Source organism: Thalassotalea loyana (assembly GCF_030161435.1).
GTDB lineage: Bacteria > Pseudomonadota > Gammaproteobacteria > Enterobacterales > Alteromonadaceae > Thalassotalea_G > Thalassotalea_G loyana.
On the sequence record NZ_BSSV01000003.1, the window covers coordinates 343,980 to 459,322 of the forward strand.

At 40.9% G+C, this 115,343-nt stretch carries 96 protein-coding genes and 5 tRNA genes (2 of these 101 cut by a window edge); 43 read left to right on the forward strand and 58 right to left on the reverse strand.

Annotated elements, in window-relative coordinates; all coding sequences use genetic code 11:
* From pta to QQK05_RS09280, 6 genes are all read left to right on the forward strand, one after another.
* Positions 1-2,017: the 3' portion of a phosphate acetyltransferase gene (pta, locus tag QQK05_RS09255; RefSeq protein ID WP_284297853.1), read on the forward strand. It extends 83 nt beyond the left edge of the window; only the last 2,017 of its 2,100 coding nucleotides appear in the window; its start codon lies beyond the left edge, outside the window; the stop codon is at positions 2,015-2,017.
* Positions 2,018-2,460: 443 nt separating this feature from the next.
* Positions 2,461-2,841: an ACT domain-containing protein gene (locus tag QQK05_RS09260; protein ID WP_284297855.1), complete on the forward strand. Its 381-nt coding sequence runs from the start codon at positions 2,461-2,463 to the stop codon at positions 2,839-2,841.
* 8 nt (positions 2,842-2,849) lie between these two features.
* Positions 2,850-3,197: an arsenate reductase gene (locus tag QQK05_RS09265; protein WP_284297857.1), complete on the forward strand. Its 348-nt coding sequence runs from the start codon at positions 2,850-2,852 to the stop codon at positions 3,195-3,197.
* Entirely contained in the window at positions 3,194-4,324 is a 1,131-nt protein-coding gene (gene dapE / locus QQK05_RS09270; protein ID WP_284297859.1) for a succinyl-diaminopimelate desuccinylase, read from the forward strand. The genes QQK05_RS09265 and dapE overlap by 4 nt, the downstream gene beginning before the upstream one ends.
* A gap of 26 nt (positions 4,325-4,350) precedes the next feature.
* Complete coding sequence (locus QQK05_RS09275; RefSeq protein ID WP_284297861.1) at positions 4,351-5,073, forward strand: M15 family metallopeptidase; 723 nt, start codon at positions 4,351-4,353, stop codon at positions 5,071-5,073.
* Positions 5,066-5,251 carry a hypothetical protein gene (locus tag QQK05_RS09280; protein WP_284297863.1) on the forward strand — a complete coding sequence of 62 codons (186 nt, stop codon included), beginning with the start codon at positions 5,066-5,068 and terminating at the stop codon, positions 5,249-5,251. The genes QQK05_RS09275 and QQK05_RS09280 overlap by 8 nt, the downstream gene beginning before the upstream one ends.
* 54 nt (positions 5,252-5,305) lie before the next feature.
* Here the strand turns inward: QQK05_RS09280 and bamC are convergent, their stop codons facing one another.
* A complete protein-coding gene (gene bamC, locus QQK05_RS09285) occupies positions 5,306-6,385 on the reverse strand; it encodes an outer membrane protein assembly factor BamC (RefSeq protein ID WP_284297865.1) in 1,080 nt (359 codons plus the stop codon).
* A gap of 267 nt (positions 6,386-6,652) precedes the next feature.
* Between bamC and QQK05_RS09290 the strand changes: the two genes are divergently transcribed.
* Complete coding sequence (locus QQK05_RS09290; RefSeq protein ID WP_284297867.1) at positions 6,653-7,171, forward strand: glycine cleavage system protein R; 519 nt, start codon at positions 6,653-6,655, stop codon at positions 7,169-7,171.
* Between the two features lie 11 nt (positions 7,172-7,182).
* A complete protein-coding gene (gene bcp, locus QQK05_RS09295; RefSeq protein ID WP_284297869.1) occupies positions 7,183-7,656 on the forward strand; it encodes a thioredoxin-dependent thiol peroxidase in 474 nt (157 codons plus the stop codon).
* Between the two features lie 39 nt (positions 7,657-7,695).
* Here the strand turns inward: bcp and QQK05_RS09300 are convergent, their stop codons facing one another.
* The 3 genes from QQK05_RS09300 to QQK05_RS09310 are packed head-to-tail and all read right to left on the reverse strand — an operon-like array spanning position 7,696 to position 9,832.
* Positions 7,696-8,508 carry a DUF4437 domain-containing protein gene (locus QQK05_RS09300; protein WP_407704879.1) on the reverse strand — a complete coding sequence of 271 codons (813 nt, stop codon included), beginning with the start codon at positions 8,506-8,508 and terminating at the stop codon, positions 7,696-7,698.
* 23 nt (positions 8,509-8,531) lie between these two features.
* Positions 8,532-9,605, reverse strand: coding sequence for an AI-2E family transporter (locus tag QQK05_RS09305; RefSeq protein ID WP_284297873.1), 1,074 nt, complete (start codon positions 9,603-9,605; stop codon positions 8,532-8,534).
* Between the two features lie 5 nt (positions 9,606-9,610).
* Entirely contained in the window at positions 9,611-9,832 is a 222-nt protein-coding gene (locus QQK05_RS09310) for a sulfurtransferase TusA family protein (protein WP_284297875.1), read from the reverse strand.
* A gap of 113 nt (positions 9,833-9,945) precedes the next feature.
* Between QQK05_RS09310 and QQK05_RS09315 the strand changes: the two genes are divergently transcribed.
* From QQK05_RS09315 to arsJ, 10 genes are all read left to right on the forward strand, one after another.
* Positions 9,946-10,599 (forward strand): hypothetical protein, encoded by a 654-nt coding sequence (locus QQK05_RS09315; protein ID WP_284297877.1) that lies wholly within the window; start codon positions 9,946-9,948, stop codon positions 10,597-10,599.
* Complete coding sequence (gene bepA / locus QQK05_RS09320) at positions 10,599-12,059, forward strand: beta-barrel assembly-enhancing protease (RefSeq protein ID WP_284297879.1); 1,461 nt, start codon at positions 10,599-10,601, stop codon at positions 12,057-12,059. Before QQK05_RS09315 ends, bepA begins: the two co-directional genes overlap by 1 nt.
* An 8-nt stretch (positions 12,060-12,067) precedes the next feature.
* A complete protein-coding gene (gene arsC, locus QQK05_RS09325) occupies positions 12,068-12,409 on the forward strand; it encodes an arsenate reductase (glutaredoxin) (protein ID WP_284297882.1) in 342 nt (113 codons plus the stop codon).
* A 1-nt stretch (position 12,410) separates the two neighbouring features.
* Positions 12,411-12,815, forward strand: coding sequence for a DUF2069 domain-containing protein (locus QQK05_RS09330; protein WP_284297883.1), 405 nt, complete (start codon positions 12,411-12,413; stop codon positions 12,813-12,815).
* Positions 12,816-12,829: 14 nt separating this feature from the next.
* A complete protein-coding gene (locus QQK05_RS09335; RefSeq protein WP_284297885.1) occupies positions 12,830-14,767 on the forward strand; it encodes a hypothetical protein in 1,938 nt (645 codons plus the stop codon).
* A gap of 90 nt (positions 14,768-14,857) precedes the next feature.
* The gene (locus QQK05_RS09340) at positions 14,858-15,613 is read left to right on the forward strand and encodes a metalloregulator ArsR/SmtB family transcription factor (protein ID WP_284297887.1); all 756 of its coding nucleotides are present in this window, start codon (positions 14,858-14,860) and stop codon (positions 15,611-15,613) included.
* Positions 15,614-15,626: 13 nt separating this feature from the next.
* A complete protein-coding gene (gene arsB / locus QQK05_RS09345) occupies positions 15,627-16,670 on the forward strand; it encodes an ACR3 family arsenite efflux transporter (RefSeq protein ID WP_284297889.1) in 1,044 nt (347 codons plus the stop codon).
* Positions 16,671-16,682: 12 nt separating this feature from the next.
* Complete coding sequence (locus QQK05_RS09350; RefSeq protein WP_284297891.1) at positions 16,683-17,168, forward strand: phosphatase domain-containing protein; 486 nt, start codon at positions 16,683-16,685, stop codon at positions 17,166-17,168.
* 19 nt (positions 17,169-17,187) lie between these two features.
* Positions 17,188-18,195: an ArsJ-associated glyceraldehyde-3-phosphate dehydrogenase gene (locus QQK05_RS09355; protein WP_284297893.1), complete on the forward strand. Its 1,008-nt coding sequence runs from the start codon at positions 17,188-17,190 to the stop codon at positions 18,193-18,195.
* Between the two features lie 21 nt (positions 18,196-18,216).
* Positions 18,217-19,422: an organoarsenical effux MFS transporter ArsJ gene (gene arsJ, locus QQK05_RS09360; protein ID WP_284297895.1), complete on the forward strand. Its 1,206-nt coding sequence runs from the start codon at positions 18,217-18,219 to the stop codon at positions 19,420-19,422.
* Positions 19,423-19,474: 52 nt separating this feature from the next.
* On the opposite strand, the gene hda is transcribed toward arsJ, so the two are convergent.
* Positions 19,475-20,179, reverse strand: a complete 705-nt coding sequence (hda, locus tag QQK05_RS09365) for a DnaA inactivator Hda (RefSeq protein WP_284297898.1) — start codon at positions 20,177-20,179, stop codon at positions 19,475-19,477.
* Positions 20,179-21,297 carry a DUF2066 domain-containing protein gene (locus tag QQK05_RS09370; protein WP_284297900.1) on the reverse strand — a complete coding sequence of 373 codons (1,119 nt, stop codon included), beginning with the start codon at positions 21,295-21,297 and terminating at the stop codon, positions 20,179-20,181. Before QQK05_RS09370 ends, hda begins: the two co-directional genes overlap by 1 nt.
* Positions 21,298-21,430: 133 nt before the next feature.
* Here QQK05_RS09370 and purM point away from each other — a divergent pair, with 133 nt between their 5' ends.
* Genes purM through QQK05_RS09385 form a run of 3 tightly spaced genes read left to right on the forward strand, consistent with a single transcriptional unit; the run spans position 21,431 to position 23,874 of the window.
* Positions 21,431-22,477, forward strand: coding sequence for a phosphoribosylformylglycinamidine cyclo-ligase (gene purM, locus QQK05_RS09375; protein WP_284297902.1), 1,047 nt, complete (start codon positions 21,431-21,433; stop codon positions 22,475-22,477).
* A gap of 4 nt (positions 22,478-22,481) precedes the next feature.
* Complete coding sequence (gene purN / locus QQK05_RS09380; RefSeq protein ID WP_284297904.1) at positions 22,482-23,123, forward strand: phosphoribosylglycinamide formyltransferase; 642 nt, start codon at positions 22,482-22,484, stop codon at positions 23,121-23,123.
* A 34-nt stretch (positions 23,124-23,157) separates the two neighbouring features.
* Positions 23,158-23,874: a DUF3108 domain-containing protein gene (locus tag QQK05_RS09385; protein ID WP_284297906.1), complete on the forward strand. Its 717-nt coding sequence runs from the start codon at positions 23,158-23,160 to the stop codon at positions 23,872-23,874.
* Between the two features lie 21 nt (positions 23,875-23,895).
* Here QQK05_RS09385 and QQK05_RS09390 read toward each other — a convergent pair whose 3' ends face one another.
* On the reverse strand, positions 23,896-24,702 hold the full coding sequence (locus tag QQK05_RS09390; RefSeq protein ID WP_284297908.1) for a class II glutamine amidotransferase: 807 nt from the start codon (positions 24,700-24,702) through the stop codon (positions 23,896-23,898).
* A 139-nt stretch (positions 24,703-24,841) separates the two neighbouring features.
* Here QQK05_RS09390 and fadE point away from each other — a divergent pair, with 139 nt between their 5' ends.
* Entirely contained in the window at positions 24,842-27,304 is a 2,463-nt protein-coding gene (fadE, locus tag QQK05_RS09395; RefSeq protein WP_284297910.1) for an acyl-CoA dehydrogenase FadE, read from the forward strand.
* 230 nt (positions 27,305-27,534) lie between these two features.
* Positions 27,535-28,425: an acyltransferase gene (locus tag QQK05_RS09400; RefSeq protein WP_284297912.1), complete on the forward strand. Its 891-nt coding sequence runs from the start codon at positions 27,535-27,537 to the stop codon at positions 28,423-28,425.
* A gap of 254 nt (positions 28,426-28,679) precedes the next feature.
* Here QQK05_RS09400 and QQK05_RS09405 read toward each other — a convergent pair.
* The 6 genes from QQK05_RS09405 to dnaQ form a co-directional block, all read right to left on the reverse strand.
* A tRNA-Asp gene (locus QQK05_RS09405) sits at positions 28,680-28,756 on the reverse strand.
* A 28-nt stretch (positions 28,757-28,784) separates the two neighbouring features.
* A tRNA-Asp gene (locus QQK05_RS09410) sits at positions 28,785-28,861 on the reverse strand.
* Positions 28,862-28,894: 33 nt separating this feature from the next.
* A tRNA-Asp gene (locus QQK05_RS09415) sits at positions 28,895-28,971 on the reverse strand.
* A 27-nt stretch (positions 28,972-28,998) separates the two neighbouring features.
* Positions 28,999-29,075, reverse strand: a tRNA-Asp gene (locus QQK05_RS09420).
* Between the two features lie 343 nt (positions 29,076-29,418).
* Positions 29,419-30,582 (reverse strand): TIGR03503 family protein, encoded by a 1,164-nt coding sequence (locus QQK05_RS09425; RefSeq protein ID WP_284297914.1) that lies wholly within the window; start codon positions 30,580-30,582, stop codon positions 29,419-29,421.
* Positions 30,561-31,295, reverse strand: coding sequence for a DNA polymerase III subunit epsilon (dnaQ, locus tag QQK05_RS09430; protein ID WP_284297916.1), 735 nt, complete (start codon positions 31,293-31,295; stop codon positions 30,561-30,563). Before dnaQ ends, QQK05_RS09425 begins: the two co-directional genes overlap by 22 nt.
* A gap of 108 nt (positions 31,296-31,403) precedes the next feature.
* Between dnaQ and rnhA the strand changes: the two genes are divergently transcribed.
* Positions 31,404-31,865: a ribonuclease HI gene (gene rnhA, locus QQK05_RS09435; protein WP_284297918.1), complete on the forward strand. Its 462-nt coding sequence runs from the start codon at positions 31,404-31,406 to the stop codon at positions 31,863-31,865.
* Positions 31,866-31,956: 91 nt separating this feature from the next.
* Complete coding sequence (locus QQK05_RS09440; RefSeq protein WP_284297920.1) at positions 31,957-32,817, forward strand: MBL fold metallo-hydrolase; 861 nt, start codon at positions 31,957-31,959, stop codon at positions 32,815-32,817.
* A 31-nt stretch (positions 32,818-32,848) separates the two neighbouring features.
* Here the strand turns inward: QQK05_RS09440 and QQK05_RS09445 are convergent, their stop codons facing one another.
* Both QQK05_RS09445 and QQK05_RS09450 read right to left on the reverse strand, forming a co-directional pair.
* A complete protein-coding gene (locus tag QQK05_RS09445; protein WP_284297922.1) occupies positions 32,849-33,370 on the reverse strand; it encodes a DUF2919 family protein in 522 nt (173 codons plus the stop codon).
* Between the two features lie 17 nt (positions 33,371-33,387).
* The gene (locus QQK05_RS09450) at positions 33,388-34,110 is read right to left on the reverse strand and encodes a DUF599 domain-containing protein (protein WP_284297924.1); all 723 of its coding nucleotides are present in this window, start codon (positions 34,108-34,110) and stop codon (positions 33,388-33,390) included.
* A gap of 243 nt (positions 34,111-34,353) precedes the next feature.
* On the opposite strand from QQK05_RS09450, the gene QQK05_RS09455 reads away from it, so the two are divergent.
* From QQK05_RS09455 to QQK05_RS09475, 5 genes are all read left to right on the forward strand, one after another.
* The gene (locus QQK05_RS09455; RefSeq protein ID WP_284297926.1) at positions 34,354-36,714 is read left to right on the forward strand and encodes a carbohydrate binding family 9 domain-containing protein; all 2,361 of its coding nucleotides are present in this window, start codon (positions 34,354-34,356) and stop codon (positions 36,712-36,714) included.
* Positions 36,715-36,860: 146 nt separating this feature from the next.
* Entirely contained in the window at positions 36,861-39,242 is a 2,382-nt protein-coding gene (locus tag QQK05_RS09460) for a carbohydrate binding family 9 domain-containing protein (RefSeq protein WP_284297928.1), read from the forward strand.
* A 45-nt stretch (positions 39,243-39,287) separates the two neighbouring features.
* On the forward strand, positions 39,288-39,773 hold the full coding sequence (locus tag QQK05_RS09465; RefSeq protein WP_284297930.1) for a pilus assembly FimT family protein: 486 nt from the start codon (positions 39,288-39,290) through the stop codon (positions 39,771-39,773).
* 174 nt (positions 39,774-39,947) lie between these two features.
* On the forward strand, positions 39,948-41,681 hold the full coding sequence (locus QQK05_RS09470; RefSeq protein WP_284297932.1) for an ABC transporter substrate-binding protein: 1,734 nt from the start codon (positions 39,948-39,950) through the stop codon (positions 41,679-41,681).
* 7 nt (positions 41,682-41,688) lie between these two features.
* The gene (locus tag QQK05_RS09475) at positions 41,689-45,003 is read left to right on the forward strand and encodes a response regulator (protein WP_284297934.1); all 3,315 of its coding nucleotides are present in this window, start codon (positions 41,689-41,691) and stop codon (positions 45,001-45,003) included.
* Between the two features lie 95 nt (positions 45,004-45,098).
* Here QQK05_RS09475 and QQK05_RS09480 read toward each other — a convergent pair whose 3' ends face one another.
* Complete coding sequence (locus tag QQK05_RS09480) at positions 45,099-46,229, reverse strand: PQQ-dependent sugar dehydrogenase (protein WP_284297936.1); 1,131 nt, start codon at positions 46,227-46,229, stop codon at positions 45,099-45,101.
* Between the two features lie 173 nt (positions 46,230-46,402).
* Entirely contained in the window at positions 46,403-47,866 is a 1,464-nt protein-coding gene (locus QQK05_RS09485) for an MFS transporter (RefSeq protein ID WP_284297938.1), read from the reverse strand.
* Between the two features lie 424 nt (positions 47,867-48,290).
* Between QQK05_RS09485 and QQK05_RS09490 the strand changes: the two genes are divergently transcribed.
* From QQK05_RS09490 to QQK05_RS09510, 5 genes are all read left to right on the forward strand, one after another.
* Positions 48,291-49,637 carry a family 16 glycosylhydrolase gene (locus tag QQK05_RS09490; protein ID WP_284297940.1) on the forward strand — a complete coding sequence of 449 codons (1,347 nt, stop codon included), beginning with the start codon at positions 48,291-48,293 and terminating at the stop codon, positions 49,635-49,637.
* 43 nt (positions 49,638-49,680) lie between these two features.
* Entirely contained in the window at positions 49,681-53,121 is a 3,441-nt protein-coding gene (locus QQK05_RS09495) for a hypothetical protein (protein WP_284297942.1), read from the forward strand.
* Between the two features lie 12 nt (positions 53,122-53,133).
* Positions 53,134-53,436 carry a hypothetical protein gene (locus QQK05_RS09500; protein ID WP_284297945.1) on the forward strand — a complete coding sequence of 101 codons (303 nt, stop codon included), beginning with the start codon at positions 53,134-53,136 and terminating at the stop codon, positions 53,434-53,436.
* A gap of 279 nt (positions 53,437-53,715) precedes the next feature.
* Positions 53,716-54,018, forward strand: coding sequence for a glycosyl hydrolase family 17 protein (locus QQK05_RS09505; RefSeq protein ID WP_284297947.1), 303 nt, complete (start codon positions 53,716-53,718; stop codon positions 54,016-54,018).
* Positions 54,019-54,067: 49 nt separating this feature from the next.
* The gene (locus QQK05_RS09510; protein ID WP_284297949.1) at positions 54,068-54,988 is read left to right on the forward strand and encodes a glycoside hydrolase family 17 protein; all 921 of its coding nucleotides are present in this window, start codon (positions 54,068-54,070) and stop codon (positions 54,986-54,988) included.
* Between the two features lie 14 nt (positions 54,989-55,002).
* Here the strand turns inward: QQK05_RS09510 and QQK05_RS09515 are convergent, their stop codons facing one another.
* The 4 genes from QQK05_RS09515 to QQK05_RS09530 all read right to left on the reverse strand — a co-directional run bounded on the left by QQK05_RS09515 (position 55,003) and on the right by QQK05_RS09530 (position 68,730).
* Positions 55,003-55,713 carry a type 2 periplasmic-binding domain-containing protein gene (locus QQK05_RS09515; protein WP_284297951.1) on the reverse strand — a complete coding sequence of 237 codons (711 nt, stop codon included), beginning with the start codon at positions 55,711-55,713 and terminating at the stop codon, positions 55,003-55,005.
* Between the two features lie 205 nt (positions 55,714-55,918).
* The gene (locus QQK05_RS09520; protein WP_284297953.1) at positions 55,919-59,209 is read right to left on the reverse strand and encodes a di-heme oxidoredictase family protein; all 3,291 of its coding nucleotides are present in this window, start codon (positions 59,207-59,209) and stop codon (positions 55,919-55,921) included.
* A 143-nt stretch (positions 59,210-59,352) separates the two neighbouring features.
* Complete coding sequence (locus QQK05_RS09525) at positions 59,353-62,358, reverse strand: TonB-dependent receptor (protein ID WP_407704875.1); 3,006 nt, start codon at positions 62,356-62,358, stop codon at positions 59,353-59,355.
* A gap of 108 nt (positions 62,359-62,466) precedes the next feature.
* Positions 62,467-68,730 (reverse strand): carbohydrate binding domain-containing protein, encoded by a 6,264-nt coding sequence (locus QQK05_RS09530; RefSeq protein WP_284297955.1) that lies wholly within the window; start codon positions 68,728-68,730, stop codon positions 62,467-62,469.
* Between the two features lie 485 nt (positions 68,731-69,215).
* On the opposite strand from QQK05_RS09530, the gene QQK05_RS09535 reads away from it, so the two are divergent.
* Together QQK05_RS09535 and QQK05_RS09540 are read left to right on the forward strand one after the other, a co-directional pair.
* Positions 69,216-70,448 carry a sensor histidine kinase gene (locus QQK05_RS09535; protein WP_284297957.1) on the forward strand — a complete coding sequence of 411 codons (1,233 nt, stop codon included), beginning with the start codon at positions 69,216-69,218 and terminating at the stop codon, positions 70,446-70,448.
* The gene (locus QQK05_RS09540) at positions 70,406-71,200 is read left to right on the forward strand and encodes a LytR/AlgR family response regulator transcription factor (protein ID WP_284297959.1); all 795 of its coding nucleotides are present in this window, start codon (positions 70,406-70,408) and stop codon (positions 71,198-71,200) included. Before QQK05_RS09535 ends, QQK05_RS09540 begins: the two co-directional genes overlap by 43 nt.
* A 9-nt stretch (positions 71,201-71,209) precedes the next feature.
* Here QQK05_RS09540 and QQK05_RS09545 read toward each other — a convergent pair whose 3' ends face one another.
* Genes QQK05_RS09545 through QQK05_RS09565 form a run of 5 tightly spaced genes read right to left on the reverse strand, consistent with a single transcriptional unit; the run spans position 71,210 to position 75,818 of the window.
* The gene (locus tag QQK05_RS09545) at positions 71,210-71,959 is read right to left on the reverse strand and encodes an SDR family oxidoreductase (RefSeq protein WP_284297961.1); all 750 of its coding nucleotides are present in this window, start codon (positions 71,957-71,959) and stop codon (positions 71,210-71,212) included.
* 11 nt (positions 71,960-71,970) lie between these two features.
* A complete protein-coding gene (locus QQK05_RS09550) occupies positions 71,971-72,666 on the reverse strand; it encodes a histidine phosphatase family protein (RefSeq protein ID WP_284297963.1) in 696 nt (231 codons plus the stop codon).
* Positions 72,666-73,739, reverse strand: a complete 1,074-nt coding sequence (locus QQK05_RS09555) for a phosphotransferase family protein (protein ID WP_284297964.1) — start codon at positions 73,737-73,739, stop codon at positions 72,666-72,668. Before QQK05_RS09555 ends, QQK05_RS09550 begins: the two co-directional genes overlap by 1 nt.
* A 5-nt stretch (positions 73,740-73,744) precedes the next feature.
* Positions 73,745-74,590, reverse strand: coding sequence for an SDR family oxidoreductase (locus QQK05_RS09560; RefSeq protein WP_284297966.1), 846 nt, complete (start codon positions 74,588-74,590; stop codon positions 73,745-73,747).
* A 7-nt stretch (positions 74,591-74,597) separates the two neighbouring features.
* Positions 74,598-75,818, reverse strand: coding sequence for an acyl-CoA dehydrogenase family protein (locus QQK05_RS09565; RefSeq protein WP_284297968.1), 1,221 nt, complete (start codon positions 75,816-75,818; stop codon positions 74,598-74,600).
* 143 nt (positions 75,819-75,961) lie between these two features.
* Between QQK05_RS09565 and QQK05_RS09570 the strand changes: the two genes are divergently transcribed.
* Positions 75,962-76,855, forward strand: a complete 894-nt coding sequence (locus QQK05_RS09570) for a LysR family transcriptional regulator (RefSeq protein WP_284297970.1) — start codon at positions 75,962-75,964, stop codon at positions 76,853-76,855.
* Here the strand turns inward: QQK05_RS09570 and QQK05_RS09575 are convergent.
* From QQK05_RS09575 to QQK05_RS09585, 3 genes are read right to left on the reverse strand one after another with little or no spacing between them, the layout of a single operon-like run.
* Entirely contained in the window at positions 76,817-77,704 is an 888-nt protein-coding gene (locus QQK05_RS09575) for a bile acid:sodium symporter family protein (protein WP_284297972.1), read from the reverse strand. The two genes, QQK05_RS09570 and QQK05_RS09575, sit on opposite strands and share 39 nt — an antisense overlap.
* Positions 77,701-79,734, reverse strand: coding sequence for an AMP-binding protein (locus QQK05_RS09580; protein ID WP_284297974.1), 2,034 nt, complete (start codon positions 79,732-79,734; stop codon positions 77,701-77,703). The genes QQK05_RS09575 and QQK05_RS09580 overlap by 4 nt, the downstream gene beginning before the upstream one ends.
* Positions 79,735-79,740: 6 nt before the next feature.
* Positions 79,741-80,544: a class II aldolase/adducin family protein gene (locus tag QQK05_RS09585; protein WP_284297976.1), complete on the reverse strand. Its 804-nt coding sequence runs from the start codon at positions 80,542-80,544 to the stop codon at positions 79,741-79,743.
* A gap of 88 nt (positions 80,545-80,632) precedes the next feature.
* Here QQK05_RS09585 and QQK05_RS09590 point away from each other — a divergent pair, with 88 nt between their 5' ends.
* Positions 80,633-81,559 carry a LysR family transcriptional regulator gene (locus tag QQK05_RS09590; RefSeq protein WP_284297978.1) on the forward strand — a complete coding sequence of 309 codons (927 nt, stop codon included), beginning with the start codon at positions 80,633-80,635 and terminating at the stop codon, positions 81,557-81,559.
* Here the strand turns inward: QQK05_RS09590 and QQK05_RS09595 are convergent.
* The 11 genes from QQK05_RS09595 to rlmE all read right to left on the reverse strand — a co-directional run bounded on the left by QQK05_RS09595 (position 81,556) and on the right by rlmE (position 93,217).
* Positions 81,556-83,928 (reverse strand): TonB-dependent receptor, encoded by a 2,373-nt coding sequence (locus QQK05_RS09595; protein ID WP_284297980.1) that lies wholly within the window; start codon positions 83,926-83,928, stop codon positions 81,556-81,558. The two genes, QQK05_RS09590 and QQK05_RS09595, sit on opposite strands and share 4 nt — an antisense overlap.
* 285 nt (positions 83,929-84,213) lie before the next feature.
* Positions 84,214-85,125 (reverse strand): citrulline utilization hydrolase CtlX, encoded by a 912-nt coding sequence (ctlX, locus tag QQK05_RS09600; RefSeq protein WP_284297982.1) that lies wholly within the window; start codon positions 85,123-85,125, stop codon positions 84,214-84,216.
* A gap of 21 nt (positions 85,126-85,146) precedes the next feature.
* On the reverse strand, positions 85,147-86,160 hold the full coding sequence (locus QQK05_RS09605; protein ID WP_284297985.1) for an ornithine cyclodeaminase: 1,014 nt from the start codon (positions 86,158-86,160) through the stop codon (positions 85,147-85,149).
* Between the two features lie 121 nt (positions 86,161-86,281).
* Positions 86,282-86,740 carry an Lrp/AsnC family transcriptional regulator gene (locus QQK05_RS09610; protein ID WP_284297986.1) on the reverse strand — a complete coding sequence of 153 codons (459 nt, stop codon included), beginning with the start codon at positions 86,738-86,740 and terminating at the stop codon, positions 86,282-86,284.
* Positions 86,741-86,930: 190 nt separating this feature from the next.
* Positions 86,931-87,015, reverse strand: a tRNA-Leu gene (locus QQK05_RS09615).
* Between the two features lie 16 nt (positions 87,016-87,031).
* Positions 87,032-87,403: a preprotein translocase subunit SecG gene (gene secG, locus QQK05_RS09620; protein WP_284297988.1), complete on the reverse strand. Its 372-nt coding sequence runs from the start codon at positions 87,401-87,403 to the stop codon at positions 87,032-87,034.
* Positions 87,404-87,411: 8 nt separating this feature from the next.
* A complete protein-coding gene (gene tpiA / locus QQK05_RS09625) occupies positions 87,412-88,164 on the reverse strand; it encodes a triose-phosphate isomerase (RefSeq protein ID WP_284297990.1) in 753 nt (250 codons plus the stop codon).
* 111 nt (positions 88,165-88,275) lie between these two features.
* On the reverse strand, positions 88,276-89,616 hold the full coding sequence (gene glmM, locus QQK05_RS09630) for a phosphoglucosamine mutase (RefSeq protein WP_284297992.1): 1,341 nt from the start codon (positions 89,614-89,616) through the stop codon (positions 88,276-88,278).
* Between the two features lie 14 nt (positions 89,617-89,630).
* On the reverse strand, positions 89,631-90,473 hold the full coding sequence (gene folP / locus QQK05_RS09635) for a dihydropteroate synthase (protein ID WP_284297994.1): 843 nt from the start codon (positions 90,471-90,473) through the stop codon (positions 89,631-89,633).
* Positions 90,474-90,551: 78 nt separating this feature from the next.
* Positions 90,552-92,516, reverse strand: coding sequence for an ATP-dependent zinc metalloprotease FtsH (gene ftsH / locus QQK05_RS09640; protein WP_284297996.1), 1,965 nt, complete (start codon positions 92,514-92,516; stop codon positions 90,552-90,554).
* Positions 92,517-92,587: 71 nt separating this feature from the next.
* On the reverse strand, positions 92,588-93,217 hold the full coding sequence (gene rlmE, locus QQK05_RS09645; protein WP_284297998.1) for a 23S rRNA (uridine(2552)-2'-O)-methyltransferase RlmE: 630 nt from the start codon (positions 93,215-93,217) through the stop codon (positions 92,588-92,590).
* 136 nt (positions 93,218-93,353) lie between these two features.
* On the opposite strand from rlmE, the gene yhbY reads away from it, so the two are divergent.
* Positions 93,354-93,650, forward strand: coding sequence for a ribosome assembly RNA-binding protein YhbY (gene yhbY / locus QQK05_RS09650; protein ID WP_284298000.1), 297 nt, complete (start codon positions 93,354-93,356; stop codon positions 93,648-93,650).
* A gap of 30 nt (positions 93,651-93,680) precedes the next feature.
* Here the strand turns inward: yhbY and QQK05_RS09655 are convergent, their stop codons facing one another.
* The 8 genes from QQK05_RS09655 to QQK05_RS09690 all read right to left on the reverse strand — a co-directional run bounded on the left by QQK05_RS09655 (position 93,681) and on the right by QQK05_RS09690 (position 102,731).
* Entirely contained in the window at positions 93,681-94,562 is an 882-nt protein-coding gene (locus tag QQK05_RS09655; protein ID WP_284298002.1) for a type 2 periplasmic-binding domain-containing protein, read from the reverse strand.
* Between the two features lie 27 nt (positions 94,563-94,589).
* Positions 94,590-95,213 carry a CPBP family intramembrane glutamic endopeptidase gene (locus tag QQK05_RS09660; protein ID WP_284298003.1) on the reverse strand — a complete coding sequence of 208 codons (624 nt, stop codon included), beginning with the start codon at positions 95,211-95,213 and terminating at the stop codon, positions 94,590-94,592.
* 189 nt (positions 95,214-95,402) lie between these two features.
* Positions 95,403-95,879, reverse strand: a complete 477-nt coding sequence (greA, locus tag QQK05_RS09665; RefSeq protein ID WP_284298005.1) for a transcription elongation factor GreA — start codon at positions 95,877-95,879, stop codon at positions 95,403-95,405.
* A 205-nt stretch (positions 95,880-96,084) separates the two neighbouring features.
* Positions 96,085-99,300, reverse strand: coding sequence for a carbamoyl-phosphate synthase large subunit (gene carB / locus QQK05_RS09670; RefSeq protein WP_284298006.1), 3,216 nt, complete (start codon positions 99,298-99,300; stop codon positions 96,085-96,087).
* 24 nt (positions 99,301-99,324) lie between these two features.
* Positions 99,325-100,455 (reverse strand): glutamine-hydrolyzing carbamoyl-phosphate synthase small subunit, encoded by a 1,131-nt coding sequence (gene carA, locus QQK05_RS09675; RefSeq protein ID WP_284298008.1) that lies wholly within the window; start codon positions 100,453-100,455, stop codon positions 99,325-99,327.
* 271 nt (positions 100,456-100,726) lie between these two features.
* A complete protein-coding gene (gene dapB / locus QQK05_RS09680) occupies positions 100,727-101,533 on the reverse strand; it encodes a 4-hydroxy-tetrahydrodipicolinate reductase (RefSeq protein ID WP_284298010.1) in 807 nt (268 codons plus the stop codon).
* A gap of 2 nt (positions 101,534-101,535) precedes the next feature.
* The gene (locus QQK05_RS09685) at positions 101,536-101,973 is read right to left on the reverse strand and encodes a hypothetical protein (RefSeq protein WP_284298012.1); all 438 of its coding nucleotides are present in this window, start codon (positions 101,971-101,973) and stop codon (positions 101,536-101,538) included.
* A 137-nt stretch (positions 101,974-102,110) separates the two neighbouring features.
* Positions 102,111-102,731 carry an FKBP-type peptidyl-prolyl cis-trans isomerase gene (locus QQK05_RS09690; RefSeq protein ID WP_284298014.1) on the reverse strand — a complete coding sequence of 207 codons (621 nt, stop codon included), beginning with the start codon at positions 102,729-102,731 and terminating at the stop codon, positions 102,111-102,113.
* Positions 102,732-102,992: 261 nt separating this feature from the next.
* Here QQK05_RS09690 and QQK05_RS09695 point away from each other — a divergent pair, with 261 nt between their 5' ends.
* The gene (locus tag QQK05_RS09695) at positions 102,993-104,303 is read left to right on the forward strand and encodes a Na+/H+ antiporter NhaC family protein (RefSeq protein ID WP_284298016.1); all 1,311 of its coding nucleotides are present in this window, start codon (positions 102,993-102,995) and stop codon (positions 104,301-104,303) included.
* Between the two features lie 63 nt (positions 104,304-104,366).
* Here the strand turns inward: QQK05_RS09695 and QQK05_RS09700 are convergent, their stop codons facing one another.
* The 6 genes from QQK05_RS09700 to QQK05_RS09725 form a co-directional block, all read right to left on the reverse strand.
* Entirely contained in the window at positions 104,367-105,173 is an 807-nt protein-coding gene (locus tag QQK05_RS09700; RefSeq protein ID WP_284298017.1) for a M48 family metallopeptidase, read from the reverse strand.
* A gap of 109 nt (positions 105,174-105,282) precedes the next feature.
* The gene (locus QQK05_RS09705) at positions 105,283-106,773 is read right to left on the reverse strand and encodes a sensor histidine kinase (protein WP_284298019.1); all 1,491 of its coding nucleotides are present in this window, start codon (positions 106,771-106,773) and stop codon (positions 105,283-105,285) included.
* Positions 106,770-107,486, reverse strand: a complete 717-nt coding sequence (locus QQK05_RS09710; protein ID WP_284298021.1) for a response regulator transcription factor — start codon at positions 107,484-107,486, stop codon at positions 106,770-106,772. Before QQK05_RS09710 ends, QQK05_RS09705 begins: the two co-directional genes overlap by 4 nt.
* Positions 107,487-107,534: 48 nt before the next feature.
* Complete coding sequence (locus tag QQK05_RS09715; RefSeq protein WP_284298081.1) at positions 107,535-108,266, reverse strand: spondin domain-containing protein; 732 nt, start codon at positions 108,264-108,266, stop codon at positions 107,535-107,537.
* A gap of 9 nt (positions 108,267-108,275) precedes the next feature.
* A complete protein-coding gene (locus QQK05_RS09720) occupies positions 108,276-108,971 on the reverse strand; it encodes a spondin domain-containing protein (RefSeq protein WP_284298023.1) in 696 nt (231 codons plus the stop codon).
* A gap of 116 nt (positions 108,972-109,087) precedes the next feature.
* Complete coding sequence (locus tag QQK05_RS09725; protein ID WP_284298025.1) at positions 109,088-109,702, reverse strand: hypothetical protein; 615 nt, start codon at positions 109,700-109,702, stop codon at positions 109,088-109,090.
* Positions 109,703-109,752: 50 nt separating this feature from the next.
* Between QQK05_RS09725 and QQK05_RS09730 the strand changes: the two genes are divergently transcribed.
* Both QQK05_RS09730 and QQK05_RS09735 read left to right on the forward strand, forming a co-directional pair.
* On the forward strand, positions 109,753-110,139 hold the full coding sequence (locus QQK05_RS09730; RefSeq protein ID WP_284298027.1) for a hypothetical protein: 387 nt from the start codon (positions 109,753-109,755) through the stop codon (positions 110,137-110,139).
* A gap of 9 nt (positions 110,140-110,148) precedes the next feature.
* Complete coding sequence (locus QQK05_RS09735) at positions 110,149-110,850, forward strand: NAD-dependent epimerase/dehydratase family protein (RefSeq protein WP_284298029.1); 702 nt, start codon at positions 110,149-110,151, stop codon at positions 110,848-110,850.
* 4 nt (positions 110,851-110,854) lie between these two features.
* Here QQK05_RS09735 and QQK05_RS09740 read toward each other — a convergent pair whose 3' ends face one another.
* The 4 genes from QQK05_RS09740 to smc form a co-directional block, all read right to left on the reverse strand.
* Entirely contained in the window at positions 110,855-111,190 is a 336-nt protein-coding gene (locus QQK05_RS09740; RefSeq protein WP_284298031.1) for a DUF3392 domain-containing protein, read from the reverse strand.
* Positions 111,190-113,241 carry an NAD-dependent DNA ligase LigA gene (ligA, locus tag QQK05_RS09745; protein WP_284298033.1) on the reverse strand — a complete coding sequence of 684 codons (2,052 nt, stop codon included), beginning with the start codon at positions 113,239-113,241 and terminating at the stop codon, positions 111,190-111,192. Before ligA ends, QQK05_RS09740 begins: the two co-directional genes overlap by 1 nt.
* 76 nt (positions 113,242-113,317) lie before the next feature.
* Positions 113,318-114,553: a cell division protein ZipA gene (zipA, locus tag QQK05_RS09750; protein WP_284298034.1), complete on the reverse strand. Its 1,236-nt coding sequence runs from the start codon at positions 114,551-114,553 to the stop codon at positions 113,318-113,320.
* Positions 114,522-115,343 carry the 3' end of a chromosome segregation protein SMC gene (smc, locus tag QQK05_RS09755; protein WP_284298037.1) on the reverse strand. It continues 2,685 nt past the right edge of the window, so only the last 822 of its 3,507 coding nucleotides appear in the window; its start codon lies beyond the right edge, outside the window; the stop codon is at positions 114,522-114,524. Before smc ends, zipA begins: the two co-directional genes overlap by 32 nt.

Consider the following 115,343-nt stretch of genomic DNA (forward strand, 5'->3'; position numbering starts at 1 on the left):
GCAACGCGGAGTAAAAGTAAGTTATTTCAAACCAATCTCTCAACCGGCAAGAAATACTCGAACACCGCAAGAAATTGCAAATGATAGTCCATCGATTCCGCTGAGCTATGTTGAAGAGAAGATGGCAGACGGAGATCATGAAGTCGTCCTAGAACAGATAATCGAAAACATTTCGCAATTAGAAAAAGAGCATGATGTGGTTATCATCGAGGGGTTAATTCCCACGACGCGTCAACCATATGCAGGTCGTATTAATCGAGATGTTGCCAAGGCACTTTCAGCCGATATTGTACTGGTTGCAAGTCCAGATCAAGATAGCTTAGTAGAATTCGAAGACCGAATAGAGGTCAGTGCAGAAACATACGGCGGGCTAAAAAACAAGCGCGTAATTGGTTGTATTATCAATAAAGTCAACGCGCCAGATAAAGATGAGTTTGGCTTACTTCCAAAAGAAAGCAACATTGAAAGTCCATGGCAACTGGCCGACTTTGCGTCGATGGCCATCTTTAACAAAGGGAGTTTTTCGCTTCTGGGGACGGTACCTTGGGAGCTTGATCTTATTGCTCCTCGTGTAGCAGATATCGCAAATTATCTTGATGCCAAAGTTATTCATGCCGGTGATATTGGCCATCGACGAATCCGCTCTGTCACCTTCTGTGCCCGCACGGTTGCCAATTTGGTCAGCCATTTGATGCCAGGTAGGTTAATTGTAACGCCTGGTGACCGTGTCGACATTATTATTGCAACGTGCTTATCAGCGTTAAATGGAACAAAGGTTGGCGCTTTATTACTAACCAATGGTTTTGAGCCAACAGAGCAAGTTAATAAACTTTGCCAACAAGCGTTAGAAACAGGTTTGCCAATACTCTCCGTGCCGTGGGATACATGGCAAACCTCACGCCACATCATGAATTTCAATCCAGAAATTCCAGAAGATGACACGCAACGCCAGGAAAAAGTAAAGGTTTTCGTCGCCGACCACCTCGATAGCGACTGGATAGAAAAACTATCGAGTCAAGTCAAAAATATTAATACCCTATCTCCTCCAGCGTTTAGGCATAAGCTAACAGAACTGGCTCGCCAAGCCGATAAACTCATCGTATTGCCAGAAGGCAATGATGTTAGAACAATTAAAGCAGCGGCAATTTGTGCTGAGCGTAAAATCGCCCGTTGCCAGTTGTTGGGAAATAAAGAGGAAATTTTACGAATCGCCGAACAACAAGGGATATCGTTACCGCCTGGCGTGCTAATAACAGAGCCAGAATTAATCATTGAAAACTATGTAAATCCAATGGTTGAGTTAAGAAAACACAAAGGCTTAACGGACGTGGTTGCTCGCCAGGAGTTGCAGGACAATGTTGTACTTGGCACTATGATGCTTCAGCTGGGACAAGTCGATGGTTTAGTATCAGGTGCAGTCCACACGACCGCTAATACGATACGTCCAGCACTACAATTAGTAAAAACCAAACCAGGTAGTTCGCTAGTTTCATCAATCTTTTTTATGCTATTACCAGATCAGGTGTTAGTTTATGGTGATTGTGCGATTAACCCAGATCCCAATGCTGAGCAATTGGCGGATATTGCAATACAATCTGCGGAGTCTGCGATACGTTTTGGTATTGATGCAAAGGTTGCCATGATTAGTTATTCAACTGGCAGTTCGGGTACTGGGGCAGATGTTGAAAAAGTCGCAAAAGCAACCGAGATAGCAAAAGCTAAACGTCCTGACCTTTTAATTGATGGGCCACTTCAATACGACGCTGCGATTATGGAAAATGTTGCGAAGAAAAAAGCACCAAATAGTCCTGTAGCAGGTAAAGCGACTGTCTTTATCTTCCCTGATTTAAATACCGGCAACACAACCTATAAGGCAGTTCAACGTTCCGCTGACTTGATCAGTATAGGTCCGATGCTTCAAGGGATGAATAAACCGGTAAATGATTTATCCCGAGGTGCCTTGGTCGATGATATCGTTTACACCATTGCGTTAACAGCAATTCAGGCAAAAGACTAACTTTTACCTAAAAATCCCGCTTAATTAGGTTAAGTTTATTGCTCAATACTTATCATTGAGCAATAAACTTACCATTAACCACAATTTTTCCCGCTGTTGATAATTCAACCTTTTTTTTGCTGTCGTACGTTTTTCAACCTAAACAAAAACAACAACAAAAACAAATACTTAAATAAATAACCATAAGCTACACACAAAGTTATCCACAACATTTGTGGATATTGGTATATAAAACTAGTGAATTATTTGACCGTAATGGTCAATAAATTTACGACTTTTTTTAAGATTTTAGCGGTGATCTAAACATTATCATCGCTTAATCGTATTTTGACAGGTTTACCAGTATAAAATCTCGAAACGATATCTAGGTTTTTCCCCCTATTTGTAGCGATCCTTTAGGTAACTAGGTATAGTGTTAACAACACTTAGCAAGAAGAAAAACAATGAGTAAATTAACCCTGAGATTAACATCTGATGTTATGGCGATTCATTCCTTGCCAGCCAATAGTAAGATTCCCGAGCAAGTATTGGATGCACCACTTTACTTTCTCGCGAAAACCCATCAGGAAGTTTCAATAGTTGTTCCTTCCAATGTCCATGTTGATAGCGACGATGTAGAAGACGATTGGCGTATGTTTGAGGTTATTGGTCCTTTAGCATTCAGCTTAACGGGTATTCTATCAAATATCTCTACGGTGTTAGCCAATGAAAAAATTAGTATCTTTGCTATCTCTACTTTTGACACTGACCACATTCTTGTAAAGAGCAATAAAATTGATCAAGCAAAAACCGCGCTATTGGCGAACGGTTACGAAATTATTTAAGGAATCTCATGACAACTATTTACGGCATTTCTAATTGTGACACAGTTAAAAAAGCACTTAAATTCCTCGATAAACACGATATAGATTACGTATTCCACGACTTCAGAAAAGATGGTATTGATCAGGCACTTGTCAGTAGCTTTTTAACCTCTGTAGACTGGAGTGAGCTGGTAAACAAACGCAGCACAACATACCGAAACTTATCTGATGACGAGAAAAACAACCTGAGTGCGGAAAACGTAGCAGGCCTTTTAATCGAGCAACCAACGTTAATCAAACGCCCAGTTCTTGTTAAAGACAATACGACAACCGTCGGTTACAAAGAACCAACATACGCAAAAGTTTTTTCTATATGACTCACCCAACCATAGCACTTGCTCAGGCATTAATAGCGAGGGAATCTGTAACCCCTGAAGATGCTGGCTGCCAGCAAATGATGCAATCACACTTATCGAAAGCCGGATTTGAGCATGAAATATTGGTGTTCGAAGATACGACGAATATGTGGTCAAGAAGAGGCGATAAATCACCAGTATTTTGCTTTGCCGGTCACACTGATGTCGTCCCTGCTGGTGATTTGTCGTTATGGAAAACGCCTCCATTCGAACCCGTCATAAAAGACGGTGTTTTATATGGTAGAGGGGCTGCAGACATGAAAGGCAGCCTAGCTGCCATGTTAGTGGCAACAGAGAGATTTGTTAAAGATTACCCTGACCATAAAGGTTCAATCGCATATTTAATTACCAGTGATGAAGAAGGCCCTTTCATTAATGGTACAACAAGGGTTATTGATACGCTTGAAGCAAGAAATGAAAAAATTGATATGTGCATTGTTGGGGAACCATCAAGCAGCCTGCAACTAGCAGATATCGTTAAAAATGGCCGTCGTGGCTCTATCTCAGCAAAATTAACCTTTCATGGAAAGCAAGGGCATGTTGCATATCCTGATCATGTAACCAATCCTATCCACCTTGCTATGCCAGTGCTTGCTGAATTAAGCCAGATCCATTGGGACAATGGCAATGAATATTTCCCAGAAACCAGTTTTCAACTAACAAACATTGAAGGCGGTACGGGTGCGTTAAATGTTGTACCTCAGACGGTTACTGCGTGGTTTAACTTGAGATATTCAACCGAGTTGACGGACGCAATCATTGTTGAACGTGTTGAATCTATACTTAAACAACATGGTGTAAAGTATGATATCGAGTGGACGTATAATGGTAAGCCATTTATTACCGAGCCAGGTAGCCTAGTAAACTCTGTTCAAAAAGCGATTGAAACAGTCGTTGGCAAAGAGGCTAGCCTATCTACATCAGGTGGTACCTCAGATGGCCGATTTATAGCGCCGACAGGTGCACAAGTGATAGAGTTGGGCCCTGTCAATAAGACTATCCACCAAGTGAATGAATGCGTTAGTTGTGATGACTTAATTACGCTGACGGATATTTATTATCAAAGTTTAGTTAACGCGCTAACATAAGCCTTAATCAAATAAAGTCATTACGTATGGAAAGTGATATAAGCACGCAAAACATATTAGGCCAGTCTTCAAGCCACATCATTTATGTTGATGAGGACTTCTGCCCTGTAACTAAAAAAGGCGCTAGTTTTGGTCTTAATAAAACAGTGCTTTCGCCGTTAGCAGAGCTCAAGGCTCATGCCGAACGCGACGGGTTCAACCTTACGGTTGCTAGTGGTTACCGAGATTTTGATAGGCAGCTTTCTATTTTCAACCGTAAAGTAAATGGAGAGTTACCGGTCATTGATAAAAACAATCAAGTAGTGTCAGTATCAACGCTCTCTCCCACTGAACTGTTAGCTGCAATTATGTATTTCTCGGCACTGCCAGGGGCGAGTCGTCATCACTGGGGAACTGACTTTGATTTTTACGATAAGAGTCTTTTACCTGACGGCAAGTCACTGGAGTTAGCTCCCTGGGAATATCAAAACGGTGGATACTTTTTTGAGTTAAGCCAATGGCTTGAGGCAAATGCTATGCAATATGGTTTTTATCGACCGTATGACAAATATCGTGGTGGAGTTGCTGCTGAACCATGGCACTACTCGTATTACCCTTTGGCAAATACATATCAATCATCACTGAGTGTCGATTTATTAATTGCAACATATCATCGTGGTGATATTTTATTAAAAGATGAAATCATTGATAATATGAACCGTTTATACGAACAGTATGTCATTAACGTAGCGAATCCCCCTTATGTCTGATTATACCATTGCTATTATCATTGTCGTTGTGGTTGCTTTTTATATCATTGGTAATTTCTCAACCGTACAAAAAACGGCAAAAAAACCGATGCGCAAAAAGTCATTGAACGAGCTTGAAGAAACATTGCCTCGAAGCAACAAGAAAAAACACGTCATGCCACCGGTACACAAAAAATAGCGCACAAAAAAAGGCAAAGTCGCAAGACTTTGCCTTTCTTACTCTAGTGTCATTTTAGAACACATTCCTAAACGACAAACCCGGTTCAACAACAGGGAAAATCTTTTCAAGCACTGACAACGGAACTGGCTCACCAGCTTCATTGTATATCGTCAATGCTGTCTTAGTCGGCGAATCGGATTCATATAGTCTAAATTGATATTTAGCATTTTCAATATCAACGATTGGCGTATCACTACCCCAAATTGAGTCCCATAAGCCAATTTCAGGCTTTTCGAAAGTCACATAATAAATACGTTTAGTTTCATTTAAATCATTGACAGTAAAGCCGTAATCATTAAAGAAATTTGGTAGATTCTGCCACAATAAATCACGCTGTAACTCGACAAAGTACGTTGGCTCACCTTTAAGGTTTTGTCCAGTTGAGAGTAACTTTTGATTTGCAATCATCAGCCTATGTTCACGCTGTTTTAAACGGTATTCATAGTCCACATGGCCAATAACATTGTTTACCATCGCAACTTCCGCGCGATGCTCGTCAATCGGCGTAAGCTTGCCTTTCAACACACTTGCTTCATAGTCAATCAACTCTACTTTTAACAGTAAGCTACGACCGTGAGGCTTTACATCAAGCGTAAAACGATACTTTTCCGATTTAGAATCAATTTTTGAGCGGAAAAAACCACCTTCGTCAGATTCTTTTCTTATCCAGGTTGATTCATAAATATGATTATCGGCATCAACAACAATTAACTCAGCATTGTTTTCCTCTAACATTTGCTTAATTGTTTGTTGGATAAAGTCACTTAACTTAACATCATCGATTTCTTGGTCAAACCACACAACAGCTTCATTGGTCTTTGGTTCAAGACGAGTTGACGTTGCAATAGGCAAGACAAGAGATGGCGCTCTAATATCCATATTATCGCCAGTTGGACCATTAAGATTTATGTCTTTAGTAACAAAATACGTAGATTCTTGCTTTGGTGCTTTCAGTCCTTCCGGCATCATTAATGGCTTACCTTCATCGACTTTCATATATTCAAAGCCACCATCAGCCGTTCTTTTGTCATTACTCGAACAAGCGACAATAGTTGCGCTTAGTAATGATACATAAAGCAATTGACGATTCATTAACACTCCCAAAGAATAACGTCTTGTCGCTAAGCATCGCACTTAGCGTATTCGAAAGCCTTACAAGGCTTTACTTTTTATTGTTCAACATTACAGCAGTTTTGCTGTTATTTTAGTGTGCCTCATGGTACTTGGCTGATATAACAAACACAAGTAGCTAGGCCATAAATTACCTGATTTATTCAAATAACAAGATTGAGACTTAATTTCTGGTGAAAAGTTGCGTTACAATAGCACTTTATTTAAAAAATTTTATACGGTTAATCGATGTCTCAGTATTTAGTGTTAACAGCCATGGGGCCAGATCGCATCGGTAGTGTTAGTGAACTGACAAAACTAGCCAGTGAATGCGGCTGTAATATACTTGACAGTAAAATGGCAATCTTCGGTGAAGAATTTGCTTTTATTATGATGCTAAAGGGTGACATGGCCAGCATCAATCAACTTGAAGTTAAATTACCTGCTAGGGCAATGGAACTTGATCTGTTAACCATGATGAAGCGTACTTCAGGCTATAAACCATTAGAAAAATCTCAGAAGTACCAAGCAGAATACTCAGGTATTGACCAACCAGGCCTACTGAAGGCGGTGACCGCATTTTTTGCAAACCGAAATATAGACTTATCTTCACTACGCTCTGAAATTAATCCTGAAACAGATATCATAAGTGCGACCTTATTGTTTACTATGAATGATGATTCATGCATTAATGTACTTGAAAATGACTTTCTCCAGCTATGCGAACAAATAAATGTTCAAGGCTGTATTAAAAAAACTAAATTTTAAAAAGGAAGGGTATGAAAACCTTAACTGTTGGCGAAAAAGCGCCATTATTCTCGTTACTCGACGAAAACGAAAACACGGTCAATCTAAACGATTACATCGGAAAAAAACGTGTTCTAGTATATTTCTACCCCAAAGCTATGACTCCTGGCTGTACAACGCAAGCGCAAAATTTACGTGACGCTAAGGCCGCGCTGGATGAGCACGAGACAGTTGTTTTCGGTATAAGTCCAGACGAGCCAAAACGCCTTGCCAAATTTTGCCAACGCGATGAATTGAACTTCACCCTACTTTCAGATGTTGATCACAAAATTGCTGATGACTTTGGTGTATGGGGTTTGAAAAAATTCATGGGCAAAGAATACGATGGTATTCACCGCATTAGCTTTTTAATAGGTTTAGACGGCAATATCGAACATGTTTTCAATAAATTTAAAACCAAAGAGCATCACCAAGTAGTGCTTGATGTACTAGATAGCCTAAGCTAACAAATAAGTTGTAAGAAAAAGGGAGCTATTGCTCCCTTTTTATTTAATCTCAAATTCACCATTGGTTCGAATATAAATAAGTGCATCAGCATGAGAAGATACTTGATGAATGAATGTCCCAGATGAATTAACAAAACTACCTGGGTTCAACATAATTGATTCGCTCAGCTCTTCAGATTGATACTCAATATTCCCCTTGATAACAACGACTTTAAACTCCTCAGCATCAACAGCGATATTACCTTTAAATGCCTTAGGTAATGATAACAAGGTTCCGCCTAACACTCCCTTATCTGGGCTTCCCCATAACAACGTTGCTTTTACACCTTCTTGCTCAATCGGCGTAAACACTTTTTTATCAAGCCAAACATAGTTTGTCATATGTTGATTAATCGGTGCCTCACCATTATCAAAATGTTCTTTTGATGGTTGTACCAGATATGGTCCCGAATCTATCTCTAGATATATTAGGTTTTCCTCACCGTTTGCTGCAGTGATGTGGTTTTGTCCGGCGGGTTGCGTCCAGTATGATCCTTGCGGCAGCCAAAGCGATTCAGCTGCTGGGTCATCGTTATGCATTAGACCTTTAATCACTATACCTCGATAGGAAATATTATGAATATGAGGTGGCGAGGAAAAACCTTTGTTAAACCTAACCAACATGCCCGTCGGCATATTTTTTGTTCGATCACCCCACAAATCTGCAGCCCCTGGGCTTTTATCTCCGCGAAGCGGGTTTAAATACCCCCAGTTAACGTCTTCAGCGGGCATTACCGTAGATTGCTTAGCAACTGAAACAAAAGATGCGGTCACTAAAAGTGTGCCGCATAATGAAACGATAAGTTTTTTCATCATTAATTCTCAACAAATATGACTTAGCCTTCAGCCTGAGGCTCTTCAACGACTTGTGAAGACCACGCATTGATGACAGCCTTAACTAAGGTTGCTAATGGTATCGCGAAAAATACTCCCCAAAAGCCCCAAAGTCCGCCAAAAAATATGACTGCAATAATAATAGTAACAGGATGCAGGTTGACCGCCTCAGAAAACAAAAGTGGCACAAGTAAATTGCCATCTAACGCTTGAATGATGCCATATGCCAGCATCACGTAGCCAAATTGCGGTGATACGCCGAACTGAAATAACGCAACAAGCATCACAGGTATCGTTACAATTGTTGCACCAACGTAAGGTACCAGTACTGATAAACCAACTAACACCCCTAATAATACTGAATATCGTAAATCCAGAAACAAGAAAGCTAAGGTAGACGCAGCACCGATAATAATAATTTCAATAATTTTACCACGCACATAATTCAGAATTTGTTGGTTCATTTCATCACCAACCTGTGAAGCAAGACGACGCTCTTTCGGTAAAAATCGAGTAACTTGCGCTATCAACGCCTTTTTATCTTTTAAGAAGAAAAACACCATTAAAGGTACAAGAATCAAATAAATCAGCAAGGCCACGATATTTGATAAAGAGTTTAGCGAAGCCTCAAGAATCAGCTCTCCCCAGCCTAACACTTTTTGTTTGGTTAAATTAATCAACGTTTGCAGTTGGTCAACATTGATTAATTCTGGGTATTTCTCAGGTAGCGTAAATAAATATTCTTGGCCGATTGAAATCATGTGTGGCGCTTCTTCAATCAGATTTGCACCTTGTTGCCAAACAATTGGCATTAACCCCAAAATGCCAAGCATAGAAATACCAACGAATAACGAAACAATAATGGTTGTTGATAAACTGCGCCCCATGCCGAATTTAACAAGTCGATTAACCGGCTTATCTAGTAAAAATGCAATTGCCAACGAGACAAACACTGGCATTAGAATATTATTGAAAAAGTAAAACAGTACGAACACTGTCATTAGGATTACTATCAACGCAACTGCGTTAGGATCTGAGAACTTCTGTTTGTACCAATTGGTAAGCATTTTAACCATTTAAGTTAGCCTGTAATAATGTCAATTTGGGTAATGGCAGCATTAATTTGCTTGAGATTAAATTGAAATCCTTGCTCACTGAGCAATTTAGGAATATCTTTTATCGAACCTTTGTCGGATATTTGAATCATACAAGTATCGTGCGGTTGCATTTTTTTTAAAATAACACGCAATTTCACTAAAGGTAGTGGGCATTTTTCTTTAGTGGCATCGTATTCAAAGTGCATAAAATTATCTTAACAATCCCTTTTGTTTGATTATCTAATTTGCGACAATTGATTACAATGAATAGTTCACGATTATCGGTTATTTTTTTGATTTTAGGAGCCTTTTCTTTGTTATGCAAAGTTTACCAGAATACCCCAACTTAAAAGAAATCAATGCGTACAAACGCAAACTAAATTGGGGTGAGGTACCTGCGATTTATCATATGGTAGCAAGTTCAGTTGGTGAAGTTGACGGCATTCTATCTCACGGCTTTGATAGTGCTTATAAACACATCCTGAATAAAACGACATGGAACCTAAATCTGTTAGGCGGCGAACGATTACCTACAGGTGAAATCGTTGTTAAGCACAAACCACAAATAGCGCTTCGTCATACCTATAACCAAATGGGTTATGAATTACACTGTTACCCGATTGCGTTAAACGAAAAGGTAAATAGAACATTAATTAAAAGCCCACATTGCCCCTTTAAAGAATGGCATCCGGAAACCATGCGCATGTTGTTTAGGATAAATAGCCTACCCTCTTTTTTATTCTTTGCTCATGAAAATGGTGATGAGGCCGACGTTGCGCTCATCAAATATTCATATTTAACCGTGGCTCGTCTTATAAAAATATTAGAAGAGCAGTTTGATATCATAGAAATTCGTGGTTATAGCATCGCTGAGTTCTATAAAGAGGTTGAATATAGAATAAGAAACAGCTCTGGATACAATGAAGTTACCTCTGGCTTGATTGAAAGCCCCGACGAATCACCGGACTTTTAATGAATAAATTAAAACTTGTTGCCCTTTCAGCCTTATGTGGCTTAGGTTTAGCGGCGACTAGCAGCGCATTTGCGAATAAACAAAGTGACAAAAACGCATTACCTGAGATCGGTTCTGCGGGCACAAGTGTTTTGTCTATCGAGAAAGAGAGACAAATAGGCCTAGCGCTAATGAAACAATTACGTGCTAGCCAACCGCTTATTCAAGATCCTGTTCTCATTGAGTACATTAATGACCTTGGAAATAGGATGGTTCGATATGCAAATGATGTTAACTATCCTTTTGAATTTTTCATTGTTAACAATAATGAACTAAATGCCTTTGCATTTTTTGGTGGCCACATTGGTATCCACAGTGGGTTGATTACGACCGCAGATACAGAAAGTGAATTAGCGTCAGTTGTTGCCCATGAAATTTCCCACGTCACACAACGCCATCTTGCACGTCGATTAGAAGAGCAATCTCGCACTCAATCACTCTCTGTTGCAGGTATGATTACTGGCGTGTTATTGACCCTTATCAATCCTCAGGTTGGCATGGCTGCATTATCAACATCAATGGCAGCTACCCAGCAAGCTTCGATAAACTATACACGTGGTAACGAAAAAGAAGCAGACCGTGTCGGCATTGCGTTGTTGGCTTATAGTGGCTTTGATCCTTATGGTGCTCCTAGCTTTTTTGGTAAAATGTCTGAGCAGTTTCGATATAAAAGTAAACCACCTGCAATGTTGCTTACTCACCCTTTACCCGATTCACGTATCTCAGATGCGCGACTAAGAGCACAGCAATATCCTCGCGTTCAATTACCGCCATCATTACCTTTTGAATTAACCAAGGCACGTATTCAAGCGCGCTATCAAAAAGATGATGAACACAACATTAATCATTTTCAGAATCAGATAGATAAGAAACGCTACCGCCTTCTCGAAGCGGCTCAATATGGCTTAGCATTGAGTTACTATGAAGCTAAGCAGTATGACCTGGCGAAAAACCAACTTGAGGCTTTGTATCAAAAAGACGAGCACAACCTATTTTATATAGATGCATTAAGCGATACCTATATCAGTTTAAAAGAGTTCGATACTGCATTAAAAATGCTAGAAAAAGCTGACAAGTTTATGCCTAATAACCAGGTCGTTAGTCTAAACTATGCGAACGTTTTACAAGAAGCAGACAAACTTGACGAAGCAGAGCAATTGTTAAAAGACTTCCTAATTGTTAGCGCAGATAACTTTATCGCGTATGATCTGCTAACCACCGTTTATCGTAAACAAGATGACAGAGGCAATATGCACGCAACGCAAGCAGAAGTGTACGCTTTACTTGGTGGATACTCACGGGCTGTTGACGAATTACAAACCGCATATAACTTTTTTGACGATAACCCCTTGGTTCAAAAACGTATCAGAGCTAGAATTTTGCAATTCCAAAATGAAGAAAACAAACTAAAACGTTTATAGAGAGAGTTATGTTAACGATTTATCACAACCCAAGGTGTTCTAAAAGCCGTCAAACATTACAGTTAATTGAAGAAAAAAATGCTGATGTTACTGTGGTTGAATATTTAAAAACGCCTTTAACCAAAGAGCAAATAACCGTTCTTCAAGAACAACTTGGTGTTAATGTCATTGAAATGATGCGAACAAAAGAGACAGAATTTAAAGAGCAAGGTTTAAAAGGTGCGGATGACAACACGTTGCTAGACGCTATGGTGAATACACCAAAACTTATTGAACGACCTATTGTCTCAGATGGTGCAAAGGCGATTATTGGTCGTCCACCTGAAAACGTTTTAACACTTCTTAAGTAAAATGGCTAAGCAACAGAAATACAATACATCAACCTATCGAAAAATAGCATTAATCGGCTATTTTTCGTTGTTGATTTATATGCCGCTTTGGTTGATTTTCTTAACGCCAGAGCCGTCGCTTTCACCGACGTTAACCTTAGTGATGTTCACGCTACCATTGTTATTTCCTTTGCGCGGTATTGTTAAAGGTAACCCTTATACATACGCATGGTCTAACTTCGTTGTAATGATTTACTTCTTACACAGTTTAACTAGCTTGTGGGTTTCACAAGACGAGCGATTATATGCCGCTATCGAATTAATATTTGCCAGTTTAATGTTTTATGGTGGAACATATTACGCGAAATATAGAGGCCAAGAACTCGGTCTAAGTATCAGAGAGAAAAAAGCCGATAAAGCAAAATAAATAGAGAGGAAACTATGAAAAGCTCACTCACACCGGTATTAGGTTTATATAGTGCTCTAACATTGAGCGCTTGTGGTGGTGGAGGCTCTAGTGACTCAACGACACCAGCACCAACGCCATTGCCTCCTGCTGACTTAATCACTGAAGTAAGTAGACTAGATGAGTCAATAAATCAAAACCAAAGTGTTGAGCTTTTCTTATTATCGCCGTCCTCTGCGAATACTATTTCCAATATACAATGGCAACAAACGGCTGGCCCTGATGTTGCTATTTTATCACCTACAGCAAAAACAATTTCAGTATTGCCCACGACTTCGGGCAGCTATACATTCGACGTTAGCTTCACGCAACAAGGACAAACACAAACACTTTCAACGACGTTTGATGTAATGAGCCAAGACGCAATAGTCAGCATCCACTCTGGTCACACTGTCGTCGAGGGGAATAAAGTTTCACTGCGAGCAATATTTGCTGATAGTGTGAGCGAAAGTAACTTGAATTGGCAGCAAGTGCAGGGGCCAACAGTTACCCTTGAAGAAGGTGATACGCCAACCAATTCTGTAATTTATTTCGATGCACCGCAAGTATCTCAAGACACATTGATCAGTTTTGAGTTAACGGACAGTATTTCTGGTGAACAAGACGTTGTCGCTGTGCTTGTAGAAAACAAACCCGCGATAGAAGAAAATGCGTATTTTGATGAGCCAGTTGCTACGGTATTCCCATACGTAAGTAACTCTCCTTATGCCGGTAGCATCGTAGAGTGTGTTTATTCAAATGCACTAACAAGCTCATGCACCCTTGGTACATTGCCACTAATAGCACAGGACACTACGTCACCAAGTGTTGAAGACATTATGGATAGAGTTGTTGTTTCTCACCAATGGATGGGAGATCGTTTTCGTAGCTTCTTAGAAAACCATGATCCACACAATGACTTCAAAAACCTTTTACGCGCAACAACAGCCGTTGTCTTATCCTATGATGTTAGACCTTCATTCTACTGGGCCGCAACTGGCGCGATTTACTTAGATCCAGAAACGTTATGGCAAACATCATTAGAAAGAGACACGATTAACGAAGCACCGGATTATCGTTCATCATTTGGTAATGACCTGCAATTTATCATGCCTTGGCGATACGTAAACGGCAATAGTTATGCTTATGTGAGGCAATCACGTGCAAATCGAGATGACCGTGATATCGAAGACAACTTGCATCGCCTGACATCCCTACTCTATCACGAGCTAGCTCACGCTAATGATTTTTTCCCACCAGCAGAATGGCAAAGCCACGCATCTAGTTCACGTATATTAGACGCGGCGCAAGCAACGAACTGGGAATCAGACAAACTCGATGCCACTTATCCACTAAATAGCCAAACTATGCGTAACTTAGCGCAAGTGAGTTTTAGAGGAAACAATGCAACATCGGTTCAACAAGGGTACACACCAAATGATGTAAGTAGTTTCTTTAGTGCAGATGACGCTAGCGACTACTATGCCTATTCAACTACCCGTGAAGATTTAGCCATGCTTTTTGAAGAGCTAATGATGCAAAGTCGTTATGGTATTAGGCGCGATGTTGCGGTGACAAATCGCCCACAAGGTGAGAATATTTCCATAACAGATTATATCGTTGCTTGGGGACAGAGAGGACGAATTGCAGAGCAGAGCGTTGCGGTGCGGGCTGACTATGTAACGACACGAATCCTGCCTGAATTTAATTCTTCAGCCGCTATCGATGCACTCCCTTCTCCTATTCCGATGGCCGTGGGGAATGATTGGCTAGAAAACTTAACCATCTCTCCTTCACCAACGCCACAGTTTAGTTTCGGGAAAGAGCGACGTGAAGTTTACATTCCTCAAGGTGCCGTTGAAAATACTGCCATATGGGTTCAAACCCTTACCAAAAAAATAAGAAATAAGCTCGCTATGCGAGCTTTTTTTTGAATCTCACATAATCACTATATAATATATTTGTTATATACGAATTTTGTTATATAATATCGCTCAACTTGTTTATCTCTATTTGAGCGTTAAATGAAAATTCTTTTTTTATGCACGGAAAACTCTGCTCGGTCGCTTATGGCCGAAGCATTGCTGAAGCACCATGCGCCAGAATCTGTTGAAGTTTATAGTGCTGGTACTCACCCAACCACGCCAAGTCCGATTGGATTATCCTTGCTAAAGAGCATTAATGTAGAAAACGACTTTCTACACTCAAAGTCACTTGAAGAGTTAAGCGACCTAGACTTTGATATGGTCATTACGTTATGTGAGAACGCCGCGGCCGAGTGTCAGCAAATGAGCGATGGACTTAATTATCAGCACTGGGCAATTCCTGATCCCAAAGTTAGTAATACAGAAGAATCATTTGCTCAGGCACTACATCAAATCAATCATAAAATTGAGTCTCTACTGAGCAGCTTGACGGATTATAAAAAAGCAATGTTAGCACCCGTCCAATTTTATAAATGCTTAGCTGATGATATTCGATTGCAATCTCTACTTTTGATCTTACGAGAAGGTGAATTGTGTGTTTGCGAACTGATGACAGCTTTGAACCAAGATAGTCAACCTAAGGTATCTCGGCATTTAGCCCAATTAAAAAAGCAAGGATTATTAGTTGATCGAAAGCAACAACAATGGGTTTTTTATCGTATCAACGCAACATTACCTTCATGGATGAAATCAATACTAACAAATACATTAGTCAACGAACCTAACGTTATCCATGACAGTGTATTAAGACTTGAAACCATGGGCGACCGTCCATCTCGACAGAAAGCCTGTTAATGAGGTAAACATCATGGGTATTTTTGAAAGATATTTATCAATTTGGGTTGCCATCACCATTATTGCAGGCGTTAGTTTAGGTCATTTAACCCCACAAATTTTTGAGGTTATCGCTAGCCTAGAGTATGCGAAGGTTAATCTCGTTATTGCATTATTAATCTGGATTATGATCTATCCGATGATGATTCAAATTGATTTTTCTTCCCTTAAAGAAGTAGGCAAAAATCCTAAAGGTTTAGTACTGACTATTATCGTGAATTGGTTAGTAAAGCCTTTTACAATGGCACTACTTGGCTGGTTATTCTTTGAAGGATTATTTGCCGACTTAGTCGATCCAAATACAGCCCAGGAGTATATCGCAGGTATGATTCTGCTTGGCGTAGCACCTTGCACAGCAATGGTTTTTATTTGGTCACAACTCGTAAAAGGTGACGCTAATTACACCCTTGTCCAAGTTTCTGTCAACGATCTTATTATGATATTTGCATTTGCGCCAATTGCTGGGTTTCTTTTGGGAGTAAGTGATATTACAGTCCCTTGGGAAACATTATTGTTCTCAGTAATCTTGTATGTAGTGCTCCCACTAATTGCCGGTGTGTTAACACAAAAAGCATTGAGCAACGGTGAAAAACAAAGCAATAAAATCGAGGCGTTACTATCAAGGCTCAAACCTTTTTCAATGATTGGACTGCTCGCAACTATAGTGATTTTGTTTGGTCTTCAAGCTGAAACTATTTTAGCCAACCCCGAAGCAATCGTGCTTATTGCCGTTCCGCTGTTAATCCAAACCTATGGCATTTTCTTCATTGCCTACTTTGTCGCATTAAAAATCAAACTACGTTTCGCTACCGCCGCGCCTGCATGCATGATAGCAACATCAAATTTTTTCGAACTAGCCGTAGCAGTGGCCATTTCATTATTCGGCCTGCATTCGGGAGCAGCACTCGCGACGGTTGTAGGTGTATTAGTTGAAGTTCCAGTGATGCTATCACTCGTTGCATTTGCTAATAAAACAAAACATTGGTTTGAACCGACGGTTCAACAACATCAAGCCTAAGGATTAACATTTATGTCTCACCCTTTCGATATTTTGCCACTAGAAAACGGCGCTAAGGTTATCTTTACGCCTTGTCCAGGAACAAAAGGCGCATCACTAGAGGCGTCAGTAATGACACTAAAAGATGCTCATGCCACGTCAATCGTTTCCGCTATGTTTGACGAAGAAATGCAAAACCTTAATGCAGAAGCATTGCCACAGGTTTGCCAAGATAATGAAATATCATGGTATCAATTGCCTCTTGGCGATGACATGGGGCCTGACGAGCGTTTTTTTCAAGCCTGGCAACTTCATAAAGACTCGTTAATTTCGCGTCTGAGAAACCAAGAAATATTGGCTGTGCATTGTAAAGGCGGTTCAGGTAGAACAGGGTTACTCATCTCATTGCTTCTTATTGAATTGGGCTACAGTAAGCCTGAAGTGAAGTCACTTGTTCAATCGATGCGACCGCACGCACTCACTAAGCCAGAGCAACTTAACTTTTTTGAAAACTATTAAATTTGATTAGGAAATAATTATGACGATTAAAGTCGGTATTAATGGCTTCGGCCGTATGGGGCGCTTAGCACTTCGCGCTGCTTTTGATTGGCCTGAAATGGAGTTTGTTCACATTAACGACCCTGCAGGTAACGCTCAAACATTAGCACATTTACTTCAATATGATTCGGTCCATGGGACGTGGAATAAAGAGGTAAACGGTGACGAGGACCATATCACGATTGCTGGTAACAAAATCACCTGTAGTCAAAATACGACAATTGGTGAAACTGATTGGTCAGGTTGTGATTTAGTCATTGAAGCGTCTGGCGTAATGAAGTCGAAAGCTAAGCTGCAAGCATACTTAGACCAAGGCGTTAAGCGAGTCGTTGTCACTGCACCAGTAAAAGAGGACGGTGTTTTGAATATAGTAATGGGCGTCAATGACAATCTATATGATAAAGACAAATACCCTATTGTTACGGCGGCCTCATGCACGACCAACTGTTTAGCCCCTGTAGTCAAAGTATTGCAGGACAATATTGGCATTAAACACGGTAGCATGACCACTATACATGATATTACCAATACTCAAACCATATTAGATGCGCCTCATAAAGATTTAAGAAGAGCACGAGCGTGTGGTATGAGCTTGATCCCCACCACAACAGGTTCAGCAACAGCCATTACCCATATATTCCCGGAGCTAAAAGGTAAACTTAATGGTCACGCCGTTAGAGTGCCACTTGCAAATGCTTCAATAACAGACTGTGTGTTTGAACTTAATCGACCGACAACGGAAGCAGAAATTAACGCCATGATGGAAAAGGCAGCAAATTCAGAACTAAAAGGTATTTTGGGATATGAAGAGAAACCGTTAGTTTCCATTGATTATAAAACTGACCCACGTTCAACTATTGTCGATGCGTTATCAACGATGGTAGTTAATGAAACACAAGTCAAAATGTACCTTTGGTACGACAACGAATGGGGCTATGCAAACCGTACAGCAGAGCTTGCGTTAAAAGTTGGATTAGCCGACAAATAGTGGATAAATGAAGTAAAACACATGGCAACCTTATCAAGCGAAATCAAGCAATACCTGATTGTTACAGGTAACTATTGGGCGTTTACTTTGACAGACGGCGCTCTTCGTATGCTGGTAGTACTATTCTTCCATCAACTGGGCTACTCTCCATTAGAAGTTGCCATGCTGTTTCTGTTTTATGAACTATTTGGTGTATTTACCAACTTATTTGGTGGTTATTTGGGCGCTAAATTGGGTTTGAATAAAACCATGAATATAGGGCTCGGGTTACAAATCATCGCATTGGCAATGCTCGCAATGCCCACAGGCTATCTATCATTGGCATATGTTATGCTCGCACAAGCGCTTTCGGGTATTGCCAAAGACCTAAATAAGATGAGTGCCAAAAGCTCAATTAAAATGCTGGTCGCTCAAGGACAAGAAGGTACTTTATTCAAATGGGTAGCAATTCTTACCGGTTCTAAGAATGCACTAAAAGGTGTCGGCTTTTTCTTAGGCGGTTTGTTATTGAGTTTATTCACCTTCCAGGGCGCAATGATCATCATGGCAATTGCCCTATTCTTCGTTTGGCTATTTAGTATATTTGCACTCAAGCAAGATTTAGGCAAAGCCAAGAACAAGCCTAAGTTCAATGAGATTTTCTCTAAAAGCAAAGCGATAAACGTGCTGTCAGCAGCAAGAATGTTTTTGTTTGGTGCTCGTGATGTATGGTTTGTCGTCGCGCTACCGGTATTTTTATCTCAAGCCTTTAATTGGGATCATTACTATGTTGGTGGCTTTCTCGCGCTGTGGATCATTGGCTATGGCATCGTCCAATCTTTTGCACCAAAGCTTATTAACCGTAAAGGCCATCAAGCACAACCTCGCGACGCTGCTTTTTGGGCTTTTTGCTTGGCTATCGTACCTGCAGGAATAGCAGCTAGTATTTATGTTGAGCTGGCAATGCCCACAGCGCTATTAGTTGGTTTGCTCATCTTTGGTGTACTCTTTGCGATTAACTCCTCGCTACATAGTTACTTAATTGTGAGCTTAGCTGACGCTGACGGCGTGTCACTGGACGTTGGCTTTTATTATATGGCTAACGCAATGGGTAGGTTAATCGGTACAGTACTATCTGGTTGGGTATTTCAAAGTTATGGTCTTATCGCCTGTTTAATTATCTCGACAGTTTTTATCGCATTAGCTGGGATAATATCGATAGCACTCCCGAGCAAAGCCGCACAGTAACAAAGTGAAGCAATCGTAATTTTTGGAGAATTAAAGAAGTTCTGCTCTAGCGTTAAAGTAGGACTTCTTTAATAAATGGAATCGTAATTTTTCGCTTATCGCGAATTGATGCCCTGTCTAGTTCATCTAAACTTGACACTAAACTTTTCATATCGCGCTCGACGCGATTAAAAAGAAATTTAGCAACATCTAAATGTAGGATTAACCCGCGTTGGTGCGCACGCAATTGGATAGCACTAACCTTGTCGTCATCTGAAAGCGGCTTAACTGACTCAACATAACCCCAGCCCAGTCTTGAAACCAAATCAGGAAGTGTTATGCCCAATTGTTTTACCGACTGCTGGCCACAAACAATTAACTTGTGTTGCTGCTCAATAACTCGATTATATAAATCGAAAACAGCCTGTTCCCAAGCTTTTTTACCTGAAATCAAATCAATATCATCAAGACAAATCACGTGGTAGAACTCTAAGCCATCTAAGACCTCAGGGCTAAAGTTCATTAATTCATTAAATGACATACAAATTGATGACTGACCTTTAGACTCAGCAAAAGCGCAACTTGCATGCAGTAGGTGTGATTTTCCGACAGAATGATTACCAAACAAATACATAGCTTGTGTCTGATACTCGCTATCACCATTGATAAACGATTGCAGCTCGTTTACAACACTTTCATTTTCACCGACCTGGAAACTTTCGAAAGTTTCGTCATCAGGTAGCTGAACCGATAATGTAAGTTGTGAACGCTGTTTCATTATTCCTGCCAATAGAATACTGGTGTTGCTTGCTCATCTATTTGAGCTAACGGATCAATTATTTGCTTCAATTCGTCTACTAACTCAATAGATGCCATAAATGCTTGTCTTGAACCCAGTAAGGAAACATCAAATCGACGCACACTTCCTTGGGCATAACGCAATTTTACGTCACTTACCGCCGAAAAGTCTGCTAAAAATTGTGAAACCGCAACGTAAGTGCTCATAGAATCGACATTTGCTACTTCTATCGTAACAATATTCTGTGTGTTCATGCTTAAAGCATATTGCTGGTGTATGTGCTGACTAATTGCTGTTAGTGCTTCTTCAACCAACAGTTCAGGGTTACTCCCTTGAATTCGAGAACCAAATTGTTGATAGTCTTCAACAATACTCCAGTCGAGTGCATATAATGATTGTTGGCAAGGTAGTTCGCAGTTTTGAGATTCAGATATGCCGGCTTCAACCAAGGTGTTATCAGAGATACGAATAATAACGGAAGCTTCAGCAAGATAGCGTTCAGAGGCTACTTTGACAGGTTCTTCAAATCGTCCCCAAATATCAGAGACTTGCACACGGCTAATATCTTCAAGGTCCATTAAAGGTAAGACCATAGGCACAGCGCGCTGCTCAGAAAAGGCTTTAACTTTTTGGGCAAGAACATTGTCACTTGAATGATTAATGATGTTTCTCGCAAGTCCATGTTCTTCAACAAGCCATACTGTCAGTAATGGGCGAATATTACCCAAAATAGGTAGTTGCGCATCGTAAAACAACTGATTAACTTTATTTTCGTCAAATTCGGCAACAAGCAATGTTTGCTGATCAACTCGATCGTAATAAAACTGAGCGACATAGCGAGACGGACTTTTCAACGCGGTGCTTATTTGAGGGTTACTAGCAAAATCATTGTTACCACCTACTTTCAACATCACCTGCTCAAGTGCTTGTTGCAAACCAGTGTCACGATCGGCTCTACTTTGCCCTTGAACTTCTATTTTTCCGGTGTAAAGCTCGGTAACTTCTACCGCTTTAACTGAAAAGCAGAAACAATTAATTAATAAAATTATTGTTAAAACCAGTGACTTTGCCATGTTATCAATACGAATAGGTTGCATAATCAGGATCTTAACACACAATTAGGCAGTTTTTTTAGTATAAAAAAATAATTTACCTTTATGTTTCAACCGAGCCTTTGCGCTGATAGAATATGCGCCACTAACGACAGAGAGTAACAATTAGAGGTTCCACGTGAGTGATCAGAAGCAGTCGCTAAGTTATAAAGATGCAGGTGTAGACATTGATGCAGGTAATGCACTTGTAGAGAATATTAAAGGTGCGGTAAAGCGCACTACTCGTCCTGAAGTTATGGGTGGTTTAGGTGGTTTTGGTTCAGTTTGCCAATTGCCAACAAACTACAAAGAACCCGTACTAGTAGCTGGCACCGACGGTGTTGGTACAAAACTTCGCTTAGCAATTGATCTTAAAAAGCATGACACAGTCGGTATCGACCTTGTTGCTATGTGTGTTAACGACTTAATCGTACAAGGTGCTGAGCCATTATTTTTCCTAGATTACTATGCAACAGCAAAACTAGACGTTGATGTAGCGTCTGATGTTGTATCAGGTATTGCAGATGGTTGTGTTCTGTCAGGTTGTGCTTTAGTAGGCGGTGAAACTGCTGAAATGCCTGGTATGTACCATGCTGGCGATTATGATATTGCTGGTTTCTGTGTCGGCGTTGCTGAAAAGTCACGTTTATTGGATGGCAGCTCAGTGAAAGCGGGCGATCAACTAATCGCATTAGGTTCTTCAGGTCCTCACTCAAATGGTTACTCGCTAATTCGCAAAGTTTTAGAAGTAAATAACACGGACACAAGTGAAGATTTAAATGGCAAACCTTTAAGCGAGCATTTGTTAGCACCAACTAAAATCTACGTAAAGTCTATTTTAGCCCTATTAAAAGAAGTTGATGTAAGTGCATTGTCACACATTACTGGTGGTGGTTTCTGGGAAAATATCCCTCGCGTATTGCCTGAATCAGCGCAAGCAGTAATTAAAGGTGACTCATGGCAATGGCCAGAAATTTTCAACTGGTTACAAGACAAAGGTAACATTACTACCCACGAAATGTACCGTACCTTTAACTGTGGTGTTGGTATGATTATCGCAGTTCCTGCAGATAAAGTAGAAGAAAGCTTATCTATTCTTACTGAGCACGGCGAAAATGCATGGCACATTGGCGAGATTGCAGATAAAGCTGATGGTGAAGAGCAAGTAGTTATTAACCAAGGTTAATACAATGAAGCCAAATATTGTTGTTCTAATATCAGGCAGCGGCTCAAATTTGCAGGCGATCATCGACGCCTGCAAATCAGACCAAATTGACGCCACCATTTCTGGCGTTATCTCAAATAAAGCTGACGCTTACGGACTTACTCGTGCATCAGATGCAGGAATCGCAAATCAAGTATTGAGTCACAAAGACTATGATACCCGAGAAGCTTACGATCTTGCATTAATTGACGCCATTGATGCTTATAAACCAGACGTAATTGTACTCGCTGGTTTTATGCGCATATTGACACCAGCCTTCGTCGATAAATTTTCTGGAAAATTATTGAACATTCATCCATCTTTGTTGCCTAAGTATCAAGGATTGCACACACACCAGCGTGCAATTGATGCAGGTGACACTGAACATGGTGTTAGTGTTCACTTTGTAACAGAAGAATTAGACGGTGGTCCTGTCATCTTGCAAGCCAAAGTACCTGTTTTCCCTGAAGACAGTGCAGATGACTTAGCAATGCGTGTGCATGAACAAGAACACCGTATTTATCCATTAGTCGTAAAATGGTTTTGCCAAGGCCGTTTAAAAATGGTAGAAAACCATGCGCTTCTCGATAATCAGGTTTTGCCGGCATCGGGGTACGCAAACGAATAATAATTAAAATAGTCAATATTTAAGGTGGTAATAGATGGTCAAGTTTGTAGCCCTGTTAACTTCATTAGCTGTATCAATCACAGCGTACGCTAACACAGAGGTTGTCCCTATTGCCCCCTTCAAAGCCCAATATAATATTCTTCACAAAGGCGATCCCGTCGGAAAAGGCTACCGAGAACTAAGCTACCAAGACGATGGTAGTGTCAAATATAGTTATCAAACTAACCTCAAATGGATGATCTTTACAGATAAGCGTAAAGAGACTTCTATCGTCAATGTCGCAGACAACAAAGTTCAGCTTAACGAATATAACTTTGAACGCAGTGGAACAGGTAGAGATAAAAAGTACCGTTGGCAGTATTTTCCTGAGGAAAATAAGGCACTAAACCTAGTTAAAGATAAGCAGTTAACCGTAGATTTTAGCGAAGGTGTTCAGGATAAACTGAGTTACCATCTGCAACAACGTTTAGCGTTTATTGAGAACCCAAAGCAAGATGCGTTTGATTATGACGTGATTAGCACCTCAGGTAAGATTAAAAACTATCGCTATGAGTTTGTCGGTGAAGAGGAACTTATGTTGCCATACGGGCTAATAAAAGCGTTAAAATATAAGCGTGAGGTCGCAGAAAAAGATCGAGTAACTTATGCTTGGTTTGCGCCAGAATTAGACTATTTGCTTGTTCGTCTGTATCAAATAAAAGAAGGTGTGGATCAATTTGAAGCACAATTAGATAAACTAGACGTTAAATAACTATAAATGATGAGAGCCTAACTACAGGTTAGGCTCAACTTCTTCTTGGCCTTGTTCCACCAACTCTCCTTGATGAAATACAATCCATTGACCGGCGTTAAATTTGTGCCAAGATTCATCATCCGTTAAAGGTTGCGTCGCAATCACTGTTACAACATCATTTTCTGTTGTTTCCTGTTGAAAATCCACGACCACTTCAGCATCTATCAAACTTGCCTTACCAAACGGCGCTCGCCTTGTAATGTAGTGCAAATTATTCGCACAATATGAAAATAGATAGTCACCGTCACTAAGCAGCAAATTAAACACACCAAGCCGATTAATCTGACTTGCAAGTTTACCGATAAAAGGTGCTAAATCTTTCAAGCAAAGCGGTTTACCATCAAGTTTTTGTTTTTCTTCTAACTGATCTAGCAACCAACAATACGCATGTTCACTATCCGTTGTTCCGACCGGCCAGTTATATTTTAACGGCAGTTTGTCTTTAAATTCTGCTAGTTGGCCATTATGTGCATAGGTCCAGTTTTTACCTGAGATAGGTCTAATGAACGGGTGGGTGTTTTCAAGACATACGGCACCTGAATTTGCTTGTCGAATATGGCATATCACGAGCTCACTTTTAATCGGATACTCAGTAACAAGTTTAGCAATAGGTGAATTTGCGCTAGGTAACGGGTCTTTGAAACTGCGACACCCCTTACCCTCATAAAACGTAACGCCCCAACCATCTTTATGAGGGCCGGTGTTACCTCCACGCTGCATCAAGCCACTAAAACTAAAACAGATATCGGTTGGCACATTGGCGCTCATTGCGAGCAATTCACACATTTTTTCTACTCTTTTTTTACTGCTGTTTCAGCGCATTGTAATAAATATTTATTAACAACCCAAAAATATGTTTGAAATTGTTACGATTTAGTTATAACCTTTAGTGGTCAGACCTCTTATTTGTAAATAAGGAAAACAAGTGGAAACATTAATTTGGATTTTAAGCGCAATCGCGCTATCAGGTTTTATGGCCTACTCCAGAGCCAAGCTCTCTACGTTTACCCTACTTTTTACCGTGTTAATGGTAATTGGTAGTTTTTATCAAGTAGTTTCATGGATTGGTTGGATTATCTTTGGTGCAATTGCTGTACCTCTGAACATGACCAACATTCGTCAACAATATATCTCTAAGCCATTACTGAAAGCTTTCCAAAGCATCATGCCAGAAATGTCACGTACCGAAAAAGAAGCAATCGATGCTGGTACAACATGGTTTGAAGCTGATCTTTTCCGTGGTGCGCCAGACTGGCAAAAACTTCACAACTACCCTGCTCCACGTTTAAGTGCTGAAGAACAGGCCTTCTTAGATGGACCTGTTGAAGAAGTATGTCGTATGGTTGATGACTGGGATACGACGCACACTCGTGCTGACCTAGCACCAGAAATCTGGCAGTACCTAAAAGATAATAAATTCTTTGCCATGATTATCAAAAAGCAATACGGCGGTCTAGAATTTAGTGCATATGCACAATCTCGTGTATTACAAAAGCTAACAGGCGCAAGTTCAGTATTAGCAAGTACTGTTGGTGTTCCGAACTCTTTAGGCCCAGGTGAGCTTTTACAGCACTATGGTACAAAAGAACAACAAGATTATTATTTACCGCGTTTAGCACGTGGTGAAGAAATCCCATGTTTTGCTTTAACTAGCCCAGAAGCGGGTTCAGACGCAGGCTCAATTCCTGATTTCGGTATCGTTTGCAAAGGCGAATTCGAAGGCAAAGAAGTATTAGGTATGCGTTTAACGTGGGACAAGCGTTACATTACACTTGCTCCAGTAGCAACCGTTCTTGGTTTAGCATTTAAATTACAAGATCCAGACGGTTTATTAGGCGAAGAAAAAGATTTAGGCATTACATGTGCTCTTATTCCAACTGACCTTGAAGGTGTAGATGTTGGTCGTCGTCATTTCCCGTTAAATGTACCGTTCCAAAATGGTCCAACAAAAGGTAAGGATATTTTTGTACCTTTAGACTTTATCATTGGTGGTCCAGAAATGGCTGGTCAAGGCTGGCGTATGCTTGTTGAGTGTTTATCTGTGGGTCGTGCAATTACACTTCCTTCTAACTCAGCAGGTGGTGTTAAGTCTATTGCATTAGCAACAGGTGCTTACAGCCGCATTCGTCGTCAGTTCAAACTTCCAATTGGTAAAATGGAAGGTGTTGAAGAAGCATTAGCACGCATTGGTGGTAACGCTTACCTAATGGACGCAGTAACCACGTTATCGACAGGTGCAATCGATCTAGGTGAGAAGCCATCAGTAATCTCAGCGATTGCAAAATACCACTTAACCGAAAAGATGCGTGATTCTATTTCAGACTCAATGGATGTGCACGGTGGTAAAGGTATCTGTATGGGTCCTAACAACTACCTAGCTCGTGGTTACCAGGGTGCTCCAGTTGCCATTACGGTAGAAGGTGCAAACATTTTAACGCGTAGCATGATCATCTATGGTCAAGGTGCAATCCGTTGTCATCCATATGTACTTGCTGAACTTGAAGCTGCGGGTAACAAGGACTTCGGTCAAGCATTGCGTGATTTCGACCATGCATTATTTGGTCACATCGGTTTTGCAATGAGCAATGTATTCCGTAGCATTTGGTTCTCAGTATCAGGTAGCCGTTTAGTGTCAACGCCATACAGCGACGTGACCAAACGTTACTACCAGTTATTAACACGCTATAGCACAAACTTAGCAATGTTGTCTGATATTGCGATGTTAACGCTTGGCGGAGACTTAAAACGTCGTGAGCGTATATCAGCACGTTTAGGTGATGTATTAAGTCACTTATACATGGCGTCGGCAACGTTAAAACGTTTTAATGACGAAGGTCGCTTAGCTGAAGATGCACCATTGATGCAGTGGGCTGTTGAAGATAGCTTATACAAGATCCAAGTTGCGATTGATGAGTTAATCTCTAACTTCCCTAACAAGCTGGTTGGTGGCTTCTTACGCATGACTATCTTACCATTTGGCGCAAGCTTAACGCGTCCATCTGACAAATTAGATCACAAAGTAGCTCGTATCTTACAAACACCAAGTGCTACTCGTGACCGCATTGGTCAAGGCCAATACTTGACGCGAGAAAAAGAAAACTCAATTGGTATGTTAGAGCAAACATTAGAAGATATTTTGGCGTGTGAACCAATATTCGATAAAGTTTGTCGTGCAATCGGTGAAAAACTACCGTTCTTCCGCTTAGACCTAGTCGCTGATAAAGGCCTAGCAGCTAATGCGATAACAGAAGTTGAAGCAGAGTTGTTACGTAAGACTGAAGTCGCACGTAAAGCCGCAATTGACGTTGATGACTTTGACCCAATTGACTTACCTGCTGACAAATCTCTGTATGAAGAGCAAGTAAAGCAAACAACTAACGCAGCTTAATCGTTAGATCATAAAAATCACTAAGCCCGAATAGACAAACTATTCGGGCTTTTTTCTTTCATGTACTCCGTGCAAATAACTGTCTACAGCAGACATAATTTTTGGTCAGAATAACCTTATAAAGTTTGAGTGAACACGTGTAACAAACAAAGCAATACCCATTTATAGATAAAGTCGCTAGAATGTTGTCAATAATTCACAACATATGGAAATTGCTAGGTTAGTTGTACATGTTTTCGTTTTTACCCCGTTTTATTTGCTTCCCTTTCACTTTTACTCTTTTTTGCTTAAACCTAGCATTTTGCGGCTTTCTTGTATTTTTGGGTGGTTTTTTAAAATTTATTATTCCCCTTAAAGCATTTCATCGAGTGCTATATAAGCCAATGCATTTCTTTTATCGTCTATGGTCGCTAAACAATTACTTAATTATCAGGTTGTTTAATAACGTTGAATGGCGCGTTGTGGGGGATCAAGATTTAAATAAAAAATCATGGTATTTGTTAATTGCTAACCACCAGAGCTGGCTAGATATCTTTGTTATCGCTCACTTTGCTCGTACTCGAATTCCTGAACCAAAGTTTTTTCTTAAAGAATCCTTACGCTATATTCCATTCTTAGGTATGGCTTGTTGGGCTCTCGACATGCCTTTTATGCGCAGATACAAGAAATCTTTTATTGCAAAGAACCCACATTTAAAAGGTAAAGATATCGAGACAACCAAAGCCTCTTGTCAGCAGTTTAAAAACAAACCGACCACTATCGTAAACTTTGTCGAAGGCACTCGTTTTACAGAAGAAAAACATCATCGCCAGGGAAGTCGGTTTGACCATTTACTTACCCCAAAAGCAGGTGGAATCGCTTTTACACTGGCCGCTATGGGTGAACAGTTTGATAAGGTATTGAATATCACACTAGCCTACCCTGATAATCGTGGTCATATAATGATGGACATGTTATGTGGTGATTTAAAAACGATTATTGTCTATGTGGACACATTAGAAGTTAACGACAACGTTGTAGGCGACTATTACAATGACAAGAGTTATCGTGTCCGTTTCCAACGCTGGTTAAACGAGACGTGGTCAACAAAAGATAAGCTGTTGGCTAAGTACCTTACTTAAACTCCCCAAAGCCCCTACTGCGTCTTATAAGAAACAGGATTAATAAAAGGTTAACATTGCGATGTTAGCCTTTTTTTCTTGTCTAACAACGCCTGCAATTCGTGCAGAAGAAATGAATGCTCAACACAACAAAACAAGTGGATCGTTATAGCGTCGAAAGAAAGCTGAGTATAAAAATAAGGATGAAATTTCATTCATTGATTGAAATGAAAAGTTTTAAGAGAAGTGACAAGGATAATCAAGATAAACAATCGTGGCGGAGTGGACGGGACTCGAACCCGCGACCCCCGGCGTGACAGGCCGGTATTCTAACCAACTGAACTACCACTCCGCAGCAAATTGTTTATTGAGGATGTACGTGGCGGAGTGGACGGGACTCGAACCCGCGACCCCCGGCGTGACAGGCCGGTATTCTAACCAACTGAACTACCACTCCGCAGTATACATATCAATAATTTCGCTATATCGTTGGCGGAGTGGACGGGACTCGAACCCGCGACCCCCGGCGTGACAGGCCGGTATTCTAACCAACTGAACTACCACTCCACTAGGATATAGCTATCAAGATTTAATTGGCGGAGTGGACGGGACTCGAACCCGCGACCCCCGGCGTGACAGGCCGGTATTCTAACCAACTGAACTACCACTCCGCGTTAAATCTTGTTTCAACGGCAACCCGTTGAAAGCGAGGAGGATAATACGGTTATGATGCCCCCCCGTCAACACTTTTTTTTACTTTATTTTCCAGTTGGACAATTGCTAACCAAAAAGCAGAAATAAACAGCAATATCCTAGCAAATCGTCACTAATCGTCCGCAAATCAGGTTTTTATTTCGACCTCAGAAGCATTTTCGCTGTTCTTCTTTTTACGCCACCAAACAAACAATGCAATAAGTGCAATTATTACTACAACAGCATTACCTGCAATAATAATGATCATCTGCATTTTTTCTTGTGCTTCTTGTTCAGCTTTAATTTGGGCAATTTGTGCTGCTAGCTCTGCTTCGCTAATTCAGCTCGGCGTTGTTCTTCCGCTAACGCTAAGCTGTCTTGGCTATCAGTCCCTAAGTTAGATACATCAGGTAATAATGCATTTTCTGTATGTTGAACATTGAAACTATATTCTGGCATTACTAACCTGAATTCACGGCCATTATTTGTTTCACCAAATGCGCTTACTTTAACTCGATGCACGCCTGATTCAGTGAATGGCACTTCTGCTGTGCGACGTTTACCACTGCCTTCCAATACTGAGAATGGAACCGCTTGTTTATCCGGGTAAGTAATTTTTCCTTGAAACACCAGACTATCAGGTTTTACAAATTCATCAGAAATATCAAAATGAAGCTTATGAGGTGTCCCTTCTCCTGATGATGAATCAACCACAGTAGTTATAGGACTACGCTGCAGGATAACCGGCTTTTGTTGCAACTCTCTTGCTGCCATAGGCAAAAACAACTTATAAACAGGTACCCACTCACCAGGTGCGATCGTTAATTCAAATTCTCCGGTAAAGATACTATCTTTTGCATACTCATCTAATTCTCGACCATCATCTCTAAACGTTGTCAGTCGTTCTAAATCGGCGCCAAAATTATCGTAATCTTGATTATTGGTACTAAAAAAATCAACATCAATAGAGACAACATCACTAAAGTTTGGTGTGTCAATCGCAAATTCACCGTTAAAAAGCCTCGCCGTTACCTTAACCGTCTCACCTGCAAGCAAAATATCGGGCAATTGTTCGACTTCAATTCTGACATCGGAAACCACCATTATCTGGCTTTTTGGCTCGATATTGCCAAGTGCTTGCCACGGACCTGGCATTGGCTCCTTTATTTTTATCATGTCGAACGTTCGATCATCGTACCATTCAACTTTTTCTTTATCGTGGGTCTCTACTTTTATTTTTGTACCATCTGGTTGAACAAGAATAATAGGTGCAGAGCCATGCGTTCGATAAAACAATAACGTGATTTCTTCTATATTAGCGTCAATGCGAAAACGGTTATCAAAATAAGGTATCTGATTAGTAACATTATCGACCTGGTAAAAATCAATTTTGTCGGTAGGCTCTTGCGCACTGATAGTAAAAGCCGCTAAAGCACTTAATAAAAAACTAGAACACGTTTTTTTTATTGTTCTCTTTTGCGCCATATAGGCTCACTCCCTTTGTCTGCAACAATGTCTAATCGTGTTTGATGCTCTGTCAGTTCATCGGCAGTTGCACGAACAACCTTTAATGCTTTTCTATCGTGAGGTAAACGAATAATGGCATTTTTGTCACCTGACTGTTCAGAACCCGCACTCAAATTCAACGTCTCTTGACGTCGAGTCATTTCGATATAAACGAAAGCTAGTAGCTGCGCATCAATTAAAGCGCCGTGATAGGTACGGTCAATTAAGCCATCAACACGATAATGTTTTGCCAAAAAATCTAAGGTTTTAGGTGAGCCAAACTCGTCTTTTGACGTCATCAAGGTATCGGTAACCTTACAAATGTCCGCTGTATTCGGTAACCCTCTACCCACCATGTTAAATTCATGGTCCATAAAGCCAACGTCGAATTTGGCGTTATGAATAACGAGCTCAGCACCTTTTATAAAGTCGATAAACCCCTGAGCAACCTCAGCAAATAATGGTTTGTCCGCTAAAAACTCATTTGTTAATCCGTGAACATCAATAACCTCTTGTTCCATCTCAAATTGAGGATTGATATATACATGGTAATTTCGACCTGTTAATTGGCGGTTGATCATTTCAACGCAGCCAATTTCAACAATTCGATGCCCTTCTCTTGGATTAATACCCGTTGTTTCCGTATCTAGAATAACGAGTCGTTCTTGTTGTAATTCTGTTGGGTGTCCCACAAAGTATTCTCTTTACCTATGATATTGATTCCATTATACGGACAGATTTGAATAAATAAAAAGTTTCGGATAATCATGTTAATATGAAAGAAAAAATAGAGACGATTAATGAAAGAAGTAAGTATATTCACCGATGGCTCATGTTTGGGTAATCCAGGCCCAGGCGGTTATGGTGCAGTACTCGTGTACAAAGGACATCAAAAAGAGCTTTCGCAAGGCTACAAGCTAACGACAAACAATAGAATGGAGATGTTAGCGACCGTAAAAGCATTGGCTTCATTAACAGAGCCGTGCAACGTTACACTGACGACTGACAGCCAATATGTAAAACAAGGGATTACGTCTTGGATTAGTAAATGGCAAAAGAACAACTGGAAAACGGCAGCTAAACAACCCGTCAAGAATGTCGACCTATGGAAAGCACTTCACGAGCAAACAAATCGCCATGAAGTTAATTGGCAATGGGTTAAGGGCCACTCTGGACACCCTGAAAATGAGCGTTGTGACGATTTAGCACGTAACGCAGCAATGGCGTCAGATTTACTAGAAGATGAAGGTTACCAAGGCTAAGTTATTCATTAATTAATTTAGCATTGGCAAAGCCACTTAACTGGTTTAATATTCCCAAAAGAAATAATTTATCACTTTTGGGAATATATAAATGCATCATCCCATTATCAAAGCATTTTTTCATCAAGACTCGTCAACACTTACCTATGTTGTTCACTGCCAGCAAACAAAAACGTGTTGCGTTATTGACCCACCACTTGATTACGATATTTTCTCTGGCGATGTTTCAGCAGCATGCCTAACACCGATTGAAGATTATATTCACCAGAAAGAGCTAACGGTTGAATGGCTTTTAGAAACGCATGCACACGCCGATCATGTAACAGGAAATAAGGAACTTAAAGATCGCTTGGGTGGGAAAATCGCTGTAGGTACAGGCATTAGGGATGTGCAAAAGAGTGTTCAACAAATGTTGCAGCTTGACGAGGACACATTAACAACGCACGTCTTCGATTGTCTGTTAGAAGACGGTCAGATTTTAGCATTAGGAGAACTCGCAATTCATGTATTAGCCACACCAGGCCATACGCCCGACAGTTTAACATTTGTCATTGGTGATCATGCCTTTATTGGCGATACATTATTCATGCCCGACTCTGGCTCTGCTCGTTGCGACTTCCCTAACGGCAGTGCAGCACAACTTTATCAATCTATCCAAAAAATCTACCAACTAGGTGACCATACTAGGCTGTATATGTGTCATGACTACCAACCAAATGGCCGAGAGCTTGCGTATATCACCACGGTTGCGGAGCAAAAGGCAAATAACGTACAAATTAATAGCCAAGTAAGCCAAGAAGAATATGTTTCAGTTAGAGAAACACGTGACAATAAGTTAGCTATCCCTCGCCTTCTTTATCCTGCATTACAAGTGAATATTCGAGGCGGTCGACTGCCTAATGCAGATAATAATGGTCAAGCATTCATTCGTATGCCCATGCAATTTGTATAGTTCAATAATGTAAATGAAGAAAGCCACACCATTATGGATGTGGCTTTCTTCTTGTTGTTGGCTTCTTGTATTCAGGAAGTGGCTCAGGAAATTCAGTCAGATTAATGCTTAATCGTTCGCTCCTTATACTTTTATAAATAAGGAACAGTGAAAACAACGACTGGCCAATCAACCAATTAATTGATGTTAAATCCCAGTAGAAATAGGCAATAACATTAACAATTGCATCGAATATTAACGCTATTACCATCAATAACCTGAAATTAGGCCATAGCTTTTTAACCCAATCACTAGCTGTTGGACGCCTCAAACTCACCAATAGAAGCAACAGTAGTCCTAAAACGCCTGAAACCAAGTTCAGATAGAAAACTTGCTTTTCCGGGTAAGCTAAAGAAATAAAACTCGTTCTGTCTTGAAAGTTTGCAAGCGAAATTAACCAAACAACATACGCCCTCATCACAAATAAGATGACAACGTAACTAATTTTGGAGAGCTTCAAGCAATCATATTTATCAAAATCATTAACACTATAGTTGGCGAACTGCTGACTCATACCAAAACTATTCCTAATTATTTAGAAGGAGAAATATCACGTTCTTGATTTAAAATCGCTTGCCCTTCCGTTATTGCACGAACAGCTTTTGATTTAAATTCACGTATAAATAATGTAAACACAACAAACGCACTGGCTAACATAAACAATATCGGGTGATAAAACCAAGATAATGCCGCCAATGAGAAGTAATAAGCACGAAGACCATAATTATATGAATGCGCAGCTTGGTCTTGAACGACAGCCATTTGACGAGCATAACGCTTCAAATTCTCATTGTTTCTTTGTTCATCAACAGGCATTGCACCAACCATCACGTTTAGAAAACCATATTGACGCATTGACCAGGTAAAGTTAAAAAACGCTAAAACAAAAATAAACACCAATAAACTAATTTTTATTTGAATTTTCCCTTCGCTTGCAACCGCAGCATAAGGTAACGAATTGATAACCGTCGTCACATGATCAACTTGCGCAAATAACGCCAATAAACCCGCTAGCACCAGTAACGTGCTCGAAGCAAAAAACGCAATGTTGCGCTCTAGGTTTGCTAACAATGCAGCGTCCGACACTCTTATCTCATGACCAATTAATTCATGCATCCAGTGTATTCGGTGTTGATGAAGGCATCTTGCAATACAATCAGTTGTTTTCGCTTTTTTTCGAGCAAAAGTGGTGTAGCCGTACCAACAGCTGACAAAAAATACAGCTGCTATCATATCAATCACAGATAACATCATGGGTGTTTATTGGTCTCATTTAGCAATTTGAGTACATCATAACGAGATTTAATCCAATAATTAATTATTTACTTACATTTTTTGTAAGTCATGACTAAACCTTTATGAGTAGACTTACATCTAATTAACAAATGCAAATTAACGTAAATTTCATACCGTCAAACGTAAACGTTTTGCTCGAAAATGTAATTATTTGCGACACTACCAATAAGAAAATAAGTTCTTCATATGTTCAGGAAAAACATGCGTCCAATTTGGCATACTCTTTTAGTTTCAATTACTTCGTTATCTTTAAACGCTTTTGCTGTTGATAAACAGCCAGCAAATATCGCTATTCCTAAAGTTTCAGGCGACATTCAAATCGATGCAAAGCTCGATGAACTACAATGGCAAAATGCTAAAAAGGTTTTAATCAACAATGTCACTCGTCCTTATGACAATATCCCAAGCCCAGTACACACTGAAGCACTCTTAATGGAAGATGGTGAAACCTTTTACATTGCGTTTATCGCCCAAGATCCCGACCCAAGCCAAATCAGAGCATTTTTGCGTGATAGAGACCGCTCGTGGGGTGATGATATTGTTGGCATCAAAATAGATGCTTACAACGATCAGCGACGTGCCTATCGTTTTCTTGCCAATGCTCTCGGAGTACAGATTGACGGTATTGAAAATGCCGTTACGCGCAGAGAGAGTGATTCATGGGATGGTATCTGGCAGAGTAAGGGTGAGATTAATGATCAAGGGTACATTGTTGAAATGGCGCTACCATTAAGAATGCTTAACTTCGAAGAAGGCCTAGACATTCAAAAATGGGGTATTGAACTCGTTCGATTTTATCCGCGCCAAGAAAGACTTCGCTTATCTAACATATATCTAGACAGAGACAATAATTGTGAACTCTGTCAGTTAGCAACAGCTGAAGGATTCAGTGGCGCTAAACAAGGCAATAACCTGACAATTACACCTTCTGCAGTTATTGGTCGTGTGGAAACGCGTGACGATGATAACGTTTGGCAAAGTGAAGATATTCAAGAGTTGAGCTTAAACGTGCGTTGGGGTATTACGCCTGATGTATTATTAAACGCAACGCTAAACCCAGACTTCTCAACAGTTGAAACCGATAACGCCCAACTGAGCATCAATAACACCTTTGCGTTATTCTTCGAAGAAAAACGTCCTTTCTTTTTAGATAATGCAGATTATTTTGAGTCAGACTACAACCTTGTTTATACCAGAAACATTAATGCACCAAATTATGGTGCCAAGTTAACGGCACGACACGGTGAGCACTCCGTCGGTTTGTTTATTACCGATGATGAAACAACTAATATCTTAATTCCCGGCAATAGAACATCATCTGTTGGCACCATAGATGATGAATCTCAAGCGATGGCATTTAGATACCGTTATAACGTCAACCAAGATATTACGGTTGGTTGGATTAGCACGTTAAGAGATGGGGAAGATTATAAAAACCAAGTACACGGCATCGATGCCAATATTAAGTTTACAGAATCAGATACCTTTAAGTTTCAAAGCGTTTACTCAAATACACTATACCCTGAAGACTTTTACGAGCAATTTTGTGACGCTGACGACCCGCTAGCCTGCCAAGACACAACCAACTTTCCCGATTGTAATATTCAAAACGGCTGTGATACCAACGAGTTAGTATTAAGAACACTCAAAGATGATAATTTTAGCGGTCACGCATTTAAAGCGGACTACCGTCACACCGATCGAGATTGGTTTTACCGTGCATTCTACAATAAACAAAATTCAGGCTTTCGTGGTGATTTAGGTTTTATGTCTCGCGTGGATCACAGCCGCGCTGGTGTAGGCGTTGAACGCAAGTGGTATGCAGAGCCTGGCAATTGGTGGAACCGATTTAACATCTACAGTGACTATGATATTACGCATAATGACGATGGTGAATTAATAGAAGAAGAGTATGACCTGAGTGCAAATATCAGCGCAAAATATGAATCCTTCTTTCGCGTCGGTTATACGTATAGAGACGTTGTTGGTAGTCGAATAGATAAGAGTAACCTGGCGATTGAAGGTAATACTACCCTATTCCACCAAAACGAATTTTCAGTTTTTGGTGAAATTAAGCCTATTTCAGGACTCTACATAAATACACGTATCGGTTGGGGTGACGATATCGATTACTCCAATAACCGAGCGGGTAAAAAATTGGAAGTTCGCCCGACTATTAATTGGAGTGTCAATCAGCATTTGGAGTTGAAACTTCGCCATACATACCGAGAACTCGACGTTGAAAATGACAATGTTTTCATTGCCCGTTTAACAGATTTCAGAACGACGTATCAGTTTAATGTACAAAGCTACTTGCGTTTTTCGATTATCTACAACAATACAAGTAGAAACCCTTATAATCAGCCATATTCGTTGCCTGAGGACATAACGGCAAACAGCAAAGACATAGCAACTGAATTACTCTATGCCTATAAAATTAACCCTCAAACGGTTTTTTATGCGGGCTATTCGGATCACCATGATTCTACCGCAGGCTTTGGCGAGCTCGAACAAGATGAACGAGGTGTTTTTATGAAGTTCAGCTATGCCTGGTTAAGATAAAGATAGGGAAACAAAATAACTTAAACAAAAGTCGTGCTTTTAGTACGACTTTTTTGTTTCAAAATTAAGACTAAATTGTTGAGTTAACACGAATAGTTTGTAACAATCGTGGCAAAATAATGAGCATCAGCAGTCAGGGAGTATGCGTGGATAGTTCAATAAGAAAAAAATTACAAACACTCATCGTTGCAATTACGGGTTGTACAGCTTGTTTTGTTACAGGCACAGCCGTTGCTGATCAGCAAAACACGCTCTCTGCGAATATACAACAAATTGATATTCCAAAAACATCGCATTCAATTAATATCGACGGTGAACTGACTGACCGAGGATGGCAAGATGCCGTAACTATCGACCTCGATATTGTCAATTATCCATGGAATAACAGAAAGTCTCCTATTAATACGACAGCCAAAATGGTTGAAGATGGAGAATATCTATATATCTCTTTTTTAGCATCTGATCCCGACCCAGATAACATCCAAGCAATATTATCTGACCGCGACAAAACCTGGGCTGACGACATTGTTGGGATTAAGATTGATCCTAAAAATACTCGACGAACTAGCTACGATTTTTTTGTAAACCCTTACGGTGTACAAAACGACCAAGTGAGCAACGAAATCACAGGCGACTCTAGTGACTTATGGGATGGCATTTGGGCGTCTTACGGTAAAATTACCGAAGCAGGCTATCAGGTAGAAATGGCGATTCCATTTAATATTCTCAAGTTTGTCGAAACCAATGACAAAAAATCTTGGGCATTTGAGCTTTCAAGACAATACCCAAGAGATACAAGATTAAGAATTTCTCACGTTCCTTTAGATCGAAATAACGCCTGTTGGTTATGTCAATATCCGGTAGCAGTTGGTTTTGAAGACGCTAAAGTAGAAAATGACTTAACAATAACCCCTTCTATTGTTGCGAGTTTTGATCAGCAACGCGACGTTTATTCACCGAGTAGTGACTGGCGTGATGAAGAAGATTTTGAAGCAGGCGTAGATATTCGATGGGGTATTGATGCAAACACCTTAGTCAATGCAACGATAAACCCTGACTTTTCTACAGTCGAATCAGACGCTGGTCAATTAAATGTGAACACGACGAATTCACTATTTTATGCTGAGAAGCGCCCTTTCTTTTTGGAAAACAGTGATTATTTTGAATCTCAACTTGATTTAGTCTACACGCGAAATATCGCAGATCCAGACTATGGTGCTAAATTAACCGGTTCATCATCAGCACACACCTATGGGGTTTTCTTCGTACAAGATACAGAAACTAATTTTCTTATGCCGGGCAATTTGAGCGATGAAATTGCGTCACTTAATCAAGAAAGTCATTCAGGCGTATTGCGCTACCGCTACGACTACCAACAATCACTGTCGATTGGTGCTATTTCAACCTTGAGAAAAAGTGATGATTATCACAACTATGTCGCCGGCTTTGATACGAAATATAAGCTTGATGATAATAATACGTTTAGAGCGACCTGGTTGGGTTCAAGCACTGAATATCCTGATGAGCTTTTTCAAGACTTTTGTTACGACGATGATTGCCAAGAGATACCTACAGACTGTAGTTTTGGCAACTGTGGTTACACAGAACAAGTAAACAGAGCAAGGAAAGACGGTGAATTTAGCGACGATGCATTTGTCATCAAATACAACCATGACTCAGAGTTTTGGGAGCTTGGTCTTGAGCACCAAAATATTGGCGAAGATTTTCGCGCTGATATGGGCTTTATATCAGCCATAGACCTTAAAACCAATGACGTGAAAGTTGCGCGCAAATTTTATGGTACAGACAATAGCTTTTGGCAAGAAGCTAAAATTTCAGGTGAGTGGCAAGAAAAGAAAAATCAAAATGGAGAATTGATTGCTGATGTCTATAAGGCAAGTTATTCAACTGATGGTCCATTGCAATCTCAATTTGAAATAAACTACACGTATGCTGATAGGGTTGGACTGAGGCATGACGATACTTTATTAGCAATTGATGGGAATACGGATCAATTTACAGAAAAGCTATTCGAAGTATTTGGTGGCGCTCAATTAACCTCGGATATCTATTTTGATTTAGCGGTTAAAGTAGGTGATAAAATCGATTATTCAAACAATAGACTGGGTGATATTGTTGAGTATGGATCAACATTAGAATGGTACTTCGGCGATCACCTTAAAACCACCTTTGGCTATGTAAATAGTAAACTAGATGCAGATGGCGCTGACGTATATGATGCTCACTTACTCGATTCTCGAATCACTTATCAGTTTAATGTACAAAGCTACATTCGATTTAGTGCTGTTTATCAAGACGTCAAACGAAATCAAGCTAACTACCTATATAATAACGTTAATAGACGTGCAAAAAACCTTGGCACTCAACTGATCTACGCCTATAAACTCAATCCACAAACTGTGTTCTTTTTGGGTTACTCTGATAATAGTTTCCAAGATGATGATTTAACTTCTCTAGAAAGAAATGAACGAACATTTTTTACTAAATTAAGCTATGCGTGGCGTTAATACGTACATAAGTTATTGAGAGTAATAGACATAAAGATAGCCGTAATGAATAAACAACATGGATTTACCTTAATCGAATTGGTCGTCGTCATCGTGATATTAGGCATTTTAAGTGCGACGGCGCTTCCTAATTTTATCAGTGTATCGAGTGATGCACGCACTGCTGCACTAAACCAAGTAAAAGCAAGTGTTCGAGCGGCAAATAATTTAGTCTTTATGAAGTCTCAAATGCCAAGCTATGACACCCAGCCAGTGCCGGGGCGCAGCGATTTACTTGACGTGGATCTGGATGGCGATGGTAATTACGAACTAAGACTAAAATACAATCATTTGGATAACACCGATATTGAAGAACGAATTGATATTTCTGATGAGTTTGTCTTTGAGGAAGAAGGTATTGACTTCACCTATGTTGGTTACGACTTAGACCAGGACGGTGATGTAAAAGATAACAACTGTTACTTTGCTTACACGCAAGCTCAGAGTGAAAGCGTACCTCCTGCTTATGATATTGTCAGCGACGGCTGTTAACCCCAAATTCACTCAAATAGGCGTCTAGGACGACGGCAAACTTCACCTGATTCACTGTCTGACAATATGTTTTTACTGTTTATTGTTAACTCCTTATTTTTTAAGCCATTTAAGTTGAACATCAGATAGAATCAGTAATACTATGAAGTAGGCTAATTAAAAAGGGAAAAGTGAATGGGTCTTCATGCATGGAAGTGTAAGATAAGAAACAGACTTTTCTTAACGTGCTGGCTACTCAGTACTTTCCATCTTGCATACGCAAACCAAGACGATATAGGCCTGACAAAAGATAAGGCTCTGCAAGAAATAACACATGAATTTAAGCAAGGCTCTCACGTCAAGCTTTATATTCCTAACCTCCCATATTTAGCAATATCCCACGCCATTAATGGCGCATTATTAAGACCCGCTAATAATGCGCAGGGGTGGCAATATGATTTGGCAGTCTCTCACCAAAGCATCAACGATAAAATTTGGCTTTTCCAATTGCGACAAGACGCATATTTTCAAGACGGCACCCACTTCAATGCAGATTCAGTTATAAACAATGTAAAAGCGTTTCAAGAACAGCCGTTTACTTTTAGCAACTTTGCAAAGGTTTTAGATCGCGTTGAAAAAATCGACGATTACACCGTTAAATTTTATATGAAAGCTCCCTACGGAGCATTCCCATACGATGCCATTTGGTTGCAATTCTATACCCAGACATACTTGAATAAATTTGGCTGGAATGGAAAACCAACCTGCCCTAATTTAGTTGAACCCGGTCCATATGGCATAGGACCATATATCTTGACTAAAGGCTATGTTGAGGGTGACAGACGTTCTGCTAGCGTTGAGTTGACAGCGAATTCAAATTACTGGGGGGATGATAAACCAAAAGTTGAGCGCATGACGATTAATCTAGATATCGAGCCAACTGGCGCTTTTGAAGCGGTGACAAAAAATGAAGGCATTGTAGATGTCATGCCAATAGCTTTCTCTGATCAGGTCGAAACGGTGCGCTCACCCTACGCAAAACTCTCAAGCTCTCCGTCAAAGAACAATTATGCCATGCACTTTAACCTCATTTCTGGCAATCCAGCGATCAAGGACGCCAAAATAAGAAAAGCAATTAACCAAGCAATCGATCAAGATTACTTATTAAACCTCTCGATGCTTGGTGAAGGCGTGTCATCGCCAACCATGGTATCGCCAAACTTTTTCGGAGTAAATGAGGCTATCGAAAGCTTAAGTGGTTATTTAGCCGGAGAATCTGATAAGCCTATATCACTTGCAGAAATGAAAAAGCAAGTTTACGAATATCAACAACAACATGGTTTAGATCCAACGACGCCCTTAAAACTCAAGGTCTTGGCACAAAAGAGTTTTCTTTTTTTGATTAAGGATATACAGTTTTTTCTGAGCCAAATTAACATTGAATTAGAGGCTCAAATTTTACCGACTGAAGAAGAAGTCTTTAAGCAATTGCACGTTACATGGAAAAACCAAAACACCACAACTTGGGATTTATTGCTTTGGGGCAACACTGATTGGTACAAACATCCTTGGTCAGCCTTTTTTGTTTACCTGCCGTCATATGCATGGTCAACATTGCCACCTGATCCATACCTTGTCTCTTTAATTGACAAAATGTTCGAAACCAATATCCACTCATCAGATTATATCGAGGTAACTGCTGATATTATTAAGCACGTGCACGAAAATAATCTGATGGTGTTTTTACCAACACCCAACAATGTATTTGCAATTAACAAAGAAGTTTATTTCTCACCTGGCTCTTCTGCATTTTACTATTTAAGAGAGATCCAAGTTACCGATTATCACTGGTCAGTTCGAGGCAATGCGTTGTTACCGGAAGCAAGAAAACGACCAGTAGAAATATTAAGAACAGGGGTTATTCAGTAATTTTATTATGAACGAAAATACGACGTACGACACCCAAAAATCTGTTGCTCGCGAAAGGCGATTATCTCGGTGGATTATCATTTTGCTACTTTTTGCATCAACAGTCATGATTGCTCAAGGGCTTTATAACCTCTCTAACTTAAAAAAAGTTGATGCATCAATCGATGAAGTTTATCAAACGGCAAATAGATTAGATGCGCTAGCGCGTGATATTACAAAGCCAATTGCTGATATAAGAATATTATCGCAACAACTAGTATTGTCCCCCAATCAAGCGATCGCGCTCGCCACTGAACAAGAACTCAATATTACCATTGACCAAGTAGAATCTCGATTTGAGGAACTACGAGGTATTGTTCAAGATATTGCTTATTTCAAAAGGTATCAAAATAATATCGATGAGCTAATTAACTCATGGAAGCAATACTTAATTACACTAGAAACTACTAAGAGTTACCAAAAAGATGGTATTCGTGTAGCGGCATTCTTAAGTGTTACACAACAAGAGAAAGTCGCCTATGAAAGTCTTCAATCGGCTATTTCTGACTTCGCAAAAATACTTCTCGAACAAAGTCGACTTGTTTTCGACGAAGCTCACCAGAAGTCTGAATTAGCCTATATCACGCTACTCGTCACCGTAATTATTGAAATATTAATTCTCAAATTCATCCTTTACTTTGTTTGGCGCATGTTTCGCTCATTCATTCAAGCAACCAGTCAACATGAACAAGAACTTAATGCCGAACGTAAACAGCTACTTGATACACTTAATGCAAGTCCTGTTTGTGTCGGTGTCACGGTTGAATCTGAACTCGTCTACTGTAATGAACAATTGCAAGCAATGATGGGGCTGCAGGCGGGCGATAAAATAAGTAAGGCTTACGTCAACTTATCGGATCGCGAAAGCCTAATGCAGGCTATTGGAAAGCATGAAGTTGTCGATAATTTTGAAGTTCAAATGTACGGAGCCAATGGCGAAGTGCTCGATATGCTCAATACCTTTTACAAGACTGAGTACAATGATAAACCGGCCATCCTTGCCTGGCTAATCGACGTCACTGAACTAAAAGAGATAGAGCGCAGGAATATCGAAGCCAAACAGCTTGCAGAAGAAGCAACGCAAGCTAAATCTGACTTTCTCGCAAATATGAGCCACGAAATCAGAACACCAATGAATGCGATTATTGGCTTATCCGAATTAGCGCTAGAGACTGATTTAAATACAAAACAGCATAATTATATCAATAAAGTTCACCGTTCTGCCGAATCATTGCTCGGTATCATCAATGACATTTTAGATTTTTCTAAAATTGAAGCCGGCAAGCTTAATATGGAAACCGTCGATTTTCGACTTGAAGATGTTTTAGATAATTTGGGTAGTCTCTTAAGTTTCAAAGCGGAAGAGAAGAACCTCGAACTCCTCTTTGATATACCAAGTGACATACCTCAAGCACTGATTGGTGACCCTTTGCGCCTTGGACAGGTTCTTATCAATTTAGGTAATAACGCTGTGAAGTTTACCGATCAAGGTGAAGTCGTTGTAAAAGCTGAGGTAATAGATCAAACGCCGGATTCCGTAGAAATCGTGTTTAGTGTTACCGACACGGGGATCGGTATCAATCAAGATAAATTGAGTAAACTCTTTCAGTCATTCACTCAGGCTGATACGTCCACCACAAGAGAATTTGGCGGTACAGGATTAGGCTTAGCGATCAGTAAAAGCCTAACTGAAATGATGGGTGGGAAAATTACCTGTCAAAGTGAAATGAACAAGGGCTCTACATTCAGTTTTAACGCAAAGTTTGCACTTAGCGATAAAGTCATTAAGCGACCAAAAGTCAAAGACTTTTCGGCGAAAAGAGTATTGATTGTCGACGATAATATACACGCTCGAGATATTTTAGGAGGTATGCTCCATCATATTGGTCTTCGTGTTGAGCAGGCATCATCTGGTAAAGATGCGATTGAAGCCATAATTAAAGCTGATGAGGACTGTGTACCTTATGATTTAGTCTTCATGGATTGGAAAATGCCGAGTATTGATGGCATCGAAACAACTCGCATCATTCAACATAACAAGGCGTTAGCGAATCCACCAACCATTATAATGGTTACAGCATACGGCCGTGAGGCAGCAATTGATGCAGCACAAGATGTTGACATAAAAGGTTTCCTTACTAAACCTGTGACGCAAACCACCCTGGTTAATGCGATTTTAAACACGCAAAGTAACCAAACGTTATTGTCAGATCATCACACAAGTCAAGCGCAAGAGACCTCTGAAGCGATTGATAAACTTCGAGGTGCGAGAGTATTACTTGCCGAAGACAATGAAATAAACATGGAACTGGCGGTCGACATTTTGGAGCGACATCAGATTGAAGTAATTTGTGCCATCAATGGTCAAGAAGCCATACGTATACTTGAAAAAGAAGACGTTGATGCCATTTTAATGGATTGCCAGATGCCCGTGATGGACGGTTATAAAGCGACACAAGCCATTAGAGAATTACCACAGTTTGCGAACTTACCAATCTTAGCGATGACCGCTAACGCTATGGTAGGTGACAAAGAAAAAGTATTGTCTGTAGGTATGAATGCTCATATTGCAAAACCGATTCAAAGGCATGAGCTGTTTAAAACCATGGCTAAATGGATCACCCCAAAAAATCCAACACAACCAATTGAGTCGACGCAAAGCAATAGCAATAAACATGAAATGCCCGCTATTCACGGAATAGATGTACCACAAGGGATTCAAACATTTGATGGAAATGTTGAGTTATATAAAAAGCTGTTGATTAAATTTGCCCAGAAAGAAGCACGGTTTACACAGAAATTTTTACAAAGCTTAAAAGACGAAGACAAGCAGTCACCGGTTCGAACCGCTCACACGTTAAAAGGCGTTGCCGCAAATATTGCAGCAATCGACGTTCAAGAGGCAGCGCAATCCCTTGAGGTTGCTTGTCAAACATCACAAGACAAGGGCGAAATACTTGCTGAGGTCGCAAATGTTCAAGCTAAGATTGATATTGTCGTCAATGCCATTCTATTAGCCGACTTAAGCAGTACGACCTCGAGTTCACCACAAGATAATTCAAGCGATGAGCCACTAGCACCTATGCTAATTAAGCTGATTGAGCAATTGGAAAACTTTGATACAGAGGCACTTGATACGATTGAAAAAATAAAATCGTCCTATCATCGAGAATACAAGCAAACGATTGATCAGGTTGCCAATGCCTTAGATGAATTTAACTTTGATGATGCGCTATTGATTGCTAAACCATGGCTAAGCAATATTGATAAACACAGCCATTAGCTTAGAAGGTATAGAAGATATAAAGGTTAGTATTGAACCACTTCAACCTACCGCTAAGTGCACCTTGATGTGCGCTTAGCGGGTTAGAAGTTAAACTAGGGTTTGAGTCGGTAAATTCCTTTTCCGTCAATACCTAGGTAAATTAAACCGTCTGGTCCCTGACTAATACTACGAACACGTATCAAGTCATCCTTGACGACTTCCTCTTTAAGTACCTTTTCGCCGTCTAGCGTTAACATGACCAAGTAGCCAAACTTCATCGATCCTACCAGTAATTGTCCTTTCCACTGGGGATACTTGTCACCTTCAACAAAGATCATGCCCGATGGCGCTATCGATGGATCCCAATACCATAATGGTTGTTCCATCCCTTCTTTTGCTGTCAGGTCAGTAAAGCTTGTTCCCGAATAATTAACACCATAACTAATGACTGGCCAACCATAATTCTTGCCTTTGCCGATTATGTTGACTTCGTCGCCACCTCTTGGGCCATGTTCATGAGTCCATATAGCACCGGTTTTTGGATGCTTTACCATACCTTGAGGGTTACGATGGCCATACGAATATATTGCTGCTTTTGCCTTTTCTTGGCCTACAAATGGGTTGTCGCTCGGAATTCGCCCGTCATCATGAATGCGGTAAATTTTTCCCGCGTCTCTGGTAATATCTTGAGGATTTATATCACGTTTACCACGGTCTCCTATTGAAAAATACAGGAATCCTTCGTTATCAAACGCTAATCGACTACCAAAATGAACACCTCGATCGCCATAGGCTTCTGCAACATAAATATCTTGTTGTTCAACTAGGCGCATTCCATCAAGCTTTGCACGCATGATAGCGGTGCTCATATTATCGTTAGCATCTTGCTTACTATAAGACAGATAAATCCAGCCATTTTTCTCATAATCAGGATGAAGTATAACGTCAAGTAAGCCACCTTGAGATTTAACCGCAATTTCTGGTAAACCTTGAATGTGTTGCTCTAATAACTTGCCTTCTTTTACCATTCGTAATTCACCATCACGCATGGTAATTAATAAATCACCGCTTGGTAACCATGCCATCCCCCACGGAATACCATCGTCTTCAACAAAAACCTCACTGGTAATTTTTTGATTATCTTGACTTACTTTGACCTCGGCACCGTTAAGAGTATCTGAACACGCCGATAATGAACTCATCCCTAACAGGGCGAAAATTATAGCTTTTTGAATTTTTAACATAGGTTTCACTTATCGTTTTTATCTTATTGAATCATAACCAAAGACAGTCTAAAGGTCACATTTTTATGGTCATACGTACATTTAAGGCGCATGGACTACATGACTCAACACAATAAGCGTTAACTAAGCTGGTAGTGCAAACCTTTTAACAGCGCACTACCATAATGATCGTCTTAGATATCCCCTCTTCTTTTGACTAGCTCTTCTTTGATTTCAAGCGCTTTTTCTTCCGAAAGATCGTATTTCCACATCACAAAAATCGCCAGTAATGCTGTGCCTGCAGGAATTACAATGTCGGCTATCCTAAGATTAGTCATCGTTTCTACTGATTGAGTGGCAGCACCAGCATCAAAGCCAACATATTTAAGTACAGCGCCACCTAAGACAAATGCGAGTGCCTGCCCTATTTTGACCATCAACCAGTAAATAGCACCGAACGTCCCCTCTTTTCGTGGCATCCCATTGTTTAGCTCATCTAAGTCACAAACGTCAGCAGTCATACTCATCATTAAAGTGAATAAACCACCGATACCAAACGACATTAATGGAATTGGCATAAAGATTAACCAGGGATTTTCTGGGTTAAAGCCATACCACTTAAGCCCATAACCAACGATTGAAATTAACGTTGCTATGATGAAAGCGTTCTTTTTTCCCCAACGATTGGCCATCCACGAAACAATTGGGATAACAAGAAATGCGGTGACCACCGCGCTAATGGTTGAAAACCATGCAGGCCAAGTACCAGCGAGTCCGTAATCACCGTTAAACATATGAAAGACAATAATAAAGTAGCTAAATGATGCTACTAAATAAAAACCGTTAAAGACTAAAAACGTTGCAGCACAAAGCTGAACAAACTGTTTATTTTTGAACGTTTGCGTAATACTGCGAGCGACACCAACTAAGTTAACCCAAATGGTACCAAAAGAAATTTCTGCCCTATTTTCGATTTGCTCACTATCAATCCCTTTACAAAATAGGCCAGGCATTAAACCTAAAATAATACAACCACCGGCCACAAATAAGGAGAGCGTTTGAACACCCTCCGCTTGGCTAGAAAATAAATCAGGATCAGCAATAAGTACCCAAAACCACGGGACAATCATCCAAGCGATCTGCCCCATAAACTGTGAGAATGCCATTAGTCGTGTACGTTCATTGTAGTCAGAGGTTATTTCATAGCCAAGTCCTACAAAGGGTGTTGCGTACATCGTATTACCAATAGTAAATGCCAAAGAAAACAACATCAGATACCAAAAGATATGATCTTGGGACCATTCGGGGTTTAGCTGCCACATCGCGGCAAAGAAAGTACCACTTAAAATCGCGCCAATAACAATATATGGTCGGCGTCTCCCCCATCTTGACTTTGTATTGTCAGTTATGAACCCCATGATTGGATCTGTTAATGCGTCAAATAACCTTGGCGCACCACTTAAAATACCGGCAAGCAATGGATCAACACCAAAAGCGGTGATTAAGAAAAATGAAAATATCCCTAATGAAGCTGGTAACAAATTTAGTACGAGTGTACCTGTACCGTAGGCAGATTTTTGGCCCAATGATACTGTTCCTCTGGTGGATTCGCTCCCTATTACTTCGTGATCTCTTGCGGATACTTCAATTTGCGACATAGCTATTCCTTAAACCCTTGCTAAATATCAGAAACTCCACTGTATGACATTTAAACAATTATTCGACTCAAATAAGCCGACCTGTCCCTGATAACAAGTTAATGCGGATTTTTAGATGTTTGTTGGAAAGTAAAACTTCAGTAAGAAACTTGTCGCTACATAAGTGTGGCCAGCCCAATTAAACAGGATCCATATAGACTATTATATTCACATAATGATGAGCTTCTTGACCGTTTAGCCTTGATGCTAGTCCATCTTAGCCCATTTTGTTTGCGTTCTATTTTTGCCTAATTAATGCTCCTTCTATATGCAATATTTTGCAGGCGTATGTTCGTCAAAAACTTATGCCTGGGGGTAAGCAAAGATGCAAATAACAAGAAAGAGTTTAGTTAATTTAATCATTATCGTTTGTTTAAGTGGCTGTATGAACAATCAATCACCATCTTCTGCTGTTGGCAACAGCACCGAATCTAATGCTGAAGTACCAACACTTTTTAATTCCGAGTCGAATAATTTTCACAATATATTCAATGACAATATTGTTTGGGCAATTAATTTTGGTGGTGATGATTATCTCGCTACCAATGGTGTGAGCTTTAAACGGGATAAAGGTATCCACAACCTAAAAGCATACACCACAGCAAAAATTTATGGCTCACAAGATTCAAAACTCTATAAAAGCTATGTTGAAGGGCCATTAAGTATTGAAAAGCCATTACCTAACGGCGTTTATGACATTACATTTTTATTTGCCGAACCTTCAGATCTAGACGTAGGAAAGCGAGTTTTTGATGTCAAAATCAATGGCAAGTATGAACTTACCAACATTGACATTCGAGGCCTTCGAGACGGCAAAGCTTTTTCCGCCCTAGATAAAACAGTTCAAGCTATCAATGTCAGTGATGAAGTATTAAACATTGACCTTTCGCCAATTAAAGGCCAGCCAGTTATATCAGGCATCATTGTTAGAAAACACCAAAATGACCATGATAATTGGCAATTAGTTTGGCAGGATGAATTTGACTACCATGGCCAACCAAACCCAGCGAAATGGTCCTATGATGAATGGCCTGCCCGCAAAGTAAATGATGAAGACCAAGTTTACACCGCACGAGAGAAAAATGTCCGAGTTGAAAACGGTAAACTCATCATTGAAGCCCATAAGGAGCAATACCTCAATGGTGAGTACACCTCAGGACGAATTCATACGTTAAAAAAAGCAGATCTCCACTACGGTAGAATTGATGTTAGAGCCAAACTCCCCGCAGGCCGGGGTACTTGGTCTGCTATCTGGATGCTGCCTTCTAACCCTTATAAATATTCAACAACCTGTCAACCTAACGAAGACTGGCAAGGAAGTTCTACGTGCGATGCATGGCCTAATTCAGGTGAAATCGACATCATGGAACATGTCGGCTTTGACATGCACAACGTTCATGGCACTGTCCACAATAAAGCCTATTACTGGATTAATTGGGAACAAAGGAAAGGCGCAATCAACGCCCGCAATGTCGACAAAGAATTTCACACCTACAGTGTCGAATGGTCACCAGAGCATATCACTGTATTAATGGATGGTACGCCATACTTTTCATACAAAAATGAACATACCGGTTGGCAAGCGTGGCCGTTTGACCATCCTTATCACTTAATCCTCAATCTAGCGATTGGCGGCATGTGGGGCCGAGCTGGAGGCCCAATAGACGACTCAATATTTCCCGTAAAAATGGAAATTGATTACGTACGCATGTATCGCAATGCCAACTCATAAGCGAACTAGATTGTAAAAATAAGACGAATACCTGGAGTAATTAATGCAAACTGCTGCACACCTAAATTCAGCAATAACAGGCGAATTTATCGATTTAAGAGATGAACGTTTTTATGCCATAAAAAACGTCGACCAAATGCCACCATTCTTTATGAGTTTGGTTTCAGAAAGCGACCACTGGATGTTTCTTTCTTCAAACACAGGGTTAACCGCGGGAAGAGTTTCCCCCGATACAGCATTGTTTACTTATGAGACCGTTGACCGCATTCACGATTCGCACTTACACACCGGCTGTAAGACAGTTATCAGACAGTTAAAAGATGACCACTATCGATATTGGGAACCCTTTAATAATGAGCAAAATGGTAAGTATTCAATTAGCCGTAACCTATACAAAAACAGCCTAGGTAACAAAGTCTGCTTTGAAGAGATAAATCATGATTTAAGTTTACTTTACCGTTACGTTTGGGCAACGAGTGAAGAATATGGATTTATTAGAAGTTGTGAGTTAATAAATATCGGCAGCTCAAAGGCTAATGTTGAAGTCCTTGATGGCTTTCAAAACTTGTTACCTGCGGGCACGCCAAGGCATACACAAACCAATTCTAGTAATCTCGTAGATGCTTACAAGTGGAGTGAATTAGAGCACGTCACAGGACTAGGCATGTATAGCTTATTTTCGGGCATTACCGATCGCGCAGAGCCATGCGAATCTTTAAAGGCAAATACCGTTTTTAGCTTAGGTATCAAAGAAAAAATCACATTAATGTCCTCAGGACAAATTAACACGTTCAAAAATGGCGGACAACTCGCTAATGAATCTATCATTAAAGGCTTGAGAGGTGCGTATTTAGTCTCGTTTGATTTATCCTTAGCAACAAATGAAAGCAGTTCATGGCAATTCATAACCAATATAGAACAAAGCCAGAGTGAGGTTGTCGCACTATTAGATAAACTGGTAAATGAAAATACAATCAGCTTGTCAATTGCTGATTCAATTGCCAAAGGCACCGATAATCTTGCCAGAAAAATGGCTGCAGCTGATGGTTTTCAGACAACTGATGAAGAAACTGTCAGCGCACACCATTATGCAAATGTGTTATTCAATGTGCTTCGAGGCGGTATCTTTGACGATCAATATCACATATCAACCAAAGACTTTATAAAAACCATTAAACATTTTAACTCTGGGGTGTATTACAAACACAGTAGCTGGTTAAACAGCTTACCTGAAAAGATAGAATTGACCGAGCTTCATCAACAGGTTCGTTCGTTAAACTGCTGCCAGCTAGAACGCTTAGCAATGGAATACCTGCCAATCACCTTTGGTCGTCGCCATGGCGATCCTAGTCGCCCATGGAATCAATTCGAAATAAAATTGCTTGATGACAACAACGAAAAAATATTGTCATATCAAGGCAATTGGAGAGACATTTTCCAGAACTGGGAGGCCTTAACGTTTAGTTATCCTGAATTTATTGAGTCTGTGGTATCAAAATTCGTTAATGCTTCAACAATTGATGGCTATAACCCCTACCGCATCACAAAAGAAGGCATTGATTGGGAAGTTGAAGATCCAGAAGACCCATGGAGTTACATAGGTTACTGGGGAGATCATCAAATCATCTATTTACAAAAGTTGCTTGAACTCAGCCATCAATTTCATCCTGACAAATTAACCCAATTGCTGCGTAAAGAAATATTCTGTTATGCCAATGTACCGTATCGCATCAAATCATTTGATGAGATCAAGCAAAATGCGAAAAGTACGGTGATATATGACAATGAACTAGCCAATGAAATTGAACATCGAGTCGAGTCACTTGGTGCTGATGGCAAGTTAATTTTGTCAGCAAATGGGACCGTATATCACGTCAATCTAGTAGAAAAACTCTGTGTTACCTTACTAACCAAGCTGGGTAACCTCATTCTAGGTGGTGGTATTTGGCTCAATACCCAACGTCCAGAGTGGAATGATGCGAACAACGCACTTGTTGGGCAAGGTATTTCGGTGGTTACGTTATGCTACATGAGACGTTACACAACATTTTTACTCAACTTGTTAAAAGATGAATCTGGCAACATTAGCCTATCAGAAGAAGTCGCTACCTGGCTTGCTGGCACGAGTGAGATTCTATCGAGAGCAACAACCAGTATTAATGCCGGCTCTGTTGATTCAATGACCCAACTTGCGGTAACTAACCAGCTTGGTGAATTATCAAGTTGGTATCGTCAAACGGTGTATGACAAAACGGGTTTTTCTGGCAAAACCCAAGTAGCACTTTCAAACATCTTAACCATGCTAAATCACGCACAAACATCGATTGATTACACGATTAAAGAAAATGAAATGCCAAACGGTATGTTCCACGCCTATAACCTACTTTCTTTAACGGATGACAAGCTCACCATTGATAACCTCTACCCAATGCTAGAAGGACAAGTCGCAGCATTAAGTTCTGGCTATTTATCAGCGCAACAGGCAACTAATGCACTTGATAATTTATTTAACAGCGACGTTTATCGTGAAGATCAAAAAACTTTTATGCTCTACCCTGATCGTGAGCTTCCATCATTCTTGAATAAAAATATCATCGATCAAGCCATCGCAAAAACAAGCAATGTGATAAAAACACTTATCGATAGCGGTGATTCGAGTGTTATTGAACAAGATGCTAAAGGTGATTATCGATTTAATAGTGCGTTAACCAACAAAGATAAACTTGATGAAGCACTAAGCAAACTACCAAGCTCCATCTTGCCTTTAATCAATGAAAATAAAGCAAGTCTGCACACCATTTATGAGCAAGTGTTTAACCATAAAGCATTTACCGGTCGCTCTGGAGGCATGTTTGGCTTCGAAGGCCTTGGCTGTATTTATTGGCATATGGTCTCAAAACTATTACTTGCGGTGCAAGAGTGCTACTTCAAAGCAATCGAGGTGGGCGAATCACAAGAACAAATCGACGCATTAGCGACCCATTATTACGCCGTGCGTGAAGGCATTGGTTTTAACAAAACACCTGAAGAATATGGTGCATTCCCTGTCGACCCATACTCACACACACCAAAACATAGCGGTGCAAAACAGCCAGGCATGACTGGGCAAGTAAAAGAAGAAGTCTTAACGAGGTTTGGTGAGCTTGGGGTTAGAGTTAATGAAGGTAAAGTGACGTTCTCCCCTTCACTGTTGCGCCTGTGTGAGTTTACCCAGAATAACAACTTCACTTATTTAGATGTTAACAATAATTGGCAAACCATTAAGTTTGCCAAGAAATCACTCGGTTTTACGTGGTGTCAAGTACCGATTATTTACGAGTTAAGTACGGCGGGTAATGCAATGTCAGTAAAAACAAAAACTGGCGAGATAAGCGTTGAATCACTTCAGTTAGATGTTGACTTAGCGCAGTCTATCTTCACCCGAAGTGGCCATATCGAACTAATCAAAATAAAACTTAGCGCAGAATATTTGTCTTCGCTTTAAAGGAGTAATCTAGTGTCAAATCCAAAGAAAAAATACATGTCACTATCTGGCATGAATGTGGTTGACTTACCAGACGCGAAGTTAAGTGCCATGGCGAAGGACATACTGGCAGAAAAGATCCATGGAATTTCATTTAGCCCTTACGGCGAAGGCCAAAAACCAGGTGATAACGTTAGTAAAGCACAAATAGACCAACGATTATCCGTTATCGAATACAACACCAACTGGATTAGAAGTTTCTCATGCACCAAAGGCAACGAGTTAATTCCACAAGTAGCCAAAGAAAAAGGGTTGAAGACTTTAGTTGGTGCTTGACTAGACGACGACTTAGAAAACAACGAAAAAGAAATCGAAAAGCTCATTGAGCTTGCCAATGATGGCTTAGTTGATATTGCGGCTGTTGGTAACGAAGTTTTATTAAGAGAGGAGCTAACCGAAGCTCAGCTGATCGACTACATAAAACGCGTAAAAGCAGCCTTACCTAATATTGATGTCGGTTATGTTGATGCCTATTACGAATTTGAAGATCACCCATTAATAACAAATGAATGTGACGTAATACTCGCAAACTGCTATCCATTTTGGGAGGGCTGTATGCTCGAGTATTCAATTTTATACATGAAAGACATGTATCGTCGCGCCACCAAAGTGGCTGCTGGTAAGAAGGTGATCATTACTGAAACCGGCTGGCCCGATCAAGGACCAGATGAATGGGGAGCAAAGCCTGGATTTGCTAACGCGATGAAGTACTTCATTGGCACCTATCAATGGGCCGCAGAAGATAACGTCGACGTATTTTATTTCTCATCATTTGATGAGCAATGGAAAGTTAAAGATGAAGGCGGTGTTGGCGCTCATTGGGGGCTTTGGGACGCACACGGCAACTATAAATACTAGGGCCATAACGCCCTAACAAGATACATAAAGAGTCGAGAAAGTAATTTACATGAATAATAACGAACAATTACCTTACGCTTCTGCGATTTGTTACTCAGGCTATCGAGAAGGTCAGAACCCAAGAGAAGGCATTTATCCTAGTTATCAGCAAATAAAAGAAGATTTACTGATCCTACAAGACGACTGGTGCTATTTAAGATTATATGACTGTGGACCACACGCTCAATTAGTCATTGATGTGATTAACAATGAAAACCTAAACTTTAAACTTATGTTAGGTGCTGACATCGGCGCAGAGCAAATAAACCCTAACTGTCCTTGGGGCGCTCAATATTCAGCAGAAGAATTAACGCGAAACGCAGAGGCTAATGAAGAGCAAATCAATAAATTAATTGAATATGCTAATAACTACCCAGACATTATTGCCTCAGTTTCTATTGGCAATGAGGCGAGCGTTGACTGGACAGATCATCTAGTTCCTGTTGAAAAGCTGGTCTATTACGCTCAAAAAGTAAAAGACAATGTAAAACAACCGGTCACGTTTTGCGAAAACTACGTACCCTGGTGTGAAAAGCTAGAGCCTTTGGTGGAGGTGGTAGATTTTATCTCTATCCATACTTATCCGGCGTGGGAATACAAAACCATAGAATCTGCACTCGCTTACACAATAGAAAACTACCAAAGCGTTGCCAATAAATACCCTCATAAACAAATCGTAATTACAGAGGCTGGATGGACAACACGCTCTAATGGTCGTGGCATTGAGTGCTGGAACGCATCTCCAGAACTACAAGCAATTTACTATCAACAACTGCTGACATGGAGCAAAGAAAATAGGATTACCACTTTTTTCTTTGAAGCCTTTGATGAGCCGTGGAAAGGCTCAGCAGATAGCGACGAGCCAGAAAAACATTGGGGATTATTCTACGTTGATCGCAGCCCAAAACTGGCTATGCGAAGTAGAGCTTGATGAGATAATAAGTGTCAGTTTTTGGGTTTAGTTCCCGCTAAACTCGAAAACTGAGTGACGAGTGCATCATGCAAGTCAGATTTTGTCGACACGGCAATATATGCCCCCTCTTTACTCAGTAGAGACTTACGATAAGCAATTTTTGGGATCATCTCTCGACTATTTACATAAAAATTAAACGGCTCATCATAAGCCATCAAATACTTGGCTCTACCCGTTAGAAAAAAACGTGTCGACGACTCAGTGTCTGGAAAGTCAATAAAAACAAAGCCGTCATCAATAAATTCTTGTCTTTTTCCACCATAACTATAGCCTCGAACTCCAGCAATAACCTTAACGTCATCCGCCTCTATAGACTGGTACAAACTTAATGAAAAATCCGTCATTTTTAACGGTAGAAAGGTGACATTATCCTTTAAGAGCTTTGTTGATTTGGTGTTTATCGTTAAATCAACTTGTCCATTATCAATCATTTGGTATATGCGTGCTGATGGCGCACAAAAGCTATCAACATGGTAACCTAGCGTATCAATAAGCTGTTCGAGCTCCTGAACAAGCGAGCCGATACACTTTTTAGAGTAGCGATCGATATATGAGTAGGGAGGAAAGTGGCCCCCGGCGACCGTAATTTTACTCTCGGGACAAGCATGAACGGACAAAGTGATTACGATGGATAGCGCTATAACTGCTAAGAGGTGCTGGCCACACCTAAACAACATGTTCATAAGAAACAAGATTCCTAGTTCGATGCACCTCATATAATTTAACAGCTTGAAAACTCAAATAAACACACGACATTATGCAAACGTGATAGTGGTTTAACTACATTTTTTCTATCAGTAAATTTAACAAATAAGTGTGGAAGAAATGTGGAAAGAGTGGTCATATCAGTACAAATGAATATTACTTCATTTGTACTGATTTGAGATTTTATAAAGAATTAAGGAAGTTTAATAATGCGGTTTTATCCGTTTGAGAAAGCGTTTGGTAAGCTGTATTTGAAGCTTGTGCCTCACCTCCATGCCATAAAATCGCTTCATCAATTGTTCTTGCTCTGCCATCATGTAAGAAACCAACGCGATTAATATCATCAGCACTTTGCGCTAACGACACCGAATCATTGGCTTTATCATCTCTGACCATCACATCAACGGCATGACCTAGGCCCCACAAAGGAGCTGTTCGCCACTCAGCACCAGAGGCAGTGCCTTCACCTAAATTATCTGCTAGCCCTTCACCCATATCGTGCAATAGCATATCAGTGTATGGCGATATTTGTTGGTTTCTAAGTTCTGCTAACGGATGAAATAAAGACGTTGTATAGCTTGGTGTGTGACAATCAGCGCAGCCGATATCTGAAAATATTGTTTCACCAGCTGAATTGTCATAATCACGCCTCGCCGGTACCCCCAATAAAGCTAAATACTTAACAAGTTTATCTAGGTTTTCATCATCCAGTTCAGCAATGTTACTACCACAATTAGTCTGTGCAGAACCACAATCAGGCTCAGGCAGAACTGATGTCATAACACCAATATCAGTATTAAATGCCGCAGCTACTTGATGTAATAAACTTGCAGTACTTGCTTTGTAGCCAAAGCGGCCAACTCGCTTATCACCAGTTACGGGATCGACAACTTCAGAAATACGCCCTGAAATGCCATCGCCATCAAGATCATTTGGATCAGCCTGATTAACGATATCTGTTTCAGCAATAGCTTCTAGTAAACCTAACCCTACTAATTGGGGGGCAATACGCGCCGAAAACGCGATAGGTGTACCATTACTAAAATTGTAATTTGGCGATCTAAGCCCATTTTCTTCGTCCGTCCAACTGCCTAATGTCACCTGCCCCTCCGATACGGTACCGCTAGCATTATCAGCTACTTCAGGTTGCAATACTCGGCCTCTTAGTGGGTCCGGTTCACCATTAACATCACCTACTTTAAATACCCATTTATCTAATGCTTCGCCAACATCAGCGACTAACGCACGGCCATTTCGAATATGACAATTTGCACATGAATGATTGATATATCGTGGACCTGCTTTGCCAATTTGCTCGGTCCAAACGATATTGTCGTGTCGCTCGTCATGTTCGCCCGTTTCAAAATTCGTATGATGAACTCGTCTGCCCTCAACCCAAGGTTGAGCATTGCCTGGGCTCATATTGGTCGCCATGCCCATAAATCGACCTGCTGGTTCTTCACTGTAGTTATACCCTAGGGTTGTATCACCACCAATCAGGCCTTTTTGCGGTATTGGATAACTATCATCGTATTCATTTCTATCCCATTCAAATGGATGAACACCGGGTTGACCAGTAAGATATAAGAACGTCGTACCATAGTAATTTAGACGGGTACCCGCAGGAGGCGAGAGTAAAAACTGGCTGGCTTCAAATTCCATTCTACGCCCAGTAGTCAATGGAATGATTGGTCCTGTTGATTGCCATTCATCAACAATATCTAAGGTGTACTTAAACTGATGACCATCGTCACTGGTTTTTTCAAAATCATTATTCCATGTACCTCTGCCCACATAAACAGTGCCAGTTTCAGCTGGATTTACCTTTTCCTCTTCTTTTTGTGGGTTGAAGTTAAACTGGCCAGTGGTAGTAATGCCGTTGTACCAAACCCTAAACTCACGAGCACCTAATTCAGCTTCGGTTATCCACGTCACTCTAATCAGGCTTTGACCCAATGGCGTGTAATCTTCTAATTGAATTCTCGCCGTACGATATTCCCAATAATGGGCTAAGAAATGGTCATAGTGATCTTGAAAAGTGATGTCTTTGGCATGACGGTCACGTCCACGATCTGCTAATCGTGTCACCGCTACCCCATCATCTCTAACAAATGACGCAATAGGCTCAAGTGCAGTACCACTGTTAAACAGCGAAACAAAATCACCGACAAGCCCCATTTCAACGGTGTGCCAAAGCTCGCCATTGCCGTTTGTCTCACCAGGGCTTTCATCACCAACGAAGAAATACAGCGGACGCCCTTCAAATGTGACTTGTTCAGAGCCATCATTTCGAACAATTATCGACAGGTTTGCAACACCAGTTGCCTCATCGTCAGCTAACAACAAAGGTGGCCAATTGGTCGCACATGCATCATTACAGGTACTTCCCGAACCACCAAGGTCATTATCAAACACATAGAGACTGAAACCTGGTTTAGTCGAGTCTTCCCCGCCAACCAATATATTGTTTTGGTTCGCCACTTCATTTAAAGGTCTAACGATGGTGCAACCTTGGCCATCGACATCGTCACCCTCTGGTGTATCTGGACAAATATCGAGGCTATCATCAATACCATCGCCATCACTATCTGGGCAACCAATCTCATTAACTGCGACACCTTCAACGGTATTCGGACATGCATCATTAGTATCGCCCACACCATCAAAATCATCATCAGCGATTTGTTCAAAGGACAGCCAGTTCAAATTAAAATCACCTGCAACTATCGTTACTCGCAGCGTATGCTCACCACTTTCCAGCGCCAATGAGCCAACCTTCTCTGTCGAATAAACCTGCCAACCACCAGTATTGGGCAAATTATCTGATTCAATTTGTTTACCGTTAACAGATAGCCTAAACCTGCCATTACCCACTTCGGAAGCAACCCTAGCATACACTTCATAGGTTGCTTTTGAAGATTCAATATCATATTCCAGCCACTCATCCCTGACCGTCCAGCCAATGTTGTATTGCCCATTGGTATCAGAAGTAACCTCTATATCTACGTTGTCATTACGATAAGCACCTCCATTATTGCCGACATCGGAATCTTGATAGGCAACATAGTCTTGGGCTTGGACAAGGATATTTTCAATGGCTTCAGGTAATGCAATAACAATGACGGTACGAGTTACTTGGGCCTCATTACCAGCAGAGTCAGTTGCGCTATACACTATTTGGTATTCACCAGCAGTACTTGTATCAACTGTGCCTTCTATGGTTACTTGTACATTTGAATCTCTATCATCAGTAGCAGTAACGCCAGGGTCTTCAAACGTTGTTCCTTGCTGTATTTCCATTCGAGGATCACCCTCTAAGGTGATTGTCGGTGGTGTTGTATCGGCTTCTTGGGTTGGTGGTGTTGGGACAACCGGATCTGGCGTTGCGCTCTCTCCACCGCCGCCTCCACAAGCAACTAAGGTGCTTAACAGCATAACCGTTGTCAGCGGTCTTAACTTGTTCATTGAATTCATGTCAGCTCTTTTAGTTATATGTTTTTAAAGCAAAATAATCTCTAACTCGATAAGGAAATATCGGCTATGACGTGTTTTTGTGGTTTACTAGGAAAAAATGAAAAGCCATCGAGATTCGATGGCTTTTATTTTTAAGTATTAAACTAGAACTTGAAGCGGCCGCCGATTGCGTAGCGGCTACCGTATTGTCGAGCAAATAAGAATTGCTCTTCATAACGGCCATAGCCTTGTTCCGTTTCATTGTTGATATTTACGCCTTCAAAGAAAATCGTAATGTTTTCAGTAATGTCATAATTGACACTTACATCCCATTGACCAAATTCTTTAGCGTATTGTGGCGGTGTATCAATTGTTGTACCTTGCGCTTGACCTAAACCAATCAAGTATGAATCACGCCATGAGTAGGTAGCTTTCACTGACAGACCATCAAGGTCATAAAACACCTGAAAGTTTGCAGAGTCACTTAAGCCTGGAAGTACAGGTTGCTCGGCGTAAATTTCTGGGTCGTACTCGACATCACCATCAACAAATGTTGCGTTAACAGCAAAACCGAAACCTGAGTCACCGAATAAATGCTGTATTGCAATTTCAGCACCCTCAACTGTGCGTTTATCGACGTTTTCAGGAGAATTAATACTCCACACTAATAGAGGGTCTGTTGCTGGGTCAGCTTCAATTGCACCATCGGCATTACCATGGCCATTAACTAGCATCTGCTGAAAAATAGCTGAATCAGTCGCTACTTCACCGCGTTGTTCTATTTGGCTCACTGCTTGATTCCAACGCTCACCTAAATAAATATCATGAACACCCGAAAGCGTTTGATCAAATGGCGAATTAGCAATCCAATCATCGACATCTTTTTGGAATAAACCAAGTGATACGTAGCTACCTTCTTCGTAGTAGTATTCAACAGATAAATCTAAATTGGTTGAAACGAACGGCTGTAGCGCGGTGTTACCACGGGAGCCTGTTCTAGCACCAATTTTTGGACTACCTGTATATGAAATACCGCCAAGTAAGTTACCTAAACCTGGACGAGTCATCGATTTACCCCAAGATAAGCGGGCAACAATGTCGTCGGTTAAGTCAAACTTAAAATCTATCATTGGCAGCAACACGTCATAATCGGCTGAGTTTGACGTTGGCACGAGCTCATCTTGATAAATAGTGATCCACTCGCCTGCTGACACCCAATTAACCATTAATGGGATGTTATCTTCCGACGGGCTCACAACATCAGTGGTCTCATAACGAACCCCTGCATTCATGCGAACGTATATATCGCCAAGCTCAAACTCCCAATCGGTTTGGATATAAAAACTATCGGTGTCTTCGTCAACTCGGCTCATGCTGTCTTGAGCAAAATATGGATTAGTGTTGTAGTAGTTATCACCTAAAATATCTTCTGTGAGTACCGCTAACTGCCGAGATACAGCCTCATCAAAGTCGTAGGTATAGAAGTAGTTAGGAGAAAGAGCTGAACCACCACCAGAGAATTGATCAAGAAAACCAGACGTGTCATGTAGCATAAACATGTCGTCAGGGAAAATTGCCGTAAAGCTAGGATTAAAACCAGGACCTCCACGTAAACCGCTCCAACCGTTACGACCGGTTAGTGATTGCTCGGTGCGCGCGGCACCAAATTTAACCGTCGTTAGGTAGGTATAATCCGTTTCCCAAGTAAAGTGTAACTGCAACTGCTGAATGTCTGACTTACCTGGTGAATGAATAAATTGACTAAAGTTCGAGTCGATTTCACCCGCCAATAATTGGTTTGTACCATTGTCCCAATTAATCGTGTAATGTGGAATTTCACCACTCGTAAAGTCGTACACTTTAGAAACTAGTTTGTCAGAGCCGAGAATCACTTGACCTTGGCTGCCACTACCCTTATCAGCACCATTATCAGTTTCACTACTTGAATCATGATAATCAATTACCATGCTAAAGCTGTCTGTGATTTGCCAATCGACATTAAAGCCAATCGACTCAGAATCTACGTCAGTCGTACCTTTGCTCGCGGTAAATGAACCATCATCACCGGCAATTTCTGTATATACTGCGGTACCATTTTGATCTAACTCATAGGCAACAATGTTTGAGCCGAAGTTATTCCAAATACCCCAACCAAAAGACTCAACACCTGTGGTTGATTGACTTGCCGTGTAATCAGCAGTAAACACTAAATTATCTAATGGCGCATACTGCAAGGTTAACTGACCATTATTTCGCTCACGACGAATATCTTCATAACCAAAGTTCATATCTTTTGGAAAGAAATGGGCTCCAATGCGCTCGCCGTTCTCATCAAGTGCACGAGGATCAATCGCAAAGCCATCAGCCAATGTCGGCAAACGTCCAATACCCTGCTCTTGAGCAACAATTTCTCCAGCATCGTTCGGGCCGTATAGCACCTCGCCGTATTGCCAACCTTGAATATTAGCTTGTTGCTTTTGAAAGTCGCGACGTTGGTGTGAAAAACTTAAAGCAATACCAAAGGTATCATCCATCATGGTAGAGCTAAAAACACCTGCAATTTCAGGTGTTACGTCGTCGTATTTCTCGTTTGACTCGTCATATAGACCTTTCGCCATAAATGAGCCCTTTGTACCTGGGCTGTTTAACGGTTTAGTTGAAACAATGTTTACCGTTGCCCCTAAACCACCTGTTGGCGTTTCTGCGCGCGCTGACTTTTGAATCTCTAAGGCACTAACGCCTTCAGACGATAGGTTTTCAAAGGCAAACGAACGGGTAAAGCCTGTACCAGGCATTTGTCTACCGTTAAGCGTGACTAAGTTAAATTCAGGGCCGAAACCACGTACAGTAATTTGGCTACCCTCACCGTTAGAGCGGCTAACAGAGACACCCGTGATGCGACCTAATGACTCGGCAAGGTTAGTATCTGGAAACTTACCCATTTCTTCAGCAGAAATGGCATCCATGATACCGTCGGCATCACGTTTTAGATCCATAGAGCGGATCATACTGCCTCGGATACCTCTGACTTGGATGATTTCGATATCTTGCTCTGCGTTTTCTTCCTCACTTTCCTGTGCGACAGCATAAGCTGGTAGTAACATCGTTGAACCAAGAGCCAACAGCACAGACAGAGATATTTTATTTCTTTTCAAGTTCATCTTATTCACAATGACCTTCTTATTTTTATCTGACTCTGCGACGCTTTTAATCAAGGTCACAGAGTATTTTGTTATATCTACGTTTATTGAAACAGTGTCATAAACACCCGAGTCTTCTTACTGAAAGCTCACATTATCTACTCGGTATACGGCCCCTGAGCCTTGCCCCCAAGCAGGAAATACCATCACTATGTCGATATTTGAGCGGTCAAAATTAACACCGGCAGCAACTAAGTCGTCCATTGAGAAAGTGTAGGTTTGCCATTGTCCTTCCGCTGGCACAACACCTTCTTGACTGGTTGATAAATTGACTTCGACATAACTACCACCATTGCCTGATTCAATTTTTAATAACCATGGCGCGTCTGCTTGAGTTGGCATGGTCGTAACTTTCATATCAAAACTCAACGTTGCTGCATTGCTCGCGTCTAATGCTCCACCGTTGTCACGACCATTCAAGCCAAGTACGGTGTCACCATTAACGGTGAATTCAATCACTGAACCATTGTCACCGCCATCATCTACGATAGTAGGCGTTGAACCTGCACAACAATCCCAGCTTGCCCAATTATCAAGTACCGTATCAATAAACAGGCTAGCTGGCGCCATGGTCACAACAGGACCATCGTCTGCTGAAGCTTCACCGCTAAAACTCACATTATCAATACGATAAACAGCGCCTGCACCTTGTCCCCATGCAGGGAATACCATCACAACATCAATATTTGAAGTATCTAAGTTAACGCCTGCAGCAACTAAATCAGCTAATGCAAAAGTATAGGTTTGCCATTGACCTTCAGCTGGTACCACACCTTCTTGGCTTGTCGACAAGTTAACTTCTACAAAGTTAGCTGCGTCACCTGATTCAATTTTTAATAACCAAGGTGCGTCGGCTTGCGTTGGCAAAGACGTCACTTTCATATCAAAGCTAAAGGTTGAAACGCCACTTGCGTCAATTGCGCCACCGTTTTCACGACCGTTAAAGCCCAGAACTGTGTCGCCATTTACCATGAACTCAACAACGTTGCCGTACATTGCGTCATCTTCAACAACCGTTGGGGTTGAACCAGCACAACAGTCCCAACTCGCCCAGTTATCAAGCACTGAATCAGCAAAAATGCTTGCAGGTGCCATCGTCACGACAGGGCCAGCATTATCATCAGCCATATCCTCGCCAGTATAGTCAGAGGCTAATACAAGGATAACGTTATCAAGCTGCACTTGACCGGCTTCTGCGCCCATATCAAAGAACACACGGTTGTTTTCGCCACCAAAGCCTGTGGTTGTTAAATTAAGTGTGTATGTTGCCCATTCAGTGGTCAACGCAACGGTCTCTGTCACATTAGTCCAAGGATCTTGGTCTAAGCCTAAGCCCGCGATAATTGAACGAGCGTCATCTGAGCGCGCATCAAAGGTAAGGACATAGTCTGTGTCGGCAACTAAAGTTAAGTTTTGCTTTAAGCTGACATCCCAAGGGTTACCAGCAATAGCTACGTTTGCAGTGAATATACCGTCAACAATGCTTTCAACCATGCCGTCTGTGCCGCCCCAACCCTCAGCACTGTCAAAGCCTGAGTTAGCTAACAATGCAGGGCTTTCATCACCGCCATTATCGCCAGAATCACCCCCCGTGTTGTCGCCACCTGTATCACCACACATTGCAGCAAACGGTACCGTGATGTCAGTATCGCTTAATTGCCAATTACCTTCGAAAGATTCATGGCTCCATAAAACATTTAGTGAAACTTCTGCAGGCGCTGTATCCCAAGTTAATGTTTGGCTAATTGTGCCTGCTACAGAAGTATCTTGTGCTCCTGGCGTACCACCGTGAGGACCTGAAATAACAAGAACATCAATTAGGTCATCAGTAGGAGAGCCCACTGTTACTTGCATTGTATTTGCATCAAGACTCTCAATCGTAAGCAACGCTGCTGAGTTAGCGATATCTGAATTACCGAAGTGGTATACCGTCGCTTCACAGTATGCTGAAGTATCTAAGTTACCTGAATCATCACCACCAGCATCACCAGCGCCATCTGATTCGCCACTAAAGCTCACATTATCGATACGGTAAACCGCGCCAGCACCTTGACCCCATGCAGGAAATACCATCACAACATCAATGTTTGAAGTATCAAAGCTAACACCTGCAGTAACTAAATCAGCTAATGCAAATGTGTAGGTTTGCCATTGACCTTCTGTTGGCACAACACCTTCTTGGCTAGCAGACAAATTAACTTCAACATAGCTTGCTGCATCACCTGATTCCATTTTTAACAACCAAGGAGCGTCAGCTTGTGTCGGTAAAGAGGTTACTTTCATGTCAAAGCTAAAGGTTGTAACGCCACTTGCATCAAGGGCACCGCCGTTATCTCGACCATTAAAGCCAAGTACCGTGTCGCCATTTACCATGAACTCAACGACATTGCCGTACATTGCGTCGTCTTCAACAACTATTGGTGTTGAACCTGCACAACAATCCCAGCTTGCCCAGTTATCTAGTACTGCATCAGCAAAAATGCTTGCCGGTGCCATCGTAATAACAGGACCTGAGCTATCGTCGTCACCACCGCTAGATGCTAACGTAAGGCTTACGTTGTCTAATTGCACTTGGCCTGCTTCAGCACCCATGTCAAAGAACACACGGTTATTTTCACCACCAAATCCAGTCGTCGTTAGGTTAAGCGTGTATGTTACCCACTCAGTCGTTAACGCAACGGTCTCGGTCACATTAGTCCAAGGTTCTTGGTCTAAGCCTAAGCCAGCGATAATCGAACGAGCATCATCTGATCGCGCATCAAAGCTAAGAACATAATCGGTGTCAGCAACTAAGGTTAAGTTTTGCTTTAAGCTGACATCCCAAGGGTTACCAGCAACAGCTACGTTAGCCGTAAACATGCCGTCAACGATGCTTTCAACCATGCCATCAGTACCGCCCCAACCTTCAGAACTATCGAAACTAGAGTTAGTTAGTAACTCACCGTTACCATTGTTGTCGCCTGAGTTGTCATCACCAGAATTGTCATCACCACTACCAGAACCATCAGTTACTAGCACGACACTAACGTTATCAAGTTGAACTTGACCGGCTTCTGCACCCATATCGAAGAATACTCGACTGTTTGAGCTACCAAACCCTGTCGTTGTTAGCGTAAAGGTATAAGTAGTCCACTCAGTAGATAACTGAACTGTTTCGGCTACATTGGTCCATGGTGCTTCATCTAGACCTAAGCCAGCGATAATTGAGCGAGCGTCATCAGAGCGCGCATCAAAGCTTAATGTGTAAGTTGAGTCGTTAAGCAATAACATGTTTTGCTTTAAGCTCACATCCCACGGGTTACCAGCAACGGCAACGTCTGCAGTAAAGATACCATTGGCAATACTTTCAACCATGCCATCTGTACCACCCCAGCCTGCACTGTTGCCAAAATCAGAGTTTTGAATAAGCTCTACGCCAGGTTCTTGTGTGCCATTGTCACCGCCAGAGCCATCATCGCCAGAACCATCATCACCGCCATTGTCGCCACCGTTGTCGCCGCCAGAGCCCATATCGTCGCCATAAGGGTTTTCATCACCTTCAGGAATACCGACAAATACGTTGTCTACGCGGTAAACTGCACCTAAGCCTTTGCCCCATTGCGGGAACATCATCAGTAGATCTACTTCGGTTAAGTTTAAGCCTGCGCCTGCTAAATCAATTAGCGGGAACGAGTATGACTGCCACTCACCTAGTGTCGGAGCTACACCTTGTAAGCTGTCCGTTAAGCTTAATTCAGCAAACGAGTTACCTGTTGCATTTGAGCTTTCAACTTTAATTAACCAGTCTGTTGTTTCATCTTCTGGCATCGTCACAACTTTTAAGTCAAAACGTAGAACACCATTTGTTGTAATTGGCGCTAAATTTAATGTTTCGCCAGAACTACGTCCCCAGAAACCAACAACTGTACCGCCATCAGAGCCTTCGCCAATAGTAAATTCAACCACCATATTGTGGTCTTCATCATCCATTACCTCAACTTGAGGTAAAAAGGCACAACAATCCCAAAGTGTCCAGCCAGAACGAACAGCATCGTCATAAAGGGTAAATAATTCTTGGTAAACAGTGTTATCAGGACCTTTTACAACATCATCATCATCGCTATCGTCAACTGTTGTTGAATGAATGATCATGTTATCAACACGAAATCTTGCACCATCACCTTGTCCCCATTGTGGGAAGATCAGAGCAATATCGATTGCAGAAATATCTAAACCTTCTTGAAGTAATGAATTCATTGACACAGTATAATGTGTCCACTCATCTTGAACGGGAGCAGTAGGTAAACGGTAATCTACAGCGGTACCACCAAGGTTAGTACCACCGTTTGACTCCATTTTTAAATACCATGGAGCATTCGGGTTTTCAGGAAAATCAATAAGTTTTAAATCAAACTCAATTGCACCCGATAATGCTAATGAGCTCGCATCGAACGGATAACCAGAACCACCTTGATCTTGTCGAACCGTGAAACCCACTACCGAGTTACCGTTAATATAAAACTCCGCTGCATTACCAAAGTCTGGATCCTCATCTTGCACAACGACAGGAACAATACTACTTAAACCCTGTGCAACTTGATCATCCCACATCGGCCAATTTGGATTTTCTTCATCTTCGAATAGCAGTAATTCAGCACCTTCAAAGGCGGCACCGATAGTCACATTATCCACTTGATACACTGCTCCAGCACCTTGGCCTAATGTTGGGAATACTTTTATCGCAACAATATTTTCACTATCTAGGCCGAGTTCGCGTAATGCACCAAAATCAAAACTATAATGTTGCCACTCGCCAGGTGTTGGTAACACGCCCTCTAAGCTATCATTAAGCGCTAGTTCTACTTCACCTGTTTCGGCTTCACTGTTACTTGAACTGCGTTGAAGGCCATATTTTCTTGGACTTTCAGAAGCTTCTTCCTCTGGTGCAGTTTCATATTCCACTTTAAATACCCAAGAAGCCTCAGAATTCGTTGGTGTTTCTAACACTTTTATATCAAATTCAATGAGTGCTTCATCTGGAAGCAAGGTACCGTCATATGAAGGACCAGAAAATCCTAATTCACCAGATTCTTCAGTCACGGTAAATTGGACAACCTCACCATACTCCTCGTCACCTGAATCAACAGTTTCAGCTTCGTCTTCACCAACAACATCCCATGATGACTGGTCTTCTGTAAAAATATCTACGCCTACTGGTACAGGGATAATAGGCGGAATTGGCACAGGAGCTGCACCTTTTACAAATGTGTCGTTATAATAATCTGAACTAATCGTGGCACAGCCTTTACCTGTCACCGTATCTTTGGCACATTGGTAAACGCGTACGTAATCTACTTGGTAAGCGTTACCATTAACGTAGGCAGAGTTATCTACACCTCGTGCGATTGAACCATTGTCGTCACCAACAAAGTAGTTTGCCGATTGGTGAGTTCGCCCAGCCCAGTTACCACCAACAGCATTATTTAAGATAATAAAGAAATCTTGGTCGTATGGGGCTTTTTGATAGACGATTTCTTCGATGCCATCGTCATTCATAATCTGGGTATACCAACCAGTTTCGCTTAAGCCAGCAGCTGCACCATCAGATGCTCGGTAAGTCACTTCTGAGTCACGTTGGTAGGCATATAATACGTCATCTACATACCAACGAATCTCACCCTCCTCCCACTCAATCGCGTAAATATGGAAGTCGTCGGCAGGCGAAGAATTAGGTAAGGCATATTCGGTACCGGTGAAGTCGTGATTGCTACCTTGCATTGGACCATAATGCAACGTGCCGTGGGCATGACGGTCTATATCACCATCTGCTCTAACTTCACCTATGTTAACCCATTCAACAAGGTCAATTTCACCAGATAATGGCCATGTACCGTATTCAGAGTTTGTCGGCATTAACCAAGCGGCAGCCCAAGAACCTTGCCCCTTTGGCGCTTTAGCTCGAACTTCAACGCGACCATACGTCCAGTCTCCCTGATATTGAGTAACAATACGAGACGAAGTGTAGGGTTTTGTTAGGCTTGAATCAGCCGGCGTTGGACGAGCAACAATATTGAGAATACCGTCTTCAATAAACAGGTTTTCCGGTGAATCTGTATAACACTGTTCTTCAGCGTTACCACCACCGTCACAATTGATTTCAAACGTCCATTTGTCTAAATCTAATGAACCACCATCAAATTCATCACTCCACACTAACTCCCAGTCAGGCGCAGGTGTTCGAGTATCTACTTCGACAATCGTTGTTTCTGTAGCTGCATCGCCCCCACCACAGCCGGCAATTACCGCTGTAGTAAGTATCAATGTTGTAAATCGCGTAAGCGTTGTAGCCCGCCCTTTAAACATAGGTCTCTCCCGATGATTTTGCCTTTAGCTCGTCTATGTTATACGCGTACTGCATACGTATGCATTTTTCGGTACTAAAGAGCTGTTTGTTATTATTACCGCAATATCTCTCACTATTCTTTTATCACGCTATTTCGCAATTAGATGGACTAATTCGCTAAGACGGATTAGAAAAAAGCTAAAACGGACAAAACGACAAACTCGCTCTCAATAGCACAGTTCCTAACAAACATTTTTTAACTTGATCAGCACATTCACAATGTTTTTATAAACGTCCTTAGAATTAAGGTACGCTTTAAGTGAGCTAATTGATTTACTTTTATCGTATTTATCTATCGGGGTGTTTTTTATTTTAATTTTCAATGCTAACGTAATGATAAAGCGTGTAAATTCGCTAAGGCGGACAGTTATCGAGCCAAAACGGACGCATCGTGTTAGGCAACGGCAGGATTTTCTATACAATTAAGTTATGAATAGGTAAACGCGTGAGAAAAAGCAAAGCAATGCAGAAAGTCGAGCAAAATGTCGCAAAGCTAATTCGCGAAACATTGGGCCAAGCGCCTGAGAAAATGTTTTGGTATTGTCAGTTTGGCTTTTGGGTGTTTATTTGCTTGGTGTCTTTGGCCTTGAACCTATGGTTTGAGCAATATGAAGTCTCATATGTCTTATTTACCGTTCTCCAATCTGCGATGGGTTTGTTACTGTCTATTTTTCTTCAAAAGTCCTTCATTGCAATTTGGTACACCAGTAACAAGTTTCGAATTTGGGTCGGTTTAGCACTAATTTTTGCTGTTTCTCTTGTATGGACATTCGCTCGAATGTCATTATTCAACGCGTTAACCGGCGAAGAAGATACTTGGTGGAATTTTGGTGGTTGGTATTTTAGCGGCATATTCATCTACATGTGTTGGACAGCGATGTTTCATGGTCTTATGTACTATCACTTGCTTCAACGTGAACATCAAATTTTGCTCGACTCACAAGACAAAATTCAAGAAGAATATATAAAGCGCATTGAAGCACAAGCAATTGCTCGGGATGCTCAATTAAAAATGCTTCGCTATCAGCTAAGCCCTCACTTTCTATCTAATGCTTTGAACTCAGTGAATGCGCTTATCGAAATGGAGCAAGGAGATCTTGCGCAGAGAACGGTGATTAATTTGAGTAAATTCTTACGCTATTTGCTCGACCACGAACCTGAATCTAGAGTGACTGTAGAACAAGAAATTAATGCATTGATGCTCTATCTCGATATCGAAAAAGTGCGATTTAGTCATCGCTTAGCGATTGATCTAAAAATAGACAAAGATGCAGAAGATGGCCTCATCCCAAGCTTGATGTTCCAACCTATTGTTGAAAATTCAATTAAGCATGCAATTTCAAAAAGTGAAGAAGGTGGTACTGTTCACGTATGTGTTAAGCGCAACAATGACTTATTGACTATAGAGCTATCGGATTCAGGCACAGAAGTATACAACAATACAGCATCAGACAAGGATAATCGGAGTATTGGTATGAACAATACTAGGTCGAGATTAGAAGCAATCTATCCAAAAAGATACAGCTTAAATTACGACATTTGTGACGGTCGATTTAAAACAAACATAACAATTCCGTTTGAACTCTCAACAAAAAAAGAACCAGAAGAGCATGTTGAAGTGGATGAGGTTGAAGCATGGCAGAACTACGAACAATTATCGTCGACGACGAACCATTAGCCCTAGGTTTAATGAAATCGAAGTTAAAGAAATTTAATTCAATAAATATTATTGCTGAGTGTAAAAATGGACGAGAAGCAATAGAAGCAATCTTAGATTTAGAGCCTGACTTGGTTTTCCTCGATATAGATATGCCCAACATAAATGGCTTTGATGTTATACAAAGAACACAGCCCGAACTTACCCCTATGGTCATCTTTGCTACGGCTCATGAACAATATGCGCTAGATGCATTTAAAGTGAACGCTGTTGATTACATCTTAAAACCACTTGATGAAGAGCTCGTTAAACGGGCTGTAACTAGAGCTGAACAACGCTTTTCCCAATATGATAGAGACGCAGAGAAATCTAATTTAATCAGTGCTATAGAGGCGATAAGAAAACATGATCAGCATACTGCGCAAGACGATAAAAAAATTGTTGTTAAAGATGGTGACCAAATCACTATCTTAAAACAAGAAGATTTAAAGTGGGTCGATGCTGCTGGTGATTATTGCTGCTTACATGCAAATGGTGAAACTCATATCAAAAGAATCTCTTTGACTGAGCTACTGTCGGAATTAGATCCCAACAATTTCAAACGAGTGCATCGTTCAACGATTATAAACCTTAACTTTATTAATAAAGTGCAATCATTGCCAAAAGGCGAGTTTTTTGTCGAGCTTGGCGTTCATGAACGCGTTAAGGTCAGTAGAACATACAAAGATGCGATACGAGATTACTTACAACTCTATCCCGACAAAAAAGACTAAGACAATCGGTTAACTCATTTGCCTCACTACACCAACTGGGGCAACTCTTAACAACCAATGCAACCAAGCCCACGGCCAGCTTGGCGCATAGCTATTGGCTTTTTCTTTCTCAATGGCTTTAACAAGTGCTTTACACCCCGTATCAGTGTCAACAATAAACGGGACCTTTTCGACTGTTTCATTAATCTCACTTCGAATAAACCCAGGGTGTATACAACTGACCTTAATAGGCGTATGCATAACATCAATACGGATCCCTTCACTTAATGACGTCAATGCTGCTTTGGTAGCCGCATATACCGTCATTGCTCTTCTAAACCCTCGAACCGCACTAATTGAAGAAATATTGACAAGATGACCAAAGTTTTGATGTCTAAAAATCTCCATCGCTGCCTCAGCTTGAGCGATTGCTGCAACAAAGTTTGTTTCAGCTGTTTGTTTATTAGCATGAAAATACCCCGTACCAATAGAGGCTCCTTTACCCATTCCTGCGTTGACTATGACCCGATCTAACTGACCAAGCTCATCTCGAAATTGCCTAAACACCTCAAAAACACGGTTATGATCATTGACGTCCAATGATGAAATGACAATTCGACAATTAGGGTTAATCGATAATAACTCTGTTTTTAATTCTTCGAGACGGTCAAGTCGTCTGGCACACAATGCCAAATTACATCCTTTTTTAGCAAACTCAATGGCCATCCCTTTTCCCAAGCCAGAACTCGCCCCTGTTATTAATATATTTCTACGTTTCATCGCAATCTGCCTTAGGTATATGTAATCAATTTTTTGCTGTCAATTTCACTAAAAATAGCGTGTTCATTTACGCTAGATAACATTGGCTGGCCATTGCGATCATTTAAAATAATCTTAGTGATACTACCGTTGACTAACGTCCAATTAATCTTCATGAATTGCTCAAGAGGCAAACCAAGGAGTTGAGCACAAATCAAGCTAATTGGTCCACCTGACGTATAAACAACAATTCGCCGATGCCCGCTCTCTTTTACTTGCAAGAACGCTTGCTGAACTCTGCTCGTAAAATCTTGCCATGACTCTTTATAATCATCATCGAACTCCCCGCTAGTCCAGCGTCCAACGGCGGCGACGAACAATTTTTGAAACAAGGCCATTGGATTGGGATTTGACGAAATAAGTGCTTTAGTTGACTGAGGCGTAGCTAAACGTTCATCATATTTTGCAAGAATTTCTCGATGATCATACTCATTCCATTGTGACATTGTGAACACAGGTATATCACTCGTGTATCTGCCTAAACTATGGTGAGCTGTCTGATGATGCCTTTGCATCGCGCCCTGATATATAGCATCAGGTACAACGTTTTGACGCGCTAGACTGTCGCCCAATAGTTTGGCTTGTTCCATACCTAAATCAGATAGCTGATCATAATTTTCGTGATTGAAACTCGCTTGTCCATGTCGAATCAAATAAATAACCGCCATTACTTGCCTCGCTTTTTAATCAACTTTTTACATCGCCACATTAAGTAATGGACAAAAATCCAAAAATTCTTAAAAGCCGGATTATCCGTTTGTTTATGGTGATATCGATAATATATTTGCTGAACAATGCCTGCTAACCTAAATAAGCCGTACACTTCATAGAAAGTAAAGTCATCACAGTCTAAACCCGTTTTTTCAAGATAATAATCAATAACTTGTTGGCGAGTCATCATCCCTGCTAAATGTGTCGGTTGGCGACGTGTAGATTGAGCTAGGAAATCATCACCTGCTTCAACCCAGTAAGCCAATGTATTACCTAGGTCCATGAGGGGATCGCCTAATGTTGCCAACTCCCAATCCAAAACACCCAGTACCTTCGTGTAGTCGTCAGCATCTAAAACAACATTATCAAAACGAAAATCATTATGAGTAATACAAATATTTTCTTTACTTGGCATGTTATTTTCTAGCCAATTCATGACGAACCGCCCATCAGGCACATTCCAAGTTTTGGCATTACTAAACCGTTCACTCCACCCCTGTATTTGTCGCTGCGAGTAACCTGCACCTTTGCCCATTCCTTCGAGCCCTGCGGCTTTATAATCGACTTGATGTAATTGAATTAAGCAATCGAAAACATTTTTACACATTCTACTCGTCTGCTCTGCAGAGGTGCTTAGTTCTCGAGGCAAGTGTTTTCGTGGAATAATCCCAGAGATCTTTTCCATGACATAAAAGTCAGTCCCGAGCACCGCTTCGTCTTCGCAAAAGGCGAGCATTTCTGGAACGTAGTTGTAAACAGGTTTCAAAGATGACTGGAGTCTAAACTCTCTCCCCATATCATGAGCACCTTTTGCTTTGGTACCTGCAGGAGCGCGTCTAAGGATCAAAGACGTATTTTGATAATCTAAACAATACGTCCAGTTCGAGGCGCCACCTGAATATTGAGTAACAACGGGGCGACCGACTAACTGCGGAAGTTGAGCTTTTAGCCAGTTATCAACGGTTACTTCATCAAGCTCTTCACCTGGTCGTACATGCTTTGCTGTATCTATAATTGTCGAATTACTCAATGGTATTACTCCGTTTTTTGTGAAGCTTGTTTTGCTCGCACAACCATTTTGTTTGTCGCAGCGATAACGCGGTTGATGTAGATATTCAACGGCAAGAATTTCTTCATGAAATACGCTGTACGACCTTGTTTGTGGGTAAGCATTAGAAATGGTCTGGCTTTTGATTGTTGATAAACACTTTCTGCCACTTGGTCAGCGCTCATATCGGCCTTGGCAAATAGGCGGTTAACACTTTCCTTCATCACCGGCTCATTCGTTCTCATTGATTCATTCAGATGCGTTTTAAAAAAGCTTGGGCAAACAACGCTAACATCAATATTGTCACTTGCTAATTCTAGTTTCATGGTCTCAGAAAACGATACTACTGCCGCTTTAACAGCGTTATAACTGCCCATTAACGGTACTGGTGTAACGCCTGCTTGAGAGGCGATATTAATGAAATAGCCGTGGCCTTGAGATCGAAAGCTGTCAACAAATACTTGGCTAACTTGCACCATCCCGAAAAGATTAATATTAAACACCCATTGCCATTGCTCAATTGTTTCACTTTTTAGTGAGCCACCTGTGGCAACGCCCGCGTTATTTATTACAACATCAATACCTTGCCAATGTTCATCAACTAAAACTTGCGTCGCCCTAATCTGATTAATGTCGGTAATATCACAAACACTAAATAAAACGTTTGCCCCCAATGCCTTTAAATCAGCCATTGTTTCTAACGCGCGTTCTTCATGTATGTCTGCGATACATATACTTAGCTTTTTGTTGGCTTTTTGATAGTGTTTAGCCCAACACAACGCAAGTGCTTTACCAAAGCCTGTTGCGCCCCCAGTGATCAGAACCCTTGTCATTTTTCACCTATCGATACTTGTTTATTTCTATGCGAGACACCATACCCATATGCACCTCATCCGGGCCATCAGCTAATCTAAGCATTCTGGCCATCGCACTAAATGTTGAAAGAGGCAAATCACCTGAGACTCCAGCCCCGCCATGTATTTGAATAGCCATATCACTCACCATCTGAAGCATGTTAGGCACAACAACCTTAATGGCCGATATTTCTGTCATTGCTTGTTTAACGCCCAAGTTATCTATTTTCCATGCCGCATTTAACGTTAGCAGTCTGGCTTGATCTATCGCCATGCGTGCCTGCGCAACTCGCTCTAAATTACCACCTAATTTGATAATAGGTTTACCAAAGGCAACACGCTGCATACCCCGTTTAATCATTAACTCAAGACATCGCTCTGCTGCACCAATCGCTCGCATGCAATGGTGAATACGGCCTGGGCCTAATCTTCCCTGTGCGATTGCGAACCCTTTACCCATCCCTAAAATCAGGTTTTCTTTTGGGACTCTAACATTGGTAAAGTGCATTTCACCATGGCCATATGGCGCATCAAAGTCTTGGCTTGCTGTTAACATACGCTTGATTTCAACACCTGGTGTATCTAATGGCACAATGACCATAGCATGCTGGCTATGCTTATCATTTTCGGGGTTTGATAACCCCATAAAAATAGCAATTTTAGCGTCTGGATGCCCCAAGCCAGTCGTCCACCATTTCTTGCCGTTGAGGACAAGTTCATTACCATCCTCTTCGATACGCGCTTCCATATTGGTCGCATCTGATGACGCTACGTCTGGCTCAGTCATACCAAAGACAGAGCGAATTTCACCTGCCAGTAACGGTGTTAACCACTTATCTTTTTGTTGCTGACTACCAAAATGGTATAACACTTCCATGTTTCCCGTATCAGGCGCATTACAATTGAATATCTCAGGTGCAAATATGACCTTACCTGTTTCTTCAGCTATTGGTGCATATTCGAGACATGTTAGGCCTTTTCCAAGTGTTTCATCAGGTAAAAATAGGTTCCACAACCCTTGTTCTTGTGCCTTTAGCTTTAGCGTTTTAATGGCTTCTGGCACTCGCCATTGTGTCCAATCTCCGTCTGGGTTTAATCGATGATTCTCAGCAAGTATTTCCTGCTCAACCGGAAATACATGCTCATTCATAAACGTTTTAATACGCGAAAGGTAATCCTGCGTTTTAGCACTTGTTTGAAAATCCATTAGATACGCCTCTTTTGGCAAAATTTAAATAATGTACCTAGCCTAATGCAACATCAAAGATGAATGAAGTGAAGTTTATTGATAATATACAATGAATATTATTCATCAACAGTATCTGATTTACGATGTTAGCTGACAAACCAATGAAACAACTCGATTTGAACTTGCTTAAAGTATTTGAAGCGCTGTATATCGAACGAAATATGACGCAAGCCGCAAAAGTCTTGTTTGTGAGCCCTTCAGCGATTAGCCATGCGGTAAAAAGGCTACGAGAATCACTAGGCGATGAATTATTTGTCAGGAAAGGTTCAAATATGGAACCAACATCTTCATGTCGTCAAATAGCACCGGAAATCATAGACCTATTGGCTAAGTTACGTAGTGTATTGCAAAGTTGTGGCGAATTTGAATTGGCACAGAGCCACCAGACATTCACACTTGCCATTCATGAAGCGCTTGAAGCGCTAGTATTGCCAAGTATTCAGGAAGCTGTTGCTCAGCAAGCACCTTTTGCGCAAATAAAGAGTGTAAAGCTCAATAGAGAAAACGTGGCTCGCCAACTCTCGAATCGTCAAGTTGATGTGGTAATTGACGTTGCGCGTGCGCTTAAAATGCCAATCAAACACTTACCTTTATCAGACGATAATTTCGCTATTTTGATGTCGAAACAGTATGCTCCAAATAAAAAAATGTCTGAGGCTGAGTATTTTGAGCGTAAGCATATTGCTGTTTCAAATAGAAGTGATGGTAATGTAGTTGAAGATATCGCCTTTTTACAACGAGGTTTAAACCGTAAGATTCAAACGCGCTGTCAAAACTATCATACGGCAAAAGCCCTACTTGCAGGCAATGATTATTTACTCACCTTACCATCGATGATTGCAAAAGAGCTTGTTGATGACTCCTTGGTTATTGTTGAGCTCCCAATCCAGCTCCCAAAAATAGCAACGCATTTATATTGGCACCAAAACACTGAACAGGACCCGGCGATTCAATGGTTAAGAGACGTTGTTCACACTGCATTCATTTCTCGTTAACTTAACTTTAGTTGCAGCTAGTAGCATGACTGCACCGATGTACATTGTTATTCCGTAAACCCCTGCTGGTAGTGCTAAAGCAGACTGTTTTAAAAATGATAAAGAGATCAATATCGCAAGTGTCGCATTTTGTATCCCTATCTCAATCGCAAGGGTCAATGCGTCTTGCCAATCAAGGTTTTGGATCTTAGCCAGCACTAGCCCTAATGCAATGGTTAACATATTTAGAGACAAACACACCCAAAACAGCTGAGAAAAAGACTCAATAAGCTGTGTGCGTTCCTGCACTAAAATGGCAATGATCATTATAAACATAAACATCGATGAGCCTTTTCTAAAATAAGGTTCAATCCGATACGCTTTCTCCTGCCACCGATGCTTTATCATCATTCCAATAGCGATCGGTACTAAAGTAATTACCATCAAGCTCAACGAAGCGCTTATTAATGAAAAGTCAGTTGCCACTTCACCTACAAAGTATTGATAAGAGACTGCAATTAGCCAAGGTGTAGAAACTATACCAACAAGTGTGCAACAGGCCGTTAAAGTGACTGAGAGTGCGAGATTAGCTCGACAAAGCTGACTAATCACATTAGACATAGTACCACCAGGGCATGCAGCTAAAATCATGAGCCCTACAGCCATCTCAGGGCCTAGTCCAAAGGCAAAGCACAGTGCAAATGCAACCGTGGGGAGCAATAGCAACTGACCCATAAGGCCAGTTACTACTGCTTTAGGGAGACGAAATAAACGCGTAAAATCGTTAAGCGACAAACTTAATCCCATACCAAGCATGATAATTGCTATAGCTGCTGGAAGAAGAACTTGTGTTAATACGGATTCGGTCATGCGACATGTTTCCGTTGAGATGACTGACGACTTTCCATCGAAACAGATTTTATTTCATAGTGAATGGCATAGTTTGCAAGTGCTTCTGCAACCTTGATCTGAATATCATCAAGTTCATCTCTCAGCTCGATTATTGCTAATATGCCATGTTGTTTGCTTGGGCTAGCTGCTACGTTAATCAACTCATTTGTTAAGTTTGGAATCGCCAAAATGGCGGCCTCAATGACTAGTTCAACTTGGTAGCAGTTAAGTTGAGGCTTGAATATTTTACCTATCGCAGTGGTTGGCATGTCATCCAATACAATGACTTGTTTCGGCGTCGCAGCGCGTTCTGGAATATTAGCCGCCACGTACTCGAGGATTTCGGTATCCGTAACCCGTTTATTCTCAACTAATGTTACGTAGAGAACGGGGACTTCACCAGCATAAGCATCAGGACGACCAACGGCAGCTGCAAGAGAAACCGCAGGATGCTTACTAGCAATGTCTTCAATCATTTTGGGGTCGATATTATGCCCGCCTCTAATGATTAACTCTTTCTGTCTACCGGCGAGTGATAAATAGCCATGTTGGTCAATACGGCCCAAATCACCGGTTCGAAAATAGCGTTTCTCGCCCACCACCTCATCAGGAACTTGGATCCAGCATTTCTCATTATGGCTGTCTTCTAAATACCCTTGAAATACGTTAGGTCCTGCAACAGCAATCTCGCCTACTTGGTCGGTATCACATACACTAATTAGCTCTCCCTGCTCGTCAATGTCTAGTATCTTTAGATCGAGCATAGGAAGAGGTAAGCCAACAGAGGGCCTAACTGCCATATCATTAATTGGCATTAAGCTACTCACTGCTGTTGTTTCGGTCGCGCCATAACCCTCAACTAACGGGATACCAACGAGTTGAGTGAACTTTTCCTTTAAGGTTGGGGAAAGTGGTGCTGCACCACTAATCGCTAACTTCATCTTCAATTGATTAATCTTAGCGTTATCATTTTGCGATAATGACTCAACAACTGCAGAATAAACCGTTGGTACCGCCATCATAATCGAAACATCAAAATGAATGAGTAAATCAATTAAGTTTGGTAATACGTCTTTTGTACGAAATCCCGCAGGTCCTGCCATTAAAATGGTTGACCCCGTCATTACGGAACCTAATCCAGTGGCATTTGCAGCATTAACATGAAAAATAGGTAAACCAACAAACATAGTGTCACCACTGTCAATCGGTAATACAAGGTTGACCTGTTTAGCATTCGATAACTGATTTAAATGACTTTGTTTTGCTAGTTTTGGAAGTCCTGTTGTCCCACCCGTATGAAAATAGGCTGCCGTATCATACTGGCACGGTACCTCTGATGAGAAGTATTGACCTTCAGCATTTTCGATCCATTGATGAAAACTGTATATCGGTACTTTTCCATCGGAGATTTCATGCGGGCCAAAAAGGCTGACAACCGCTTTTAAGCTCGGCACTCGGTCTTTTACCGCTAAAACTTTTTCCCAGATATCACTGCCGGGAACCGGTCCCAAAGCAATTAATACCTCAGTATTTGCCGTTGTCATGATTTCGGCAATAATCTCCGCTTCCAGCATAGGGTTTATTGGATTGGCGACACCGGCGGTTTCAGCTCCCCATAATGCGCTGTATGTCTCAGGAAAGTTAGGTAACAACAAACTCGTTACGCCACCTTGGCTCAAACCTGTGTTAACTAACGCATTTGCAACCTGAGTTACTTGTTTAGCAAGCTCGTTAAAGCTAACTTCTCGATACGGCTGAGCAAAGTCTTGCCCTTTAATAAGCTTTATGGCTTTATGAATTAAGCGCTTTTTTAATGGAATGTTATTTGGTCCAAAGCAGCTGCCATCAAGTAAAAATTTTATCGCCGTTTGATCGCCATAACGACTTGCTGACTGCCATATAGCGTCATAAATAGAATTTGGCAGCATACTGGCTTCCAACGCACTCGTATCAGGTGCTGATAGTTGCTCTGTTGTTGCCGCTGAAATATTTTCCCCTTGCGCCGTCATAACCTATTACTCCAAGAAACTAGAGTCTTGCTCGGCAACACGTTGGTAAAGTGGTTGGAAATTACCCCAGGTGACAATATCAGATGCATTAACCTGACGGGTTTTCATAGCAGTATCATGATCAACTTCAATTAATGAACCAGCAGATTGTGCTAGCAATTGACTATGACAACAGCTGTCCATCATGACAAAATTTGCAGCCGCTGCATCTACAGTCTTACCGACAGTCAACAAACCATGGTTTTGCAAAATAACCGCACTATTTGTATCAAGTGCTTTAGCAATCATGTCTCCTTCTTCTGTTTCTGCAACAACGCCGGTAAAGGTGTTTAACACTGCGTGATTTTGATAGAACTGACAGGCATCTTGAGATATTGGTTTAAGCAATTGTCCCAATGCTGAAAACGCTCTTCCATACGTTGTATGTGCATGAGCAACCGCATTAATATCAGGTCGTGCATGATGGATACGAGAATGAATTGCAAACGCGGCATTATTGATGGGGAAATGGCCCTCAACAATATTGCCGTCATGATCAACACGAACTAAGTCAGAGGCTTTGATGTGTGCAAAATGAATACCGAGTGGATTGACCCAAAATGTTTCTGGTTCTATACAATCTCGGACTGTGATATGACCCGCTAACCCCTCATCAAAACCATATAATGCAAAAACGCGGAATGCTGCCGCCAAACGCTGTTTTTCATATTGTTGTTGTTGTGCCTTATCGTCAAATTGAGGTGGACGAGGAACCTTAAACTGGTTATCACCGCGCGTTGCTTGTTGAATTTGAGCTTCAATGTTGTTCATAGACTTGTCTTCTTTTTATACGATTGACTTCAGTCTACAAAGCCTTAACATAAACTCAAATGATACAAAATTATAAAAACACATAAATATGCTTCATAGTAAAATAGATTTAAACTTGTTCACTGTACTTTTGGAAGTGTATCAACAAGGCTCAATTACAGCGGCTGCCGAGAAATTACACATTACCCAGCCAGCGGTAAGTCATTCCTTAGCGAGACTTCGCGAGAAGTTCAATGATCCCTTGTTTATCAGACATGGACGTAAAATGGTGCCGTCGGAAACTTGCCAAACAATTATGCCTAAGATTATTGAATCACTGGCTAATTTGGAGGCGACTCTCGTCCCAAACAGTAGTTTCGATATCTCTCAACATAACAAGGAAATAAAACTTGGCTTACGAGATATTCTCGAATCGTTATTTTTTCCTCCGTTAATGACCGACTTAGTCACCAATACACCAAATATGAAGATTAGAAGTCGACAAATTAGTCATTTAGAAATGGAGCAATTACTAACAGAGCAAGCCATTGATGTTGTGATTGACGTATTAGTACCAACAAGTGAAAAAATTAATAGTCAATTCGTTTGCAATGAGCACTTCTCTTTAGTTTGTCGACCCGACCACCCTATTTTAAAAGCACTAACATTAGAAAATTATCAACGTTTTCCACACGGTATTGTTACCCTTAAAGGTGCAACGGTAGATATAGTGGACATGGCACTCGCCAAACATGGGGTTTCAAGAAATGTCGCTCTTAGGTGTGAGCATTATTTTGCGGCAGCCAGTGTTGCCTGTCATTGTGACATGTTACTAACAATGCCTAACGCGTATGCAAACACATTAAAAGGAAAACTCCCTATTGTAGTGTCTCCTCTTCCTTTTGAAGTGCCCCTATTACCTGTCCATATGTATTGGCACCAGCAAACGGACGCTGATCCTATCAACCAATGGATAAGAGAAAAGTTGATGGCAATTGCACATCAACTTTTCCCTGTGGGCATCAATCCAAGTTAAAAGCGATAGCTTAGTTGGAGATGATACTCTCTTCCTCGTTCCGTCAAAAATCGATGAGCATAGCTAATAACCGGGACGTCGTTTGCCTGTGAAAATGTTTGCTCATCCGTTAGATTCTTGGCTAGCAACGCCACTTGCCAATGTTCATCTGGGCTACTAATCGCAATTCGCGCATTAATCTTTTGATAACTTTCTTGAATCGCTACTGGGTCTAGATCTTGCTCAAGGTATTGATCATCGACAAAGCGAACATTAACAGCCGCGTCGAACCAATACCCTTCACCAATCTCATTTTGATAATTAAGCTCAATATTTCCAGAGTATTTTGGCGCAAATGCTCCCGTTTTTCCGGTTAGGTCTTGAGTGGCCATTCCCAATAGCTCAGATTGTCGTACCGTCGGAGAGGCCGAGTCATACGCTTGATATTCGAAATCTAATAGCGCAAGTTGAGCATTTAACTGCCAATTCTCATTAATGGCCCAACGTGATTCGAATTCTGCACCTTGCACTCTTGTTTGAGCCGCGTTAGCGACAACAAAAGCATTACCGTTGAACTCAGAGACTTGCAGATCATCGTAATCTGTTAAGAAAAGTGTTGCATTGAGTTCCCAAATGCCTTCTATCAACTCTGATTTTGCCCCAATCTCATAAGCTGTTGCCTTTTCATCTTCATACTCAAATCCAGAGTTAGGATCGATAACACTACCCTGAGAACTATTGAGACCTGAGCCATCGAAGCCCCCACCTTTGTAGCCAATGCTTGCATTAGCAAACAGCATGGTATTTTCAATACCCCTATATTGCAGGCTAACGCTTGGTGAAAGGTGTGATTCATCTCGTTCTGCAACTAAATCATTAGCAAATGCACCCGATAAACTGGCTGTAATACTCGGCGCAGCTAGTGCTGCAAATTGTTTTACCGGTTCAGGCGTAATGTCACTAAACAAGGTATATATCGTTTGTTTATTGCTAACCTCTTTTTCTTCTTTTTGATAGCGCAGCCCCAAATTTAACTGCCAATCTGGCGAGAATCGCCAGTTTCCTGAGGCAAATATGGAGTATGCGGTTTGATCCTGTTCAAAATCAGCGGCTATCCCAAGAGAAGTACCAATAAGATCTGGAATTAAAACTGATGCCCCAAGTACAATATCGTTAGGGTGACTTAATTGTGTTTTTTGAAAATAAACACCTGCAATGTAATTAAACTCTCCTGCTAAATCTGAGCTAATGCGCAGTTCTTGAGTAAATTGCTCAAAATCTTCAATGTAGGTTTGCTTTATCAAACTTAATTCTGAGTAATCTGCATCAAAGAGACTATCCCAGTGATAGTCACTGTAAGTGCTAATTGATACAAGCTCATGTTGTTCAAGTTGATATGTCAGTTGAATCATGGCGTTTGTGACATCGGTATCACTCCCCTCATTTAAGCCACCAGGGTGCTGTGAGCCATCGACCATACTGTTGTAATCAAGACCTGTGCTGTCCTGCAATAATAAACTTCGATAACCCACATTCGCAGGGTTTGTCGGGTCGCTTACTATTTGCGCATCTCGATTTTCGCTATCAATAATGTATTGATAACGAGAGCCTGTGCTCTCAAACTGGCTGTGCTCAACCTGACCTAAAATCTCAAGTTTGTCGCTTGCTTGCCAAAGTGCACTAATTCTAAAACCACTCGCTTTGGTTTCAACTTCATCTTGGTTACGTGCAAGGTTGTTTAAGTAACCGTCTGCCGATTCACTAAAACCTGCTAAACGAATCGCAAAATCATCTGACACAGGGATATTTGCAACGGCAGTCAGCTTTTTTTGCTGATCTGTACCGTATGAGGCATCAATATTTCCTTCAATTTCATCGCTATCAATGAGTGGTCTGCGCGATGTTATACTGATGGCGCCTGCCGTTGCGTTTTTGCCAAACATCACAGCTTGTGGGCCTTTTACAACCTCCACCCTTTCTACGTCAATTAATGGAAACTTAGCCTGATGTCCTCGCCCCATATAGATTCCGTCTTTGAATAGTGCCACAGACTGTTCGAAACCACTGTTTGTACCGGAACCAATGCCGCGTATAAATATGCGTTTACTACTTGATGTTTCTGTTAAATGAACATTTGGTAGTGATTCCGACAAGTCGAGTAAATCGGTCGCTTGCTGCTCAACTAAATCTTCACCAGACATTGCTGTAATTGAGTTTGGAATCTCCTGTAATGACTGCACTCTTTTTTGCGCAGTTACCGTGATTCGCTCAAGGCCTTTGGTCTCATCATCAGCCACTATAGTGAATGATGATGAAAGCGTTGTTGTTGCCATTAACGCTAAACAAATTTTGCTTTTTTTGAACGTAATTTTCTTGTTGTAATTGAACATATAGCTCCCCCTTTAAATACTCAGCGCGGTTGTTATTATTCGTAAGTTAACTCGATGGTTAATTGCGCTGTTTTTTTCATCAGTCTTCAGTGTGAGGGGAGAGTAAATTAAATAATAATGATGCTTTATCATCCTTAACTATAAATACAATTAATAGTTAAAGACTTATTCCAATAACGTAAAAAACGCAATATAAGTCTCATGACATGAGTTACCTATGATTGAATATGTAGGTAGATACAGGGGCTCGCGTTAAATATCATTGCCATATTCAACGCGAGAAAACTACTTAGATGCGAGATGAATGCCAGCTAACATACAACGAACAGAACCCCCTGCTAATTCTATCGTGGGGATGTCTACTGCAAGAATTTTGAGATGCTTTTCAATCGCTACTTTTTGTGCCGCAGACAACACCGCTTTTGCCGATCCGGACATCGCCAGTACATTGCCTAAAGGCGAATATATCTCCAGCGCGTTACCAGCAAAATGTTTAATCTGCTCAGTCGTAAGCTCGATAATACGCTTGCCTGTCGATTCTATGGTATCAATAACGGTCTGTCGCTGTGCAAGATTGCTAATCATCTCTAGTCCTATCATGACAAAGTGCTCAGTGACACACATCATGACGTTCGTATGATAAATGGCAACACCATCGTCATCACAGGCGTCAAAAACACAAGAACGATAGCCAAGCTCTCCGCATACATCTTCCATCAAGCTAGCATCCATTCTGTTTGATTTGACGGCATAAGCAATTTTATTATCGTGATCTAATACCATTGCCCCCGTTCCTTCTAGAAACCTCCCTTTATCAACTTCTCGAGAGTAATCAATCACTGACTTCACTTGAAATTGTTCACTCAAGGCATTGATGATGTTTGGATTGACCTCTAGCCGACGATTTTCACAATACATTGGGTAGGTAATTAAGGCGCCACATTCATGGGTACTAAACCAATTGTTTGGAAATACAGAGTCTGGTGTCTCGATGCCTTCATCGTCAAACACAATTGTCTGTACTCCTTCATCTTGCAAAGCATTAATGAGGTTATTTACCTCTGTTAGTGCCGCTTGATTAGTCTCCCGCAAGGACATGTTTGACTGGCTTTGAAAAACATTATCAGCCGCCGTTTGCTGGTTTGGTGTAAAAAAATGCGGCCTTACCATCACTACAGCACGTGGTGCTTGCATCATTTTATCTCCTAAATACTTTGCTTATTTAACGAAGGCAAACAGATCTTTGGGATCGTTAAAGTCTGGAATTAGAGCCAAAGGCTCACCTACATTAAATTCTCGCGCGAGTTTAGCAATTAAGCGAAGTGCAGAATAGTCTTCTAGCGCAAATCCTACAGAATCGAAAAAGGTAATTTGCTGCTCGTTTGTACGACCTTTCGCTTCTCCGGTAAGTACTTGCCATAGCTCTGTCACTTTATCCGTTGCGTCGAGTTGCTGAATATCTCCTTCAACCCGAGATTGTGGCTCATACTCAACAAAAATGTCAGCCTGTAACAGCACACCTTTTGCAATTTCTGTTTTCCCCGGGCAATCACCACCAACTCCATTAATATGAACACCGGGCGCTACCATATCAGGTGTAATGATCGTCGCGTACTTTTTGTCAGCCGTCACTGTCGTAATGATATCAACGTCAATACACGCCTCTTCTGCACTCTTACACGGAATTAATGTGAGTCCTGGGATACTAGACAAATTATCTTTAAACTTGGCCATGGCATTGTCATCAATGTCGAAATACTTTATTCGTTTTATTCCTAATAAAGCATTGAACGCAATTGCTTGGAATTCACTTTGTGCGCCACAACCTATTAACGCCATAACTTCAGAGTTATTGCGCGCCAATAGTCTAGCGGCCATAACCGATGTTGCAGCGGTTCTAAGCGCAGTCGTTAAAGTCAACTCTGACAATAAGATAGGGTAACCCGTCTCCACTTCCGCAAGTACACCGAATGCCATGACAGTTGGCAAAGCATGACGTTCGTTATTTGGGTGGCCATTAACGTACTTGAAAGCAAATTGGCTATCATTTGCAATAGGCATTAATTCAATCACGCCAACATCGCTATGTGCAGCAGTGCGCGCAGATTTATCAAATGTAGGCCACAGACGAAAATCTTCTGTAAGGTAGACGATCAATTCATTAATAAACTGAGAAACACCCTTTCGTGTAACGATAGAAGTAACGGCATCTACGTCGGTATATATAGTCATGAAAACTCCAAAAAATACTGTTCTTTACTTTTAAGGAATTATTCAATAAACCGATGTCAGTTTTTAGTGAACAATTTTGACTAATTGCACACTTAAACTAGCAAAGTGTAAGCACTAAGTATCAACTTGCTAAGTCTGATGATTTAGTTCTTGTTGAGGAGAGTAAAATGTTTGTTTCTGAACTCGTTATATCCGGGATTGCACGTATCCGGCCTAATATCTTATCCAAGCTTTCTAATGACGTTGCTTGGAGTTCCACAACCATATCCCATCGGCCATTTGTGGTGTGAATTGCGCACACAGAAGGTTCAGTTAGCAATAAGTTTTTAACTTTATCAGTGTTAGCACTAACAAGCTCTATATTCATTAAGGCACGAACAGACGCTAAGTTTTGATTGCCTGCTGTGGATATCAATGCCGTATAGCCAGTTATCACACCGGATTTTTCCAATTTATCTATGCGATTTTGAATTGTTGCACGAGAAACTTTGATTTGTTGAGCAATGTTAGACACTGATGTTCTAGCATCAGTTCGTAGTATTCCTATGATTTGTCTATCGATATTATCTAGTTCAGTCATGTTTAATTCAGCAACACCAAGCAGTAATAGTGAGTAAATAATAGGAGTTTATGGCATTAAATCTCAACAGAGTAAAGCCTAACTTCACATAGGTGCTTGAGAAACTACGGTCACCCAAAGCCTCGTTTAGCAGAAAGGATTATCGAATACCCACAAAAAAAGGGCTGTATTTCTACAACCCTTTTTAATTTGGTGCGGATGGCGGGACTTGAACCCGCACGCTGTTAAGCACCACCCCCTCAAGATGGCGTGTCTACCAATTCCACCACATCCGCGAATTTGTTATGAGGACTAGTCTGGAACGTCGCTCTCAGACTTATCGTCAGCAGCTGGAACATCGCTGTTTGACGCAGGTTCAGCAGACGCATCTGCTGGGATTGAAGACTCTACAGGAGCGTCTAAGTTGTTCCACTCATCGGTAGCGTTTACACGATCAACCGTTAATTTACCTAAAATTAAGCTAATCGCGAAAAATCCGATTGCTAGGTAAGTTGTTGCGCGAGTCATGAAGTTACCAGAACCACTTGAACCGAAAATTGTTGCTGAAGAACCTGCACCAAATGATGCGCCCATATCAGCACCTTTACCTTGCTGGATTAAAATTAAACCAACTAAGCAAATCGCAACAATTAAATAAACTATGATTAAAATTTCATACAACATTATATGTTTTATCCTTTTGCCTTAGAGCAAATGACTTTAAATTCATCAACTTTCAAACTTGCCCCGCCGATAAGACCACCGTCGATATCCGCTTGAGCAAACAATTCTTCACTATTAGTAGCATTTACGCTACCGCCGTATAATAACGCAATTTGCTGTGCTACGTCAGCATTTAGTTCGCTTAAAAATTTACGAATAAATGCATGCGTTTCTTGCGCCATTTCCGGAGAGGCTGTTTTGCCGGTACCTATTGCCCAAACAGGCTCATAAGCAACTACAATATTTGCAAAGGCTTTAATGCCTACCTCATCAATTACCGGCTGTAACTGACTCGCTAATACTGTTTCCGTTTGGTTAGAAGCACGTTCGTCTTCACTTTCACCAATACATAAAATAGGTGTAACACCTGCTTTTAACGCTGTTGCTACTTTTTGTGCAACAAGGTGACTTGACTCGTGATAAATACTTCTGCGTTCAGAATGTCCAAGAATGACGTATTCTACGCCGAACTCTTTTAACATTTCGACAGATGTTTCACCAGTGAAAGCACCTTTTAATTGCTCACTTGCATTTTGAGCACCAACCGCAAAATTATCATTTTTTACCGTTGTTAGCACACCAATATGCATCATTGAAGGACAAAGAATAACTTGCACATTTTCAGCTAACTCAACTTCTGATAACGCTTTACTCATATTTGAGACTAACGCTAAATCACCATTTAATTTCCAGTTAGCAGCAACAATTGTTGGTCTAGTCATTTTTCTTTCCTAATTTGGAGCGGCGAGATATTAACTAACCTGAGCACAAGTTACAAGTTTTTGTGCCCAAGTTAGGTTTGTTTGCTTATATTTCAGACACTTTAGCCCAAACTATTGGCAAGCTAATTTAACCGCGTCAGCGATTTCATTTGCATACTGAGTAACTTCGTCTTTCTCTGGACCTTCTACCATGACTCTAATTAATGGCTCTGTACCAGATTTACGTAACAACACTCGACCTCGGCCAGTCAGTTTTTCATTAACTTGATGAACCGCAGTTGCAACGTTATCTGCCGTTAGCGGATCATTATCACCTGAAAAACGCACATTAACGAGAACTTGAGGTAGCATGGTCATGCCTTGGCGTAACTCATATAGTGATTTTTCTGAATCAATAATTGCTGTTAATACATTAAGTGCTGCAATGATGCCATCACCTGTAGATGTATGCTTCAAGTTAATAATATGACCTGAGTTTTCAGCACCTAATTGCCAATCATTTTGTTGTAGCAACTCCATGACATAGCGATCACCAACTTTAGAACGCGCAAAAGGAATGCCTAAATCAGCCAACGCAAGTTCAAGTCCCATATTACTCATTAGTGTCCCAACAACACCACCACGCATCGTGCCTTTAGCTAAGTCATGTGTCGCAACAACAAAAACGATTTCATCACCATCAACAACATAACCTGTATGGTCAACCATCATTAAACGGTCACCGTCACCGTCAAGCGCAATACCTAAATCAGCCTTGTGCTCAACAACAGCAGTTGCAATCATATCCATCGACGTTGCACCACAACCATCGTTAATATTTGTACCGTTTGGTTTAGATGCAAGCTCGATAACCTCTGCACCTAGTTCACGAAATACATTCGGTGCAATGTGATAAGTAGCACCGTTAGCGCAATCGACAACGATTTTCAAACCTTTAAGTGATAATGCACTTGGAAAGTTAGACTTACAGAATTCAATATAACGACCAGCGGCATCTTCTATACGGTAAGCCTTACCCAATTGAGCAGAATCAACACATCCCATTTCCTTATCCAGTTCAGCTTCAATTGCAAGCTCTACCTCATCTGGCAGCTTCTCACCACTTGCTGAGAAAAACTTGATGCCGTTGTCATAAAACGGATTGTGAGACGCACTAATGACAATACCGGCTTCCGCACGGAAGGTTTTTGTCAAATATGCAATGCCTGGTGTAGGCATCGGACCTAATAAACCAATGTCGATACCCGCTGCCGAAAAACCAGCTTCTAATGCAGACTCCAACATGTAGCCTGAAATACGGGTATCTTTACCGATAAGTACTTTCTTTGTCCCGCTCGCTGCTAAGACTTTACCCGCAGCGTAACCAAGCTTCATAACAAACTCAGGCGTTATTGGGTACTTTCCAACTAATCCACGTACACCATCGGTACCAAAATATCTTCTTTGTGACATTCACATTTCCCTTATTAAGACGATTGCTGCGTTGCAGCTAAAACTTTAAGCGCATCCACGGTTTCTGGTACATCGTGAACACGTATTATCTTGGCGCCTTGCTGTGCACTGATAACAGCAGCCGTTAGGCTACCAGCAAGACGCTCATTAACCTCTCTATTGAGTAAATTACCAATCATAGATTTTCTTGAAATCCCAATAAACAATGGTAATTCAAGCGACATAAACTCTGATAGTCGCCCCAATAACTCGTAATTTTGCGTTAAGGTCTTGCCAAATCCAAATCCAGGATCAAGCATAACACGTTGTTTATCGATTCCTGCATTAGACAATACAGCAATACGTTGTTTAAAAAACTCAATGATATCACCAACCACATCATCATACTGAGGGTTTTCTTGCATCGTTCGAGGTAGGCCTTGCATATGCATCAAACAGATTGGCACCTTAGGGTACTTCGCCATCACCTCAACACAACCTTCATTTTGCAACGCACGAACATCATTGATGATATCCGCCCCCGCTAAAATACTTTGTTCCATCACCTGAGCTTTCGATGTATCAACGCTCACTAATATATCAAATTTTTCTTTTATTGCTTTAATGACCGGAATAACACGATTAAGTTCATCTTCAAGACTAACATCTTTTGCACCTGGTCGAGTAGATTCACCGCCAACATCGATAATTGAGGCACCGTCATCGATCATCCGTTGAACTTGCTTTAGTGCATCTTCGGCATTAAAAAACTTACCACCGTCAGAAAATGAATCTGGGGTAACATTAAGAATTCCCATGACATGTGGCGTACTAAGGTCAAGGATAGTGTGAGGGCACTGAAGAAACGATACTGTCATAAAATGTTGTTATTGTTTTTAAAATAATAAATTAAAAAAAAGCCCCTAACTTAGGGGCTTTCTATTATATCAAGTAAATTATTCTTTGATATCTTTAGATGATGATAAATTCGGCTCTACTTTTGTATCATCTTTGCCATCTTCTACGGCGCTATCATCGACTGGCTCTTCTTTAGCTTTTGGCGGCTCAGAAGAACTTGAGTCGTCAAAACCACCACCGTCTGCTGGTGGGCGAACTTCTTTTCGCTCCATCAAGTCATCAATTTGACCTGCATCGATAGTCTCGTACTGCATTAGCGCATCTTTCATGGCATGCAAGATGTCCATATTATCTTTTAAGATTTGCTCAGCACGATCATAGTTGCGATTACAAAACGCTTTGATTTCTAGGTCAATCTCTTGTGCAGTTTCATCAGACATGTGCAAAGACTTTGATGATGTACGGCCTAAGAACACTTCGCCTTCTTCTTCAGCGTAAAGCATAGGACCCATTTTCTCAGATAAGCCCCACTGAGTTACCATCTTACGCGCTAAATTAGTTGCACGTTCAATGTCATTAGACGCACCTGTTGATACTTTGTCTGGACCGTAAATAATTTCTTCTGCAATACGACCACCATATAGTGAAGAGATATTGCTTTCTAAATGTTGTTTAGAGTGACTAAAACGGTCTTTCTCAGGCAAGTACATAGTGACACCTAGTGCACGGCCACGAGGAATAATACTTACTTTGTAAACCGGGTCATGCTCTGGTACTAAACGACCAACAATCGCGTGACCTGCTTCGTGGTATGCTGTCATTTCTTTCTCTTCATCGCTCATCACCATAGAACGACGTTCAGCACCCATCAAGATTTTATCTTTTGCTTTTTCAAACTCTTCCATCGACACCAGTCGACGAGAAGCACGAGCAGCAAACAAAGCAGCTTCGTTCACTAAGTTTGCTAAATCAGCACCAGAAAAACCTGGTGTACCACGTGCAATAACTGACGCCTTAACGTCATCACCAATTGGTACTTTACGCATGTGAACCTTTAGGATTTGTTCACGACCACGGATGTCAGGCAAGCCTACTGTTACCTGGCGGTCGAAACGGCCAGGACGCAATAATGCAGGGTCTAACACGTCTGGGCGGTTAGTTGCTGCAATAACAATAACGCCTTCGTTACCTTCAAAGCCATCCATTTCAACTAACATTTGGTTTAACGTTTGCTCACGCTCATCGTGACCACCACCTAAACCAGCACCACGTTGACGACCTACCGCATCAATCTCATCGATAAAAATGATACACGGCGCAGACTTTTTCGCTTGCTCGAACATATCACGCACACGTGAAGCACCTACACCAACAAACATTTCTACAAAGTCAGAACCTGAGATTGAAAAGAAAGGTACTTTTGCTTCACCGGCAATCGCCTTAGCAAGCAACGTTTTACCTGTACCTGGCTGACCAACCATTAAAACACCAGATGGAATACGACCACCAAGTTTTTGGAACTTCGTCGGATCACGCAAGTAATCAACTAACTCAGCCACTTCTTCTTTGGCTTCGTCACAACCCGCTACATCAGCGAACGTTGTTTTAATTTGATCTTCACTTAACAAACGTGCTTTTGATTTACCAAACGACATAGCGCCTTTACCGCCACCGCCTTGCATTTGACGCATGAAGAAAATCCACACACCAATCAGGAGCAACATTGGGAACCATGAAATAAAGATAGACGTAAGAATGCTTGGCTCTTCTGGTAATTCGCCAGTTGCACGCACACCTTGTTTAACTAAATCGTTAATTAAATCGCGATCGTAGCCACCCGGGATTACAGTTTTAAACTGTTCTCCATTGCGCTTCGTCCCTTGGATAACGCCGTTACGATCAACAGTTGCCTCACGTACTTGACCTTGTCGTACATCTTGTACAAAACGAGTGTAATCTAATTGCTGTTCATTGCTGTTACCGGGAGTAAAACTCTGGAACACAGACATTAAGACAACTGCAATAACCAACCATAAAATAAGATTTTTTGCCATATCGCTCAACTTAACAACCTCTTGCTGTGTCTAAAAAAATGCGACTCTTTAGAATAAATAAATTCATTACTTTTAATTTACTACAATTTAAAACCAGTAGCTACAAGATAAACTTCTCTAGAACGCGCACGAGACGATTCTGGTTTTCTTGTTTTTACCACTTTAAATACATTACGAACTTCTTTCATAAACTGATCGAAGCCCTCACCTTGGAAAACTTTAACAACAAATGCACCGTTTTTCTTTAAAACTTGATGACACATATCTAGTGCTAATTCAACAAGATACATACTTCTCGCTGAATCTGCCGAATCATTGCCAGTAAAATTTGCAGCCATATCTGACATCACAACATCAATGTTCTTACCATCTATACGTTGCAAAAGTGCATCTAGGACTGCTTCTTCACGAAAATCTCCTTGCAAGAAGTCAACTCCCGGAATCGGATCCATCGGCAGAATATCACACGCCACAACTTGACCATCATCGCCAACTGCTTTCACTGCGTACTCTGACCAACCACCTGGAGCGGCCCCTAAGTCAACGACCTTCATGCCCGGTTTAATCAATTTGTCTTTATTATTGATTTCTTCAATTTTAAAAACAGCACGCGATCTCAAACCAAGTTTCTGCGCCTTTTTCACATACTCATCTTCAAAATGTTCATTTAGCCAGCGAGTAGAGCTAGCACTGTGCTTTTTTTTACTCAACGATCTAACCTTTTGATCTACAAATTCACACGTTAACCAAGACTATTACATAATTGTATCTTGGTTAGCGTAGTATTACTCACTAGATAAGGTTAAAATAGTCTTAATTCAAGCAAACTTGTAACGAAAATTGTTAATGAACTTAAATAAGAAGCAAATTCAGTACTTAAAGGGTGAAGCTCACTCTCTCAAACCAGTTGTTTTACTTGGTAGCAATGGCCTAACAGAAGGCGTTGTAGCGGAAATTGATTCAGCATTAGAACATCATGAATTAATTAAAGTAAAAATTCCGACAGACGACCGCGAAGTCAAAGGTTTAATTGTTGACGCGATTTGTCGAGAAACAAATGCGACTAAAATTCAGGTGATCGGAAAAACACTGGTGATTTATCGTCAGTCGGAAGAGAAGAAGATTCATATCCCGAAACTTTAATCTGTAAGCTCAAAGCCCTGTGCTTTGAGCTTATTGCTCACCTTTACGAGCGCACACTGCTTTAAGTTGAGAAGAATTTAATGCTCGCCTTGTTTGTACGGTGAGTAGTGGATTATCGAGAAATATTACCTCTCTTGCTTCAAGGTTTGCTTTTTCAATCAAGCCGGCCGTTATTTCGTTAGACTCAAAAAACTCATCAAAACTCCCATCTGCTATCGCCAATTCAAGGCCATACTGAATGCGTCGCGCCAATCTTGGGTTCGCTTTATTCACGAAGAAAAAAAATGGTGAGTCATAATAAAGTGCAAATCGTTGCTCAATTGCTAATTCCGGGTACTGCTCAATTTCATTAAATGCCTCGTGTAGAGCTCGGGGAAAATAATCAAACCGACCTTTTTCCAGCATTTGATATAAAGAAGCATGTTCGCGAGCTGTCGATACTTGAAAGTTATTATGATTCAAAATTATGGTATCAGGCCACGTTGTGCCCTGCCCTGCGTAAAGGTGGGCGAGCTCATCAGCATTAGTGAGTGTATTAAATAACTTCTGTTCGCCTTTGCGAATCAAAAATACTCGACATCCACCAAGTCCTTTCAACAAAGGGATCCTAATTGGAATTAACTTTTCTTCTCTATCTTTAGAAGTCATGGTCCACACCAAATTCACCAAGCGGTTGTTTCGGGCAAGCTCAATCATGTGATTTTGACTCATACCAGCATCAACTTTATTCAGTTCATAGTGGCCAAATTTAGACTCAGACTTTTCTAATGCCAGCTTGAGTAGATCCGTATAGTACTTGTCGTATTTTATTGACTCACGATGAACACCATACCAAGAGTAGTTAACCACATCATCAGCCAGTGCTTTGTGGACTATCATCCATATTATGACTACAACAATTACACGCTTCACAACGACTCCCTGTCTTTCCTTAGTTCATCAAATAACTGACTGCGACAAGCTAAACAATGCGCCTATGTTAAAGGCGAATAAAAACAGTCCCCACAAAGAATGCTCAATAATAACAATTGCGGTGTTTCCTGAAGAGAAATAACGATAGCTAAACAAGAATCCAGCAATTATCGACAATAGTACAACAAGTAAACTGCCGTAAATAACATGACCAAAGCCAAATGATAAGCTGCTCACTAAAACCCTCACTTTTTTGCTTGGAAAGAGTAACTTGTATCGATGAAATAAAAATGTGCGATAAATGATTTCTTGTGGAATCACCGAAAATAACGGATATAAAACCAGAATCAATAGCCACCCACTACTCAGCAGTAACGGTGTGTTTAGTGACAACTGTTCACTAACCAGCCAGACATACAATGAGATAAACAAAGCAAACAACAAAAATGTCAGTATCACAGGCTTCAATTGTGGCCAGTTTATATTTTTTGCCCTGCGCCATTGCTTTGCAAGTTTCCCATCAATGTAAAGTAGCCAAGCACACCCTACACCCAAACATGACAATATTGGCAATAAATAAGGTGCAAAGTATCCCTTCGTTAACCACAAACATAAGGGAATACCGATGAAAACGACAATAAATTCAGTCATTCTAAGACTGAAAGTAGAGACACTTAACTGCATAATATTTGTTGAACCGCAGGGCTTAATACTAAGGTTATTGATTTATTAGATATTGAGTTAAGTGTAGTAAATTTTAGAAAAATATTTGGTCGATCAAAAAAGGGACAAGCATTTTAACGCTCATCCCATTATAAAAATCGGTTTAAGAACCAAGGTTTACTTGTGCTCTACCGCCATGACTTCATATTCTACCACACCACCTGGTGTGTTGATTTCAACTTCAGAATCAACAGTTTTACCAATTAATCCACGTGCGATTGGTGAATTAACACTGATACGGTTTTGCTTAATGTCAGCTTCATCGTCACCAACGATTTGATAAGTCACTTCTTCATCTGTATCAATGTTTAATAAGGTAACCGTTACACCAAAAATCACTTTGCCTGTATTAGGAATTTTTGTAATGTCGATAATTTGCGCATTACCTAATTTACCTTCAATTTCTTGAATACGACCTTCACAAAAACCCTGTTGCTCTCGGGCAGCGTGATACTCTGCATTTTCTTTTAAATCACCGTGTTCTCGTGCTTCAGCGATTGCTTCAACAATCTCAGGACGCTTAACTGTTTTCAAATGGTGTAATTCATCACGTAACGCGTCAGCGCCGTGTGCCGTCATTGGAAATTGATTCATAATTCTTCTACTTTTTACTACATCAAAATTGGAGCCTTCACGTCAGACTCTTAATGATATTAATTTTTGACTAAACGATAAGTTTATCGGTTAACGCTCAGAAATACAAAAGGGAATACACATTTATATAATAAACATGGATTCCCTTTTTACGGAATGTCGATGAGATACTCGCTTTACGAGAACATCATCTACGATGCGTTAATTAACAACGATCATGCAACTCTTGAATAGAAGTTACTGTGTTGCGATCGTCTGCTGCATGCGCTTGGCAAGCAGCAAAAGCTGCGTTTAACGTTGTTGTGTAAGCAATCTTGTAACGAAGTGCACCACCACGTAATACTTTTGAATCTTCAATCGCTTTACGACCTTCAGTCGTGTTGATGATGTAGTTGTACTCACCATTTTTGATTCTATCAAGAATGTGTGGACGACCTTCGTGTACTTTGTTTACTAGGCGTACTGGTACGTTTGCTTCACCCAATACAATCGCTGTACCGTGTGTTGCATCTAATTCGTAACCTAAATCAATCATTTGCTTAGCTAATTCAACAACACGCTCTTTATCTGAGTTACGTACTGAGATTAACGCACGACCTTCTTTAGGAATCGTAACACCAGCGCCTAAGTTAGCTTTTGCGTATGCTTCTTCAAACGTGTCACCAACACCCATAACTTCACCAGTTGAACGCATTTCTGGGCCAACTAATGGATCAGAGCCGTGGAACTTGTTAAATGGAATAACAACTTCTTTCACTGAGAAGTATGGTGGAATAACTTCTTTCGTTACGCCTTGTTCAGCTAACGTTTTACCCGCCATTACACGAGCGCCAACCTTCGCTAAAGGAATGCTAGTTGCTTTAGAAACAAATGGTACAGTGCGCGCTGCACGAGGGTTAACTTCGATTAAGTAAACTTTTCCGTCTTTAACCGCCATTTGCGTGTTCATTAAGCCTTTAACGCCTAACTCAAATGCAAGTTTTGTTACTTGCTCACGCATAACGTCTTGTACTTCTTGTGATAATGAGTACGCAGGTAATGAACATGCTGAGTCACCTGAGTGAACACCGGCTTGTTCAATGTGTTGCATAATACCGCCAACCACAACTTCTTTCCCGTCACAAAGTACGTCGATGTCAACTTCAATAGCGTCATCTAAGAAGTGGTCAAGTAATACTGGTGAGTCATTAGACACACTTACTGCTTCGTTCATGTAACGACGTAAATCTTCTTCGTCGTATACGATTTCCATCGCACGACCACCTAATACGTATGATGGGCGAACAACTAATGGGAAGCCGATTTCTTTAGACTTAGCTACCGCTTCATCTAATGAAGTTACCGTCGCATTTTCAGGTTGTAGTAAACCTAAACGCTCAACCGCTTGTTGGAATCGTTCACGGTCTTCTGCGCGGTCAATCGCATCTGGTGAAGTACCGATAATTGGTACGCCAGCCGCTTCTAATGCACGAGCTAATTTAAGCGGTGTTTGACCACCGTATTGCACGATTACACCTTTTGGCTTTTCAACACGAACGATTTCTAACACATCTTCAAACGTAATTGGTTCGAAGAATAAGCGATCAGATGTATCGTAGTCAGTTGAAACCGTTTCAGGGTTACAGTTAACCATGATGGTTTCAAAACCGTCTTCACGCAAAGCTAATGCAGCGTGTACACAACAGTAGTCAAACTCAATACCTTGACCGATACGGTTTGGACCACCACCTAAAATCATGATCTTGTCTTTATCAGATGGGTTTGCTTCACACTCTTCGTCATAGCTTGAGTACATGTAAGCAGTGTCTGAGCCAAACTCAGCCGCACAAGTATCAACACGCTTGTATACTGGGTGAATGTTTGCTGCGTGACGAATACGACGAATCTCAGACTCGTTCGTACCGATAACGTCAGCTAAACGTGCATCTGAGAAACCTTTACGTTTTAGTCGAGCAATAACGTCTTCAGTTAAACCTGCCATGCCGCCTTCGGCTACAGCTTTCTCTTCTAGGACGATATCTTCAATTTGAACGAGGAACCAACGGTCGATCTTTGTTAAGCGGAATATATCGTCGACTGTTAAGCCTAAACGGAATGCATCAGCTACATACCAAATACGGTCTGCGCCAGCTTCTTGAAGCTCGTGCATGATCTTAGTTTTTGCACCTGGCTTAGTTACGTCAACTTTCGGGTCGAAACCGTTTGCGCCAACTTCTAAACCACGTAGAGCTTTTTGCATTGATTCTTGTTGGTTACGACCAATTGCCATTACCTCACCTACCGACTTCATTTGCGTCGTTAAGCGATCTTCAGAGCCTGCGAACTTCTCGAAGTTAAAACGAGGGATCTTAGTCACAACGTAATCGATTGTCGGCTCGAACGATGCTGGTGTTGCGCCACCAGTAATGTCATTTGACAACTCATCTAAAGTGTAACCTACCGCTAATTTTGCAGCGATTTTAGCAATCGGGAAACCTGTTGCTTTAGATGCAAGAGCAGATGAACGAGATACACGAGGGTTCATCTCGATGATTACCATACGACCATCAACAGGGTTCACACCAAACTGTACATTTGAGCCACCTGTCTCAACACCAATCTCACGTAATACCGCAAGTGATGCGTTACGCATGATTTGGTATTCTTTATCCGTTAATGTTTGTGCTGGAGCAACCGTGATTGAGTCACCAGTGTGAATACCCATAGGGTCGAAGTTTTCGATTGAACAAACAATGATACAGTTATCATTTTTGTCACGAACCACTTCCATTTCGTACTCTTTCCAACCGATTAATGATTCATCGATAAGTAATTCATTCGTTGGAGAAAGGTCTAAACCACGAGTACAGATTTCAACGAATTCTTCACGGTTGTATGCGATACCGCCACCCGTACCACCCATAGTAAATGATGGGCGGATAATACATGGGAAACCGATGCGAGAAGAAGTGTCTAAAGCTTCATCCATTGAGTGAACAATTTCAGCGCGTGGTGTTTCTAAACCAATAGCTTTCATTGCTTTGTCGAAACGGTCACGGTCTTCTGCTTTATCGATTGCATCAGCCGTTGCACCAATCATTTCAACGCCAAACTCTTCCAATACACCATATTTTTCTAAATCAAGTGCACAGTTAAGCGCTGTTTGACCGCCCATTGTCGGTAGAACCGCGTCAGGACGTTCTTTTTCAATAATTTTGCGAACAACTTCCCAGTGAATTGGCTCGATGTATGTGCTATCAGCCATTTCTGGGTCAGTCATAATGGTTGCAGGGTTAGAGTTAACTAGAATAACTCGGTAACCTTCTTCACGTAACGCTTTACACGCTTGCGCGCCAGAGTAGTCAAACTCACACGCTTGACCAATTACAATTGGGCCAGCACCTAAAATTAAGATACTTTTTATGTCAGTACGTTTTGGCATAGTTTTACGTCTCTCTTTTTTAGCTTAAGCGTTACGTTGCTTGATTAATTCAATAAAGTGGTCAAATAAAGGTGCTGCATCGTGAGGACCTGGGCTTGCTTCAGGGTGCCCCTGGAAGCTAAACGCTGGCTTGTCTGTGCGGTGAATACCTTGAATTGAACCATCAAATAACGACTTGTGCGTTACTTTTAAGTTTTCTGGCATGTTGTCTTCGTCTACCGCGAAACCGTGGTTTTGTGACGTAATCATAACAACATCGCGGTCATAGTCTTTCACTGGGTGGTTAGCACCGTGATGACCAAACTTCATCTTGATTGTATTTGCACCACTTGCTAGGCCTAATAATTGGTGACCTAAACAAATACCAAATACTGGGATATCTGTTTCTAAGAATGTTTTAATTGCATTAATTGCGTAATCACATGGTTCTGGGTCACCAGGACCATTTGATAAGAAGATACCGTCAGGATTCAATGCGAGTACTTCTTCCGCTGACGTTTGCGCTGGTACAACCGTTAACTTACAGCCACGGTCAACTAACATACGTAAGATGTTGCGCTTTGCACCAAAGTCATAAGCAACTACGTGGAAGTCCATCTTCTCAGGAGTTACAAAGCCTTTACCTAATTGCCAGCTGCCTTCTGTCCATTGATATGTTTCTTTTGTCGAAACAACTTTAGCTAAATCCATGCCTTTTAAACCAGGAAAACCTTTGGCTTCAGCAAGCGCCGCAGCTTCGTCAAGGTTGTCACCAGCCATAATACAACCGTTTTGCGCGCCCTTTTCACGTAAGATGCGAGTAAGCTTACGTGTATCGATATCAGCGATACCTAAAATATTGTGGCGAACTAAGTATTCACTTAGTGTTTCTTGGTTACGGAAGTTACTTGCTAATAGTGGTAAATCGCGAATGATTAAGCCTTTAGCAAAAACGCCTGTTGACTCTTCGTCTTCTGAGTTGGTACCTGTGTTACCAATATGAGGATAAGTCAGCGTTACAATTTGCTCTGCGTATGATGGGTCTGTAAGAATTTCTTGATAACCAGTCATTGAAGTATTGAATACTACTTCACCAACTGACGTGCCCGTAGCACCAATTGCGGTGCCTTTGAATACAGTGCCGTCTTCAAGCACTAAAATGGCAGATTTAGTCAATTTAACCTCCGAAAGAAGAACAATAACTTAATAGTCATGGTGTTACGCATACCCTACTATTAAGCACGAATACTAGCTGGATCTAGCGCTTCAAAAACCACCAAAATAGTGAATTTTTGACAAATTGCGCGCATTCTACGCACTTAGTAGAGTAACGTCCACAAAAACTTTCAAAAATATCGTGTTTTTACCGTTTTTTAACTAAAAACCTCAAAAACACGAGTTTAATACCTATTCAACCGAATATTTTTAACCATTTGGTCGGTTTTTATTAAGCCTTTAATCCAAGTACATCTTGCATATCATAAAAGCCATTTTCAGCTTTGCTTAGCCAAAGCGCCGCACGCATAGCACCATGAGCAAATGTCATTCGAGAGGTCGCTTTATGCGTTAATTCAATGCGCTCACCCAAATCAGCAAAAAGAGCTGTATGCTCGCCAATAATATCGCCAGCACGCACGGTGGCAAATCCGATCGTTTTAGGATCACGTTCCTCCGTAATCCCCTCTCTGCCGTATACAGCACACTGATTTAAATCACGGTCTAACGTATCAGCAATCACTTGGCCAATTTTAACTGCAGTGCCAGAAGGAGCATCTTTTTTAAATCGATGATGTGCTTCCATTATTTCGATATCCGTATCATCACCGATAGCGCGCGCAGCCATTTCAACTAACTTAAATAATAAATTAACCCCTACACTTGTATTTGGTGCCAAAATTACAGGGATATCTCTTGCAAATTCTTTAATTTTAACGATTTCATCATCATTAAAGCCTGTAGTACCAATAACTATGGCTTTATTATGTTCTTTACACCATTTTAAATGTTCAAATGTTGATGAAATAGATGTGAAATCAATCAACACATCTGCGCTAACTAATGAATTTAGGTCAGAAGTGGCGTTTTTTCCAATCGAGCCAATTCCGGCCAATTCACCCAAGTCAATGCCGTCAAAGCTTGAGCCTTTGCGCACGCTTCCACCCATTAATGTGATTTTTTCATGCTGTTGCGCGGCATCAATCAGATTGCGCCCCATTCGTCCATTACACCCTAAAACAGCTACGTTTATCGTCATTTTTATTTTTCTCTAGTAATCTCTAAATTGTGTGAAAGTGAAGTATATTCAGTTGCTTGATGCGAAATAACGTTAGTAATTCTTAATGATTCTTCATGCCTGATAAGATGGTAAAGCGCAGTAAAGTCGGTAAACATCTGCCCTTGTTGATCAAAAAACTGCCAATGTACAATTGCGAGAATTAAATCTGAATTGATTGCTTGATAACTCGCCTGGTGAGCAATAACCCGGCTGAATCCAAGACCTTTTAACTGAGTAAAAATATCATTGAACTCGTTGGTTAATTCACTTTTATCTTGCAGTATTTTCAACTCGTCCGGCATTGATAGGCTGCAAGGGATTTGGTAACAGGCTAACGCGCTCTCTATGTCAAAGTTCTCGAAGGCATCGACATAGGCAGAAAATAACTGTGTGATGTTATTAGTATTACTTATTGTCACTTGATTTAAATTATTTCCATTCAATTAATGTGATTAAAAGGTCTTAGTTTCATTGTCAATTATTAACGCCAGTTATCAGCAATTGTTATGCTTATCAAATAGCAACCATAAAAAAGCCGGGAAACCCGGCTTAATGATTATAAAATATCTAACAACTCAACATCGAAGATTAATGCAGAGTATGGTGGAATAGCACCTTGAGAGCCACGCTCACCGTACGCCAAGTTGTATGGGATATATAAACGGTACTTAGCGCCAACAGGCATTAATTGTAATGCTTCAGTCCAGCCAGCAATAACACCGCCAACAGGGAATTCTGCAGGTTGACCGCGATCGTATGAGCTGTCGAATACATCACCATTAATGAATGTACCGTGGTAATGCGTACGAACAGTACTTGCAGCAGTTGGCTTATCACCTTCACCTGCAGCTAAAATTTCGTATTGTAAACCTGAGTCAGTTACCGTCACTTCGTCACGCTTAGCATTTTCTGCTAAGAACGCTTCACCTTCAGCAGCCATTTCTTTTGCTGCTTCTTGCTCTTGCTCTTGTAACTTTTTAGAAACGATAGAAAATGCTTCATTTAATGCTTCATCGCTAACTTGGCTAGCTTCACCAGCCAACGCATCAGCTAAACCAGCCTGTACAGCTGTTACATCAAAGTCTTTAAAAGGGTTGTTTCGTAACTGATCACCTAATTGGCGACCTACACCGTAACTTACACGTTGTTCAATTGATTCAAATTTAGTATCAGACATTATTTTTCTTCACTTAAAAATTTCGGCGAAAATGATAGCACAATCAATCTTTGTAAAGTAGTCATTTAACAGCGAAATAATAGAACATCACGTTATAAGTTGTGACGGCAACCTCAAATCCATTTAGCCGTCTAAACATCTAGATTGACAGTTCAACCTAGTTGTCTATAATGCTCAACCTGCGAATCAATTGTTACCTTTTACCTACACACTTAAACATGCTAAAAAGTACGCAAGTAAATAATTTTTAATGGAAACTCAATGCAATCAGATAATATCAATCCGCCTAGCCTAAAAGCGTTAATTCCTTTTTTAGTTTTCTTAGGCCTGTTTTTAGGCACCGGAATTATTCTGACATACCAAGGGGTTGAGTTTGCTTTTTACCAGTTGCCAGTAAGTATTGCGATTATTCCCGCCATTTTTGTCGCCTTATACTTAGGAAAAGAGACAATTGATAAGAAGATTGGGCAATTTATCAAAGGCGCTGGTCACGAAAACATCATCACAATGTGCATGATTTATTTGCTAGCAGGAGCTTTTGCAAGTGTTGCTAAAGCTACCGGTAGCGTAGATGCAAGTGTTCAATTAGGCTTAGCCTTATTTCCGGCATACCTATTATTACCTGGTTTATTTATTGTCTCAGCGTTTATCGCAACGGCTATGGGAACATCCATGGGCACAATTGCGGCAATCGCCCCTATTGCCCTTGGTTTTGTTGAAACCGCAGATGTTAACCCTGCGCTAATCGCAGGTGTGATCATTTCTGGAGCAATCTTTGGTGATAATTTATCAATTATTTCTGACACAACTATCGCCGCAACGCGTAGTCAAGGCGCGCAAATGAAGGATAAATTCAAAACAAACTTCAAATTTGCGGTTCCTGCTGCTGTTATTTGCCTCGTTATTTTTACTTTCTTGGGCGAAAGTATTGATTACCAAACATCAAGTGATATTCAGTTTATTGGTTTAATTCCTTATTTGTTGATTCTGACTTTAGCACTGCTCGGTGTGAACGTATTTGTTGTATTGACTGTTGGCATAATCACCGCGGCACTAATCGGTTACATCTCATCTGGCTACGAACTACTGGCTTTTGTAAGTGACATCAACAGTGGCTTTAGCAATATGCAAGACATTTTTATTCTCTCGCTATTTATCGGTGGCTTGAGTGCTTTAGTGAAACATCAAGGTGGCTTAGCAGCGTTAACTCGAAAAATTGAGGCGACAACCCGTTCAATCAGCAAAAATAACAATAAGAAGGCAGCAGGAGTCGGTATTGGCATGCTAGCTTTCTTTACTAACTTTTTTACGGCAAACAATACAGTGTCAATTATCGTCACCGGTGACACGGCAAAAGAACTAGCAACAGATGCCGAACTCACGCCCGCACAGTCTGCCAGTTTACTTGATATTTTTGCTTGTATCAGTCAAGGTCTAATTCCATATGGTGCTCAAGCATTATTGTTAGGTGCCACAATGAAAATATCGCCAGTTGACGTTGTCACTTATTCGTTTTATCCAATGGTTTTATTTATTGTTGTGCTCTTGATGTTTAATAAAGCGACGAAGTAGTTCAGCAGTCTTATCGTTGAAATAAAAAAGGGTCAGCATTGCGGACCCTTTTTTATTATTCGTTTAACCGATTGGATTTGCACAGTTCGGTTTCGTTTTACTCTGCCTGTAAACTGGCGTTGTTTTCGTCATATGTGCTTTAAGGTTCTTAATTCGGCTTTGATTCGATGGATGCGTCGACATGAATTCAGGCGGTTGATTTCCACCACTTGCCTTAGCCATATTTTGCCACAACTTGACAGACGCTTCTGGATTAAATCCCGCTTTGGCCATTAAGTCTTGTCCAATAATATCGGCTTCTGTCTCATGAGAACGTCCATATGGCATCAATGCACCATACTGCGTTGCTGCCCCAAGTGCTGCCATCGTTAGTGCTTTCTTATCGTTATCCATATCCCCGAGTAGCACACCTGTAGCAATTAGACCAATTCCAGCGAGCTGCTCAGCTGATATACGTTCATTTGCATGCTCTTCAATAACGTGCGCGACTTCATGCCCCATGATAGCTGCTAATTGATGTTGATCTTCCGCGACGTTGAGAATACCGGTAAAAACGCCAATTTTACCGCCAGGTAAGGCAAACGCATTTATTTGGTCAGAATCAAACACAACGACTTCCCACTCTCCATCATGGGCGCTTTTGGGAACGTGCACCGTAATGAAATCAGCGACGCATTGGACATATGCATTAGTTTTTTTGTCTGTACTAATCTTTTGGTTTTTTTTCATTTCCTCAAAAGATTGAGCCCCCATTACGTTCAACTTATTTTGATCCATAAAGGCAATTTTACTTCGCCCTGTAGAAGACGTACTGCAACCTGCGACTGTGAGCGCAAGTAATAATGCCGAACTAAGTAACGCACGTTTCATTGCAATCCCTTAAATTAAATTTAAATACTATGAATAGTTTACGAGATTGAATAGAAAAATGACAAGTAGTTAATGGATAAAACTCGCTAGCGAAGAGTCATTTAATATGCTACTTGAGGCGATCACCTGAGATTAAACAAAAAGAAAACTGGCTACCTACTCCTAGTTCACTTTCAACCGAAATTTCACTGCCCAATAACTCAATAAGTTTCTGGCTTATTGTCAATCCAAGACCAATATTCTTTTGGTTTACTGTTTGAATACTGTTACTCGCTTGATAGCGAGCATTAAATATTTGCTCAAGTTCCTCTTGTTTAATCCCAATGCCACTATCTTTTATCGAGACTTGATATTGACCATTTTCTGCTTGCTTTACAATAAGCTCAACTTTGCCACCGGCAGGCGTGTGTCGTAAGGCATTGTCGATGAGGTTTGTGATAACACGCTCAAGTTTATTTAGGTCGCTAATAACGACAATGTGATGCTCTACAGGGCTAAAAACTAAATCAATATTTTGCCTTTTTGCCTCTAATGCAAACTTATCAATAATGTCATAAAGGACTTCAACTAAATTAAAACGCTCATTGACGATGTTTACGTGTCCATTCTCAAGGTGTGCTAGCTCAAATATCTGGTCTATTAACTGTCGCAACTGGCATGCATTTCTCAATGATGTTGCAATAAAAGCCTGCTCTTGCTCTTTTGTTAATTGAGATTTTTTAAGGTGTAATGTTTCAAGGTAGCCATGCAAGGACGCAAGTGGCGTTCTAAGATCATGAGATATTTCAGCTAATAATTCTTTTCGCTGATGATCGATGTTTTCCAACTGCTTAAATTGCGCTTCGATGTGTGCCATCATCGTTGTAAATATTGCACCGAGTTGATGAACCTCATTTTTGGCATCAGGCTGCCATTGACTCAACGAAATATTATCGGCATTGAACCCTTGTTTGGTGACTAGGGTCATTTCTAGATTTAATAGTCTAAGCGGTGACGTGATGTTTCGGAAAAGCCAGAGCATTAAGATAAAAACAGCTGCTAACCCAATGGTTAACATGACAAGCGACACTTCTATTTTTGATTCTTTCTTTACTTGATCAAAGGTATCAACGTACCGCTCACCTGCGACAATGACATACAAATACCCCATTAACGTAGAGCCATTAAAAATAGGTGTAGCTGAAAAAATTTTTTGACGAGTTGGGTGTTTAGGATCATCACCATAAACGGGCAGAGGGTGGCGATATTGAATTAAGTTGTCGATGGGTTTGAGACTGACCTTATCTCTTTTTACCAATGATTTATCAGCTGAGAAAGTCAAAATATAACCGTCTTTATCAAGCAAATAAAATTCAAATGCAGGTCCTAATATCATCAACGTGTGAAACAGGTTTTTTAATGCATCATAATCATAAACGCCTTTTTGCAATAAAGGATTATCACGCACTAAGCTTGGCGCTAGCGACAAATGCAATCGCTGTTGTGACTCGAAGCGAGTTTTTTGCTCAAGGTGTTGCCCCCAAAAGTAAAAGACACTTGCTATAAACAAAAACAAGCACGTTAGTACAATGGCGAGCTTTTGGTAGAGTGAAAGATTCACGCACACACGCCTCGGCGATTAAACTTATAACCAACGCCCCAAACCGTTTGCACGATCTCAGGTTTTGTGGCATTGCGTTCTAGTTTCGCACGTAATCTATTAATATGAGAGTTAACGGTGTGCTCGTATCCACTATGGTGATAGCCCCAAACAGAGGATAAAAGTTGCGAGCGAGAAAAGACTTGATCTGGATGTTTAGCTAAGTGGTGCAATAACTCATATTCTGTTGCAGTAAGTTCGATGACTTCATTTTTGTAAATCACTTGGTGTGTTAAATGGTTTATTTGCAAGTCACCAAGTACGATGGATTGTTCGGTTTGATCGGTGGACTTTAACGCTTTAAACAAAGCAAGTTTTCTTAGCTGTGCTCGCACTCTAGCCTGGAGTTCACGGACACTGTAGGGCTTGGCAATATAGTCATCTGCACCTAGCTCTAAGCCTAAGACACGGTCGGTTTCAGAATCTCTTGAGGTTAACATAATAACGGCTAGCTCCGGCTGTTTAGTTTTAAGTTCTCGACAAACATCTAAACCCGAGATTCCTGGCAACATCACATCTAAAATCAACAATTCAATGTCGTGCTGATTAGCAAGTTTTAATGCTTGCTCACCAGAACTGGCATATATCACATTCAGTTGTAATTCCGTAAGATGCAGCGTTACTAAATTGGCTAAATCAGGATCGTCTTCAACTAATAATACATTTTGATTCATGGTCACTATCCGCTAATTATTAGCAAATAGTGACCATTATTTGATGTCCTATTGAGAGCGAGTAATCACAACTCTCATGGTAGGATTGTCAAATTTATGGGCCTGGGTCAGTACCGATGTCGATAATCCATCGTCTACCGAAACAACACCTGAATGCATTGTCACAACGTCTTGTCGATCGTCACGTTCTGCATTGTAGCCTTCACCACCATCGGCTGGGCCAGGGATTGTTCCCATCATTTCACTATTTGCTTCAGTTCCTGCATCATATGAACTGGTTACCAGCGAAATACTTTCACCAACTTCTAAATCAGCGATAGATCTTGCGTTTACACCAGTAAATGCGTCATTAGTATTAACTAGCATAGTTGCCAAAGAAATATGCATTGGCATGGTATCTTCAACCATCACTTCAATCGTTGCAGATGCTCCTGGCATCACAGGATCTTCAGTAGAACCAGCTGATAAAGCAACTGAGACCTCTAGTAAACCACTATTGTCACCACCTTCAGCCATTACTTCTAATGCTTCACTTGCTGTTTCACCGAGGTTAAATAGGTTACCTTCATTATGTAAAACAACCGCAACTGGTGATAAAGGTTGTGCGTTTGTAAGATTCGTTACCGTCACTTCATAGCTGTAAACTACAGGTGCCGGAGCAGGCGGCGTTGGTGGTGTTGGAGGCGTCGGCAAGTCATTGTCATTATCAGAACATGCTGCTAATAACGCAAACATTGACGTTACAACACCGAGTTTAATTAATTTAGGAAAGCGTTTCATCATGCCCTCCTACATTACAACAACAGTAACTTTTGCAACAGGGTTTAACCAGCGGTGTACTTTATTGTCTAAGTCACTTACCCCACCTGTTGGGTTATCATCACCTAAAGCACCACGGTGAATGTGAACAGTTTCATTAGATTCTTCAGTTGTTACGCCTGTTGCACCTGTGCCACCATCACCACCTGGAGCTACTGGAATACCTGGAGTACCAGATGCGCCGCCGCCATTGATAATTTCATCGTTAGCTTCTGTACCAGCATCGTACGCGTTTAGGTATACAGTATATGTACCTGCTTCAGTAGGGATTGGCCAAGAGTTGAGTGCGACAAAACCGTCATTCGTTGGTAACATCATACCAGCGATAGATAAGTACATATTACCATCAGCTGTATCCATGCTTGCCGTTGTCGACATAGCTGGAGCCAATAGACCTGCTGCAGGATTTTCTACCACATCTGCACTAGCACCATTTAATACTGTCGCTAATCCAGAGATGTCCCCACCTTCAGCCATTGCTTGTAGCTCAGGCGATGCGGCTTCACCTAAAGAGAATAATGCAACGCTATCGTCGTGCGCAGCGATGACTAGAGGAGTGTAATGAATACCGTGTGTAATGTTTGTCACGGTCACTTCGAGTTGTTGTGCCATTGCTAATGGGCTTAATGCCATTAACGCAGATAGAGTTAGTAATTTGCCTTTCATTTTTTATCCTTGTTATCGATTTATTGACAACTTGAGTATGAAAGGCAAATATCAAGATAAAATCACAAAATTATCACAATTTTATCACAGCCGTATTTTCTTTATTTTTTAACGAGTTATTTGTTTTTCACTAACGTGTCTCGACCTTTTCCACGATTATATACATCGCTTTTATTAAAGCCTAAAGTGACGTGAAAATCCTTTGGACCTAATTGAACTTGTTGTCTGAAAAACTGTGCCTCAGGTGAATGAGCAACCACATAATATGCGGTATTCTCGTCATTTGATACCGTGCCCAAGCCTACTAGTTCAACGGCAATTCCCTTATTCAAATCTAGCTTTGACACATCAATATTTTGATATTCATATGGATTAATCAATGTAAGATGAAAAGTGTAATGATCTCTCGCGCCTTGATTCTGTCGATAAGTATCAAAATTCACGCCTAAAATCTTTTTCATTTGTTTTAGATAGGTATCAACTTGTGCTTTGGATATGCGGCCCCCTAAATAAACTAAGCCGCTACTATCCTTCAACACGACAGGCTTTATCGTCAACCACTGAGCAAGGTTTTGATCTTCAGAAATTGAATATACCTTTTCTTTATTGTTCTTTAGTGCTCTTGCCAATGGAGAGCTGTCATCGCTCGTTTGACTCATTGATAGGCCGGGAAAAAAGGCCAGACTAAGTGCAAGCGACATAGATAAAGTGCTAGATTTTATTTTAAACATACTCATTCCATTATAATATTAGTGTTTTCTTGTAGATATTTTATCAGGTTATGACGTCGTCGCTTTGGTTCTCTCCAGAACATTATCACATGATAGCAAAAACATATTACGCCAAAAGATGGACGCTATTGCTATGGAGTTTTTTATCTTTTGCGCTATTTGCTTTACTTGAAAGTCAAATTTTCAATCAAACTCCAGAGTTACTGATTGGCTTAGCATTATTTATTTTGTTTTTTGCCCTTCAAGCGCTTGTTTTTGCATCATTTCTGTTTTTCTTTCGAACATTACCGTCGAAACAATTTAAGACGGATCAACATTCCGTTCAATACAGATTTTATCGCACGATAGAATGGGCTGAAACACTATTATTTAGTTTTTTACTACCATTACCTGCACTAGGCTTTTTATATGCCGCAATCATGATGTTCATTAAATAAGGTAACAAGATGAAGGTATTAATTTTTGGCGCTACCGGATTAACAGGTATAGAACTCGTAAGGCAAATACGTGATCATGCACTGGTAACTGAAATTCATATCGCTGCCAGAACCAAGCCTAAAAATATCGAGCCAAGCGACAAGCTGAAGCTTCATCTTATTAACTTTAACTCTAAAGAAGCGATACATGATCTCATTACATCTGCGCACTTCGATTACATCTATTGTGCCCTTGGTACAACCATAAAAAAAACAGGTAGTAAAGAAGCGTTCAAAGCCATTGATGTTGACCTCATTAGCCTAATCGGTAGTGAAGCGTTATACCACTCCTCCGCTAACGCGTTTTGCTTTATAAGTGCTATTGGCGCCGATATTTCAAGCAAGTTTTTTTACAATCATTGTAAAGGATTAACAGAGCAGAACCTTATACAAACTATGCAGCACTCTTCAACGCAAAACAGACTAATTATTTGTCGTCCAAGCCTCTTAACGGGTAACCGCGATGAATTCAGACTCGGAGAAAACATATCGGCGATAATGAGTCGTGTATTGCCCTTTGTTTTCAAAGGGCCTTTTAAGCAGTACCGACCAATCGCCTGTGACACAGTAGCCGCGGCAATAATCAAAGAAACACTTGACGCGCCGTTAGCTGAAAAGCCACTGATTTCGGTGCTTGAAAACACTGATTTACATGCGCTTGGCTCGCTCTAGTCGTTTAAATATGACGCTGTTTTTGTGCGTACATCCCAAGCCCAGTGAAAATAACAAAGTGAGCTGGTACCAAGTATGCAAGTGGCAGCTTTGACAATTGTTCATAGAGCAAGCCTGTTAACCAAACGGTCGCTAAACCATACCCAAAGGCACAAACGACAACAAAAGCAAAGGTTCTGACAATAAAGTGATACCCAGAAAACATTTTTTTGATATGGGCATTTATTTGATTACCAAACAACACTAACAATGTCGCGACAATCGCCATAGCGGCTTGATATTGGTAGGGCTTAAACCATGCGCCCAAATCAATGAGCGCATCAAATATGACCGTAGGCATTATAAAACCTGATGTTCAGTCAATAGCGCCACTAACTCTTCTTCAGTAAGCACATTAACACCCAACGACTGGGCTTTGGTCAGTTTCGAGCCCGCTTTTTCACCAGCAACCAAATAATCTGTTTTTGCCGAAACACTCCCAGAGACCTTGGCTCCAAGACTTTGTAAATGCGCTTTAGCTTCATTACGCCCCATTTGGTTCAATGTACCAGTAAGCACGTAAGTTAAATCTTTCAAAGGTTGCTCATCTTCAGATTTAACCTGAATTTCAGGCCAGTTTATGCCTCGAGCCAATAACGCATCAACAACTTCGTTGTTATGCGGCTGAGCAAAAAAGCTGACGATATTTTTCGCCACAACCGCTCCTACATCATTAACCTCTTGCAGCGACTCAGACGAAGCCTCTCTTATCGCATCAAGGGTTAAATAATGATGAGCTAAGTTACTCGCCGTTGTTTCACCTACTTCCCTAATTCCTAAAGCATATAGGAACTTGGCAAGCGTGGTTGTTTTACTCTCAGTTAATCCTTTAATTAACTTTTCCGCAGACTTTTGCCCCATCCTCTCCAGTGTACTTACTTGAATTTCCGTGAGCTGATATAAATCTGCGGCGTTTTTAATTAACTTTTCATCAACCAACTGTTCAACCAATTTATCGCCTAAGCCATCTACATCCATCGCTTTTCGAGAAGCAAAATGTTTGATCGCTTCCTTTTGTTGAGCACCACAAAAAAGACCACCAGTACAACGTAAAACCGCTTCATTCTCCTGGCGTTCAACAGCTGAATCACACACGGGACAACGTGTTGGAAAGACGATATTGACAGCGTTTTCAGGACGTTTTGCTATAACAGCATTAACAATTTGCGGAATCACATCGCCAGCACGACGAATAGTCACCGTATCTCCAATTTTTATTCCAAGACGCTCTATTTCATCTTGATTGTGCAAGGTAGCGTTGCTTACAGTCACACCACCGACGAAAACAGGTTTCAATCTTGCGACGGGAGTTATTGCTCCGGTGCGACCCACTTGAAACTCAACATCCTCTAACGTCGTTAATTCTTCTTGAGCTGGAAATTTATAAGCCATTGCCCAACGTGGTGCTTTAGCAACAAAGCCAAGAGACTTTTGTGATGCAATACTATCAACTTTCAGTACCGTACCATCTATCTCATAAGGCAAATCATCTCTTACATCCAAAATGTATTGATAGAAACTTTGACACTCATCTTCATTTGCCAAATATTTCACTTCAGGACACATTGGTAAACCAAGCGCTTTAACAAACTCTAAGCGCTTATAGTGACTATTAGGTAATACCGTTTCCGACTGGTCTTGGCCTGCTAAATTACCGACAAAGCCTAAACTGTAGGCATAGAAAGACAAGTTGCGTGACGCTGTCACTTTAGAGTCTAGCTGACGTAAACTACCTGCAGCCGCATTTCGAGGGTTAGCGAAAACTTTTTCGCCTTTTTTAATCGCATTGGCATTTAACGTGTCAAAACTCGACTTTGGCATAAAGACTTCACCACGCACTTCCAGTACTTCTGGCAAATTGTCTCCACGCAGTTTTAACGGAATGGTTTTGATCGTTCGAATGTTCTCAGTAATGTTCTCACCTACAGTGCCATCCCCACGAGTAGCTGCTTGAACTAACAAGCCATGTTCATAGCGCAAACTAACCGCTAAACCATCGAGTTTTGGTTCAGCACAAAACGCGACAGTACCGTTTGAGTTTAATCGGTCTTTTACTCGCTTTACGAATGCATCCCAGCCATCTTGGTCAAAGACATTGTCGAGAGACAGCATTGGGATCTGGTGTGTTACTTGGGAGAATGCTTTTAAGGCTTCACCACCGACTTTCTGGCTTGGCGAGTCCACACGTTTTAATGACGGGTGTTGATTCTCAAGAGCGACGAGCTCACGCATTAAGCGATCATATTCTGCATCAGGGACCGTTGGTTCATCTAAAACATAGTACTGATGGTTATATTCATTTAATTGATTGGAAAGTGTTTCAATACGATCTATCGTCGCTTGATCAGACATGGTTATTTCTCGTTGCTAAGCGCTCTAGTGCCGCATAGACTATTGGTCGTAGCACTAGAGCATTGTCGATTGATTTTTATTTTTGCGCGATTCTATGTTTGCGATCGAATTCGCGAATTTTGGTCATATAATGTTGCTCAGTTTGGGCCGTCATCACACAACGTTTATCATCTAATATTTGCGCATTGAACTCTTGTGATAAATGGCGTGCAGCCGCCATCATCTGATTAAAGACTTCAAACGGGTCACCAGCATTAGGCAACGTCATGAACAAGCTTACACCCTGAGTTGCAAAGCTTTCCATCGAGTCTAAATCAAAAGTCCCTGGGTTTAACATATTAGCCAGGCTAAACGTTACCTTACCATTACCTGCATTATCTTGGTGTCGATGGAAAATATTCATATCGCCATACTTTAAACCAAGTGTCAGTAGAGAAGGCAACAACGCAGCACCGGACATTAAATGGTTATCAGGCATAACGACCGAAATTATCAGAACTTCAGGCTCAACTTCAACTTTTGCCGGAGCGTCCGGCTCAATTTTAGGTTCCTGTGGAGCTTGCTCTAGTTCAAATGGTTCTCCAAGTGACGGCTCTGATTGAACCGTTTCTAACTCTTCAATATCGCCAAAGTTAAAGCCCATTTGGTTACGTTTTAATGCTTCTTTTTCGGCTTTTGTTGTTCTGGTTTTTTTAATTGGTTTTGGTTTTTCAGCACTTGTATCCCTAACCTTAGGTTGAGTAACAGGCGTTTCATATAAGGGTTCTAAAGCAATTGTTTGCTCTATCTTCTGAGATGTATCTTCGGTAACAGCTGGAGTTTCTTCTTCCTGTTCGACAATGGCAGGTTCAGCTACAGATTCCTCTACCGTTACTTCTTCTTCAACGCGCGGTGGCTCGTATTGACTTGTCGCAATATCTTCTTGCTCGATTTCAACATGCGGATCTTTTGCTTTAAGATCTTGTGGTAAAGGCTCATCATTAAAGCTCGGAGCAGGCGCTGGCGCTTGAGGGATCTCTTCTTCTTTCGGTGGGTTTTTGATTTCACCTGTTAAGGCACTATGTTCAACTACTCGAGGGGCACTTACCCCGTATTGATCAAAGCCACTTTTATCCAACACAGGATCGTCATTGGCAACCGGTTCATCTGATGTTTTTAATTTGTATGGGTTTTTATTTTTTCGGATAGTCCACAAACCGTGGACAAAAATAGCTCCGATGACAACAGCACTGATAATAATTAATGCATTTCTGAAATTATCTTCCATCGTATCGCCTTCGTTATGATAACTCTGCCATTGCAACCGCTTCATCAATATCAACCGCTACCATTCGGGAAACTCCCGGCTCATACATGGTTACACCTGTTAATTGTGAAGCCATTTCCATGGCTATTTTATTATGTGATATATAAATAAACTGAACGGTTTGAGACATTTCTCTAACCAAATTACAAAAACGGCCAACATTGGCATCGTCTAATGGCGCATCTACTTCGTCTAACATACAAAATGGCGCAGGGTTCAGCCTAAAAATTGCAAACACTAATGATAAAGCGGTTAGCGCTTTTTCTCCACCAGATAATAGATGAATTGTGCTATTTTTTTTGCCAGGCGGTCTTGCCATAATTGTTACACCAGTTTCAAGTAAATCTTCACCAGTTAACTCTAAGTATGCACTACCTCCACCAAATACTTTAGGAAAAAGTTGTTGCAAATCATGATTAACCTGATCAAAAGTCGTTTTGAACTTAGCTCTTGATTCTCTATCAATTTTAGCGATGGCGTCTTCTAATGTTGCTAACGCTTGATTTAAATCTAGATCTTGCTTATCTAAATACTGTTTTCTCTCTACCTGTGCTTCAAATTCATCAATCGCGGCCAAATTAATTGGCCCAAGTAAACTAATATCTTTCGCAAGTCTAACCAAGTTTGCTTGCCATAAAGATTCTTTAGCATCACTTGGCATATTATTTTTAATCTGATTTATTGACTGATGCTCAGGTAAACCCTCTAATGCATTTTCTGCACGCACTTGATAATTTTGTTGATTAATATGCAACTTGTTTAGCGCTTCTCTATGCGCTTCAATAGCATTAAAAAT

Coding starts and splice junctions, on each gene's coding strand:
- QQK05_RS09480 (WP_284297936.1), bottom strand. CDS start 46,229: ATGTTAAAAATTCAAAAAGCTATAATTTTCGCCCTGTTAGGGATGAGT.
- QQK05_RS09695 (WP_284298016.1), top strand. CDS start 102,993: ATGCAATCAGATAATATCAATCCGCCTAGCCTAAAAGCGTTAATTCCT.
- QQK05_RS09465 (WP_284297930.1), top strand. CDS start 39,288: ATGAATAAACAACATGGATTTACCTTAATCGAATTGGTCGTCGTCATC.
- QQK05_RS09390 (WP_284297908.1), bottom strand. CDS start 24,702: ATGTGTGAATTGCTCGCAATGAGCGCCAATGTGCCAACCGATATCTGT.
- QQK05_RS09715 (WP_284298081.1), bottom strand. CDS start 108,266: ATGAAACGCTTTCCTAAATTAATTAAACTCGGTGTTGTAACGTCAATG.
- dapB (WP_284298010.1), bottom strand. CDS start 101,533: ATGACGATAAACGTAGCTGTTTTAGGGTGTAATGGACGAATGGGGCGC.
- purN (WP_284297904.1), top strand. CDS start 22,482: ATGAAGCCAAATATTGTTGTTCTAATATCAGGCAGCGGCTCAAATTTG.
- QQK05_RS09335 (WP_284297885.1), top strand. CDS start 12,830: ATGAAAAGCTCACTCACACCGGTATTAGGTTTATATAGTGCTCTAACA.
- QQK05_RS09350 (WP_284297891.1), top strand. CDS start 16,683: ATGTCTCACCCTTTCGATATTTTGCCACTAGAAAACGGCGCTAAGGTT.
- bcp (WP_284297869.1), top strand. CDS start 7,183: ATGAAAACCTTAACTGTTGGCGAAAAAGCGCCATTATTCTCGTTACTC.
- arsC (WP_284297882.1), top strand. CDS start 12,068: ATGTTAACGATTTATCACAACCCAAGGTGTTCTAAAAGCCGTCAAACA.
- QQK05_RS09505 (WP_284297947.1), top strand. CDS start 53,716: ATGCTCGAGTATTCAATTTTATACATGAAAGACATGTATCGTCGCGCC.
- QQK05_RS09565 (WP_284297968.1), bottom strand. CDS start 75,818: ATGGATTTTCAAACAAGTGCTAAAACGCAGGATTACCTTTCGCGTATT.
- QQK05_RS09455 (WP_284297926.1), top strand. CDS start 34,354: ATGCGTCCAATTTGGCATACTCTTTTAGTTTCAATTACTTCGTTATCT.
- QQK05_RS09740 (WP_284298031.1), bottom strand. CDS start 111,190: ATGCCTACGGTCATATTTGATGCGCTCATTGATTTGGGCGCATGGTTT.
- QQK05_RS09560 (WP_284297966.1), bottom strand. CDS start 74,590: ATGACAAGGGTTCTGATCACTGGGGGCGCAACAGGCTTTGGTAAAGCA.
- ligA (WP_284298033.1), bottom strand. CDS start 113,241: ATGTCTGATCAAGCGACGATAGATCGTATTGAAACACTTTCCAATCAA.
- carB (WP_284298006.1), bottom strand. CDS start 99,300: ATGCCAAAACGTACTGACATAAAAAGTATCTTAATTTTAGGTGCTGGC.
- QQK05_RS09495 (WP_284297942.1), top strand. CDS start 49,681: ATGCAAACTGCTGCACACCTAAATTCAGCAATAACAGGCGAATTTATC.
- QQK05_RS09700 (WP_284298017.1), bottom strand. CDS start 105,173: ATGAAACGTGCGTTACTTAGTTCGGCATTATTACTTGCGCTCACAGTC.
- QQK05_RS09280 (WP_284297863.1), top strand. CDS start 5,066: ATGTCTGATTATACCATTGCTATTATCATTGTCGTTGTGGTTGCTTTT.
- folP (WP_284297994.1), bottom strand. CDS start 90,473: ATGACAGTATCGTTTCTTCAGTGCCCTCACACTATCCTTGACCTTAGT.
- QQK05_RS09520 (WP_284297953.1), bottom strand. CDS start 59,209: ATGAATTCAATGAACAAGTTAAGACCGCTGACAACGGTTATGCTGTTA.
- greA (WP_284298005.1), bottom strand. CDS start 95,879: ATGAATCAATTTCCAATGACGGCACACGGCGCTGACGCGTTACGTGAT.
- QQK05_RS09450 (WP_284297924.1), bottom strand. CDS start 34,110: ATGATGTTATCTGTGATTGATATGATAGCAGCTGTATTTTTTGTCAGC.
- QQK05_RS09735 (WP_284298029.1), top strand. CDS start 110,149: ATGAAGGTATTAATTTTTGGCGCTACCGGATTAACAGGTATAGAACTC.
- glmM (WP_284297992.1), bottom strand. CDS start 89,616: ATGTCACAAAGAAGATATTTTGGTACCGATGGTGTACGTGGATTAGTT.
- ctlX (WP_284297982.1), bottom strand. CDS start 85,125: ATGATGCAAGCACCACGTGCTGTAGTGATGGTAAGGCCGCATTTTTTT.
- QQK05_RS09570 (WP_284297970.1), top strand. CDS start 75,962: ATGAAACAACTCGATTTGAACTTGCTTAAAGTATTTGAAGCGCTGTAT.
- QQK05_RS09400 (WP_284297912.1), top strand. CDS start 27,535: ATGTTTTCGTTTTTACCCCGTTTTATTTGCTTCCCTTTCACTTTTACT.
- QQK05_RS09510 (WP_284297949.1), top strand. CDS start 54,068: ATGAATAATAACGAACAATTACCTTACGCTTCTGCGATTTGTTACTCA.
- zipA (WP_284298034.1), bottom strand. CDS start 114,553: ATGAAGCGGTTGCAATGGCAGAGTTATCATAACGAAGGCGATACGATG.
- bepA (WP_284297879.1), top strand. CDS start 10,599: ATGAATAAATTAAAACTTGTTGCCCTTTCAGCCTTATGTGGCTTAGGT.
- QQK05_RS09305 (WP_284297873.1), bottom strand. CDS start 9,605: ATGGTTAAAATGCTTACCAATTGGTACAAACAGAAGTTCTCAGATCCT.
- QQK05_RS09550 (WP_284297963.1), bottom strand. CDS start 72,666: ATGGCGGTTATTTATTTGATTCGACATGGACAAGCGAGTTTCAATCAC.
- arsJ (WP_284297895.1), top strand. CDS start 18,217: ATGGCAACCTTATCAAGCGAAATCAAGCAATACCTGATTGTTACAGGT.
- QQK05_RS09370 (WP_284297900.1), bottom strand. CDS start 21,297: ATGCAACCTATTCGTATTGATAACATGGCAAAGTCACTGGTTTTAACA.
- QQK05_RS09440 (WP_284297920.1), top strand. CDS start 31,957: ATGCATCATCCCATTATCAAAGCATTTTTTCATCAAGACTCGTCAACA.
- tpiA (WP_284297990.1), bottom strand. CDS start 88,164: ATGACTAGACCAACAATTGTTGCTGCTAACTGGAAATTAAATGGTGAT.
- QQK05_RS09515 (WP_284297951.1), bottom strand. CDS start 55,713: ATGAACATGTTGTTTAGGTGTGGCCAGCACCTCTTAGCAGTTATAGCG.
- QQK05_RS09315 (WP_284297877.1), top strand. CDS start 9,946: ATGCAAAGTTTACCAGAATACCCCAACTTAAAAGAAATCAATGCGTAC.
- QQK05_RS09275 (WP_284297861.1), top strand. CDS start 4,351: ATGGAAAGTGATATAAGCACGCAAAACATATTAGGCCAGTCTTCAAGC.
- QQK05_RS09490 (WP_284297940.1), top strand. CDS start 48,291: ATGAACAATCAATCACCATCTTCTGCTGTTGGCAACAGCACCGAATCT.
- QQK05_RS09575 (WP_284297972.1), bottom strand. CDS start 77,704: ATGACCGAATCCGTATTAACACAAGTTCTTCTTCCAGCAGCTATAGCA.
- QQK05_RS09690 (WP_284298014.1), bottom strand. CDS start 102,731: ATGTCTGATACTAAATTTGAATCAATTGAACAACGTGTAAGTTACGGT.
- QQK05_RS09610 (WP_284297986.1), bottom strand. CDS start 86,740: ATGACTGAACTAGATAATATCGATAGACAAATCATAGGAATACTACGA.
- QQK05_RS09730 (WP_284298027.1), top strand. CDS start 109,753: ATGACGTCGTCGCTTTGGTTCTCTCCAGAACATTATCACATGATAGCA.
- QQK05_RS09485 (WP_284297938.1), bottom strand. CDS start 47,866: ATGTCGCAAATTGAAGTATCCGCAAGAGATCACGAAGTAATAGGGAGC.
- QQK05_RS09260 (WP_284297855.1), top strand. CDS start 2,461: ATGAGTAAATTAACCCTGAGATTAACATCTGATGTTATGGCGATTCAT.
- yhbY (WP_284298000.1), top strand. CDS start 93,354: ATGAACTTAAATAAGAAGCAAATTCAGTACTTAAAGGGTGAAGCTCAC.
- bamC (WP_284297865.1), bottom strand. CDS start 6,385: ATGAATCGTCAATTGCTTTATGTATCATTACTAAGCGCAACTATTGTC.
- dapE (WP_284297859.1), top strand. CDS start 3,194: ATGACTCACCCAACCATAGCACTTGCTCAGGCATTAATAGCGAGGGAA.
- QQK05_RS09545 (WP_284297961.1), bottom strand. CDS start 71,959: ATGAAACGTAGAAATATATTAATAACAGGGGCGAGTTCTGGCTTGGGA.
- QQK05_RS09470 (WP_284297932.1), top strand. CDS start 39,948: ATGGGTCTTCATGCATGGAAGTGTAAGATAAGAAACAGACTTTTCTTA.
- QQK05_RS09385 (WP_284297906.1), top strand. CDS start 23,158: ATGGTCAAGTTTGTAGCCCTGTTAACTTCATTAGCTGTATCAATCACA.
- QQK05_RS09595 (WP_284297980.1), bottom strand. CDS start 83,928: ATGTTCAATTACAACAAGAAAATTACGTTCAAAAAAAGCAAAATTTGT.
- QQK05_RS09330 (WP_284297883.1), top strand. CDS start 12,411: ATGGCTAAGCAACAGAAATACAATACATCAACCTATCGAAAAATAGCA.
- QQK05_RS09590 (WP_284297978.1), top strand. CDS start 80,633: ATGCTTCATAGTAAAATAGATTTAAACTTGTTCACTGTACTTTTGGAA.
- QQK05_RS09310 (WP_284297875.1), bottom strand. CDS start 9,832: ATGCACTTTGAATACGATGCCACTAAAGAAAAATGCCCACTACCTTTA.
- QQK05_RS09710 (WP_284298021.1), bottom strand. CDS start 107,486: ATGAATCAAAATGTATTATTAGTTGAAGACGATCCTGATTTAGCCAAT.
- secG (WP_284297988.1), bottom strand. CDS start 87,403: ATGTTGTATGAAATTTTAATCATAGTTTATTTAATTGTTGCGATTTGC.
- QQK05_RS09585 (WP_284297976.1), bottom strand. CDS start 80,544: ATGAACAACATTGAAGCTCAAATTCAACAAGCAACGCGCGGTGATAAC.
- QQK05_RS09425 (WP_284297914.1), bottom strand. CDS start 30,582: ATGGCGCAAAAGAGAACAATAAAAAAAACGTGTTCTAGTTTTTTATTA.
- QQK05_RS09725 (WP_284298025.1), bottom strand. CDS start 109,702: ATGTTTAAAATAAAATCTAGCACTTTATCTATGTCGCTTGCACTTAGT.
- QQK05_RS09605 (WP_284297985.1), bottom strand. CDS start 86,160: ATGACTATATATACCGACGTAGATGCCGTTACTTCTATCGTTACACGA.
- hda (WP_284297898.1), bottom strand. CDS start 20,179: ATGAAACAGCGTTCACAACTTACATTATCGGTTCAGCTACCTGATGAC.
- arsB (WP_284297889.1), top strand. CDS start 15,627: ATGGGTATTTTTGAAAGATATTTATCAATTTGGGTTGCCATCACCATT.
- QQK05_RS09580 (WP_284297974.1), bottom strand. CDS start 79,734: ATGACGGCGCAAGGGGAAAATATTTCAGCGGCAACAACAGAGCAACTA.
- QQK05_RS09340 (WP_284297887.1), top strand. CDS start 14,858: ATGAAAATTCTTTTTTTATGCACGGAAAACTCTGCTCGGTCGCTTATG.
- QQK05_RS09475 (WP_284297934.1), top strand. CDS start 41,689: ATGAACGAAAATACGACGTACGACACCCAAAAATCTGTTGCTCGCGAA.
- rnhA (WP_284297918.1), top strand. CDS start 31,404: ATGAAAGAAGTAAGTATATTCACCGATGGCTCATGTTTGGGTAATCCA.
- QQK05_RS09660 (WP_284298003.1), bottom strand. CDS start 95,213: ATGACTGAATTTATTGTCGTTTTCATCGGTATTCCCTTATGTTTGTGG.
- QQK05_RS09355 (WP_284297893.1), top strand. CDS start 17,188: ATGACGATTAAAGTCGGTATTAATGGCTTCGGCCGTATGGGGCGCTTA.
- QQK05_RS09445 (WP_284297922.1), bottom strand. CDS start 33,370: ATGAGTCAGCAGTTCGCCAACTATAGTGTTAATGATTTTGATAAATAT.
- QQK05_RS09300 (WP_407704879.1), bottom strand. CDS start 8,508: ATGAAAAAACTTATCGTTTCATTATGCGGCACACTTTTAGTGACCGCA.
- QQK05_RS09720 (WP_284298023.1), bottom strand. CDS start 108,971: ATGAAAGGCAAATTACTAACTCTATCTGCGTTAATGGCATTAAGCCCA.
- QQK05_RS09265 (WP_284297857.1), top strand. CDS start 2,850: ATGACAACTATTTACGGCATTTCTAATTGTGACACAGTTAAAAAAGCA.
- QQK05_RS09290 (WP_284297867.1), top strand. CDS start 6,653: ATGTCTCAGTATTTAGTGTTAACAGCCATGGGGCCAGATCGCATCGGT.
- QQK05_RS09530 (WP_284297955.1), bottom strand. CDS start 68,730: ATGTTTAAAGGGCGGGCTACAACGCTTACGCGATTTACAACATTGATA.
- QQK05_RS09540 (WP_284297959.1), top strand. CDS start 70,406: ATGGCAGAACTACGAACAATTATCGTCGACGACGAACCATTAGCCCTA.